Genomic DNA, 95,850 nt, shown 5'->3' on the forward strand with positions numbered 1-95,850 from the left:
TATGTCTGATTCTATGGTCAAACTTTCTCTCTTTTATGATTTTTTTAGTTACTAAACTATTGTGTAGTTTTTCTCCTATTTCACTTAATAATCCATAAGGACAAACCCAAGAACAATAAGTTCTTCCCCCTATAAAAAGATAAAATAATATAACAGTTACAGTTCCTATAATTATATTTATAGGTAAATGATAAGTTGCTAAAAACATCTGAATAGTCGTAAATGGGTCAATTAAATGAAAACCTAAAAATCTTGAACCATTAAGTGTTCCTTCAAGCGTTTGAATATCTATATGAAATGATAGAAAAAATAATAAATGAATTGAAATTATTATTATCCATCTTTTCATTCTATAAGAAAACTTATTTTTGCCATCTTTTGTCTTATCAAAAAAAGTTGATATAAAACTTGTATTTTTTATAGTTGCTCTACTATTCCATTTATCCATTTTATTTTCCTTTTTTGACTACTTAGTTAAAGCTTCTTTTTTATCTTTGAATCCTGCTATTTCTTTTGCAAAGTTTTTTAAATCTTCATCTTCAAGATTTATTAATAAACCTTTCATTATAAGGTTCTCTTTTCGTCCTGCTTTGAAATCAACTAAGTTTTTATATAAAATAGCTTCTTCTTGACCAAATAATTGAGGACCCATTAATTTTTTTCCATTTTGCATTCCAGAGCCATCAGCTCCATGACAAGAAGCGCATTTACCTTTATATTCATTTGAAACTTCGAATGTTGAAGCGTTACCTGCTTTATCTTTTAGAGTATTTAATTTCTCTTCATCTTCATTTTTTTGTTCTTGTTTCTCATTTGTAATTTTATGAGTAGAAGTATCTTTTATATACTTCATATCTTCAATAATATTTCCAGCTTCTCCACCTTGAAATGCTCTACCAACTAATAGTGTATATGCCATAAGACCTATAATAATTACTGTAAAAATAATAGCTAATGTATTTTTCATCTCATTCCTTTAATTTGTTTATTAAATTCAGAAATCTCATCTGCTAATTTTTTTATATTTTCATCTGACATTTGTTTTACTAAATCAGACATTAATACATTTGCATTCTTATCATTTTTGAATTTCATAATTTTATTAGTTATATAAGTAGAATCTTTATTTAATAAAGATGGTCCAATAATTCCATTTGCATAGTCATTATGACAAGCAGAACATTTAACGATAAACTCTTTACTCAAACTTTTAACCAATAATGAAATTTGTACTTTTTCATAAGGACTTCTTACATTTAAATTTGCATCAATAACAGTTCTTGATTTTTCTCTTATACTTGCATCTTCATTTGCAGGTTTTGAGTTAGGGTCATATTCACTTTTTACATTATATTCATAATAATAAGATTCTGCTTTAGTGTCTGTTTTTTCTTTTTCTGCAACTTTTATCTCTTTTGAATTTGCATTTTCTTCCGTCTCAATTTTTAAAGGAGCTTGTGTATTTTCAATTTTTGTTGAATTATTTTTTTCTTCTTGCTTTTTATTGTCACAGCCACTTATTAGTATAATTAATGCTGTACTTAATATAATCTCTTTTATCATGATTTTATTCCTTTAATATAGTAATCTTCGTAAGTTAATCTAGGTTTTACAACAATTGCAGCTTCAAAAGCTGGACATAATTCTTCACAAGCTCCACATCCAACACATTTATCATAAATTTCAGGTTTCATTCCATTTCCAAATGAAACCATAGAAATAGCACTACTTGCATTTGGAATAGGACACATATCTGCACAAATAGTACAAGGTTTACCCTCAAATTTATCTAATTTGTCTAAAATATCCTGTTCTAATTGTCTACTATTTGGATGAGAATGAATTCTTGTTATTTGCTCTTTAGTTACTAATTCATTTGTTATTGCTATACATTTATTTGGAAATTCTAATACTGCAATTCCCATTTTAATATCTTCTGGTTTTTCACAGGCATGATTAAGTGCTCCACTTGGACAGGCAAGTACGCAAGGAACGGCACTACAAGCATAACATCCTCTTTCTCTTGCATCAATATAAGGAGTTCCAATACCATGTCCTTTTGCCATATCTGATAGTTTGATAGAATGATAAGGGCAAACTTGTAAACATTGACCACACTTAATACATAAAGCTAAAAATTCTTTTTCACTAACAGCTCCAGGAGGTCTTAATTTCATTTGGGCTTGTAATGCATGAGGCGAAATTACAATTCCTGCTCCAAGTGTTAATCCTAATATTCCTAATGTTGAAAATTTTATGAAATCTCTTCTATCTTTTTGTAATTCTTTCATTCTAAATCCTTAGATTTTTAACTTAGGTTCTTTATCACTCATTAGAAAAACAGGCTGTGAAAAAGGTGCTAGTTTTGCTAAAAAATTCAAAAGAGAAATCACAGGTGAACCATAAAAAAACTTTATATTCGAATTATATGCCCACATTTGATCTGCATATTGATAGACTTTGTGAGGAGTATCACCTATATTATCTTTATTAATGTCAAAACCATTGTAGTTATCCCAATAATTGCCAACAATCTCATTTTGCTCTGTTTTTGCACCTCTACTATCATTTATAATATCTTCAATATTTCCTTGAAAGATATTATTTTTAACGACATTATTTTCACTTATTGAGTGAAAATGCAAAGCTTCTGAATTGTATAAAATCTTATTGTTTTCAACCCAATTATTTGTATCAGGTTCAAAAGGAGATCTATCTAAATATATTCCTTGTGCGCAATAAATAATGGTATTATCTTTTAGTGTCATATTTGATACATCTTTTAATCCAATACCCATTCCTGTTGCCCCAAGAGAACTTTGAATCACATTTCCAATTGCCGTTGTATCTTTACTATACATAAAAAATATTCCTACTGAATTTAATTTATAAGTGTTATTTTTTACAAGATTTTTACCAGCATGCATAAAATGTAACGAGTATCTATTTTGTTCACCATAATTATCTTCAATAGTATTTCCATGAGAATACCAAACAACCATATCTCTTGATTTAATTAATGTATTTTTTGAAACGATATTATCATTTGAATACCAAAGTCTAAGACCATCACCTCTTACACCTAATTCCAAATCTTTTGAAGTAATATAATTATTCGAAAAAATAGAATTATTTGTCATTGTAATATCTAATCCAAACAGTGAATCAGTTATCGTACAATCTGACACTTCAGATTGTTTTGAGTTGTTGATTTTTATTGCTGCATCTATTTGGTCGTGTCTATTTCCACTTCCTGTTATTGTCAAGTTTTTTAATGTAACATAAGGGCTAGTTACTAAAATTACAGTACCTTTTTGTTCCCCATCTATAATTACACCATCTTCTTTCCCAATAATTGAGATAGGTTTATTAATTATTATTGAACCTTTATAAACTCCTTTTGGAAGTTTTAAAATTGAACCTTCTTTCGCATTATCAATTGCTTCTTGCAAAATATTTGCATTTAATAAGTTATAAAAAATAAAGAAAAAAAGAATAATAATTTTTGACATTTTGTAACCTTATTTACTTGATTCTTTCATAGCTTTATTTCTTGCAAGTATTGCAAGAAGACTAAAAATTCCTATTAATAAAAGCATATAAAATCCAATTGTTGGATATGAATGGGTTGTAAACTGTGCAATTTTCCCATCACCAAAAACTGTTGGCATAAATGGTTTTATTTTAAATGCTCCCCAATCGTGAAGATTATGTCCAAACCAATATAACCAATATGAATAATCAGCTATAAATAATAATGGCAAAGATGCTGGAATAATCATGATATAAGTTAATATTTTTTTATTAAATAAAATAAAATAAATTATAAATAATGATAATCCTAAAAGAGCATAAATACCAATTTCTCGCTCGATTTGTCCACCTCTCCACATAGGATCCATTCCAACATAGTGGTTTATTGTATTCATTTCGTGAACTTCACCTGAAAATCCATCAAAATGAAAAAATACAGGAATTCCCTCAGGAAAAGCCACTTTAGGATAGTTTGGAGCTTCTAATGAACAAGACCAAATAGGAAGAGAAGCTACTCCAATTTCAGATGATGTTTTAATCATCTCTTTTAGATTATTTTGTGCTTCAGCAGGAGTAGTTGTACTTTTATATCTTCCTTGATTATAAAAATTCCAAACTTTTATAGCTAAAGTAGATATTTCTTCTTTTTTATCATCATGAATTTTATTTAATGTTCCATGAAAAGCTATCATTGGAAAAGTAAAAGATAAAGTCATAATTAATAGTGCAAGAGAAGCAAATATTTTTGATTTTAAAAAACTAGGATGCATTAGAAATTCCTTTCTTTGGAGTTTTAAAGTATAACTTAAACTTATAATTTATACTTTAGGACTTCTTATAATAGTAGAATAACATAATTAAATTTTTTTTATATTGATGCTTATCAATATAAAAAAGGAAGAATTTTATTCTTCCTTTTTATTATCAAACTAAATAAATCTTAGAAAAGATTTGCATTTTCCTCAACCCATTTTAGATATTCAATTATATCTTTAGTCTCTTTTTCACTCATATGTTGATTAGGCATTTTTAGATTAAAGAAATCAATCATACCTTTTACATAAGGATCAGTGTACATTTTTTCAGGGTCTAAAATGAAGTTAGTAACCCATTTTTCACCATTTTCATGTCTTTGTAAAACTCCAGTTAAATCAGGTCCTGAAGAAACTTTTCCAATAACATGGCAACCATTACATCCACCTTCTGCGAATGTTTTTTCACCTCGTGCTGCTTCAGCTGATTGTTTAGTAGCAATTAATTTTACTAATGTATCTTTTGCTCTAATACCAACATCTGCTGTTTTAACCATAAGTTGCCAAATCATATTTTCATATAAAATCGCTTTTTCCATATCTCCAGCTTTTACAGCTTCATCAGATAATTTTTTCTGTGCAGGAATTTTTCCATATTGATCAAGTGCATCTGTAACTAAATCAGCTACAGCTTTATGGTCACCAAATTTATTATCTTTTAAGAACTTAACAACACTTTGAATAACTGCGTCAGTTGCTGTATTAACAGATACTGTTTTGTCATATTCAGCTTTTAGTTGCTCAGGACTCATTGTTTGCATTTTTAGTTTTTGAGCACTTTCATATTTTTTATTAGGATCTTTAACCATTAAATAACCCATCATTTCTAAGTGAAGTGCAGAACAAAACTCTGTACAATAATAAGGGAAAACACCTTCTAAATCAGCTGTAAATTCAAAAGTTGAAGTTTCACCTGGTTCTAAAGATGTATGTAAATTATAATCATTTATAGTAAATCCATGTGTTTCATCTTGAGCTCTTTCAAGATTAGTCATATATAAAGTAACTTTGTCACCTTTATTAACTGTAATTCTTTCAGGATTAATATGAGATCTTACTAATGTTGAATAAATAGTAACATGATTTCCATTTCTTTCTATTCTTTCTTGACCAGCTAAAGTTTTACCAATATGTTGTTCACCTGTTTTAGTATTTGTACCCATGTCGTATCTAACTTTTGGGTGTAATTTACTAGCTCTTATTGAAACAGCTTGGTGAGGTTCACCTAAAGGTAAAGGCATATCAACAAGTAAATCCATTGATTTCCCAGAAATATCAATTAATTGATGATTTTGTGGATGTAAAGGTCCTACATTTTGAAATCTATCAATTGATAATTTATTTAATGCAATGATATATTTCCCTTGTGGATCAGCAGATTTTCCTTCCATTCCAGCCAAGTGACCAATGTTATAGTGAACATTTACTTTATCAAGAACTTTTAAGTTTTTATAATTCCATTTAACAACTTGTGAATCTACATATAATGATGTATAAACTTCACCATCAACAGGAGAAAATTGAGTATGAAGAGGTCCCAGTCCAAGTTCAGCTTGTCCATGTAGAGATTTTTTCATATCTAAAATTGGAATACCATAAGGGTCTTTTCCAATATACTCTTTTTTATCAATTTGTTCTTTTATTTTTTTGAAGTCATAAACAGAAGCATGAGTATCAAGTTTTCCACAAACAATTAAATATTTTCCATCAGGAGATACATCAACTCCGTGTGGAGATTTTGGTTCAGGAATTAAGAATAATGCTTCATTTTTAACAGCAATATCCATTGGAATAATTTTATGGTCATTTATGATTTTTACATTTTTAGGATCTTTTGCAACTTCTGCAAGTTTTTGCCAGTTATATACATGTAAAAAGTCAGTGTCATTTCTACTCATACCAGCTTCATTTGGTGGCATACCAACTTCAATTCCACCTGTGTACATTTCTGTATTAAATGAGTTTGTAAATCCCCATCCGTAACTTTCACCTTTTCCAGCATCACTTAAATCTTGGTTATAAGGAGGCATTTCAATTGTGAATGAGTCTTTTGGCATAATTCGACCGATTTTATCGTCGAATTTCCACATAGTAACTCCACCTCGGTAAGTCTCTTTATAGTCTTCAATTGGATGATAGTTATTGTCATAAGGTGCACCATATTGTGATGCTTCAATTATATATTCTGAGTTTGGAGTAAAAAAAGCTCCTCCGTGATTAGATTTAAATACAGGGTTAGGTACGATTTGTTTTGTTTCAAAATCTTCTAAGTCAATAATTGCAATTCTTGGATTTGCTTTATCATTAATAGCTAACCATTTTCCATCATATTTTCCATCTTTTTCAGATAGTGCAGGGTGATGAGTATCTCCCCAGTTTATCTCTTTTCCTCTAATATTTCCTTGTCTTAATACTTCTAATGAATCTTTATCATAACCGTATCCTTGCCAAGGTTCAGGTGTAAATACACCAATATATTTTAAAATTCTCATAGATGGAACACCATAAACAATTACTTGTCCACTTTGTCCACCTGAACTAAATACAACAAATTCATCTTTAACCCCTGATGGATTATAAGTTTTTGCCGCACGGATTACATCAATTTCAGATAAACCTCTATCTTTCATTACTTTAGATAATTCCACATCAGCAGCTAACAGTGCAGTAGTTGCGATGGTTGTACCTAATAGTAATGAAGATATTTTACTAATTACAGGTTTCATGTTGTTTTCCTTTCCTTGTGTATTAGATTTTTTAATACCTAGTCTATTAAATATCATACACATTCTAACACTTAGAAAAACACATAAAAATGACCTATATCAAGAAATTGTTAATTATTTGTTAATTCTATTATAATAATTAAAGTTATTAGATTCTTCCATTTAATAATCTAATTAATGAATTTTTTACTTCTAAAAAGCTAAAAACCCTTTTTCCATCATTGGTTTTGGCATATTCTTCAGCAGTTTTTTTAGATTCAAAAACGACTAAATCATCACCAGCTGGAGATGTTTTGTTTGAACCATATACAAAAAATGCTTTTTGTGCATCAATAATTTTTAATGTTTTATAATCAGTAACTAAAATATTTTGGAAATCTGATAAACTTTTGATTCCAAAAGCACTCCACTTGTCTTCTGTATAATAAAACTCAAACATTGATTTTGGTGAGCAAAAGAATATGCTTCGTCCATCTTTTAAATCAATTTTACTTGCCCAAGAAGGGTTTTCATATAACTTTATCTTTCTTATTTCGCATGAAGTTTCTTTTGTAAAATTTAGTTCATATTTGATTTCATTTGCAAAACTTGAAATGATAAATAGACCAAAAACTATAAATAAACTTAAAATACTTTTTTTCATAATTAACCTTTTATTTGAATTTTATACTAAATCTTTTTTTGAAAATATTCTATAACCTAAAATCGCAAATAAGATGCCTAAAATTGTAGGATATAAAATAGAAAACATAACAAATGTAGATTGTTTAAATGTATCTAAAATGTAAAATGCAACAGGTCCCATAACTGTTAATTCAGGATCAAATAATGAAATTGCTGCAACTCTAAATATTTCCATTGGATTTGCAAGTGCAAGTGCAATAATAAATGATTCTTCAAATCTATTTTGTAACATTAAAGATATTAATGCAATATCAATAAATGCTAATAAAAAAATCCATATAAAAAATGAAATTCCAAGAGCAACTTCACTTGATTTTACAAAAGAAGATATAAAAAATGCTGTTCCTAAAAAAGCAGATGAAAGAGCAAATAATAATCCAGAATAAAGAAAAAATATTCCCCAAGGAACAGAAGCACCAATAATTGCACCATAAATTACAGCAAATATCATTGCAAAAAATACAGGTAAGAACACAGTAATGAATCTACCTAATATTTTTCCCCAATAATATTGTTTTAATGAAATAGGAAAAGATAACATATATTCCAAAATATGATTATCTCTATCTCCTGAGATTGATCTAACCGTTGTTATTAAAATGAAAATCGGTAAAATAACAATAGTTACTTGAATATACATAAGTAATAATCTACTTAATCCACTAAATCCCATTACTTGAGATTGAGTAACTCCAGCTATAAAAAATAGAGCTATCATTCCGCCAAAAACGAGTGAATAAACAACAAACCATTTTGCTCTGATTGATTCTTTTAAGTCTAAATATGCAATTAGTATTAAGTTTTTCATAATTACCTACCTTATTATTCGGGTATCTTAACATATAATTATCATAGGAATGATTGACATATATCAACGAATAATTTTATTATGAAAGCTATCCCTAACAAATAGTTTTATATAATCACGGCTAATGAAAAAAACAAAATTGCTTTAAAGTGATTAAATACATTATCAAAGGGTATGCATAAATGAGAGCATTAATTAGTGTTAGTGACAAAAGTGGTGTTGAAAATTTTGCCAAAGAGCTTATAACATTAGGTTATGAAATCATTTCAACAGGTGGAACATATAATAAGTTAAAAGATGCAGGAATTGCTGTAATTGAAGCAAATGAAGTTACAAAATTTCCTGAGTGTTTTGAAGGAAGAGTTAAAACTTTAAATCCTTATATTCATGGTGGAATTTTACATAGACGAGATAAACAATCTCATCTTGACCAAGCTCGTGAGTTAGGTGTTGAGGGAATTGATTTAGTTTGTGTAAATCTTTATCCATTTAAAGCAACTATTGAAAAAACTGATGACTTTGAAGAGATTATAGAAAACATTGATATTGGTGGACCAGCGATGGTGCGAAGTGCTGCGAAAAACTTCGATTCTGTTATTATTGTTACTGATGTAATTGATTATGATTTAGTTTTACAAAATCTTAAAAATGATACAAACACTGTTGAATTTAGAAGAGATATGATGATAAAAGCTTATGAACATACAGCTGCTTATGATTCAATGATTGCAAATTATATGAACAAAAGATTTAATGGTGGATTTGGAGCAAAACAATTTATCGTAGGTTCTAAAGTATTTGATACAAGATATGGAGAAAATCCTCATCAAAAAGGTGCTTTATACGAATTTGATACACAGTTTTCAAATAAATTTAAAACTATAAAAGGTGAAGCATCATTTAATAATATGGGTGATATTTCAGGAGCTGCAAAAATTGCTGCTGCTTTTGGAAAAGATAAAGCTGTTTGTATTGTAAAACATGGAAATCCTTGTGGATTTGCTATTAAAGATACACTTTTAGACTCTTATGTTGAAGCACTTAAATGTGATCCTGTTTCTGCATTTGGTGGAGTTGTTGCAGTTAATGGATGTGTTGATAAAGAACTTGCAGAAAAAATGAATGAAATTTTCTTAGAAGTTATATTTGCAGCTAGTTTTACTCCCGAAGCTGTTGCTGTATTTGATTCTAAAAAAAGAATTAAACTTTTTGAGCAAGGAACAACATATTTAGAACTTGCAAATGATATTATTGACTTCAAAAGAGTTGATGGTGGATTTGTATTCCAAGATGCTGATAAAGTAAAAGAAGATGAAGTTAGAAGTTCTGAATTAAAATCAAAAAGAATCGCAACGGAACAAGAAGTAAAAGATATGGAAATCGCATATAAAATTGCTAGTTTAACAAAATCAAACTGCGTAGTTTATGTAAAAGATTCTGCAATGGTAGCCGTTGGTATGGGAATGACTTCAAGAGTTGATGCTTCTAAAGCTGCTTTAAGAAAAGCAGAAGATATGGGAATAGATGTTACAGGTGCTGTTTTAGCTTCTGAAGCATTTTTTCCATTTAGAGATAGCATTGATGCAGCAGCAGAGGCTGGTGTTAAATGTGTAATTGAACCAGGTGGAAGTATCAGAGATGATGAAATTATTGAAGCTGCAAATGAGTTTGGTATTGCTTTATATTTCTCAGGGATTAGACACTTTTTACACTAACAGTTAATAAAATAACATCATAAATTTAGGTAAATTTATGATGTTATTTGAATAATTTTTTGCTATACTCTAACAATTTCATTTAGAGGTAAAGCTTGAATTATTCAAATAAAACTAAAATTCTACTACTACTTATAATTTTACTTTCTCAAACATTATTTGCAAAAGAGCTAAAAAAAGTTACTCTTCAATTATCTTGGTTAGACCAATTCCAATTTGCTGGATATTATATGGCAAAACAAAAAGGTTTTTATGAAGAATTAGGGCTTGATGTTGAAATAAAACCTTTTGAATTTGGTATTGATATTCCAAAAGAAGTAAATGATGGAAAAATAGATTTTGCAGTAGGGCGTGAAACTTTAATTTTAGAGCGAATAAAAAATCCAAATATAGTTGCTTTGTATGCTTTATTTCAATCTACACCTTTAATATTAATAAGTACAAAAGAATCAGGAATTAATAGTATAAATGATTTTTCCAATAAAAGAATAATGACAACTATTGATGATGCAAGTGAAGTTTCATTAAAAGCGATGATTGCCTCAAATAAAATAAAACTTGAAAATCTTACTTTTTTAAAACATACTCATAATATTGATGATTTAATAAATAAAAACACTGATGTTATTTCTGCATATATTTCAAAATCTCCATATATTTTGCAAGAAAAAGGCGTTGAATATAACATTTTTGACCCTAAAAAGTATAATTTTGATATGTATAGTGATATGTTATACACAAATCAAAATATTATAAATTATGATTTAAATACGGTTTTATTATTTAAAAAAGCTTCATTAAAAGGTTGGGAATATGCTTATTCAAATCTTGAAGAAAGTGTAGATGTAATATATGATAAATACAATACTCAAAATTTACAAAAAAATGAATTACTATATGAAGGAAAAGAGTTAAAAAAATTATCTTATTTTAAAACTTCAAATTTAGGTGAAATTAGAAAAGATAAAATTCAAAGAATTTATGATTTATATAATGTTATGGGATTAGTTCCAAAAGCTATAAATTTAGACAATTTTATTTTTGATATTAATAGTTTGAATGATTTTACTTTTTCGCAAGAAGAGAATAAATATATTGAGCAAAAAGATAATATAAAGATGTGTGTAATTCCAAATTCTATGCCATATAGTGATATAAAAGATGGTAAAGCTATAGGATTTGTTGCTGATTATATAAGTTTAATTGAAAAAAAGATAAAAAAACCAATAGTCTTGATTCCCACAAAAAGCTGGGCAGAATCTTTTGAGTTTGCAAAAGAGAGAAAATGTGATATTTTATCTTCTGCAATGTGGACAAAAGAGCGTGAAAATCAATTTACTTTTACAAAATCTTATATAGATATACCTTTTTTGCTTTTAACTAAAAATGGTAATTCTTTTATAAATAATTTATCAAGTATAAAAAATAAAAAAATTTCGATTGTTGAAGATTATGCAATTGTAGAAATATTGAAAAACAAATATAAAGACATAGAATTTGTAACTGTTAAGAATATAGATGAGGGATTAGAAAAAGTTTTAAGAAATGAAACTTTTGGTCATATAGATGCAATCTCAACAGCTTGGTATAAGTTGCAAACAAAATATTTAACACAACTTTCTATTTCTGCAAAATTAGATGAAGTTTCAAAATTTTCAATTGCTGTAAGAAGTGATGATAGTATTTTATACGAAATCTTGCAAAAAGCAGTTTTAAGTATTGATGATTTTGTAAAAGAGGAATTACTTAATAAATGGGTATCAGTTGAGTATAAAAAGGAGTTTGATTACTCTATTTTATGGAAAATTTTATTTGTTCTTCTTGTAATTATCATAGCTGTGGTTTATAAACAAATACTTTTAAGAAATGTAAATAACTCTTTAAAAGAAAAAGTAGAAGAAAAAACAAAAGAGTTAAGACAAATAAATAGTGAACTAGAAATTAGAATCAAAGAAGAAGTAGAAGAAAATTTGAAAAAAGACAGACTTTTATCTCAACAACAAAAAATGGTTTCAATGGGACAAATGATTGAAAATATAGCTCATCAATGGAGACAACCACTATCTTTGATTACAACGGGAGTAAGTGGAATTAAATTGAAAAAGCAGTTAAATGATTTGGATGATGATTTCTTTTATGATACTTTAGATTCAATTTTAAATACTTCGAAATATTTATCAAATACAATTGATGATTTTAGATATTTTTTTAAACCACAAAAAGAAAAAGAGATTTTTTATTTAGAAGAATGTTGTAGAAAAACTATAGACTTGATGAATCCAAATTTTTTGAATAAAAATATTCAAATAAATTATAAAATGGAAAATATTCAAATTTCAGGATATGAAACTGAATTAATTCAAGTTTTAATTAATATTTTAAATAATTCAAAAGATGCATTAGAACTTTTAAATGATGAGAAACTTATATTTATTGATATTTTTATGGAAAATGAAAAAGCTATTATTGAAATAAAAGATAATGCTGGTGGAATAAATGAAGAAATTATGGATAAAATTTTTGAACCTTATTTCACAACAAAACATCAATCTCAAGGAACAGGAATAGGTTTATTTATGTGTAAAGAGATAATAAATAAGCATATGAATGGACAAATGAATGTTTCAAATAAAAGTTTTGAATATAAAAATGAGATTTATAAAGGTACTTTAACTAGAATTACTTTAGAAAATATAGTAATAAAGGTTCAATAAACTTTATTTAGTATGTAATAATCTTTAGATATAATTGCCAATAAAATACAATTAGGAAAGCTATTGACTTGGTTAGAACTTGATAAAGAATATGTTTGGCATCCTTATAACTCACTTCCGTCTAAAACAAAAATATTACCCGTAATTTCTACAAATAAAACTTCAATTTTTTTAGAAACAGGAGAAGTTTTAATTGATGCCATGAGTTCGTGGTGGAGCGCAATTCATGGATATAATCACCCAAAATTAAATGATGCTTTAAAAAAACAAGTTGAAATTATGCCTCATATTATGTTTGGAGGACTAGCCCATGAACAAGCTAGTTTACTTTCTAAAAAACTAGTAGATTTAACAGGACTTCATAGTATTTTTTTATGTGATAGTGGCTCTGTTTCAGTTGAAGTTGCACTAAAAACTGCAATTCTTTATCAAAAAGCAAAAGGTTTAAAAAAATATAAATTTTTAGCTCTTGAACACTCTTATCATGGTGATACTTTAGGTGCTATGAGTGTTTGTGATCCACAAAATTCTATGCATAGTATTTATGGTTCATATATGAGTGAGCATATTTTCACAAAAGCTCCTAAATTAGGATTTTTTAGTAATTGTGAAGAAGAAATAAAAGTTTTAGAAGATAACTTTGAAAAATATCATAAAGAAATAGCAGGTTTTATTGTTGAACCAATTGTTCAAGGTGCTGGTGGAATGAGAATATACAACCCTCAATATCTAAAAAAAGCACGAGAATTATGTACAAAGTATGATGTGTTATTAATTGCAGATGAAATAGCAACAGGTTTTGGACATACAGGACTTATGTTTGCCTATGAACACGCAGATATTAAACCTGATATTCTAACCATTGGAAAAGGCTTAACAGGCGGTTATATGACAATGGCTGCTATGATTACTACAAGAAATGTAAGTGAAATTATATCAAACAGTGAAATTGGAGTGCTTATGCATGGACCAACTTTTATGGCAAACCCATTAGCTTGTAGTGTTGCAAATGCTAGTATTGATTTATTATTAGAATCAAACTGGCAGGAAAATGTAAAAAATATAGAATCTATATTTTCAGCTGAGTTAAAAGCTGCAAAAGAGTTAAAGTTAGTAAAAGATGTAAGAAATATTGGAGCTATTGGAATTATTGAATTAAAAGATGATAGTTATGCACAAGAAGTACAAGATTATTGTGTAAAAAATGGTGTTTGGATAAGACCATTTGGAAAACTGATTTATTCAATAGTTGCTTACACAATAAAAGAAGAAGATTTAAGAATAATAGTAAAAACAATGATAAATGCAATTAAAAATATAAAAGAAAAAAAATGAAAAAAGAAAATTTAAAAAAGTTAATATCAAACTTACCAAAACATCCAAATATTCTAGGAAGAGAAAGATTTTTCAATAGTGCGGTTTTAATTCCTCTTATAAAAATAAAAGGTGAATATCATTTATTATTTCAAAAAAGAGCAGCAAATATTAGACAAGGTGGAGATATTTGTTTTCCAGGTGGTGGCTTTGAAATAGGTGTTGATAAAAGTTTTAAAGATACAGCTTTAAGAGAAACTTTTGAAGAGCTAGGAATTAAGAAAAAAGATATAAAAGTTTTAGGACAACTGGATACTTATGTAGCTCCAATTGGTGCAATTATTGAATCTTTTGTTGCAAAGGTAAAGAAAAAAGCTTATAAAAATATGAATGTAGATTTTAATGAAGTTGAAAAAACTCTTCTTATTCCTCTTTCATTTTTTAAAGAACATGATGCACAAGAATATACTTTAGCTCAAGAAATTCAACCTTATAAAATTAATGAAAATGGTGAAAAAGAGATTTTCTTTCCAGTTGAAGAATTAGGACTTCCTGATGCTTATAAAAAACCATGGGGAAATAAAAGACATAAAGTTTGGGTTTATAAATATGAAGGTGATGTTATTTGGGGAATTACTTCTGTGATTATAAAAGATTTATTGGAAAAATATTAAAATGAATAAAATCTTATTTGAAAATAAAGAGATATTTCCATCAAAAGTTGTATGTATTGGACGAAACTATATTGAACATATAAAAGAGTTGAAAAATGAAGTTCCAGAAGATATGGTCTTTTTTATAAAACCAAATTCGGCAATTTCAAATAGATTAGTTTTTCCAAAAGAGCAAAAATCTTGTCATTATGAAGCTGAAATTTCATTTTTAATTGAAGACAATAAGATTATAGCTATTGGATTTGGACTTGATTTAACACTTAGAGAAATTCAAAGTAAATTGAAACAAAAAGGTCTTCCATGGGAGAGAGCAAAAGCTTTTGATGGTTCAGCTGTATTTTCTAAATTTATAAGTTTTAAAGAAGATATATCGAAATTAGGAATCGAACTTTATAAAAATGGTGAATTAAAACAAAAAGGCGATATTTCTATGATGATAAATAAACCTTTTTCAATTATAAAAGAAGCGAATACTTTTTTGAGTCTTGAAGATGGAGATATTTTGATGAGTGGAACACCAGCTGGTGTTGGCGAATTTAAAATAGGTGATATTTTTCTTGGGAAATTATTATTTGATAATAAAAATATTCTAGAAATGGAGTTTATTGTTAGTTAAAAAAAGAGTATTTTTTTATGTTATAATAATTAATATTAACTTTAAGTTAGGCTTAAGATGAAATATTTAATTATTCTAATTTTTTTTGTTTCTACACTTTTCTCAAATATACAAAATAATCAATCACTTTTTACTCAAGAAGAACTAGAATGGATAAAAAATAATCCAACTGTAAAAGTTGGAATTGATGCAAACTGGCCACCTTTTGAGTATATGAATGATAAAGGAGAATATCAAGGAATAGCTTCTGATTATTTAAATATACTTAGTAATTATACTGGCTTAAAATTTGAACTAAATGCAAGTGATTGGTATAGCGTAATCTCACAAATCAAAGATAAAAAATTAGATATGTTATCTTGTGTTGCAAAAACACAAGATAGAGAAGAATATTTAAATTATACAACTGCATTTTTAAATATTGATGTTGTTGTTATTGCAAAAAAAGAATTAAAAATCACAAACTTTGATGAAATAAAAAATTATACAGTTGCTGTTCAAAAAGGTAATTTTGTTTATGAAAAAGTAATAAAAAAATATCCCAATATAAAATTTGTTTTTGCCTCATCAAATAAAGAAGCATTTGATATGGTGTCTTATGGCAAAGCTGATATTTTTATTGGAAATATGCCTGTGTTTTCGTACTTTGTAGAAAAAGAAATGTATACAAATATTGAAGTTAAATTCAAAGCAGAATTTGACAAAATTGATTTATCAATGGCTGTTTTAAAAGAAAATAAAACTTTATTTAATATTATTCAAAAAGTTATGCCTTTAATTATTGAAGAAGAAAAAGAGAAAATAAATAAAAAATGGATATTTGAAACAGAAAAAGAAAAACAAGCAATTAATTTTACAAAAGAAGAAATAAAATGGATAAAAGAAAACCCAAAGATTAAAATTTCAGGAGATGCCTTTTGGCCTCCTTACTCTTTTTATGATGAAAATGCAAAGTATATAGGAATAATTCCTGATATTGTTGATGAAGTATTTAAGCATACTAGTTTTGATTTAGAATATATAAAAACTAATTCTTGGTCTGATACGATTAATTTAATAAAAGATAAAAAGATTGATTTAATTGATGCAATATCTTATTCTCCATCAAGAGGAGAATATTTGAATTTTTCTAATAAATATATCGGTGCTGAAATAGTAATAATTGCAAATAATAAAGAAAACAATTATATTAACTCTTTTAATAACATTATTGATAAAAATATAGCAAGTGTAAAAGGTTATTCAATAATAGAAGAGATAAAACGAGATTTTCCTCAAATTAAAAATATCAAAGAGTATGATAATTCATTGGAAGGTTTAAAAGAATTGTCAAATTCTCAGATTGATTATTTTATTTTAGATATTCCATCTTTTGAATTTTATAGTAAAAAATATGGTTTGAGTAATTTAAAAATCGTAGGACCAACAGGTTATAACTATAATTATGGCTTTGGTATAAATAAAGATAATCAGCAATTAGTTTCTATTTTAAATAAATTATTGAATAATATTTCAGTAGAAAAGAAAGATGAAATTTATAGAAAATGGATAAAAATAGATTATAAACAAAAGATTGATTATGACTTAATTTGGAAAATATTAAGTATTTCATTAATTATTTTATCTGTTATATTTTATTGGAATAGAAAACTAAAACAAGAGATTAGTGAAAAAGAAAAAATCCAAGAAAAGCTAGAATTAGAACAAAATAATATAAAAGCTTTAAATGAAGAGTTAAAAAAAGCAAAAGACATAGCAGAAAATATATCAAAACAAAAAAGTGAATTTTTAGCAAATATGAGTCATGAAATAAGAACGCCAATGAATTCAGTAATAGGTTTTACAGAAATTTTGGATAAAGAAATAACAAATCCTCTACATAAAGAGTATTTAGAGTCAATAAAAAAAGGTGGGAATGCGCTTTTACGAATTATAAATGATATTTTAGATTTATCAAAAATTGAAGCTGGAAAACTTGAAATAAGAAATGAATCACTAAATCCAACAAATATTTTTTTAGAAATTGAATCAATATTTCATGCAAAAATAATAAGTAAAAATATCATATTTATAGTTGATATTGATAAAACAATTCCTAAATATATAATAATTGATGGAGTTAGAATCCGACAAATTTTATTTAATCTAATTGGAAATGCAATTAAATTTACTCAAAATGGTTATATAAAACTAAAAGTTGAAAATGTTTATAAAGATAATATTAAAAGTAAAATCGACTTAATTTTTAGTGTTGAAGATACAGGAGTTGGAATAGATGAAAAGAACTTAGAAAGTATTTTTAATGCTTTTGAACAACAAGAAAATCAAGATGTTGCTAAATATGGGGGAACAGGATTAGGTTTGGCCATTTGTACAAAACTAGTTAAAATGATGAATGGAGAAATAAAAGTAGAAAGTAAAAGAAATAAAGGTTCAACTTTTACTGTAATTTTTAGAGATATTCCAGTCAGTGCCATCGAAGTTGAGGTAGTTTCTTCAAAACTAAAAGCTTCAAATATTGTATTTGAAAAAGCTGTTATACTTGTAGTTGATGATATTTTAGAAAATAGAAAGTTGGTACAAGCTAGTTTAAAAGATTTTGATATTGATTTAATAATGGCACAAAACGGTCAAGAAGCAATTGATTTATTAAAAAATGTAAATGTAAATTTGATATTAATGGATTTAAGAATGCCTGTTATGGATGGATATGAAGCAGCTACAATTATTAAAAGTGATGAGAGATTAAAAAATATTCCTTTGATTGCATTAACAGCTTCTGTTATGGGAAAAGATTTGGAAAAAGTATCAGAATTTGGTTTTGATGGATATTTAAGAAAACCAGTAATTATAGATGATTTGATTGAAGAATTAGCCAAATATTTAAAATATCATACTATTTATGAAGAGATAAAAGAAGAAAATAATTCAAGAATTATAGATTTAGAAAAATTAAAAATAGTAATTAATGAGTTAGAAAATGCTTTAAAACAAGAGTGGTTAGATATAAAAGATAAAGGAGATTTTTCTTTAATAGAAGAGTTTGCTTCAAAATTATGTGAATTAGCATTAAAAGAAGATATTTATTTATTAAAAGATTATTCTACTGAAATAATGAAAAATATAGAATCTTTTGATATAGAAAAAGTTGATTATTTAATGAATACATATTTAGAATTAATAGATAATTTAAAGGCTAAACTTGGAAACTGAAAGCAAAATTTTAATAGTAGATGATATATCAAAAAATATCCAAATGGCAATGAATATTTTAAAAAATGAAGGTTATAAGATGTTCTATGCTAAAAGTGGTGAAATGGCACTAAAGTTAGTAGATGAACATAATTTTGATTTGATATTATTGGATATAATGATGCCTGATATGAATGGTTTTGAGGTTTGTAGTAAATTAAAAAATGAAGCTAGAACTAAAAAAATCCCAGTAATATTTTTATCAGGAAAAGATTCTTCACAAGACATAGAACAAGCTTATGAATGTGGTGGAATTGATTATGTGGTAAAACCTTTTATTACAATAGAATTGATTACTAAAGTGAACTCTTATGTTAGATTAAAACAATTAGAAGATAAATTTGAGATTTGTAAAGGCTAAAATATGAATAAAAAATATGAAAATAAAATTTTATTAGTTGATGATGATCCTAAAAACTTACAAGTTGCAATGAATATTTTAAAAGATTATAATGTAATTTATGCACAAAGTGGAGAAAAAGCTTTAGAGTTATTGGATAAAAATAAATTTGATTTAATCTTACTCGATGTTGTAATGCCAATAATGGATGGATATTATGTTTGTTCAAAAATAAAAGATAATGAAAAAACAAAAAAAATTCCAATAATTTTTCTAACAGTAAAAGATGATGAAAAAGATATTGTAAAAGGGTTTGAATTAGGTGCTGTTGATTATATTGTAAAACCATTTTATAGTGAAGTTTTACTAAAAAGAGTTGAACTTCATCTAAAATTAGCAAGTGCTATGAATAAAATTGAACAAATGAATGTGAATTTAAATGAAATTGTAAATGAACAAGTAATGCAACTAAGACAAAAAGACGAGATAATTGTACAACAATCAAAAATAGGTGCAATGGCATCAATAATTGATGTTATATCTTTGCAATGGAAACAGCCTCTTGATAAAATAAAACTTTATTTACAATCGTTAGATTTAAGATTAGTAAATATAGATGAGTTTAAATCTGATGATATTTTCAGAAAAACTTTAGATGAAATAAATAAATTAGATGAAATTATGGATGATTTTCATAAATTTTTTAATAATCAGAAAAATAAAGAAGATGTAAATCTAAAAGTATCTTTAGATAATGCTATTTTTTCATTAAAAGATGAATTAAATGATTTTAATATAAATTTGAATATAAAAGGTGATAATTTATTATTATTAAATATTGTATTTGATGAAATAAAACATATTTTTCATAAATTAATATCTAAATCTATAGAAAATTTTAAAATAAGTACATCTTTAGAAAATAAACAAATAGATGTTGATTTTGAAGAAAAAAATGGAATAATTTATATTATTTATAGTGATAATGCAAATAATTATGATAAAAATCAGATGGAAAGATATTTTTCAACTTCAAGTTCTTTTAAATATAGTAATTTTGATTTTGGTTTTTATTTGGTAAAAGTATTTGTTGAGAAAAATTTTGGATTATTAAGTGTTGAAAAAACAGAAGATGGAATAAAATATATAATAAGATTTGATAAATAAAGGAAAATATATAATGAAATATAATGAATTAAATGATGAAGAAAAATATGTAATAGAAAATAAAGGAACAGAATATCCATTTTCAGGGAAATATGATGATTTTAATGAAAAAGGAATTTTTACTTGCAAAAAATGCGATGCACCACTTTATAAATCAGAAGATAAATTCAAATCAGGTTGTGGATGGCCAAGTTTTGATGATGAAATAAAAGGTGCTGTAAAAAGAGTTCCAGATAAAGATGGAAGAAGAGTAGAAATAGTTTGCTCAACTTGTGGAGCTCATTTAGGTCATGTTTTTGAGGGTGAAAGATTAACTTCAAAAGATACAAGACATTGTGTGAATTCTATTTCTTTAAACTTTGAGGCAAAAGCATGATTATCCCACAAATAAACATCGCAATGCTTATAGATTGTGATAATGTAAGTGCTAAATATATTGATAGTATCATAAATGATTTATCAAAATATGGAACTATAAATATCAGAAATGCTTACGGAAATTGGAAAGATAAAAGACTTCAAGGTTGGGAAGATATTTTACATAAATATAATATAAAACCAATCCAACAATTTGCCTACACAAAAGGTAAAAATGCAAGTGATATTGCAATGGTTATTGATATTATGGATTTATTATACACAAGAAACTTAGGAGCTTTAGCTCTTGTAACAAGTGATAGTGATTTTACTCCTGTGGTTTCGCGAATCTTATCAAATGGAATTACAGTTTATGGATATGGAGAAGAAAAAACTCCTGAATCATTTGTAAATGCTTGTTCTCAGTTTATTTATGTGGAAAAACTTTTTGATTATACAAAAGAAGATGTGGCAAGTCCAAGTTCAAATAATAGTAAACTAACAAAAGTACAATTAAGAAAAGATACAAAACTTGTAGCACTTTTAAGAAAAGCAGCGGAGCAAACCTCAGATGATAGTGGTTGGTCAAATATCGCAGCTGTTGGTTTATACATAAATCAAAACTCATCATTTTCTCCTATTAATTATGGATATAAAAAACTGGGTGAATTAATAAAAGCAACTGAATTATTTGATGTAAGAATATTAGGTGAAAATAAAACAGTTATGTTAATAAGAGATAATAGGAATTAAAATGCAAAATCAAAATATTAAAAAGGCATATTTTGCAGCTGGGTGTTTTTGGGGAGTTGAATATCATTTTGAAAAATTAAAAGGTGTAATTTCTGCAATTTCTGGTTATATGGGTGGACATATAGAAAATCCAAGTTATCAAATGGTATGTACTGGTTTCTCTGGTCATTTAGAAGTTGTTGAGGTTTCCTATGATGAAAATATTGTTTCTTTTGAAACATTAAGTAAATTATTTTTTGAAATTCATAACTTTACTCAAACAAACGGTCAAGGTCCTGATATTGGAAGTCAATATTTAAGTGCAATTTTTTATGTAAATGAAGAACAAAAAAACATAAGTGAAAAATTAATTTTAGAATTAGAAAATAAAGGTTTTAAAGTAGCTACCTCTTTATATGAATTGGTGCCATTTTATGAAGCGGAAGATTATCATCAAGATTACTATGAAAGACACCAAAAGGTGCCTTATTGTCATAGTTATAGAAAAATATTTTAAAGAGTTCCTAAAATATAATAGATATGTTTATTGTCTAATCTTTCAAGTTTTACATTGTATTTATCTGCCCAATGTAAAACTTCTTGATGAAATTCTTCTAAAATTTCAGTAGAATCATTCTCATCACATTTGATTTTTAAATGATTAGTTTTGTTAGATAGTCCTACATAAGCATTCATTTTTTTTAGGTGATCATTTAGTGTAAAAATATGTTTTGCAAATTTGTCAAAATTTGTTATTGACTCCATCATTTTTTCAGCTTGTTTTAGTGATGCTTCACTTTTTGAATATCCTAATTGAGATAATATAACTTCAGCAGATACTTCTAATTGCATTTTAATCCTTTTGTTTAATTATAATATATGTTATCAAAATTAGTTTGAATTATAAGTAAAAAAGCAATTAAAATAAACCTTTTTGAGTTCCAGTATTTTCTTCACCTAAAGCTTTTAATCTAAAAGTATATCTATGTTCACTACTTCTTCCAAATTGTTTTATGGCTTCAACATGAACCTTTGTTCCATAACCTTTATGCTTATGAAAATCATAATTTGGAAAATCTTTTGAGATATTTAACATATATCTATCTCGACTTACTTTTGCCAAAATTGAAGCAGCACTAACTTGTGGAACTGTTGCATCTGCTTTTATTTTACAAGCCAAATCCACTATTCCAAAGGTCGTATTCCCATCCATTAAAAAAGTATTACAATCATTTTTAAGATTTTCCATAATTTCCATAATAGAACTTTTAAGACAAAAACTTAAGCCTTTTTCATCAATTGTTTTTGCATTTGTAAAAATTATATGATATTTTGATTCTTTTATTATCTCTTCAAAAAGTTTTTCTCTTTTTTTTTCACTTAAAACTTTTGAATCATTTAATCCAACTATCTCTTTTTTTAATACTACACCTGCCACAACCAAAGGTCCAGCAAGTGGTCCTCTTCCTGCTTCATCAATACCACATAACATTCAAAATCCTCTAAAAATAATTATTAATTAAATTATAACATTTATATAAAAAGATTATATAATAAGATACAAAACTATTAAATTGGAATTTTTATGAAAAAACTTTATATCTTTCTTGTGATAGTTATATTAGGGTTAGTTTATTTTTTATATATTTTGAAAACATCGAAAGAAGTCATAAAAATAGGTTTTGTTGGAGCTTTGAGCGCAAAATATTCAGATTTGGGAAATCCTATGATGAATGGAATAATTTTAGCTTTTGAAGAAGAAAAGTATGAGATCAATGGAAAAAAAATCGAACTTATATTTAAAGATGATAAAAAAGATGAAGAAGTAAATAGACAAATTGTAAATGATTTTATAAGTCAAGGAATAAAAATTGTTATGGGGAATGTGACAAGTAGTATGTCAAAAATTTCCATGTCTATAATAAATAAACATAAAGATATGTTTATGATTTCAGCGGCATCTGCTAGTAACGAATTTTCAGGAATTGATGATCAGTTTTTCAGGGTTCATGTGGCAAATAATGAACAAAGATTTTCAACATTTACCAAATATATAAAAGATAATAATTTTAAAAAAATATATGGAATTTATGACCCTGGAAATATAACTTATACAAAGGATTATTTAGAGAATTTTGAAAAAAGCTTTATATCTAATGGTGGCGAGAATTTTATTAAATATGCAAAAACAGATGAAAATTTGGATGATTTAGTTTTTGATATAAATAATTCAAATCCAGATTTGATATTACTTTGTGCAAATTCAGTTGATGCTGCTAGAGTTGTTCAATATTTAAGAATGAAAGGTGTTCAAACTCAAATTGCTTCTTCAGAGTGGGGAATGACACCTGCTTTTATTGAAAATACTGGAAAATACAGCGAGGGTATTATTTTTAATATTGATTATGATGAAGATTCAAAAAGTGAAGATTTTATTAATTTCTCAAAAAAGTTTAGATTAAAATATCAGATGGAACCATCGTTATTTGCATCAAAAGGGTACGAGTTAGCAAGGATTGTTATTGAGCTTTTAAAAATGGGAGAACAAACTGAACTTAAAAGGAATTTATTAATTAAAAAAGAGTTTAAAGGTTTACAAGGGGATATTATTTTTGATAAATATGGCGATGTAATTAGAAAATTTAATACATTTAAAGTAATAAATGGAAAGTTTGAAAAAGTAGAATGAGAAAAGAAAAAAGTTTAAAAAAACAGATTTTAGTAATTTTAATATCATTTTCAATTTTTATTGCAATTAGTGTTGGTCTTATTGCTATGGGAAGTTTTTACTTTTCAAAATTAAATATTATTGAGCATAATCAAAAACAAGTTTTATTTCAAATTGAATCTGAAATGGATAAATTTTTATTAAAAATTTATAAAATATCTTCTTATATTAAAGATAATTATCCACAAGATAATAATTTATTAAAAAATATTGTTGATACAAATACAAATATTTCTAGTATTTTAGTCTTAAATAAAGATGGAATTATCGAAGATTTTTATGCATCAACAAATTTGAGAATTTATAGAGGCTTTGACTATTCAAATCAAGAATATTTTAAAAATATTAAGAATAATGATGATTATTGGTCAAATGTTTTTTTATCAACTATTGATGAAGAAGCAGCCATTTCTTATAGTTTTAAATTAGAAGATAAAGTAGTTGTTTTATTGGTACAATTAAAAGAAATTTCAGATTTTATCTCAAGATTTAAAAACCAAGATAATACTTATATGGTAAAAATCTTTGATAGTGGAGGAACTGTGATTATAAATCCAAGTAATCCAGATTTAGTTTTACAAAGATTTAATGAAAAGAGTCAAAAAGTATTTACAGAACTTATTGATGTTTTAAAACCTTATGAATTCAAAATATTTTATTCTGACTCTTTTTCAGAAGAACAGTATGGAACTTATACTTCTATTGAAAAAACAGGTTGGAAAATCGTTATAAGAGAGAGTTATGAATTAATATTACAATCTTTAAATAATATTATTTTTGGAATGATTTTTAGTATGGTTCTTTTTCTTAGTGTTTCAATATTTTTATCTTTAAAAATATCAAAAAGAATTTTTAAATCTTTTGATGATTTACAACAAACTACTGCAAGTATTGCAAATGGAAATTATAATATTAATATTAAAAAATCATATTACAATGAGTTTAATATTTTATTAAATAGTTTTAACAAAATGAAAATTGAAATAGATAAAAGAGAAGATTCGCTAGAAGCATCTTTGAGTAGTTTTAAATCTTTATTTAACTCAACAATGGAAGTTATTGTAATACATGATAGAGGAATATGTTTAGATGCGAACAATGTTGCTGTAAGATTTTTAGAATTAAATAGTAAAAGTGACTTAATTGGAAAAAACTTATTAGAATTTATTGACGATAAATATAAAGAATTATTAGTAAAAAATTACAAAAAAAATACTTTACCTTATGAATTTGATATTGTTGTAAGAGGAGAAAAACATACTTGTTTAGGACAAGGAAAGTTTATTATATTAAATAAAAAAATAGTAAAACTTTCAACAATTATTGATATAACAGAATTAAAAGCAAAAGACAGATTACTTTTTCAACAATCAAAAATGGCATCAATGGGAGAAATGATAGGGAATATCGCCCATCAATGGAGACAGCCTTTAAGTATGATTAGTACATGTGCTAGTGGTATAAAACTTGAAAAAGAGATTAATGAAATTAGTGATGAAAGATTATATGAATCATTAGATTTAATAGTTGAAAATACTCAATATTTATCAAAAACTATTGATGATTTTAGGAATTTTTTTAAAGCTGATAAAGTTATTGAAAATTTTTGTGTAAACGATAGTATTTTAAAAGTATTAAAACTTTTAAAATCAAGTTTACAAAATCATAATATTCAAGTTGAAACACACTTAAAAGGTGATTTAATAATAAATGGTTATCCAAATGAATTTTTACAAGTGTTAGTAAATATAATAAATAATGCAAAAGATGCTTTAATAATGCAAGATATAAATATAAGATTTATAAATATTAAAACTTGTATCAAAAATAAAGAGTGTATTATCGAAATAAATGATAATGGTGGAGGAGTTGATGAAACAATTATTTCAAAGATATTTGACCCATATTTTACAACAAAACACAAATCACAAGGAACAGGAATAGGACTTTATATGTCCCATCAAATAGTAGCTGAACACATGAAAGGGAGTATTTATGCTAAAAATATTGAATTTAAAAAAGATAAAGAAAATTATAATGGCTGCTCTTTAATAATTATTTTACCAATCGTTGAAAGTTAAAAATTAGAGGATTATATTATATAGCTTGACAAGCATTGACTCAAGTGCTATAATTTTATTAGCAATTAAAACCAAGGAGTGCTAATTATGGATAAAATTTTTGAAAAACTTACAAACCAATTAACTGAAACTATTGATTCAGGTGTAGCTTTGTCTTTACATAACAAAAACCAAGAGGTTGAAGTTATACATTTAATTTGGGCATTATTATCAAATACAAATTCTGTTTTAAATCAATTATTAAATAAAATGAATGTAAATAAAATAGCTGTTGAACTTGAAGCAAAATCTTATGCAGCAAAACTTCCAAGTGTTTCAAGTGTAACAAAAGAGAGTATAAAACTTTCAAGAAATCTTCTTTCTTCATTACAAAATGCAGAAGGTCTGATGACTAGTTTTGGTGATAAATTTATTGCTGTTGATACTTGGCTTATATCTAATTTTGACTCTTCCGTAATAAAAGAGGTATTAGGAAAATACATAGATTTAAGAGAAGCAAAAAAAGAGCTAGAATCTATGCGTGCAGGGAAAACTATTGATAGTAATAGTGGTGATGAAAATTTAGAAGCTTTAAATAAATATGGAATAGATTTAAATAAAAAAGCAATTGATGGACTTCTTGACCCTGTTATTGGAAGAGACGAACAAATTAGTAGAATGATGCAAATACTAATAAGAAAAACAAAAAATAATCCTATTTTAATAGGAGAACCAGGAACTGGAAAAACAGCAATTGCAGAGGGTCTTGCTCAAAAAATAGTAAATAAAGATGTTCCAACATCATTATTAAATAAAAGAGTTGTAACTTTAGATATGAGTTCAATGATTGCAGGTGCAAAATATAGAGGTGAATTTGAAGATAGATTAAAATCAGTTATTGATGAAGTTAAAAAAGCTGGAAATATCATTTTATTCATAGATGAAATTCATACAATCATAGGAGCAGGTGCAAGTGAGGGTTCAATGGATGCTGCAAATATCCTAAAACCAAGTCTTGCAAGGGGAGAATTACATACAATTGGAGCAACAACTCTTAAAGAGTATAGAAAGTATTTTGAAAAAGATACAGCAATGCAAAGAAGATTTCAACCAATAAATGTAAATGAACCAAGCGTTAATGAAGCTTTGCAAATTCTAAGAGGAATAAAAGAAAAACTAGAAACGCACCACAATGTAACTATAAATGATAGTGCATTGGTTGCAGCTGCCAAATTATCTTCTAGATATATTACAGATAGATTTTTACCAGATAAAGCAATAGATTTAATAGATGAAGCAGCAGCTGAACTTAAAATGCAAATTGAATCAGAACCAAATGCACTTTCCTTAATTAAAAGAGAGATTCAGACTTTAAATGTGGAAAAAGAAGCTCTTAAAATGGAAGAGGGTAAAAAGAATGATGAGAGAATTATTCAAATTGAAAAAGAACTTGCAGATAAAAATGAAGAAAAACAAAATTTAGAAGCAAGATTTGCAAATGAAAAAGAGACTTTTAATACAACAAGTGAATTAAAAATAAAAATTGATGAATTAAAAAATAGAGCAAATATTGCAAAAAGAGAATCAAACTTTGAAAAAGCTGCACAAATTGAGTATGGAGAAATTCCAACTTTAGAAGCAAAAATAAAAGATAATGAAGAAAAATGGAAAAGAATGCAAAAAGAGGGAACTCTTTTACGAAATTCTGTAGATGAAGAAGCAATTGCAAGTATCGTTTCAAGATGGACTGGAATTCCAGTTAATAAAATGATGGACTCAGAAAAACAAAAAATCTTAATGGTTGAAGAAGTTCTAAAAAAAGATGTAATAGGACAAGATGAAGCATTAAAAGCAATAAGTCGTGCAATTAAAAGAAATAAAGCAGGACTTAGTGAGGCAAATAGACCAATTGGAAGTTTCTTGTTTTTAGGACCAACCGGAGTTGGAAAAACTGAAAGTGCAAAAACTTTAGCAAAATTCTTATTTGATGATCCAAAATCACTTATTAGATTTGATATGAGTGAATACATGGAAAAACACGCAGTTTCAAGACTTGTGGGAGCAGCTCCTGGTTATGTGGGATATGAAGAGGGTGGACAATTAACAGAAGCTGTAAGAAGAAAACCTTATAGTGTTATTTTATTTGATGAGGTTGAAAAAGCTCATCCTGATGTATTTAATATTTTATTACAAGTTTTAGATGATGGAAGATTAACTGATAATAAAGGTGTTACGGTCGATTTTAAAAATACAATTATTATATTAACTTCAAACATTGGAAGCGCAAGAATAATTGAAATAAGTGATAAAGAAGAAAGAAGAAAAGCGGTTTTAGATGAATTAAAATCTCATTTTAGACCAGAATTTTTAAATAGACTTGATGATATTGTAATTTTTGAACAATTAAATTTGGCTGCAATTACAAATATTGTAGATATTTTATTTAATAATATTAAGAAAAAAGTTGAAGAAAAAGATATAAATATTTCTTTAACTTTAAATGCAAAAGAGTATATTGCAAAAATTGGATTTGATCCAGTTTATGGTGCAAGACCTCTAAAAAGAGCCATTTATGAGATAGTTGAAGATAAATTAGCTGATTTAATTTTAGAAGATAAAATAGGTGAGGGAAGTAATATTGAGTTTGATGTTGTGAATAATGAAGTAATAGTAAAAATTAACTAAAGAATATTTAAGTAAAATTTAACTATAATCCTCAACTTATTTAGTGAATATAGAGGAAATCTAAGATGAAAAGAACGTATCAACCGCACAATACTCCAAGAAAAAGAACTCATGGGTTCAGAGTAAGAATGGCTACAAAAAATGGTAGAAGAGTTATTAACAGAAGAAGAGCTAAAGGTAGACATAAATTAGCTGTTTAAATAAAGAACATCGACTTAACAGTTCGAGAGACTTTAACAAACTATATAAAAGCGGCAAAAGATGGCACACCACCAGCTTTGTCGCTTTTTTTAGTTCTAGCCCTACATTAAAAGCTGCTTTTGTTACTTCAAAAAAGGTAGGAAATGCTGTAAATAGAAATAAAGCAAGAAGAAGAATGCGTGCTTTATTTGCTTCATATGAACAACAATTATTAATTGGTAATTATATATTTGTTGCTAAAATAACCTTACATGATAAAACTTTTTTAGAATTAAAAAAAGATTTTGACTTCGCTTTGAAAAGATTAGAAGTTTTAAAATGAAAACGATTCTTAAATATTTGATAAGATTTTATCAGCGATATTTAACGATTTTAGCTTTTGGATCATGTAGATATTATCCCACTTGTTCTCAATATGCATTGTGGCAATTGGACAACAATACTTTTTTTAAGGCGATTTATTTTACAATAACGCGAATATTAAAATGTAATCAGCTTTTTGCAGGTGGATTTGATTATCCAACCATTAAGTTAAACACAAATCAAAATATCAATTTTGAAAAAATAAAAATAAAATATTGGTATATTCCATTAAAAAATGGTAAGTATTTAGTAGTAAAGAATCGGGAGTGGAAAAAAAAGAATGAACAACATGAATCAAAATAACGGTATGCAAAAACGAATGTTAATTATGACATTGGTAGTTTTTGTATTTTTCATAGCTTACGAGTATTTGGTTTTAAAACCACAACAAGAAGCTAAAGCAGCTCTTGTTAAGCAAGAACAAGAACAAAAGCAAAATAATGTTGCACCTGATGTAAAAACTGTAGTAACAGATGCTAATGGTAATGCAGCTAATGCATTTAACTCTGCTGATACTTTATCATCAAAGTCAATAGGAAATGTACAGACTGTTTCTACAATTAAAACAGCTAAAAGCATTATAGAAATTGATACTTTAGGTAGAATTGCACAAGTTACATTAGTTGAAGAGAAATATAAAGACGAAAATGGTAATCAAATTAAATTATTTGAAGCAAACCAATTAAGACCACTTGAAGTTAGATTTGCAGATGTAAATATTAATGAAGAAGCATTTAAAGTTTCTTTAGTTGTGAATTCTTCAAATATTGATGCAACAACATCTGCACAAGAATTAGTTTTAACTCAAACTTTAAATGGAACAGTTTTAACTAAAAAATTAACTTTTTATCCTGATGGACATTATGATTTAAAAGTTAGTACTACAAATGAGAAAGAGTTTTTTATTACAAATGGATTTAGACCAAATGTTTTAGCTGACATGTATGCTGTTCATGGATTTATTTCAAAATTAAATGATAATACATTAAAAACAATTGAAGATGGAAAATTAGATAAAAATCATGATATTGTTGGAGCAAAATTTATCTCTAGTTTTGATAGATATTATACAACTGTAATTTACAATTTTGAAAAATCATTAAGTGTTTCTGTTATGCCAGATCCAAATGGAAAAGAAAATCCTCAAGCATTTATTCATGGTGGAAATAATATTACTTTTTCAGGTTTTATTGGACCAAAAAATCATAAAGATTTATCAGCTTTAAATCCTGAATTAATTGATGTTATTGATTATGGTTGGTTTACATTTATTGCAAAACCAATGTTTTTATTATTACAATTTATTCAAGGTTATGTTGGAAACTGGGGTTGGACAATTGTTATTTTAACAGTTTTAATTAAATTAGTTCTTTTTCCTTTATCATTCAAAGGAATGGTATCGATGCAAAAACTAAAAGATTTAGCTCCTAAAATGAAAGAAATTCAAGCTAAATATAAAGATGATAAACAAAAACAATCAATGCATATGATGGAACTTTATAAAAAACATGGTGCAAACCCAATGGGTGGATGTTTACCATTGATTTTACAAATCCCAGTATTCTTTGCTATATATAGAGTTTTATTAAATGCTATTGAATTAAAAGGTGCACCTTGGATGTTTTGGGTACACGATTTAGCTGAAATGGACCCATACTTTGTATTACCTATTTTAATGGGTGCAACAATGTTTTTACAACAAAAAATTACACCAAATACAATGCAAGATGAAATGCAAAAGAAAATATTTCAATTTTTACCAGTTATTTTCACATTCTTCTTCTTATGGTTCCCAGCTGGGCTTACATTGTATTGGTTTATAAATAATCTATTTACAATCGGTCAACAATACTACATTAATAGTGTATTTGAAAGAAAAAGAGCTGAGAAAAATTAGGAACTTAATATGAAAAAGTTTGAATCGGATTGTCTAGAAAAGGTTTATGAATTAGCCACTGCGGAGTTTAATTGCTCTATTACTGAATTAGAAATAGAAGTTATCCAACAACCAAGTAAAGGATTTCTTGGTTTTGGCAAAAAAAATGCAATTATAGAAGTATGTTTTAAAGATAATTGTAAAAAATATGTTCAAGAAACTAAATCATTTAGAAATAAAGATGTAAGAATTCAAGAAATTTCAGAAAGAATTGAATACTCAAATCAAAAAGAAGAAAGAAACTTTTCTCAAAATCAGCATGAAGATGAGACGGAATCTTCATGTTGTGTTCCAAAAGCTGGGATAAAAGATAAAATTTTTGATAAATTTTATCATGAAGAATCACAAGGTGAGATTTCAAAAATAATTATTAAAAAAGATAAAGAAAAGATTTTAAAAGAAGTACAAGAAGGTATTCATTTATTATTTGATAATACTTGTTATTCGCTAGAGAAAATTAATGTAGAATTTTATGATGAAGAAACTTTGTATATAGAGTTTTTAGGTGAAGATTCAGCTTTATTAATTGGAAAAGAAGGTTATAGATATAAAGCATTGTCTTATATCTTATTTAATTGGATAAATGAAAAATATGGTTTAATGTTAAGACTAGAAGTTGCACAATTTTTGAAAAATCAAGAAGAAGCAATTTATACATATCTTGAACCTATTATTGAAATTATTAAAGAAAAAGGTACTTTTAAAACAAAACCTTTAGATGGTATCTTAGTTCATATTGCATTAAAAAAATTAAGAGATGAATTTCCTGATAAATATGTTGCAGTAAAAACAAATATCAGAGGCGATAAATATGTACTTGTAAATGAGTATAGAGCAAGAGAAATTTAATCTTGTTTGATGATGCTACAATAGTTGCAATTGCAACGGCCAATGGAATTGGTTCTATTTCAATAGTTAGAATTTCTGGAGCAAATGCTCTTGAAATTGCTACTAAAATTTCAAAAAAAACAACTTTTTTACCAAGACTCGCAACACTTTCATCTTTATATGATATTAATAATGAAGTAATAGATGAAGCTTTGGTTATATATTTCAAAGCACCTTTTTCTTTTACAGGTGAAGATGTAATTGAATTTCAATGTCATGGTGGAGTTGCTATTGCTAATATGCTTGTAAATGAAGCATTAAAAAGAGGCGCTAGAATTGCAAATCCAGGTGAGTTTTCAAAACGAGCTTTTTTTAATAATAAAATAGATTTAACAAAAGCTGAAGCAATCTCTAAAATAATTGAAGCAAGAAGTGAAGATGCTGTTAAATTATTAGCAAGACAATTAAAAGGTGAATTAACTAATTTTGTAAATGAAATAAGAGAAGATTTACTTTTTATGTTAGCTTATACAGAAGTTTCTATTGATTATGCAGAGGATGATTTACCAAGTGATATTTTTGCACAAATAAAAAGTAAAATGGAAAAAATAATTGTAAAACTTACAAATACTTTAGATGCAAGTCGTAGACGAGAGGGAATGATTGAGGGTTTTAAAGTGGCAATCATTGGAAAACCAAATGTTGGGAAATCTTCACTATTAAATAAACTTCTTAACTACGATAGAGCAATTATTTCAGATATTGCAGGAACTACAAGAGATACGATTGAAGAGTCTGTTAAAATTGGAACGCATATTATAAAAATAGTTGATACAGCTGGAATTAGAGATGCAAGTGATATTATAGAAAAAATTGGAATTGAAAAATCTATTCAAGCTATAAATGAAGCTGATATTGTGATTGCATTATTTGATAATGGTAAAGTTTGTGATGATGAAGATAAAAAAATAATCGAATTAATAGAAGAAAATTTACATAAAGAGATTATAAAAGTTTTAAATAAATCTGATTTACAAAATAAATTTGACAAAACAAAAATAGAAAATTTTATTAAATTATCAACAAAAGATGATATAAATCCATTAGTAAAAAAAATCGAGTTGATTTTAGATTCCAATACACATAGTGATGAGATGACTTTGATTTCAAAAAGACAAATACTATCTGTTGAAAATACGCTTTATAGTATAAATTTATCAAAAAATCCACTAGAAACTGGGGAATTGGAATTTTTTGCACATTATATTACTGAAGCATTGGAGCAAATTTCATCAATTACAAGACCTTATGAAAATGATCAAATGTTAGATGTAATGTTTGGTGAGTTTTGTTTAGGTAAATAATTTATAAGGAATGACAATGAAAAAATATTTTGTATTAATTTTAATATTTATAAGTTTTGGTATTACAAATTTATTAGCAGATCAATGGGATGGCTTTTTTAAAGCAACAGGATTTCCTCGAAAAGTAGTTGATAATGGTTCGATTGTAAGTGGAAAAATTTATGATGCAGCTGTTACATATCAAATTTTTAATAATGATGGAATTAAAGGAAATTTTGAAAATAGTGATAGTGCAAAAGTTACAATTACTAATAAAAAAGGGAAAGTAATTTCTACAAAGAAATTTATGACAGTAATTGAATTGAGAACTTGGGCAAGAGAAAATTTTACAGATATTTTTAGTTCAATAATTGGAGATAATCCTCAAATAACATCAGAAAATATAAAAGAATTAACTCAACTAGCTTCAGTTATACTTTTAAATAAAAATTTAGATTAAATAATAAAGTTTAAAAACTTTATTATTTATTTGGATAATCATAGCAAACTAATTTTGCATTCTCTTTGCAAATATCAATCCACGAATTACAATCAAACTCGATTTCCATAATTGCACCCATTTGAAATTTTTCCTTAAATCCAACAAGTGTAATTGCAAGTGCTGTTAATGATGGATTATGTCCTACTAAAAGTACTGAATCAACAGTATCAAAAGTATAACTTATGGTTTCTAATAACTCATTAACAAAAGCCATATATAAAACTTCATTTAACATTATAGTTTTATTATATTTTAACGCTTCTGCAAATATATCAGCAGTTTTTTTTGTTCTTGCTGCTGGACTTGCAACTATTAAATCAATTGGTAGATTTTTTAATGCAAAATTCTTTGCCATATTTTGTGCTTCTTGGATTCCCTCAGGACTTAATTCCCTATCATAATCATCTTGTTCTAATAGTTCATTCTCTTTTTGTGCATGTCTAACAATATAAAGTTTTTTCATTTTTCCTCTAAATTTATAAATAATAAGTTATTTTAAGTTATTTTTACTTTTCTTTATATAAAATCTATATAAATTTAGTTATTTTGTGAATATAAAGGTAAAAAATTTTGGGATACGATTTAAATAAAAAACTAGTAATTGCAATTTCTTCAAGAGCATTATTTAATCTTGAAGATGAAAATAAAATTTTTGAAGAAAAAGGTATTGATGAATATTATAAATATCAAATAGAAAATGAAGATTTATTACCCAAAAAGGGAACAGGTTTTAGACTTGTAAAAAATCTTTTAAGAATAAATGATGATTTTCCTAATGATAAACAAGTTGAAGTAATAATTATGTCAAGGAATAATTCAGCCACGAGTCTGCGAATTACAAAATCAATAGAAAAATATAAACTTGATATTCAAAGATCTGCTTGGAGTGGAGGAAGTGATATTTCTAAATATTTAATACCTTTTAAAGTTGATTTATTTTTATCGGCAAATGAACAAGATGTTCAAGATGCAATAAATGAGGGAATCGCTGCTGCTAGAATTTTACCTTATGATGAATTAGATGATGAAAATTCAAATCAAGTTAAAATTGCTTTTGATGGGGATGCTGTATTATTCTCAGAAGAATCTGAAATTATTTATAAAACTCAAGGCTTAGAAGCATTTTTAAAATATGAAAAACAAAATGCATTAAATGCCATGAAAAATGGACCTTTTGCACAACTTCTGAAACTTATTTCAAATATTCAAGAAAAATATCCACAAGAACAAACTCCAATTAGGACAGCTTTAATAACTGCTAGAAATTCACCTGCTCATGAAAGAGTAATTAGGACTTTATCACAATGGAATGTACGGCTTGATGAAGCTTTTTTCTTAGGTGGAGTTGATAAATACGAAGTAGTAAGAGCTTTTGGCGCTGATATATTTTTTGATGATCAAGATGTACATTTGGAAAGTACATCAAAAGTTACTCCAAGTGCTAAAGTTCCATATAAAAAAGAATCTATTTTGAACAATATTTAGTTTAATTTTTATTAACTAATGTTTGTTAAAATACAAAAAAATTTAGGAGGATTAAATGGAACAAATTAAAACAGTTTTTTTACTTACATTCCTTACGGTTTTATTTGTATTTATAGGTTACTCTTTTGGTGGAACAACAGGAATGTTAATTGCCTTTTTAGCAGCTGGTGGAATGAATTTTTATGCCTATTATTATTCAGACCAACAAGTTTTAAAACATTATGATGCAACACTTCTTGAAGATTCAAGACATCCAGTTTATAAAATTACTCAAAAGTTAACTTTAAAAGCAGGGCTTCCTATGCCAAAAATTTATTTGATTCCTGATCATACTCCAAATGCTTTTGCAACAGGAAGAAACTATGAACACGCTGCAGTTGCAGTTACTATGGGTTTATATGAGATGTTAAATGAAAAAGAACTTGAAGGAGTAATTGCCCATGAATTATCTCACATAAAACATTATGATATTTTAATTGGAACTATTGCTGCAGTGTTTGCAGGAGCAATTGCAATGATTGCAAATATGATGCAATTTGGAGCTATGTTTGGTGGAAATAATAATAAACAAGGAACAAACCCGATTATGATGATTGTTATGGCTATATTATTGCCACTTGCAGCTTCAATTATTCAAATGACAGTTAGTAGAAGTAGAGAATATATGGCTGATGAGGGTTCTGCTAGAATGACTGGAAATCCAGCTGGTTTACAATCAGCACTAACAAAGTTGGAAAATTATGCAAGAAGTGGACATCAAATTCATAATGCAACGGAACAAACAGCACATATGTTTATTATTAATCCATTTTCAGGTTTTAAGTCTACACTTGGGAATTTATTTAGAACACATCCTACCACAGAAGATAGGATTTCAAGGCTTGAAGAGTTAAAAAAAGAGATTTGAAGATGTAGGAATAATGTATTATTTGATATAATATATGAAATTAAACGCGATACAAAATATAAAGGAAATTAGATATGATAAAAATTATTTCATCAGTAGTAGCAGTAGGATTTTTAATTGCTGGATGTGCTTCAAAACAAGTGGATACAGGACCAAAATATAGTATTGATATAATCAAAAAAAATAGTGAATATATTATAAAACCTTTACAATATACATCTGCAAAATTAATTTCAGGTATCAAAAGTTTAAATAATGATTCAACACCTATTATTTTAGGAACAGATAATTGTAGAATTTTAGGAGAAGCAAAATCAGTAGATAAATATGTTGCAAATACAAAAATTTTAAAAGTTAATTGTACTATTGATGGTGAAGAGTATGAATCAAGAGATATAAAAGCTTGGTTAATGAAAGATAATTATGTAGGAATTGATTTATCTAAAAAAGAAGTTGATAAAAGAGATGATCAAAAAATAAATGAAACTGATAATAAACAAAGTTTATATGGTTTAAATCCAGGTCAAGAAGTAAAGATTTTTATTGAAGAAGGTTCTTTAACAAAAATTTAATATTAGTTTTAGTTATTGTAAAATTGTAACAGTAAGTTATAAGATATTTTTTAGCATTTTTTTATCAAATGTAATTTCCAAATTAGGTTGTATTATGAGATTTTTTTTAGCAGTTTTATGTTTTATGTTTATTCCAACTTTGGTATTTTCAGATAGTTCAGAAGTTTTTCATAAAATTGAAAAAGATTTAGATTCTATAATTATTAAGGATTTAAATAAAAAAAGATTGATATTTACAAAAGGTGAAAATCAAAGATTGAGTCCAGCTAGTTTAACTAAAATTATGACTGCAATACTTGCAATTGAAAGTGGAAATATGAACAGTGTTGTTACAATTACACCTGAAATGAAAAAAGTTGAACCTACTATTGCAAATTTTCAAGTTGGTGAAAAATTTTATTTAAAAGATTTAGTACATGCTGCTTTGATTAGATCTGCTAATGATGCAGCAAATTCTATTGCAATTTATTTAGGAAAAGGAAATAAACAATTATTTGTAAATATGATGAATATTAAAGCAAAACAATTAGGTATGACAAATACTAATTTTACAAATCCTTGTGGTTTTGATGCTGGAAATCATAGATCTACAGCTAGAGATTTATTAGTTCTTACAGAATATGCAATAAAAAATCCAACTTTTAATTCTATTGTAAAACTAGATAAATATTCTTTTTCTGCATTAAATACAAATAAAAAATATTTTTTCACAACAAGTAATAAACTTTTAAAAGATGAGCCATATATTATTGGTGTTAAAACAGGATATACAAATAAAGCAGGAGCTTGTTTAATTGCTAGAGCTAAAAAAGGTAATCAAGATATTTTGATGGTTATGTTAAATGCTCACAATAGATGGCCAAATGCTAAAAAAGCTTTAGATTCAATTATGAATTAAAAGAAATAAAAAAAAGCAACCCTTGACCAAAGAGTTGCTTTTAAGTTGAAAGTATATATAAAAAACTTTAAATGAATCTTTATTTTGAGTAAACTTTCTTTACATTTTCCATTTTAGAAGACATATTTAGTAAAACCATATCTGCAAGTACTAAAGCCATCATAGATTCAGCAACAACACTTCCTCTTACAGCCACACAAGGGTCATGTCGTCCTTTTAATTGACAATTTACTTCATCATTGTGAATATCTACTGTTTCTTGTTCTATGAAGATAGAAGGTGTAGCTTTGAAATAAACTTTTACATTTATATCATCCCCATTTGAAATTCCACCTAATATTCCTCCACTATGATTTGTCTTAAATCCATCTTTTCTTATTTGGTCATTATTATTATAACCTTTTACTTTTGATGCTAAAATACCATCACCAATTTCTACAGCTTTTACAGCATTTATGCTCATCATAGCATTTGCTATTTGAGAATCTAGTTTAAAATATAATGGTTCACCAAGTCCAATTGGAGCATTCTGAACATTTATTAAAGCAACTCCACCTACACTATTGTGAGAGTTTTTTGCTTCTAAAATTGCATCTTTTTGAGCTTGTTCACTTTCAAAATCTAATGAGAAAATTTCAGATTCGCTAACTTTTGAAAAATCATAATTATTAGCTTTTATTCCATTTATTTCACAGATACCACTTTGAACTTTTATTCCGAGTTCATTAAGCATTAGTTTTGCGATTGCACCAGCTGCTACTCTTGCTGCTGTTTCTCTTGCACTACTTCTTCCTCCACCTCTATAATCTCTAATTCCATATTTATTAAAATAAGTAAAATCAGCATGACCTGGTCTAAATAAATCTTTTACATTTGAATAATCACTACTTTTTTGATTTTCATTAAAAATAATCATTGAAATTGAAGTTCCAGTTGTAAATCCCTCAAAAACTCCTGAAAGAATTTCTACTACATCACCTTCTTTTCTAGCTGTTGCATATTTGTTTTGTCCAGGTTTTCTTCTATTCATTTCATTTTGAATAAACTCTTCATCTATTTTTATACCAGCTGGAACTCCATCAACAATACAACCAAGTGCTTTTCCATGTGATTCACCAAAAGTTGTAAATCTAAATCTATGTCCAAATGTATTCATATAATTACTCTGCTTTTAATTTTTCTATCGCTATTTTTGCAACGGCTTGTTGTGCTAATTTTTTACTTTTTCCATTTGCACTACCATAATTAACACCATCAATCCAGATTGATACTTCAAACTCTTTTTTATGATCAGGACCATAAGAACCTTCAATTTTATATTCAGGAATTGAAGCAAATTGTGCTTGAGTTATCTCTTGTAGTGCTGTTTTGTAATCGCTAAATAAAACATCAAGATTTATTTTGTCATAAGATTTTTCAAGTAAATCTAAAATAATAGGTTTTAAAATTTCTAAACCAGATTCTAAATAAATAGCACCCATAATTGCTTCAAATGCATCTGATAATATTGAAGCTTTTGTTCTTCCTTTATTTCTTTCTTCTGCAGTTGAAATATAGATATAATCACCTAGTTTAATATCATTTGCAAGTCTTGTAAATCCTGTTTCATTTACAAGTGATGCTCTTATTTTTGATAGTTCACCTTCATTTGATTTTGGAAATTTTGAAAATAGAAATTCGCCAACAATTAAGTTTAAAACAGCATCTCCTAAAAATTCTAATCTTTCGTTGTTGTAAGGTTTCTTATAACTTTTATGTGTAAGTGCTTCGATTATCAGGTCTTTGTCTTTAAACTGATAATCCAAACACTTTTCTAATTTTGAATAATCACTCATATATTTCCTTTTTTATTTTTTAAAGTCTTGCAAGTATATCACATCTTTTATTATGAAAGTGTTGTTGAACTATTGTAAAGATTGATTAGAGGTATAAAATGATTTAGTTAGTCTATGTTTTACATCTAGAGTTAAAATATTATGACAATGAGGACATCTTGTATCAAAAATAGGATAAGAATGTTTACACACAGTACAAACAAATTCAAAATCTAAAGAAGCTTTTATTTTATGTTCATGGGTATTTATTAAAATTAAAATATCAAAATCAAAATCACTACTATGTTTTAAAGTATTTAAATATCCTTTGGCATTATATAGCTCAACTAAAAATTCATTTTGTGAAACTTTATCAAAATCAATATCGTCAAAATTTAAATACCACATTAAATCAATATATTTTGCACAATTAAATTCTTTTATATGTTCCCAAAAAAATGTTTTATTAAATTGAATTAAAAATGAAGCAAAAATTCTTTCGATTATTTTGTTCTCTTTGAAAATTTCATATAAAAGTTCAGTTCTTTTTTCATAAGAAAGAATAGAATCATTTAAAATTATCAATGAATCTAAATATATTGTATCAATACTTACATCCTTGTCTAGTTCTTCTAAACAAGCTGTTATCTCTTTTGCTTTTTGGAAATCTTTTAATTTCTCATAAACTAATAAAAGATGATTTAAAGCATTTTTATTTCTTGATGAGAATTTTAAAATTCTTAAAAATATCTCTTTAGATCTTTGTAAAAAACCACCTTTAAAATAAGTAGTTCCCAAAAGTTCAAGCAATTCTTCTTTTTTTACTCTATCATTTACATGTTCAAGAAGTGTTAAATAAACCGAAATTGCTTTATTATAATCACCTTTATGTAAAAATGATGAAGCTAAAAGTAAAATTGAATCAAATGGCAAATTGTAAGTTTTGTATAAATGAACATAATCTTCTTCTTTTAATTTTCCAAGTTCAAATCGCAAAGATAGTTTCCTATAATCTTCCCTTGCTAATCTTTCTTTATAAATACTAAATGAATAAGTAACAAAAGATATTAAAAAAATTAGTGCAACAAGTAAGATGATTCCAAACAATGGATCTCTATATTCTAAAATTATATTATCCAAATAAAAACCTCAATTATTTATATCGTAAGAGTTGAATACTAACATAAAAGTTCATATAAAATAATAAAAAGATATAATCGATTTATGATAAAAAAAGAATCAATAGAAAATCTAAAAAATCATCTTGATGTTGTAGATGTCGTATCTCAATTTTTAGAATTAAAAAAATCTGGCGCAAATTTTAAAGCTTGTTGTCCTTTTCATGGAGAAACAACACCTTCTTTTGTTGTAAGTCCTGCAAAACAAATATATCATTGTTTTGGATGTGGAGCAGGTGGTGATTCTATAAAATTTGTTATGGAGTATGAAAAATTATCATATCCTGAAACAATAGAAAAATTAGCTTCAATGTATAATTTTAACTTAGATTATGAAAATACAGATGAAAAACAACAAGATACAAAAATATTAGAAGAAGTAAATAAATATTATCAAAAACTTTTTGTATATAATGAAAATGTAAAAGAATATATACATAAAAGAGGAATATCAGAATTTTCAATTGAAAAATTTGAAATAGGTTATGCTCCTGTTTCAATTGATACAATTAATTTTTTAAAATCAAATCATTATAATTTAAATGATGCCATTGAATTAGGTGTAATTGATAATGGAACAAATGGATTATATTCAAGATTTATTGAAAGAATTACATTTCCAATTTATTCAATAACAGGAAAACTTGTAGGTTTTGGTGGAAGAACAATAACAGGACATAATGCAAAATATGTAAACTCTCCACAAACAAAACTATTTAATAAATCAAGACTTTTATATGGTTATCATTTAGCAAAAGAACAAATATATAAAAAAAATCAAATCATAGTTTGTGAAGGTTATTTAGATGTAATAATGCTTCATCAAGCAGGATTTAACACAGCAGTTGCAACTTTAGGAACGGCACTTACAGCTGAGCATCTACCACTTCTTAGACGAGGTGAACCTAAAGTGATTTTAGCTTATGATGGAGATAAAGCAGGATTAGCAGCGGCATTTAAAGCATCTGTAATGTTAAGTCAAAGTGAATTTGAAGGTGGTGTTATTATTTTTGAAAACGGTATGGATCCAGCTGATATGGTACACAATGGGAAAATAAATGAATTAAATGAGATTTTTTCAAGTCCAATCTCTTATATTCCTTATGCAATTAATTATATAGTTTCAAAATATGATATAAATGATCCAAATCAAAAACAAAAAGCATTAAATGAAGCAAATGAGTATTTAAAAACATTAAGTTTATTAAATCAAGATGAATATAAAAGATATTTAGCTCAAAAACTGAATATTAGAGAAAATTTGGTAAAAATTAGTTCAAATAAACAAAGAATGTATGAACCAAATCTTACAAAAATAGATATTGCTGAACTTTGTATAATAAAATCAATTTTAGAAAAACCAAAAAGATTAGATTCCGTTTTAGATATAGTTGATTCTTCTATGTTTGAAACCCATAAAAATGAGTTTGAACTACTTTTAACAGATATTGAAAATATTTCTTTAAATTCTATAGTTTTAAATGAAAAACTTGAAAATTATGATGATGAAAGACTAAATCAAGAGTTATTAACATTGGTTTATAAGTTTTATACAAATAAATTAACAGCAATTTCATACGATAATACTTTAGATTTTAAACAAAAAGCAAATTTAATTAGAAAAATTAAAGATAATATTTATCAGTTAAAGTTGGGGAAATTAGTAAGTTATAATTTATAATTAATTTTTTAAATTTATTTAATTAGCAGTTTGTTTTTTGTAAAATTCAATAAATTATAAAAGATAAGGATAATGAATGAAATTTATTGCAAGTGATAATTTACCTTTGGCAATAGGTCCATATTCGCCTGCTGTAAAAGTGAATGGAATTATTTATACATCGGGGCAAGTACCTATTTCATTAGATGGCACGATATTAGAAAGAGATATAAAAGTTCAAACTAGACAAGTACTCTCTAATTTGAGAACATTATTAGAAGATGCTAATAGTAGTATGGAAAAAGTTGTAAAAGTATCTATATATTTAGAAAATATTGAAGATTTTGGGGTTGTTAATGTATTATTTGCTGAAGCTTTTGGAGAACATAAACCAGCAAGAAGTACAATTTCAGTAAAAGCATTACCCATAAATTCGATGATAATGATAGATGCCATAGCAATAGCTAATGATTATCATTAAAAAGCTAAGGCTTAAAGAAAGTTTAAACTAAAATAAGATACTATTCCGGTTCGAAAAATAGAGTTATATGTGAATATATCAACTTGGCATATTGAATTGAATTAGAGGAAGAAAAATGTACGCAATTATCAAGTGTGGTGGAAAACAGTATAAAGTTTCTGAGGGTGATATCTTAGATGTTGATTATACTGGTAAAACTGCAAAAGAAACTTTAGAAATCACTGATGTTTTAGCAATAAACGACGGTGAATTAAAAATTGGTGATGCAGTTGCAAATGCAAAAGTAGAAGCAGTTGTAGTATTAGATGGTACAGGTGTAAATAGAGCTAAAAAAGTGATTATTTACAAAAAAAGAAGAAGAAAAGATTCTAAATTAAAAAGAGGTTTTAGAAAAAGCTTCACTAAAATTAGAATTATTAAAATCGCTGCATAAGCATAACAAAAGTTAAGGAGAAAAACTATGGCTCACAAAAAAGGTCAGGGAAGTACGCAGAATAATAGAGATTCAGCTGGTAGAAGACTTGGTGTTAAAAAATATGGTGGTGAAGTTGTAAGAGCTGGAAACATCATTATTAGACAAAGAGGAACAAAAGTTCATTTAGGTCAAAATGTTGGTATTGGTAAAGATCATACAATTTATTCTTTAATTGACGGTGTTGTTAAATTTGAGATTAAAGATAAAAAAAGAAAAAAAGTTTCAGTTTACGCTTCGTAATTCTGGATAAAATTGATTTTTTTAAAGGGTGTATGGCTTTTGCCTACACCCTTTTTTTATTTAAAAATTAACATAACTAATTAAAAGTTAACAGTAGAAGTTGAAAAATTTTGCTTTTAGTTTTTAATTAATTATTAAAAGGAAAGTTATATGTTTATAGATAGCGCTAGATTTTCAGTTACATCTGGAAAAGGTGGACAGGGATGTGCAGCATTTAGACGAGAAAAGTTTGTTGTAAAAGGTGGACCTGATGGTGGAGATGGTGGAAAAGGTGGGGATGTTTATTTTTTAGTAGATAATAATACTGATACATTATCAAACTACAAGGGTAGAAAATTTTTTAAAGCTGATAATGGAGCTCAAGGTTTGGGTGGAAGAATGACTGGAAAATCAGGTGAAGCACTTGTTTTGATTGTACCTCCTGGAACTCAAGTTATTGATGATGAAACAAATGAAGTTCTTTTTGATTTATTAGAACTTGGAGAAAAAGTTCTATTTTTAGAAGGTGGAAAAGGTGGATTAGGTAATACTCACTTTAAAAATTCAAGAAATCAAAGACCAACTTATTTTCAACCAGGACTTCCAGGACAAATAAAAAGTATTAGATTAGAATTAAAACTTATTGCTGATGTTGGACTTGTTGGATATCCAAATGTTGGAAAATCAACTTTGATTTCGGTAACATCAAATGCAACTCCTGAGATTGCAAATTACGAATTTACAACTTTAACACCAAAACTTGGAGTTGTGGAAGTTGGAAATTATAACTCTTTTGTAATGGCTGATATTCCAGGAATCATCGATGGTGCAAGTGAAGGAAGAGGATTAGGATTAGAATTCTTAAAACATATTGAAAGAACAAAAACTCTTTTATTTGTAATTGATGTTGCAAATCATAGAACTATGATTGATCAATATAGAGTGTTAAAAGAAGAAGTTGCAAAGTTTTCAAGTGAATTATCAACAAGAAATTATGCAATAGTTATAAGTAAAATGGATGGTTATTTTGGTGAAACTTTAGAAGAAGATATTGAAGCATTCATTAAAAATATTGGATTAGATATTACAAAATCAAATGAATTTAAATTTGAGGGAGATTATCCATATTTTGTTCAAGATTTAATTTATTCAAGATTTGATAATACAAAACCATATTTTGTTTTACCAATTTCATCTTTAACAAAATTAAACCTTAAACCACTTGGATTTGCCTTATATAATTTATTGGAACAAGGTAGATGAAGAGATTAGTTATAAAAGTAGGAACTGCTGTATTAACTCAAGATGGGCAATTAGCCCTTGAGAGAATGGATAATTTAGTAAGTTTAATTGCTAAATTAAAAAACGAAAAAAATCTTGAAGTGATATTAGTCTCTTCAGGAGCAGTTGGTGCTGGATATACTTCTTTAAAACTTGATAAAAAAATAGTTGCAAATAAACAAGCACTAGCAGCCATTGGGCAACCTTTATTACTTAAAAATTACAAAAAAAGATTTAAAGAACATAATATTACTTGTGCTCAAATGTTATTTATTGCAGATGATTTTGATTCAAGAAAAAGAACTAAAAATGCTCAAAATGTAATGGAAATACTTTTGGAAAATAAAATTCTTCCAATTATAAATGAAAATGATGTAATTGCAACAGATGAGTTGGTTTTTGGTGATAATGATCAATTAGCAGCACATGTAGCTTATTATTTTAATGCAGATATGTTAGTGATTTTATCTGATATTGATGGTTATTATAATAAAAATCCAAGAGAGTTTTCCGATGCAGTTTTACAAAAAAATGTTTTAGAAATAAGTGATGATGAACTTGAAATGAAACATTCTGCAAATTCAGAATTCGCAACAGGCGGAATAGTTACAAAATTAAAAGCAGCAGATTTTTTAATGAAAAGAGATATTCCTATGTATTTATCTTCTGGATTTGATTTAACAAATGCTTATGATTTTTTAGTTGATGGAAATCATAAAAGTGGAACAATTTTTCAAGCAAAAAAATAAGGAATAATTATGAGTAAAAGAATTTTATTTATGGGAACTCCTGATTATGCTACTGTAATATTTAAAAAGATATTAAATAGTAAGTATGAAATCATAGGATTATTTACGCAACCTGATAAACCAGTTGGTAGAAAACAACTATTAACTCCTCCTCATATTAAACAATATTGTTTAGATGAAAACTTAAATATTCCAATATTTCAACCTTTAAAATTAAGAAATAATGAAGAAGCAACAAAACAAATAGAAGAGTTAAAACCAGATTTTATAATTGTTGCAGCTTATGGGCAAATTTTACCTAAAGAGATTTTGAATATTGCTCCATGTATAAATCTTCATGCTTCACTGCTTCCAAAATATAGAGGTGCAAGTCCAATTCAAGAATCACTTTTAAATGATGATAAATTTACAGGCGTAACTTCAATGTTAATGGAAGAGGGACTTGATAGTGGAGATATTTTAGGTTTACAATATTTAAAAATAACTCCAACAATCGAAGTTACTGAAGCTTTTGATAAGTTATCACAGCTTGCCGCTAAACTTACAATTACTACTTTAGATAATTATGAGAATATTCAACCACAAAAACAAAATGAAGCAGAAGTGAGTTTTTGTAGGAAAATAAAAAAAGAAGATGGTTTAGTTGATTTTTCTAATGCAAAAAAGCTATATCAAAAATATAAAGCTTATTCTTTTTGGCCAGGTGTTTTTTTAGAATCTGAATTAAAATTAAAAGATATTGAATTAAATGAAGAAATATCTATTAATAATCAAGGGCAAATTTTAGAAATTAATAATGATTCTGTAATTATAGGATGTGAAAAAGGTAGTTTAAAAATCAAAACTTTACAAGCTCCTTCAAAAAAAGCAATGAATGCAATTGATTATATCAGAGGGCAAAGATTAGAAATAAATTCGATACTTATTTAGCATAAAAATTATGCTAAATAAGATGTATATAAAGTTATTGTTGCAAGACTTAATAAAACCCCTAAAACTAAAGAGTTAATTGCCACTTTTTCATCTAAGCCACCTTTTATTGCTAAAACTGTAGCCATTGTCATTGGAGGCATCGCAACTTCAATTATCGTAACTTTCACCCAAGTTTGATTTAATCCATAAAAATAATGAAATCCTATTAATACAATTACTGGAACAACAATCATTTTAAGAATCATAGCAGCTGAAACAATATGGAATTTTGCAAAAATATGTTTAAGTTCTAATTTCATTCCAATTGCAATCATTGCAATTGGAACAAGTGTTGAACCAATTGTTTGAGAAGTTAGTATTAGAAAATTAGGAACTTCAAAATGTTTTACAAGAATAGTTATAAAAAACATAAGTGAAGGTGGAAATAAAAATATACTTTTAAAGATATGAGTAATATTGTTTTTTTTACCTGCTCCCCAAGTTATAATAAACATTCCAATTGAGACTAAAAGTAAAAATGAACCAAATAAATCATAAATCAATCCATAAACTATATAATCTTCACCATAAAATGCCTCTATATAAGAAAAACCAATAAATGAAGTATTTCCAAAAGTAGCCATAATCATAAAAGTTGCTAACAAAACACGATTTAATTTCATCATTTTACCTACGAAATAAGCAAGAAGAAGATTAAAAAGAATAAAAGAGATAAACATTAAAATTAAATTTAATATTTTTATATCAAGAACCAAAGGGTAGATTTTAGAAAAAACAATACCCGGAAGTGAAAAATAAATAATAAATTCAATTAATTGTTTTGAATTATCTTGATAAATTATTTTAAAGATATAACCTAAAATTAAATACATAGCAATTGGTAAAACGGGTTCTAACATAATGACCTTTTTTCCTTTGATTATATTTAATTAACTCTTCTATTTTTATTATGTATAATAAAATATGAAAATAATAAAATTAAAAGAAGTTGATTCAACTCATATATATATAAAAGATTATATTTTGAAAAATGGTTATTATGAACCTTTATGTGTTTTATGTGATTTTCAAACACAAGGAATTGGAAGTAGAGGAAATTCTTGGATAGGGAAAAAGGGCAATATTTTTTTTTCTTTTGTTATTGATAAAGAATTTTTACCAAATGATTTACCACTACAAAGTAGTTCTATCTATTTTTCTTATCTTTTAAAAGAAGTATTAAAGCAGATGGGCTCTTTAGTTTGGTTAAAATGGCCAAATGATTTTTATGTAGATGATAAAAAAATCGGAGGAACAATAACTACTGTTTCAAAAAATTTAATTTATTGTGGAATAGGAATAAATTTAAAAAATGTGAGTGAAGATTTTGGAAAACTTGATATTAATATCGATACAAATAGTATGTTAGAAAGTTATTTTTTAAAATTAGAAAAAAAGATTTTTTGGAAGCAAATATTTAGTGATTTTAAGATAGAATTCCAACATAGCAAAAAGTTCCAAACAACAATAGACAATCAAAAAATTTCTCTTCAAAATGTGATGTTAAATGAAGATGGTTCTATTCAAGTAAACAATAAAAAGGTATTTAGTTTAAGATGACAGAAATTATTTCGATAGCTAACCAAAAAGGTGGTGTAGGTAAAACTACAACCGCTGTAAATTTAAGTGCTGCACTTGCACTAGAGGGTAAAAGAGTATTATTAATTGATGCAGATCCACAAGCAAATGCAACAACTTCATTAGGTTTTCATAGGGATACTTATGAATATAATATTTACCATGTTATGTTGGGAACAAAAGAATTAAGTGAGATTATTTTAGATTCAGAAATTGAAAATTTAAAAGTTGCTCCATCAAATATTGGACTTGTAGGAATTGAAAAAGAGTTTTATAAAAATACTAAAGAAAGAGAATTAGTTTTAAAAAGAAAAATCGATCCAATTAAAAAAGATTTTGATTATATTATTATTGATTCACCTCCTGCATTAGGTCCAATTACTATAAATACATTAAGTGCATCAACATCTGTTTTAATTCCAATTCAATGTGAATTTTTTGCATTAGAGGGATTAGCACAATTGTTAAATACTATAAAACTTGTAAAACAGACAATAAATCAATCATTACAAATTAGAGGATTTTTACCAACAATGTATAGTGCTCAAAATAATTTGTCAAAACAAGTTTTTGCAGATTTAGCACAACATTTTGAAAATAAATTATTTAAAATAGATGACAATTCTTATGTTGTAATTCCACGGAATGTAAAATTAGCAGAAAGTCCTAGTTTTGGAAAACCAATTATGTTATATGACACAAATTCAAGTGGCACAAAAGCATACACTCATTTAGCAAGAGCAATCGCAGGTTAGTTAATTTTTTTAGTAGGAAATATTATGGCATTAGGTAGAGGATTAGGAGAATTATTAGGAGAAGTTGAATCAGCTTATGAAAATTCAACAAGAAGTAACAAATCTGGCGTTTTTAAAATAGATGTAACAGCTATAAAAGCCAATCCAAACCAACCAAGAAAAATATTTGATGAAGAAAAATTAAATGACTTAAGCGAATCTATTAAAGAGCATGGCTTATTACAACCTATAATTGTAACAGAGAATGAAGATAGTACTTACACATTAGTTGCAGGTGAGAGAAGATTAAGAGCTCATAAACTTGCAAATATAGAAAAAATCAAAGCTATTATTATTGATACTGACGAATTTAAATTAAGAGAATTAGCATTAATTGAAAATATTCAAAGAGATGATTTAAATGTAATTGAACTTGCATATTGTTACGCACAGTTACTAAATGAACATAGTATTACTCATGAAGAATTATCAAGAAAAGTATTTAAAAGTAGAACTTCTATTACAAATACTTTGAGATTGTTACAATTAAACTCATATGTACAACAATTTTTAGCTAGTGACAAAATTAGTGCAGGTCATGCAAAAGTTATGTTAGGACTTACCAATGATGAACAAAAAATGGTTTGTGATTCAATAGTTGGTCAAAAACTTTCAGTTAGAGAAACTGAAAAATTAGTTAAAGAGTTAAAAGAAAAAGACATAGAAAAACCTAAAAAAGATAAGCCAAAAGATGCTTATAATTTTACACCACTCAATAATATTGTGGAAAAATTAAAAGAAAATAGTTTAAAAGTAAAAGTAGAAAAAAATTATTTCAAGATAGAATTTAATTCACAAGAAGATGTTGATAAAATAATTAGTTACTTTAATATCCAATCGTAACAAAATCCAAAAAAAATCTAAGCTAATATTTTTTTTTAATATAATTTTATAGTTAGTTTTGTTAAAATAATAGAGTTTTAGTTAAACTAAACTGTAAAAAATATGGAGGAATGAATGTTAGACATAAGTCCTGTATTATTGCTTAGCTCTGGTATCATCTTTCTTTTAGTTGTTGCTAGACTAAACAGTTGTCTTTTCAAACCATTACTAAAGCACATGGATGATAGAACAGCTTCTATAAAAAAAGATTTAGAAGATGCGAAATCAAACGGTGCAGATGTTGATGGTTTGTTAGCCGAAGCAAATGATATTATTGCTAAAGCAAAAAAAGAGGCAGCTGCAATTAGAGAACAAGCTTATAAGGAAGCAAAGGATAGTGCTGATGCAAAACTTGCAAGTGCTAAATCTAATTTAGAAGTAAAATCTGCGGAATTTACTAAAAACTTACAAGACGAGGCTAAAGCTCTAAGAGATTCTTTAGTATCTTCTATGCCTCAATTTAATGAGAGCCTAAAAGCTAAGCTTAGCTCAATTTAATAAAGGGATTGAAATATGAAAAGAATATTATTACTTGGGTTGGCTTTAGTTCCAGTTGCATTACTTGCAAACGAAGGCGCGGTAGAAACTGATTTAGTTCAAAGAACCGTTAACTTTATAATATTTGCTGGAATTTTATGGTATTTACTTGCTGATAAAATAAAAGCATTTTTTGCTGAGAGATCTTTATCTATTCAAGGAGAACTTGACAAAGTACAAGATACTTTAAAAGCTTCTCAAGATAAAGTTAAAGATGCACAGAAAAAATTAGAGGAAGCAAAAAAAATTGCTACTGAGATTATTGATAGTGCAAAAGCTGATATAGATTCAGTTAAACAAAAAGTTGCAACTGCTGTTGATTCAGACATTGTAAATCTAAATAAAAGTTTAGAAGAAATGATGAAAGTTGAAACGTCAAAAGCTAAAAAAGAAGTTGTTACTAAAGTTCTTGAAGAGCTATTAAGTTCTGAAAATATTAAATTAACTCAACAAGAGTTAGCAAATATTGTTCTTAAAAAGGTAGCATAGATGAATGATTTAGTAGCAAAAAGATATGTTAAAGCATTGATTGATGGTAGAGATAATCAAGTTATTAACAACATTAGTGGTAATTTAAATACTATTTCATCAGCATTTTTTGATGAAAAATTTATTTCAATTATAACTTCTCCGGAAGTTGCTGATTATGCAAAAGTAGATTTAATTATCTCTTTGGTTGATTCAGCTAATGAAACTTTAATTAATTTCATAAAACTGCTAGGTGAAAAAAGAAGGTTGTCATTATTACCAATTATTGCAAAAGAATTAAACACTCAAATTGCAAAAATGAATAATAATTATATTGGTGTTGTTTATACTAATCAAGAATTATCAAATGATTATGTCTCTTCAATTGAAGAACAATTTAGTAAAAAATTTAATGTTAAATTATCATTAACACAAAATGTTTGTGATTATGATGGCATTAAAGTGGATATTGATGGACTGGGAGTTGAAATTTCTTTTTCTAAAGAGAGATTAAAATCACAGTTAATAGATCATATTTTAAAAGCAGTTTAGAACTTACAAAGGAGAAATTGAATGGGTGCAAAAATTCAAGCTGATGAAATCAGTTCTATTATAAAAGAAAGAATTGATAACTTTGAATTAAATGTAGATGTAAATGAAACAGGTAAAATTATCTCTTATGCAGATGGTATTGCTCAAGTTTACGGTCTAAAAAATGTTATGGCTGGGGAAATTGTTGAGTTTGAAAATGGTGAGAGAGGTCTTGCTTCTAACTTAGAAGAATCTTCAGTTGGTGTTGTTGTTCTTGGAAAAGGTGAGGGTCTAAGAGAAGGTACTTCTTGTAAAAGACTTGGTAAACTTTTATCTACTCCTGTTGGTGATGCAATGGTTGGAAGAGTAGTTAATGCTCTTGGTGAACCAATTGATGGTAAAGGTGCTATTGCTTCAAGTGAATCAAGACTTGTAGAAGAAAAAGCTCCTGGAATTATGGCTAGAAAATCAGTTCATGAACCATTACAAACAGGTATTAAAGCAATTGATGCGCTTGTTCCAATTGGAAGAGGTCAAAGAGAGCTTATTATTGGTGATAGACAAACTGGTAAAACAACTGTTGCTATTGATACTATCCTTAACCAAAAAGGTGAAGGTGTTGTTTGTATTTATGTTGCTATTGGTCAAAAATCATCTTCTGTTGCTTCTATTGTTAGAACATTAGAAGAAGCTGGTGCAATGGAATATACAATTATTGTTAATGCATCTGCTGCTGATTCTGCTGCATTACAATTTTTAGCACCATATACAGGTGTTACTATTGGTGAATTCTTTAGAGATAATGGAAAACATGCATTAATTATTTATGATGATTTATCAAAACATGCTGTTGCATATAGAGAAATGTCATTAATTTTACGAAGACCTCCAGGTCGAGAAGCATATCCAGGAGATGTATTTTATCTACACTCAAGATTATTAGAAAGAGCTGCTAAAATGAGTGATGAAAGAGGTGCTGGTTCAATGACTGCATTACCAATCATCGAAACTCAAGCTGGGGATGTTGCTGCATATATTCCAACAAATGTTATTTCTATTACTGATGGACAAATTTTCTTAGAAACTAACCTATTTAACTCAGGAATTAGACCTGCAATTAATGTTGGTTTATCAGTATCTAGAGTTGGTGGAGCTGCACAAATTAAAGCTACTAAACAAGTTGCTGGTACTTTAAAATTATCTCTTGCTCAATATAGAGAACTTGAGGCATTTGCACAATTTGCATCAGACTTAGACGAAGCTACTAGAAGAGAATTAGAGCTTGGTCAAAGAATGGTTGAAGTATTAAAACAAGGTGTAAATAAACCACTAGTTATTGAAAAACAAGTTGTTATTATTTATGCAGGTACTAAAGGGTACTTAAATGATATTGCTGTTGGTGATGTTGTAAGATTTGAAGCTGAATTACATGCATTTTTTGAACAAAAATATTCAAATATTTTAAATGCAATCAAATCTTCTCAAAAAATTGATGATAATACAGAAGCAGAATTAAAAGCTGCATTAGAAGAGTTTAAAACTGTATTTAGTGCAAACTAAGGATTAGTCAATGGCTAACTTAAAAGAGATAAAAGTAAAAATAGGTAGTGTTAAAAATACTCAGAAAACTACAAAAGCTATGAAGCTTGTATCTTCTGCAAAACTAACTCGTACTAGACAATTGTCTGAACAAGCTAGAAGTTATGCAAAAAAGATAAATGAAGTTCTTTCTGATATTGCTGCTAGAGTTAGCAAAGTTCAAGACGAAGGAAATATTAGTAGAGCATTCATTCAAAATGATGCACCAAAAACAATTGATATTGTTTTTGTAACTGCTGATAAAGGACTTTGCGGTGGTTTTAATATGGCGACAATTAAAACAGTTAGTAAGTTGATTTCTGAATATGAAGCAAAAGGTATAAAAGTTAGATTAAGAGCTGCTGGAAGAAAAGGTGTTGATTTCTTTTCATTCCAAGGAATTGCTTTAGAGCAAAGAGTTTCTGATTTATCTTCTGCACCAGAGTATGATAGAGCTGCAGAGTTTATTCATGCTGTTGTTGAAGATTTTAGAAATAAAGTTACTGATAAAGTTGTTATTGTTTACAATGGTTTTTTAAATATGTTAACTCAAGAAATTAGAGTAAGAGATTTATTGCCAATAAGCTTAGATCTTGCAGAAGTAAAAGATACTGGGTCTATGTTAGATATTGAACCAGATGATGATGAAGAAGTATTAAATGAATTAACTGATAAATATATTGATTTCAATATGTATTATGCTTTAATTGACTCTTTAGCTGCTGAACATAGTGCTAGAATGCAAGCAATGGAAGCTGCAACTAAAAATGCAAAAGAAAAAGTAGATAGTTTAACAGTAGAATATAACAAAGCTAGACAAGCTGCAATTACAACAGAGCTGATAGAGATTATCAGTGGTGTTGAAGCATTAAAATAATATAAAGGAGCTGCCCGCATGAAAGGTAAAATTCTTCAGGTAATGGGTCCGGTTGTTGACGTTGAGTTCGACGGATACCTACCAGAAATTAATGAAGCTATTAATGTAGTATTAGCTGATGCTAATGCTGATAGATTAGTATTAGAAGTTGCTGCACATATTGGTGATAGTAGAGTTAGAACTATTGCTATGGATATGACAGAAGGTTTAACTAGAGGTCAAGAGTGTATTGCTACAGGTGGACCTATTACAGTTCCAGTTGGAGATGCAGTTCTTGGAAGAATCTTCAATGTTATTGGTGAGCCAGTTGATGAAGGTGAACCAATTCCTGCTGATACAGAAAGATGGTCTATTCATAGATCTGCTCCTTCATTTGAAGAGCAATCAACTAAAACAGAAATGTTTGAAACAGGTATCAAAGTTGTTGACCTTTTAGCACCATATTCAAAAGGTGGAAAAGTTGGACTATTTGGTGGAGCTGGTGTTGGTAAAACAGTTATTATCATGGAATTAATCCATAATGTTGCGTTCAAACATTCAGGATACTCTGTATTCGCAGGTGTTGGTGAAAGAACAAGAGAAGGTAATGACCTTTATCACGAAATGAAAGACTCAAATGTACTTGATAAAGTTGCTTTATGCTATGGTCAAATGAGTGAGCCTCCAGGTGCTAGAAATAGAATTGCATTAACTGGTCTTACAATGGCTGAATACTTTAGAGATGAAAAAGGTCTTGATGTATTAATGTTTGTTGATAATATCTTTAGATTTGCACAATCAGGTTCTGAAATGTCAGCACTTTTAGGAAGAATTCCATCAGCTGTTGGATACCAACCTACACTTGCATCAGAAATGGGAAAATTACAAGAGAGAATTACTTCTACTTCTAAAGGTTCTATTACTTCTGTTCAAGCGGTTTATGTACCAGCGGATGACTTAACAGATCCAGCTCCTGCTTCTGTTTTTGCTCACTTAGATGCAACTACAGTTTTAAATAGAAAAATTGCTGAAAAAGGTATTTACCCAGCAGTTGATCCACTTGATTCAAGTTCAAGAATTTTAAATGCAGATATTATTGGTCAAGAACATTATGATACAGCTAGAGGTGTTCAATCTGTATTACAAAAATATAAAGATTTACAAGATATTATTGCTATTCTTGGTATGGATGAGTTATCAGAGTCTGATAAACTTGTTGTTTCAAGAGCAAGAAAAATTGAAAGATTTTTATCTCAACCATTCTTCGTTGCTGAAGTATTTACAGGAAGCCCAGGAAAATATGTTGAGTTAAAAGATACTATTATTGGATTCCAAGGAATTTTAAATGGTAAATACGATAGCATCCCTGAAATGGCATTCTATATGGTTGGTGGAATCGATGAGGTTCTAGCAAAAGCTGAGAAATTAAAATAACAAAACCATATTAAGGCATAACATGGATACAATTAGATTATCAATAGTTACACCTAATGGCGAAATTTTTAATGATGATGTTAAAACAGTAACTCTCCCTGGAAAAGAGGGAGAGTTTGGTGTTTTACCAGGACATTCATCATTAATTTCTTCATTAACAGTTGGTGTAATTGTTATTGAAAAAGCAAATTCTACGGAAGCTGTTGCCATTAACTGGGGACATGTAAAAGTAGATGAAAGATCAGTTGATGTATTGGCTGATGGAGCTATTGCATTAACATCAGGAAAAGATTCTGAAATAGCTAAAAATATTGAAGCTGCAAAAGAATTAGTAAATTCTGTAAAAGATTCGAATATCTCTGTTGCTTTTGTTGAAGCAAAAATTAATTCATTCGCATAAAATGATTACTACAATACTAAATTATTTGGCAAATAGTGGTGCTATAACTTATATAGTTTTAGCACTATTGTCAATTTACCTAATCGTTACAATCTGGATTTTCTTTTATAGATATTTTGCGGTTACCGCTCTCATTAAAAATGAAGTTAAATCGTTAGAATCATTAACATCTAGAGAAGCTAGATTTTCGTCATTGTCTGCACTAAATAAGTGTACAACTAATACTAGTTCTAAAGAACTATTATATGCTTGTGAAATTAATATAATTAAAGATGCAAGTTCAGGAATTTCATGGTTAGCAATAATTTCTTCAACATCTCCATTTATTGGTCTTTTTGGAACAGTTATTGGAATATTAGAATCTTTTGCAAAATTCGCAAATCAATCAAAAGTTGCTTTTGCTATTATTGCACCTGCAATTAGTGAAGCATTAGTTGCAACAGCAGCTGGTATTTTTGTTGCTATATTTGCTTATACTTTTCACCAAATACTTTCAAGAAAGATATATGAGTTAAATATTTATCTTAAGGCACAAGCCCAAATTTTAATTGCTAAGGGTTAATATAGTGTACGATTTTAATGATAAACCAGAATTAAATATTACACCCTTAGTTGATATTATGCTAGTTTTACTAGCAATATTAATGGTTACAGCTCCTGTAATAGAGTTTGAAGAACAAATAAATCTTCCAACTGGAAGCAAATCACAACAAACCCAAGATGTTCAAAAAATTGATATTATTATTACTAAAGATAGAATAGTTACACTTAATAAAAATAAAGTTGATATAGCAAATTTTCCAGATAGTTTTCTTCTTTTTTCAAATGGAAAAGATCAAAATACTCCTATCCACATAAGAGCTGATAAAGAATTAAAATATGATGATATTATGTTTGTTTTAAAATCAGTTAAAGAGGCTGGTTTTTTTAAAGTTGCATTAGTAACAGACGGATAATAAATGCAAAAGAATTTTTCATTTATACTTTCAGGTATAATAGCAGTTTCATTTTATATTTTTATTTGTTTTTTATTATTTGCATATCTTGCTAGTCCAATTCCTAAAACTTATGATATCAAATCTGCATCAGAAGTAATTGAGCTTGATATGATAACTGAAAAAGCTGAAAAGAAAATGGTTGAAAAAAAGACGGAAAAAAAGATAGAACAAGAAGAAGTTAAAGAAGAAAAAGTAGCATCTGCTTCAAACGAAAAAAAACCAGATTTAAAATCTTTATTTGCTAATGTAAAAGAAACAGCAAAAGCTGTTACAAAAGAAGAAGTTAATAATATTGAAAAATCTATAGATCCAAAAAGATTTAAGTCAAAGTTTGAAAAAGAAAAAAAATCTAATAATATTAAAATTGATAAATTGCTTGAAGATGAAAAAACAGCAACAAATGTTAAGAGTACAAACTCTACAAAAGGTCAAGAAACAGATGAATATTTTTCAAAAGTTCATGAATTATTATCTGTTTGGAATCCAATTGGTACAGGGCTTAAAGCAGTAGTATTAATTATGATTAATTTAGATGGAAGATTTGATTATCGTGTAGTTACTAATTCAGGTGATGAAGGTTTTGATTCATCTTTAAAAGCTTTCTTAGAAGAACAAAAAAATGTAGCTTATCCAAAGCCTACAAAAGATAAAGATATAAGAATTAATGTTGATTTTAAATCAGAAGGATAGAATATATGTATAAAATATTATTATTGTTGTCATTGGTAGTTTGCTCTGTTTTTGCGCAAGTTGATGCAAATTTAGAAGTTGTAAAAAAAATTAATGCTTTACCAAAAATTTTAGTTTCAGTTGCAACTGACACATTAGAAATTGAAACTTTAAATAAAATTAAAAAAAGTTTAGCAGATGATTTATCTGTAAGTGGTCACTTTGAAGTTGTATCAGTTAATAGTGTAACTTCATATGAAAATATGCCTGATATTATTGGCTTGTCTAATCAAGGAATTAATTTATATTTAAATTTATCTGCTAAAAAAGAAGCAGGTTCTTATACTTTGATGACAAAATTATATGATATAAATTCTAGAACACTGATATTAGAAAAGAATTTTGCTACAACACAAGAAGATAGATATGTTTTTTTAGCTCATAAAGCTGCAATTTCAACAAATGCATTTTTTAAAGCACCAAGTATTGATTGGATGGAAAAATTCGTGGTATTTTCAACATATACAGCATCAGGTGCTGCTGATATTATGATTGGGGATTATACTTTAACTTATAAAAAAACAGTTGTATCAGGTGGACTAAATATTTTCCCAAAATGGGCAGATAGTGAGCAAAAAACAATTTATTATACAACTTATAATTATAAAAAACCGACATTAGTTAAATTAAATATTTATAATAGAAGTAAAGAAATTATTATGGATTCCGATGGTATGTTAGCTTGTTCTGATGTAAATGCAGATGGAACTAAATTGTTAATTACAGCATCACCAGCTGGTCAACCAGATATTTTCTTATATGATATAAGAAGTAAAAATAAAACACAAATAACAAAATATGGTGGAATTGATGTTGGAGGACACTTTATTGAAAATGATACAAGAATAGTGTTTGTTTCTGATAGATTAGGGAACCCCAATATTTTTGCACAAGGTATTAATTCAAGTTCTGTTGAAAGATTAGTTTATCACAGTAATAATAACTCTTCTGCAACAGCATTTGGAAATAATATCGCATATAGTAGTAAAGATTCTTCTAATGAATTAGGAGAAAAAAGTTTTAATTTATATTTGATTTCTACAAAAACTGATAGTATGAAAAGATTGACTTCAAGTGGTATAAATCAGTTTCCAAAGTTTTCTACTGATGGTGAAACATTATTATTTATAAAAACTTCTGGAGGATCTAGTTCAATCGGAATAATTAGATTGGCATATAGTAAATCATTTTTATTCCCTCTTAAAGGAAAAAGAATCCAATCTATTGATTGGTAATTCTTATAGTTCTGTAAAGCTTTTTAAAGCTTTACAGTTACGATAATACATAATTTAATTAATCTTCTCTTAAACTATCTTCCAATATTTTCATAATATATATCTGTTTTGCATTAAAATAAATTTTTAACTGTAACATATTGTTACACAAGAGATATTCATGTCTTTGTATAATAAAGTACTTTCTGCTTAATTATAAAAAATTATCTAGTAATTAATGGATAAAGTATCTATTTGACAAAATAATAATGTTATTATTTTGTCATTTTTTTAACTTTTATATATATATGATAATTAGAATAAAATAATTAATTTATCTTTAATAATATCAATAAAAAAGAGGTTTGTAAAATTAAAATAATTATTAAAAAGAATTTTCTTAATAAAAAAAAGAAATCATTAAGTCAATAAAATGAACTTAATGATTATAGTTTTTATAGATTTTTATTTTATAAACAATAATTAAGGTTCACTCTTGTATTATTTCAGCAAATTTTATTTCAAGGACAAAATTATGAAAAAATTAGGTGTTTATTCTTTATTAGTTGCAGCAATGTTATTCTCTACAGGTTGTAGTGAAAAAAATGCTGATATGAATGTTGATAATGGAGCTCAAGAATCTGTTAATACAAATACTGATTCTAGCAATCTTTCTGATGCAGGTTTTTCTGCTTTAGAAAAAGCAGCAAATGGTAATTATTATATGATCAATGGTCAAAAAGTTTTAATTGAGCATGTATATTTCGGATTTGACAAATATAACTTAACTTCAGAAAACAAAGAAAAAGCAACTTCAAATGCTTCTAAATTATCTGCATTAACTGCTGATACAACTGTAACAGTTTCTGGTAATACAGATGAGTGGGGATCAGATGAGTATAACTACGCATTAGGTTTAAAAAGAGCTAACTCTGTTAAAGATGTTTTAGTTGCAAATGGTGTAACTGCAAATGTTGCATTAGTTTCTTTAGGTGAAAGTTCTCCAGTTTGTACTGAGAAAACTAAAGATTGTTGGGCAAAAAACAGAAGAGTTGAACACGAATTAAGTAAATAATTTCAATGACTAAGTATCTTCTATCTTTTTTAATAGTAAGTTCATTAACCGTAGCCGAAGAGGTTTCGGTTTATGGATCAAATGATTCAGGAAATGGTTCTTATGGACTAAATTCATCAGAAAAACATATTTTGAAAAATCAAAATAGTATTAATGCATTAACATCAAAAGTTGGTGATATTAATTCTTTACTGGATTCTATTAAAAATAGATTAGAAGGCTTAGAATCTACATATGAAGGTGATTCTGCCAAATTAAATTCAACATCGAGAAAAGTTGATGAATTAGCGCAAAGAGTTGGTGCGTCTTCAGATTTAGGTTCTAATAGTAATGTTCCAATATCATCACAAGGTGGTGATGCACAATTAGTTGAAACAGTTAATGGTTTAAAAGCTGCGTTAACAAAGTTAACAACAGCTGTTAATAAAATTAATTCAGAATATGTTTCTTCTAAAGAATTAGAAAAAAATATGCAACAATTTATAACAAGAGAAGAATTTGAAGCTTTAAAAAAAGCCGCTGGAATTAAAACTTCTCAAGTTTCACCTACAACAAAATTAGATGCAAATACTGCAAATATAGATACATCTTCATCTAGCGAAGTAGCTACAAAAAAATTAAATACACCTGAAGATAAATTAAATTTAATGAAAGAAGCAAAACAAGATTTTGATTCTAAAAATTATAATGCTTCAACTCCAAAATATGAAAAACTTCTTGAAGCAAATTATAAACCTGCTGAAGTTAATTTTTATTTAGCACAAAATTGGTATATGAGAAAAAAGTATGATGTTGCAATAAGTCATTATAAAAAATCTGCTATATTGAATGACAAAGCAGCTTATATGCCAACATTATTATTGCATAGTGCTATTTCATTTGAAAAAATAAAAGATAAAGATAATGCAAAAAGCTTTTACAGTACTTTAGTTGATCTTTATCCTAGTTCGAATGAAGCTAAAGTAGCAAAACAAAATTTAACTAAATTATAAATTATTAAAGGAAAAATATGTCAAGTAAAGTTATAGGTATAGAATATACATTAAAAGATGCAAAAACTGGTGAACAATTAGATTCAAATGTTGGTCAAGCTCCTTTAGAATTTATTTCAGGAAAAGGTCAAATAATTCCAGGTTTAGAGTCTAAACTTATAGAAATGTCAGCTAATGAAGAAGCTGATGTTTTAGTTCAACCAGTTGATGCTTATGGTGAATATAATGATGAAGCTGTTCAAGTTTTACCAAAAGAACAATTTGCTGGTATTGAATTAACTGAAGGTATGTCTTTATATGGAACAGGTGAGCATGGTGAAACTGTTCAAGTTGTAGTTAAATCATTTAGTGATTCTGATGTAACAATTGATTATAATCATCCAATGGCTGGAAAAACTTTAATGTTTTCAGTAGCAATTTTATCTTTAAGAGATGCAACTGAAGAAGAAGTTCAAACAGGTGTTGTTGGTGGAATGGCTGCTATGGGTGGTGGATGTTGTGGTGGTGGCGGTCATGATCACGATCATGGACATGACCATGGAGCAGGTTCTTGTGGAACTCAAGAACCTAAACAATCTCACGGTGGTTGTGGTTGTCACTAGATCGCAGGTTGCGACATATACTAAATTAAATCAAAGATTTAATAAGACAATAGTTAATATTATAAAAAGCTCAAGAGTTTTACTCTTGAGCTTTTTTATTTTGGAAAGTAAAAAAATAGTATAATAATTACTAAAAAATATAATAAGGTGAAAAATATGAAAAAAATAGCTTTTATATTTCCTGGTCAAGGAAGTCAAACTATTGGAATGGGAAAAGATTTCTTTGAAAATAGCGATATTGCTAAAGATATGATTTCAAAGGCTAGTACTAGATTAGGTATTGATTTTGAGAAATTATTATTTGAAGAAAATGAAAATATAGGAAAAACACAATTTACTCAACCTGCGATTTTACTTGTAAGTTCTATTGCAAATGCAATTTTTAAAGAAAAATGTAATGTTGCACCTGTATTTGTTTTAGGTCATTCATTGGGAGAATTTTCTGCATTAGTTGCTGCTGGTGCAATTGATTATTTAGATGCAATTGAATTAGTTCATAAAAGAGGTTTATTTATGACTGAAGCTTGTTCTGATGGTGGAGCGGGAATGATGGCTTTAGTTGGAATTGATGATGCTTCAGTTGAAAGAGTATGTACTGAGCAAAGAGAACTTGGGAAAAAAGTATGGCCAGCAAATTATAATATGGATGGACAACTTGTACTAGCAGGTATTAAAGCTGATTTAGAGGCACTTGTTGAAACATTTAAAACAGCTGGTGCAAAAAGAGCTATTGTTTTAGATATGTCAGTTGCATCACATTGTGAGTTATTAAAAAGTGCAGTGGAGAGTTTAAATCCATATTTAGAAAGATTTTTAAAAGATGAATTTTTGCCTGTTATTTCAAATGTAACTACACAAGCTTATGGAACAAAAAATGAAGCTATAAAATTATTATCAGCTCAACTTACAAGTCCTGTAAAATATAAACAATCTATAAAAGCTTGTGAAGATAAAGTTGATTTATTTATTGAATTTGGAAATGGTATCGTTTTAAAAGGTTTAAATAAAAAAATTACTGATAAACCAACATTAAATGTTTCTGATATGAAAACATTAGAAAGTGTAATAGGAGAATTAAATGACTAAATTGGCAATTATGGGAGCAATGGAAGAGGAAATAGAACCTCTTTTATCTTACTTTGATAAAGTAAATATTGTTGAATTTGCAAATAATAAATATTATGAAGTTTCATATAATGGTTTGGATATTGTAATTGCTTATTCTAAAATTGGAAAAGTATTTGCAAGTTTAACAGCTGCTACAATGATTGAAAAATTTGGATGTGATACATTACTATTTTCAGGAGTTGCTGGTGGAATTAATCCTAAACTTCAAATTGGAGATTTAATTATTGCTGATAAATTATGTCAACATGATTTAGATATTACTGCATTTGGTCATCCAAATGGATTTGTGCCAGGTGGAAAAGTATTTGTAGAAACTACTAAAGAATTAAGAAATGTAGCAATTAAAGTTGCAAATGAAAATAATTTAAAAGTAATTGAGGGAACTATTGCAACAGGTGATCAATTTGTTCACTCAAGTGAGCGAAAACAATTCATAGAAAATACATTTAAAGCTGATGCTCTAGAGATGGAAGGTGCAAGTGTTGCTGTTGTTTGTGATGCTTTAAATGTTCCATTTTTTATATTAAGAGCTATTTCTGATACTGCTGATATGGATGCTGGATTTGATTTTGATGAATTTCTAAAATCAAGTGCTAAAAACTCTGCTGATTACTTATTCAAAATTTTAAAAGAGTTAAAAAAATAAACTTCTAGCACTTTCAAAAGACACCTTTTACACTCCTTTTATATGTTAAAGTTTTTTATATATAAAAGGAGACACAATGTTCGCAGAAATCAATACTTTTTTAAATGACTTAATTTGGGGAAATATATTAATATATTTACTTCCTCTTTTAGGTTTATTTTTCACTATTAGTTCTAGATTTGTACAATTTAGATATTTCTTTAAAATGTTTAATATTTTAAAAGATACAGCTCATGATAAAGATGGTCATATTAGTTCTTTTCAGGCTTTGATGTTAAGTGTCGCTGGTCGTGTTGGTGGTGGTAATATTGCAGGTGTTGCCGTTGCTATTACACTTGGAGGTGCTGGAGCTGTTTTTTGGATGTGGGTTATTGCACTTGTTGGAATGGCTACGAGTTTTTTTGAGTGTTCTTTAGCTCAATTATATAAAGAAAAAGATGGTTTAGATTCATGCGTTTATAGAGGTGGACCTGCTTATTATGCAACAAAAGGTTTAAAACAAAAATGGCTTGGAGTTGTTATTTCTGTATTGCTTATTATTACTTTTGGTTTTGCTTTTAATGCAACACAATCTTTCATTATTTCTACTTCATTTGAAGCTTCGTTTAATCTACCAACTTGGGTTAGTGGTTTGATTGTTACAGCTGTTTTTGGTGTTACAATTTTTGGTGGTGTAAAAAGAATCGCTAGAATGTCTGAAGTTATAGTTCCAATTATGGCTCTTGGATATTTATTGATTGCACTTGTTGTAATTGTTTTAAACATAACGCAAATTCCTAGTTTGATTGTAATGATTGTTACAGAAGCATTTAATCCAAGTTCTGCAATTGGTGGAGGAATGGGTGCTGTTATTATTCAAGGTGCAAAAAGAGGAATGTTTTCAAATGAAGCTGGACTTGGAAGCGCTCCAAATGTAGCAGCTGTTGCATATGTTGCACATCCTGTTCAACAAGGAATAGTTCAATCTTTTTCAGTATTTATTGATACTATAATTTTATGTTCTTGTACAGCATTTATTATTCTTTTATCAGGTGTTTATACTCCAGGTGTTGATGGTGTTCAAGGTGTTTTATTAACTCAAAACGCATTGATTGAGCATATTGGTCCTTTAGGTGGATATTTTGTAACTATTGCTTTATTTTTATTTGGTTTTTCTTCTATGATTTATAACTATTATTTAGCGGAAAATAGTTTAAATTTCTTTAGTAAAGGAAATGTTGCTGTATTTAATATTTTTAGAGTAATTTGTATTTTACTTGTTATTTGGGGATCATTCCAAGATTTAGCTTCAATTTTTGCTTTTGCTGATTTAAGTATGGGAATCTTAGCTATTCTTAATATGATTGTTATTACACTATTATACAAACCAGTTTTACAATTAATCAAAGGTTATGAAAGACAACTTAAAGAGGGAATTGAACCTGTGTTAAGATACAATGACTATGTAGAATATAATTTTGAAAAAGATACATGGAAAGAAATTGTTGATAATATCAATGATAAAAAATTAAAAGAGTAGAGGTTTTATATTTATGTTTAATAAAGAAGGAATACCATTTTTTATAATTGTTATTCCATTCTTAAGCGTTATACTCGTTTCATTTCTTTGTATTTCTTTTTATTTAAAACTTTCAACAAACGAACTTAATTTAAATATTAAAGAGTACAAAGAACTATATTTAGAAAATCATGAAAATGATTCTAATCTAGAACAAATAATCAAAAATAAAACCGAACAATCAGAAAAATTAAGCAAAAGATTTAGCAAGTTTGCTTTAACGCTTACTTTTGTAGTTGTCATTTTTATGATTTTATTTTCATATATTATGATTTTAATTGTAAATGATGTTATTAAGAAATATAAATTAGAAGTTCAAAGTACAGAAAATAAATTAAAAATATTAAATGATGGTTTACAAAAAAAAGTGCAATATGCAATTGAAGAAGCAAAACAAAAAGATAGAAAAATTCTAGAGCAAGGAAAACTAGCAAGAATTGGTTCTATGATTTCTATGATTGCACATCAATGGAGACAACCTTTAACTGAATTATCAGGTATTTTAATGGAGCTTGAAACGGCAACAAGATTCAAAAAAGTTGATGAAAATCATATTTTAACAGCAATTGAAAAAAGTGACAATATGATTCAATTTATGTCAAATACAATTGATGATTTTAGGAATTTTTATAAACCAGATAAAATGAAAGAAGATTTTTTAGTTTCAGATTCTTGTAAAAGTGCTATAAATATTATAAATGCAAGTCTCAAAAACTTTGATATAAAACTAAATATAAATATACAAAATGATAAAAAAATATATGCTTATCCCACTGAATTTGCTCAAGTTATTTTAAATATTTTAAGTAATGCAAAAGATGTATTAGTAGAAAAGAATATCAAAAATCCAAAAATAGATTTAAATATTGATTCAAAAGGAGTTTTATCGATTATTACAATAAAAGATAATGCAGGTGGAATTGATAAAAAAAATCAAGAATTGATTTTTGATCCATATTTTAGTACTAAAGATTCATCAAAAGGAACAGGTCTTGGACTTTATATTTCAAAACTTATAATTGAGCGAAATATGGGTGGAGAACTTAGTGTTTACAATGATGACGAAGGTGCTATTTTTAGAATAGTAATTGCAGGATAATAATAAATGATGAATGAAGAGTTATTAAAAGAATTAAAAAATATATCTATATTATGTGTAGAAGATGAAGATGAAATAAGACAAACCATAGTAAGTACTTTAAAATACTATTTTAAAGAAGTTTACGAAGCAAGTGATGGAAATGAAGGCTTTGAATTATATGAATATTATAAACCAAAAATAGTTTTAACAGATATTCAAATGAAAAATTGTAATGGTTTGGAATTTGTAAAAAAAATTAGAAAAATAGATAATGAAACTATGGTTATTATGCTGACTGCATATTCAAATGAAGAGTATTTAATGGAGTTGATAAATCTAAATATTAATCATTTTATTTTAAAACCATTAAATTCAAAAAAATTAAATGATGCTTTAGAAAAGTATTTACAAAAAGCTATTAAACCAATTTTATTATGTGAAGATTTAATTTTAGACTTACAAAAAAGAGAATTAATTTATCAAAATGAGCAAATAATACATTTAAGAAAAAGAGAAAAAGATTTTTTACAGCTTTTATATTATAAAAATGGAGCAATTCTAAAATACGAAGAAATAGAATTTGAACTTTGGAATGATAAAGAGATGACAAGTCATGCGTTAAAATCATTTATTAAAGAATTAAGACACAAAATACCGGTGAATGTAATCAAAAATATACCACAAGAAGGCTATACTTTACAACATTAAAACTACTTTTTATACACTTTAGTTGTATATTATTTTAAAAATATGAATAATAAGGATTATCATGAACAAGTTACATAGAATAGAAAAAGATTTTTTAGGTGAAAAAGAGATTGAATTAAATAAATATTATGGAATTCAAACTTTAAGAGCAAAAGAGAATTTTAATATCACAAAAACAGATATTTCATTGTTTCCAAATTTTATTAAATCTCTTGCAAAAGTAAAAAAGGCTTGTGCTTTAACAAACTATGAATTAGGTGATTTAACTGATATTCAAAAAGATGCGATTGTTCAAGCTTGTAATGAAATAATTGATGGGAAATTTCATGATCAGTTTATTGTTGACCCAATTCAAGGTGGAGCCGGAACTTCTACAAATATGAATGCAAATGAAGTTATAGCAAATAGGGCATTAGAGATTTTAGGTCATGCAAAAAGCTCTTATAATATTATTCATCCAAATAATCATATAAATATGAGTCAATCAACAAATGATGTTTATCCAACGGCTATTAAATTAACTTTACATGAATTAATCTATAAATTAAAAGAGTCTTTAAGATTTTTAAGAGATTGTTTTGAAGAAAAATCTGTTGAGTTTAAAGATGTTTTAAAAATGGGAAGAACACAACTTCAAGATGCTGTTCCTATGACTTTAGGACAAGAGTTTAAGACATTTGCAGTTATGATTGATGATGATATTTTTAGATTAAGAAATGCTCAATCTCATTTAAGAGAAGTAAATTTAGGAGCAACTGCAATTGGAACTGGAATTAATTCAAAAGCTGCATACCAAAGAAAAGTTATCTCAAATTTGAGAGAAGTTACAGGTGTAGATTATGTGGCTGCTGGAGATTTAATTGAAGCTACTCAAGATACAGGTTCATTTGTGCATATTTCTGGAATGTTAAAAAGTATTGCTATAAAAATATCTAAAATTTGTAATGATTTAAGACTTCTAAGTTCAGGACCAAGGGCTGGATTTAATGAAATAAATCTTCCACCACTTCAACCTGGAAGTTCAATTATGCCTGGGAAAGTAAATCCTGTAATGCCAGAAGTTGTAAATCAAGTTGCTTTTGAAGTAATTGGTGCTGATATGACTATTGCAATGGCAAGTGAACATGGACAATTACAATTAAATGTATTTGAGCCATTGATTGCTTTTAAACTATTTAATTCAATAAATATGATGAGAAGAGCATTTTATTCTTTAGGAGAAAAATGCGTTAAAGGAATTACTGCAAACGAAGAAGTTTGTATGAATAATATTTTAAATTCAGTAACTTTAGTAACTTGTTTAAATCCGATTATTGGATATGAAAAAAGTTCTGCAATTGCCAAAGAAGCTCTTAAAACAAATAAAAGAGTTTATGACATTATTTTAGAGCAAAAACTATTTACAAAAGAAGAACTTGATGAATTATTAAGACCTGAAAATATGGTAACTAACCTTTCTAAGGATGCAAAATGAAAATAACTGTATTAAATACAGGTGGAACATTTAACAAAAGATATAACCCAATCCTTGGAAAACTTGAAGTTCCAAGTGATAATATCGCATTAGACAAGATTGTAAAATCTTGTGTTAATGTGGATTTTGAAATTAAAAACATAGTTTCAAAAGATAGTTTAGATTTTACAGATGCTGATAGAGAAATGATTTTAGAAAATATATTAAATAGTAAAAGCGATAAAATTATCATTATTCATGGAACTGATACAGTTGATTTAACTTCAAAATTTATTGAAGATAAAGTAGGAAATAAAAAAATAGTTTTCACAGGTGCAATGGTTCCTATGAGTATTGATGAGGTTGAAGCAACTATGAATTTTTCTCAAGCAATTGGATTCTTAAATGCACCAATAAAAGATGGGATTTATTTATCTATGCATGGAGTTGTAGTTGAACATTCGAAATTAAAAAAAGATAGAAGTGTAGGGCAGTTTTTACTAAAGGATTAAGCATATTAATTGAATAATATGCCAATTTAAAAATAGGAATTTGCTATGAATGAATTAATAAAAACTTTAAAATCATGCGGTTATGATGCTCATTTTGTAAAAACAAAAAAAGAAGCTCTTGAATTATCACAAACATACATAAAATCAGGTTTGAGTGTTGGTCTTGGTGGCAGTGAAAGCGTAAAAGAGATTGGATTATTGGACTATTTATTAAATAAAAAAGATATTACTTTGTTTAATCAATATGAAGATGGTATTTCTATGGATGAAAATATCAAAAGAAGAAAACAAGGTTTAGTTTCTGATATTTTTGTTACAAGTACAAATGCTTTAACAAAAGATGGAAAACTTGTAAATGCAGATGGAAGTGGAAATAGGGTTGCCGCTTTTTCTTATGGACCTACAAATGTTTTAGTAATAGCGGGTGTTAATAAAATCGTTGAAAATCTAGAACTTGGATTTAAAAGAGTTATGGAAGTTGCAGCCATAAAAAATATAAATAGAATCAATAATAAAGCAATAGAAATGGGAAAAGAACCTAGATACAATCTTGAAAATATCGCAAATAAATTCTCATGGGTAAAAGCTGATGATAAAGATAGAATTATCATCATTTTAGTTGATGAAGAATTAGGGTATTAAGATTTTCCCAATTAAATCAAGGATAGCTTTACTTTATATTATGTCAATTTCCATGGTGTTCTCATTCTCAGCATGGATGAGTTTACTAAATAATTATGTAATAGAAGTAGCTTCTTTTGATGGTAGCCAAATAGGTATTTTACAAAGTTTAAGAGAAATTCCAGGCTTTTTAGCTTTTACAGTTGTGTTGGTAATTATATTTATTGCACAACAAAGATTGGCTTACCTTTCTATGATAACTTTGGGTTTAGGAGTGTTTCTAACTGGATTTTATCCAAGTGCTACTGGACTTTATATTACAACTATAATTATGTCAACAGGGTTTCATTACTTAGAAACACTAAACCAATCTTTGTCTCTTCAATGGCTTGATAAACAAAAAGCTCCTATTATTTTGGGAAAATTAAGTGCTGTAAAATCTTTTGCTTCTATTATTGCTTTTATTATTATTTTTGTGATGATGAAATTTTATAGTGTGGAATACAAATATATTTATGCTTTTTTTGGTCTTAGCACTTCTTTTGTTGGAATATTAGCTTGGATAGGATTTGAACATTTTAAAGATGATGTTGTTCAAGAAAAAAAATTAGTACTAAAAAAAGAGTATTGGCTTTTTTATCTTTTGACCTTTTTTGCAGGAGCAAGACGACAAATATTTGTTGTTTTTGCAGGATTTTTACTTGTAGAAAAGTTTGGAGTAGATATTCATAATATGATAATTTTACTTTTTGTTAATGCTATTTTAAATATGTATTTTGCTCCAAAGATTGGTAGATTTATTTCAAGAATGGGTGAGTCAATTACTTTGCGAATAGAGTATATTGGGCTTGTTTTAGTATTTATTTCTTATGCTTTTGTTGAAAATATCTATTTTGCTTTTTTCTTATATATCATTGATCATCTTTTATTTTCAATGGCAATTGCTTTAAATACATATTTCCAAAAAATTGCAGATCCAAAAGATATTTCAACAGCAAATTCTGTTAGTTTTACTATAAATCACATTGCTGCTGTATTTTTGCCATTTTTATTAGGAATGGTTTGGTTATATTCAAGTTCATTGGTTTTTATGATTGGTGCGGGAATTGGTTTTTTATCATTTCTTTGTTCTTTTTTAATTCCTCATGAGCCTAAAAAAGGTTCAGAAACAACATTAAATTTATTTTTTAAAAGTAAAATAACATAACTTTCGATAAAATGCCCAAAATTCAAAATATAGGACTTAATAAAATGGCTTTATATACATGTGGACATAATATTCCAGATTCTGACTCAATTTGTTCAGCAATCTCTTTATCTTACCTTTTAAATAAAATAGGAAGACCAGCAACTCCTGCAAGACAAGGTGAACCAAATCCTGAGACTAAATATATCTTAGAAAAATTTGGATTTGAAGCACCAGTTTTAAAAACTTCTTTTGCTGGTGATGAATTATTCATTACTGATTATTCAGATATTGCTCAAGCTCCGCTAGAACTTGATAAAACTACAATAGTTGGAATCGTTGATCATCATAAACTTGGCGACATAACAACTTCTGCACCACTTGAATGTTGGATTAGACCAGTTGGTTGTACAAATACTATCGTAAAAGAAATGTATGATTTTCACAAAGTTGAAATTCCAAAAAACATAGCTGGAATTATGATGTGTGCGATTTTATCAGATACAGTTATTTTCAAATCACCAACTTGTACAGATACAGATATTAAAGCAGTTAGAGAATTAGCAAAAATCTGTGAAATCGAAGATTTTGGTGCTGTTGGTATGGAAATGTTCAAAGTTAAATCACAAGTTATTGGAACTCCAATAAGAGAGCTTGTAATGAGAGATTACAAAAACTTCGATATGCATGGAACAAAAGTAGGTGTTGGACAACTTGAGGTTGTTGATGGGAGCGTTTTTGATGATATTAAAGATGAATTAATGGCTGATATTAAAAAAGTAAAAGAAGAAAATAATCTTCATACAGTTGCACTTTTATTAACTGATATTATCAAAGAGGGTTCAGAAGTTCTTGTTGCATCTGATGATAATTCAATTTTTGAAAAAGCATTTAACTGTAAACTTGAAGATAACAAAGTTTGGTTAGACGGTTGTTTATCAAGAAAAAAACAAATTATTCCTTTTTTAGAACCTGCATTCGCGTAAAACTTCAAAATAAAAAGGTAGTGTAAAAACTATCTTTTTTCTTCATAAATAGAACTTTAATAAAATTAGTTATAATAAAAGTAATTTTTATAAAGGATGTTTAAAATGACAGCTTTAAAACAAGAACAATTATTTGATGAAATCGATGTTTTACCTATTGATTTAAAAACAAAAATTGTAGATAAAATCCTAAATAGTATTAATCCTATTGATAAATCAATAGATGATTCATGGATAAAAGAAGTAAATAAAAGAAAAGATGAAATTGAATCTTCAAAAGTAACTTTAGTTTCCGGTGATGAGGTTTTTAGAAAAATTGCTAATAGATTAAAATAAATGACTTATTTTTTTCATCCAGAAGCCCAAATAGAGTTAAATGCTTCTATTGATTACTACGAAGAGTGTAAAACTAACCTTGGACTTGAATTTGCAAGTGAAGTTTACCAAACTATCCAACGAATTTTAACTTTCCCAAAAGCATGGCAAATCCTAGATTCTGATATAAGACGATACTTAATAAAAAAATTTCCTTTTGGAATAATTTATTATCAAAGAAATAATGAAATTATCATACTTTCTGTTATACAATTAAATAGAAAACTAAATTATTTGAAGAATAGAAAATAAGGAATATGAATGTCTATATTGGATGAAAATAATTTTGATAAATTTGTTACAGAAAATACTTTTACAATAAATGATGAAAAATATAAAGATGAACATAGTATAAAAATTAGAAGAGATAAAGAATTAAATATTATATTAAATCAAGAAGCTGTGACACAATATAAACGTTCTAAAATGAATCCTAATATTATTGATACAATACCTATTATTGATAAATCAAAAACAAACTATATTTTAAAAAATATTTATTTTTATTCAATAAATCAATTATTGAATTCAAAATTTTGTACTAGTAAAATTAATACAGAAGCCTTTATAGAATCTATAGAATTGCATAGCCAAACTTATAAAAATAGTGAATATATAGTTGAATTTATAGATAATATTCCAACTAATCATCTTTGGTCTGATATTGTTGATATTGAAATAAAAAAGCAAACTAATATAGAAATAGGAAATATTAAAATTGAACAAATTCCTGAAAATAGTTCTTCTATGATTAGATATTTGAATTTAAAAATAGATAATCTAGAAGTATATTTATCACGAAATAAAGAAAAAAATGGAAAAGAGTATGCAAATGGAACAATCTTGTATAAAGGTAATCCTTCAAAAGAATTAAGAGATAAAATAAGAAATATTTTGTCTTTTTTTATTGGTAGAATATTAATCCTTTTGGAAGAAACCTTTTATGATAATAATTGGAATATTGTTTCATTTAAAGCTTTTAGTCCCCATAATACTATGAGTAATCGTGCTTTTAAAATTAATACAATACTTCCTTTACCTTTAAATAATAAGTTGAATAATAAAGAAATTGATTCAAAAGTATTATCCAATTACATTAATTTATTTTTAAATAATTATGATTTATGTGATTTTAATCATATCTCTTGGTTATATTGGCATGCTCAATGTTCGGCTCTTCATACAAAGTGTGGAGAATTAGGTGCAACAATAGAGGCTTTGCAGAAAGCATATATTGATAAAGGTTGGAGTAATGCTATTCTTGATAAAAGTGATTTTAAAAAATTTAAAAAGGATTCAATATCAATAATTGATAAACTAAGCATTTCTGAAGAAAATAAAGAAATATTAAAAGATAAATTTCATAATTTTAATCAATTACCTCAAAAAATAACTTTAAGAAAACTATTTGAAGATTTAGATATTTCTTTAGTTGATTTAGAGTTAAAAGCTTGGCAAGGAAGAAATGATTCTGCTCATGGTGGAAAAATGAAAGATTATTCGATAGAAAAATTACAAAAACAAACTAACTTAATACAAGGAATTTTCCACAAATTAATATTAACAATATCTATTAATGCTTATGAATATTATGATTATTATAGTGATGTTAGAGGAAAGAGAAATCATAGAAAACTTGAAGTAAAAGAAATAACTGAATTAAACTTATCATCAAACCCAAGAGAAAACTGGGAAGAAAATATAAAAGAAGTCTTAGAAAAAAACAAAGATAAAAAAGATGAAGGTGTTATTTCTGAATTATTAGATGATAGTGATTTAGAAGATTCCGATTTGGACACAAGTTCTTTTCCCCTAAGTCAAACAAAATAAAAAAAGTAGTATCCTAAAATTGATGAAAAAAATTAATAAAGGATATAAAATGAAACACGAATTAATGACTTTACCTTACGCTTTAGATGCCTTAGCACCGCTTATGTCAAAAGAAACTTTGGAGTTTCACTATGGAAAACATCACCAAACTTATGTAAATAACTTAAACAATTTAATTGCTGGTACAAAATTTGAGAATTCAACTTTATTTGATATTATTTTAGAATCAGATGGTGGAATTTTTAATAATGCTGCTCAAGTTTATAACCATGATTTCTTTTGGAATGGTTTAACTCCAACTCAAAGTGCAATTCCTGCAAAAGTTGAAGCTGCTTTAGTTAAAGCTTTTGGTTCAGTTGAAGAGTTTAAAAAAGCATTTGTAGCTAAAGCTGTTGGGCATTTTGGTTCTGGTTGGGCTTGGTTGGTTGAAGATGAAAATCAAAACTTAAAAATTGTATCAACTTCTAATGCTCAAAATCCATTAACAGATAATCTAAAACCTATTTTAGTCTGTGATGTGTGGGAACATGCATATTACATTGATGTAAGAAATGCAAGACCTGCTTATTTAGAAAACTTTTTCAAACTTATTAACTGGAATTTTGTAGAAGAAAATCTAGCGTAAGAAGATAAAAAGTATGGAACTTTCCATACTTTTTTATATATGAAATCAGATATTTTCAGAAACTCAAAACTTAACTTCATAGAATTGCGATATGTTCAGAATATTCCTGATTGTACAAAAATGCATTTGCATGAAGAACTCACAATTACAGCTATTAAAAAAGGTTCATTAAATTTGATTTTTAATGATATTTCTCTTGAACTTTTGCCAAATGAAATTGGTATTATAAATAACGATATTCCACATTGTGCAACCATAAATAAAGAGTCAAAAGATGGATATGTTTTGTATTTATATAAAGAATATTTGAAAAATTTAAATATAAATTTTACTTCTTCTTATGAAATAATCAAACAAAAACATATTTACAAAAATTTTATAAATTTGTGTGATTGTTTATTGGATAAAAAAGTTAGTTTGATTGAAAAAGAAGAGATGTTTTTGTCTTTTTGTTTAATCTTTTTTTCTTTTGAATTAAATGAGCCAAAAGAGAACAATGAACAACTTGAATCTAAACTTGCTTTAAATATCAAAAAATATTTAGATGAGAATTATCTTGAAGAGATAATTTTAGATGATTTGGCTTTGAAGTTTGATTTGAGCGTAGTTCATTTAATACGAGTTTTTAAAAAAGAGTTTGGACTTCCTATTCATTCATATATTTTAAATAAAAAAGTGCATAAAGCAAAAGAGCTTTTATCTTCAAATATGCCCATTTCTCAAATAGCCCAAAATAGTGGTTTTTTTGACCAAAGCCATCTAAATAGAAGTTTTAAAAGAATTTTCCAAATAACTCCAAAAGAGTATCAAAAACATATTTATTCTAAATGTTAATTTTGTACAAGATTTAAATTTTAAAAAAATATACAATTCCTCAAAAAAATAAATAATCGGAATATAAAATATGAGTTTTAAAAAATATCAACAATATCCAAGTGTCAAAAATTTTAAAAGAGAATGGGCAGATAAACAAATCACACAAGCACCAATTTATTGTAGTGTGGATTTAAGAGATGGAAATCAAGCTTTAGTAAATCCTTTGACAATAGAGCAAAAAATAGAATACTTTAATACATTAGTAAAAATGGGATTTAAACAAATAGAAGTTAGTTATCCAAGTGCTAGTGAAACGGATTTTCAACTTACTAGAAAATTAATTGAGGAAAATTTAGTACCAGATGATGTGTTTATTCAAGTATTAATTCCTGCAAAAAAACAGTGGATTAAAAAAAGTGTTGAAGCTATGAGTGGAGTTAAAAAAGGAATTTTTCATTTATATAATCCTACAAATGAATTTCAAAAAAGAGTAGTTTTTCAAAAAACTGATGAAGAAATTATTGAGATGGCAGTTGAGGGAATGAAGTATTTAAAAGAATTAACAAAAGATTTTGAAGGTGAGATTTTATATGAATACACGCCTGAGAGTTTTTCTCAAACAGATTTGGATTTTGCAGTAAAAATTTGTAATGAAGTGATAAATGTAGTAAAACCAACTGAAAAAAATAAAATGATAATAAATTTGCCAAATACACTAGAAGCTTGTATGCCAAATATTTATGCCGATAGAATAGAATGGATGTGCAAAAATTTAAAAAATAGAGAAAGTTTGATAGTTAGTGTTCATCCACACAATGACCGAGGAACAGCTGTGGCAAGTGCAGAAATGGCTGTACTTGCAGGTGCAAATAGAGTTGAGGGAACATTGTTTGGAAATGGTGAGAGAGCTGGAAATTTGGACTTGATAACTTTTGCTTTTAATATTTATTCTCAAGGAATAGACCCAAAATTGAATTTGAATTTTATAGATGAGGTAAAAGAATTTTTTGAAAAAACTACGCAAATAAAAACTCATATTAGACATCCTTATGTGGGAGATATGATATTTACAGCTTTTAGTGGTGGACATCAAGATGCTATAAAAAAAGGAATGGATTTTTATAGAGCTCAAAATTGTAAAGAGTGGAATGTTCCATATTTGCCAATTGACCCAAAAGATATAAAAAGAGGATATGAAAATATCATAAGAGTAAATTCTCAATCAGGAAAAGGTGGAGCTAGTTTTATAATAAGTGAGTTTTTTAAAGTTACTATGAGTAAAAATGAAGAAATAGAATTTGGAAAAGTTGTAAAAATGGCTTCTGATAAGAAAAAACAAGAATTAAGTAAAGATGAAATAATCGAACTTTATAAAGTATATATCAAAAATAACTAAATCAAAAAGTACAAGCAACAAAAATGTTGTTCGTACTTTTTAAAACTACCTAAACTAAATTTTCATTATACTTTTCAACTTCCCTAACAGCTTCTACAGCAGCAGGAAGTAATGCTTCACTTAATGCTGGATGAATATAAAGCATTTCTTTTAAGTGCCTTACATCATTGTTTATATGCATTACAGCTAATACTTGGTGCATCATAGTTGAACTCTCAGGTCCTATCATATGACATCCTAATATCTCATAATTTTTTGGATTTATTATAAACTTTGTAACTGGATAATCAAGTCTTAAAGACATTGCTTTTGCACTTGCTATCCAATTTGTGGTAGTTGTTACATACAGTATATTTTGCTCTTTTGCTTTTTGTTCTGTGATTCCAACACTTGCGATTTCAGGTTCTGTAAAAACTGCATGGGGCATATATTTAAAATGTAAAGGTTCCGTACATTCTTCTAATAAGATTTTTCCTAGATGATTTACTTCGTATGCAGCTGCGTGTTGAAGCATATATTTTCCAGAGGCATCGCCTACTACATAAACTCCTTTTGCATTTGTTTCAAATAAGGCATCTCTTTTTATAAAACCTCTTTCATCTATTTGAATAGAAGTGTTTTCAAGGTTTAAACTATCTGTGTTTGATTCTCTACCTGTTGCATAAAGTAGGGCTTCACTTTGGTGTTTTATTGTTGTTCCATCTTTATTTTCAAGAATAAGATTAAATTGATTATTTTCATAGTTTGTAGTTTGAATAGTTGTATCAAATTTTATATCAACTTTTTTACTAAATTCTTTTTTAAAAATGGCAGAAATATCTTCATCTTCATTATTTAAAATTCTTTGACTTCTAACTAATAAAGTAGTTTTTATTCCTATTGCAGAAAAAAAACTCGAAAGTTCACACGCGATAAAACCAGCCCCAACAATCGTAATAGATTTTGGAATATCGCCAATTAATGGAAATATATCATCACTAGTCCAAGCTTTTTCATGGGCTGCTTTTATTGGTTTTGTTCCTGTTGCGATTACTATTTTTGGTGCGCTTAATTCTTCATCATTTACTTTTATCACATTATTAGAAACAAAAGAACCTACACCTTTGAAAATCTGCACATTTTCATTAAATTTACGCTCATAATGTGAATCTATTTTTGAAATATAATTATTTGTTTGTTCAAATATCTTTTTCACATCAATGTTATTTATAGAAGAATCAATAAAATGCCGATTTGATTCTTTTATCGCATTTGCCACATGTGCATAACCTAATAAGAGTTTTGAAGGAACACAACCTCTATTTGGACATGTTCCACCTAAAGAAGATTTTTCAATAATAGCAACTTTTTTACCAGCTTTTCCAGCTCTAGCTGCAAGACTGCTTGCTCTTCCTGCTCCAATAATTATTAAATCAAATTTTTTCATTATGTAGCCTTTTTTCTTAATTTTGTTTGTATTTAAGTATATAGTAAAAGTATTTTATTTAAAATCTATCTTACCTTGACTTGCCAATAATGCCCCACAAAGTTGGTATAAAACCCTAGCTCCAACATTTGCATCCCAACCATCAACGCTGTCACCAACTTCACATAAATCAAAACCTATGATATTTCTTCCACTTTTTACTACCATAAAAATAAGATGTTCTAATTCACCATATCTTAAACCACTTGGAACTGGAGTTCCTGTATTTGAGCAGTTTAGAGGTTCTAATCCATCAATATCGATTGATAAATAAACATTTTTTGGAAGTTGGTTGATATATGGTGCAAAAACATCTTCTAAAGATTTTCCACTTGAGAGTTGTGCTTGCATATCTGTATCGTATAAACATGCACCTTTTACTCCATATTCTTTCATTCTATTAGCTTCTTCACTACTATAATCTCTAATTCCAAATTGAACTAAGTTTGAGATTTTGTCACATTCATTCATGGCATTATAAAAAATTGAAGCATGAGAATAAGTAAAACCTTCATAAGCTTTTCTTAGGTCGTGGTGAGCATCTACATGTAAAATCCCAAAAGCTTCAGTTTGTGTGTCGCTTAAAGCTTTAATAAGTCCAAGTGGAGATGAATGGTCACCACCAACAATAGCTACAAACTTACCTTTATTTATTTGTTCTATTGATTTTTCATAAACAGATTTATTTAAAGTATTTGAAGCTTCGTTTACAAATTTTAGAGCTTTTTTATTTGTTTTTTCTTTTTCAAGTGCAACAATGACTTTTAAAGCTTTTTTTCTAGCTTTGTGGCTTAACTTTAACAAACTTTTATCAGTTTCAAGCATAGCAATACCTGCTATATAAGGTTTGATATAATGAAAAGTTTCAACATCAAGTTGGTGGCTTGAAAGTCTCATAGCATCAGGTGCAAGTGCAGTTCCCTCACCATAAGAAACAGTAGCTTCCCATGGAACTGGAATTAAAACCAAACTAGCTTCGCTTGGGTCAAGTCTTCCACCAATAAATCCATCACCTTCAACTGGTGGTAATCCTAATTCTAATACTTTTATCTCTTCTTTTAAAGTTCTATAAGACATCTGTTTTCCTAATATTGTTCTGATTATTTTGATTTTCAATTATAGGATAAATAAGGAAATAGTAAAGTTAATTTTAGGGTTTTTTTGATAGCAATCAATATTCTTTAAAATTAACTAAGTTATAATAAATCTAAATTATTATTATAAGGCTGATTTATGAGAATATTAAAAATCTTTTTTTTTATAGGTTTAATTAGTTATTTGAATGCAGAAATAACAAAACAAACGGAGTCTATTTTAAAAGATACAACAACAAATTTGCTTTGGCAAGATACAAAAGATAGTAATAATGAAAAGAAAAATTTTGCAGATGCTCAAAAATATTGTGAAAATTTAGAACTTGATGGATATAAAAACTGGAAATTACCCGATTTTTTAGAACTTTTTTCTATTGTTGATACAAAGTTATATAATCCAACTCTTTCAAAAGAGTTTAAATTTTTCGTGTCTGATAATTATTGGACAAGTAAAACATTTGGGCATGGAGTAAGTGGCGAGGCTTTTGTTGTGAATTTTTTATCGGGAGCTTTTAATAGAGAGTTGATGGAAGATAAATTTTATATAAGATGTGTTAAATCTTTAAAAAACTAGGTTTATTATGGCTGAACAATTAAAATTTTTATATTCAAAAAGCTATATTGAAAAACTGGCTTTTGATATAAAAAAAAACTATGACAACTTTGACCCGAAGGCTTTTGTAAATTCAATTTTTGATACTTCATGGCGAAATTTAGAACTAAAGCAAAGAATGCGACATATTGCAATAACTTTAAATAAATATTTGCCTCTTTCATACAAAAAACAACTTGAAATATTAAAAGAAGTGAAAAAAGATTTTACTGGTCTTGAAGCTATGATTTTTCAAGATTTTGTGGAAGTTTTTGGTCTTGATGATTTTGATGAATCTATGAAAGCTTTGGAAGTTTTTACACAAGATGCAAGTAGTGAGTTTGCTATTCGGCAGTTTATTTTAAAGTATGAAGAACAAACTATGAATCAAATGAAAATTTGGGCTAAGTCTAAAAATGAACATTTACGCAGACTTTCAAGTGAAGGTTGCAGACCTCGACTTCCTTGGGCTATTTCTCTTCCTTTGTTTAAACAAAATCCAACAAAAGCACTTGAAATAATTGAGCTTTTGAAAAATGATAAAAGTTTGTATGTAAGAAAATCTGTGGCAAATAATCTAAATGATATTTCAAAAGATAATCCACAATTAGTTATTAAGTTTGTAAAAGAAAATCTTGGAAGCACAAAAGAGTTGGACTGGATTTGTAAACACGCATCTCGAACACTTCTTAAAAAAGGTGATAAACAGATTTTAGAATTATTTAATTTTGATAAATCACATCATATAAATCTCATAGATTTTTGTTATGATAAAAGTGTAAAAATAGATGAGAATTTGTCTTTTTCATTTGAGATAAATTCAGATGAGAATATTGGAAATATTAGAGTTGAATATGTGATTTATTATCTAAAATCAAATAATATTCATAATAAAAAAGTTTTTATGATAAGTCAAAATGAGATAAAATCATCTTCGAAAAAGTTTACAAAAAAACAAAGTTTTAAAAATATGACAACAAGAAAACACTATTTAGGAAAGCATTTTATTGCTATTTTGATAAATGGTGAAGAGATTTTAAAAGAGGAATTTTACTTAAATGACACCAGCAATTGAAATGCTAAAAAAAAACAAATGTGATTTTAAAATACACAAATATGACCACGACCCAGCTTGTACAAATTTTGGTGATGAAGCTGTGGTTAAACTAGGACTTGATTCTTCGCAAGTTTATAAAACACTTCTTGTGGAACTGACTCCAAAACAGTTAGTTGTATGTGTACTTCCAGTGGAAAATCAGTTAAGTTTAAAAGATGTGGCATCTGCTTTTGATGTTAAAAAAGCAGTAATGGCAAATAAAGATGAAGCACAAAAAGTTACTGGATATTTACTTGGTGGGATTTCACCTTTGGGGCAAAAAAAACTTTTAAAAACAGTTTTAGATGAAAGTGTAAATAAATTTGAAACGATTTTTATAAGTGGTGGAAAAAGAGGGCTTGATATTGAAGTTAAGCCAAAAGATTTAGAAAAATTATTAAAAGCAAAAATTCATAAAATCATAGGTTAACAAAGGCACAATATTTTTTTTGATATAATCATTAATAAAAAAAAGGAGTTATTATGAGTAAATTAAATAACGGTGAACCTAGTTTAAATAAAATTGATGATTATAATGGAAATGAATCAAAACAAAAAAGAAATATTGTAAGACTTGTTGTGATTTTATGTTTAGTTGTTGGTGGAATTTTCGCTTATTTAAAAACTACTTCTGCTCCAAGTGATTATGTTGGAACAAAAGAACAATCGGGAATAAATACAACTAAAAATTAAATTTAAAAAGGAAAAATATAATGAAAAAAAGACTTTTGGCAATTACGCTAATTGCTAGTTTAACATCACTATTAAATGCAGAAGGATTTGATACAAAAGTATCAGTTGGTGCAAGTTCTGCAAAAATCAAAAATGATAGATATACACAATATGGAATTGGATATACATCAAATACAAGATTGGATAATGGTATTATTTTAGGTTTTGGAAATAGTTTATCTTATGGAAATGTTAGAAATGGCGTAGAGGCTATTAGTGTTGATATGGATTTAAGAGCTGGTTATGAAATAATACAAAACTTAACAGGTTTTGCAATAGGAACAGGTGTTGCTCAAACTGTTGATAATAGTACTGCAACAGGTCTTGGTTATGGTGGTTCATTAGAATACAAACTTACTCGTAATGTTGCTGTTGAGGGAAGTTATAGAACGATTACAATGAATGACTCGCCAAAAGATTATGATTACGATGTATCAAACATTGCTGTAAAATTCAACTTTTAAAAGTTGAATTTTACTTATGTTAATCCCTCTAAATAGTTACCATCAAAATACAAAACATTCTTACAATTCAATACGAACAAATCCAAATAGAGTAAATTGGAATAATCCACCAAATAAGTTTAAATTTTATTCAAAAGATTATAAAAGAGTTTCTTTAAACTCACAAAATGAAAACTATAATTTTTTGTATTTAATTAGTGGAATTAGTGCGAAAAAAACTTATCCAGATACAGAATATTATCTAAGAATAAATCCAAGTGCTGGAGCTTTATATCCAAATGAAGTTTATTTCCAAGTACGAAATGTTAATGGTTTTGAAGATGGAATTTATCATTTAGAAGTTGCTTCTTCAAGTGCTGTATTATTGAAAAAATTAGAAAAAAATCAAGGAATTGAAGAAATATTAGGACTAACTTATAGTGTAGATGGTTTTATGTTTTTTATTTCATCTTTATATTTTCGTTCATCTTGGAAATATAAAAACCGAGCGTTTAGGTATTGTTTATTGGATGCTGGGCATTTGATGGGTTGTATTGAAGCTAGTTCTTATTTATTTGATAAAAAATTTGAGATTTTATATGATTTTCCTAAAGAAAAATTAAATGATTTTTTTCATTTTGATGAGAAAGAGTTTTTTACTTCTATTGTGATTATTGGTGATAAAAAAGAGTCTAAAAAAAAGAGTTTTCTTTTATATATTCCAAGCCTTGATGGTGCAAGTTATATTGAAGAAAATATAAGTTTTTTTGAAAAAAATGAAATGGTTGAAATTGCTTATAAAGATAGTTTAAAAATAATAGATAAAAAATATCAAATAAATGAAGCATTGTTTAATTTCCAAAAAGAGAAATTTCAAGATACTATTTTTAAAAGAAGATCAATTAGAGAGTTTACAAAACAAAGTATCTCAAAAATCAAATTTGAATCAATAATGAATGTTGTAAATCAAGCTATTAAAAGTGATTGTGATGAGTCAGTTGATATTTTTTATACGATAAATAGAGTTGAGGGATTAACTTTAGGACTTTACAAAAATGGAGAACTTTTAAGAGTTGGAGATTTTTCTTCAACTGCTGGATATTTATGTTTAGAGCAGGATTTAGGGAAATCTAGCGCAGTTACATTTTTTCTAACTACAAAAAGTAAAAACTATCAAGAAGCTTATCAAAAAGCAGGAATTATAGGACATAGATTATATTTGGCTTCAAACTATTTAGATATTGGATGTAGTGGAATAGGGGCTTATTATGATGATGAGGTTTGTGAGTTTATTGAAGAGTCAACTATGGTTTTATATGCTTTAGCAATAGGAAATTAAGGTTTATCTCTTATTTAAAAGAGATAAACTTTTCACTTGGTTTTCCTATATGAAAACCTTGATAATAGTCGATTTCAAGTTCATTTAGAACATCAACTATCTCTTCATTTTCTACAAATTCTGCAATTGTTTGAATTTTTAACTCTTTTGCTAAAGTCACAATACTATTTACAAAAGCTTTATCTTTTATATCTTTATTTATATTTATAATAAAATCACCATCAATTTTTACATAATCAATAGGAAATTTTTTAATATAATGAAATGATGAAAAGCCTGAACCAAAATCATCTATAGCAAATTTATAACCATCTGATTTTAGATTATGAACGAATTTTTCTAATAAAGAGAAGTTTTTTACTGTTTCTCTTTCTGTAATTTCAAATACTATTTTTTCTTTATTTATCTCATATTTTAAAACGAAATTATTTATTTTATTTATAAAATCGCCCACAATTAAAGATTTTGGAGATAAGTTGATAAATAAAATCCCATCATATTGTGTTCTTTGAATCTCTTTAAAGGCTTTTTCAATAACCATTAAATCCATACTATTTATAAGCCCTCTAGCTTCTGCAATTTCGATAAATTCATAAGCTGAAACTATTTTTCCATCTTGGTGAATTCTCATTAGAAGCTCATGGATTACTAAATTATTAGATGATGATGCTGGTTTTATTGGTTGAAAATATGGATAAATTTCATCATTTTCTATTGCTCTAATTAAAAGAGAAGATTTCTCTTGATTAGTTTTCAAAATATTAGAAATATCTCTTTCATTTGGAATTTTGATAGAGTTTTTACCTTCTTCTTTTGCCTGATACATCATATGATCAGCAATTACAAACATATCTTTTTGAGATAAAGTATGAATTGGATAAACGCAAATTCCAATAGAGATAGTTATTCCAACTCTTGATCCATCAGGTGCGATTAATTTTTCATTTTCTATTTTTTTTGAAATTCTGTTTGCAACTGTTAACGCTCCATTTTCATCACATTCAGGAAGAATAATAGTAAATTCATCTCCACCATATCTTGCAACTATGTCTTCATCTCGTTTTTCTTCTTCAAGAATATTTGCAACAGTTTGTAAAAATTTATCTCCAAAAGCATGACCAAAATTATCATTTATTGGTTTAAAATTATCGCAATCTATAACCATTAAAGCAAAAGGATATTCATGTCTTGCAGCTCTTTTTATTTCATAACTCATCATGTCATTAAAAACTCTTTGATTAAATAAATCAGTCAATGGATCTCTAGCTGCATAATATTCTAAATCTTGAGTATATTTATGAATGGCTTTTACAGAACCAACAAGATTTGCCATAGTTGTTAAAATTGAATCAATTACAATATATCTAACTGGATCATTTGAGAATATTGATTGCAAACCAATTCCAACTATTCCTCCAATTTTAGGACTATCTAAAAACAGAGATTTTGAACGATATTCTACTTCTTCTTCAACTAATTCATTTAAACATCTATTTCTATCTGCAATCACATGTTTTATAGTAAAATCAGTCATTGCTTTGAAATAATCAGAATCTTTTATAGTTTTATTTATATATTTTTCAAAAACCATTTTTTGATGTTCTTGAGGCATTCCTAACCAAAAAATATCAACTTCAAATTGGTCTTCGCCAACTCTAAAAATAGTCATTAAAGTGTATGTTTCCATGATTTTATTTATTTCTATTAATAAATCACAAATATATTCTCTCCAATCTTTTACAACATCAGAAGTGATAATAAACTTATCTAAAAGTCTTATTTCAAACTCTAATAACTCTTTATCAACGGCAACACCTTTTAGCTTGTCAGCCATTAAATCGACATTATGCACAATTTGATTAAATTCTTCAAAATATAAATCAATATTTTTTGAATCAAAAGCTTTGAAATCTTGAACTGAATTTATATTTTGAACTTTGTCATTAAACAAAGTTAAATTTTCTATAATAGGTTTTGTTGTGTATCTTGATGAAAAAAATGCAAGAAGATAAAATATTGGAATAATAATTAGGAAAAAAACAATATATTGATATTTAGATTCCAAAAATATAGAATTAAGATTTTGTTTTACTTCAACTGCTCCTAAAACATCTCCAACTTCAGCATTTAAATGACAAGATTTACAGTCAGCGGTTGCTTTTAATGGTAATATATTTCTTACAATATTATCTTCAAAACCATTGAGTTTTTCTACTTTTCCATTTAAAATATCAACTAATGTTGTATCTTTTTCTTTTTCTTGAATTTCTCCAAAAAGCTGTTTTACTTTGTCTGATCTATAAATATTGATTTGATAGTTACTTCCTTTAAAATTATCTTCCAAAGATTTGGCAAAAATAATAACATCTTCTCTACTCCATCCTTTTCTCATAACTTGATACATTGAAGAAAATACTTGCTTTGATATTCCGTCAGAGTGTTTTAAAGCTTCTTTTTTTGTAAAAGTTGTATGTAAATATGTAGTAAAAATAAAACATATTAAGAAAATTAGGGAAACTAAGATTATTTGTCTAGAAAAGATATAGTTTTTGAAAGTTTTATTCATAAAAAATCCTATTAAAGTGAGTCCTAAAATAGTAGCAAAAAAAAGTTAAATTAATATTATTTTTTTGGAAAGAGTTGATAGATAAAGAAGAAATATAATTATTAATAAAAAATGGGAATTTCCCATTTTTATTAATTCTCTTGAGTATTGATCATCCAAATTGAAAAAATATCTAAATAGTTCCAAAAAGATTGTTTTAAATCATCTGGCATATCAAGTTTTTCTAAAACTATAATATAAGATTCAAGCCAAATTTTTCTAGCTTCAGGAGTGATTTTAAAATCTGCATGTCGTCCTACCATCATAGGTGCACCTCTATTTTTATTAAAATAATCAGGTCCTCCACAAATTTGAATAAAAAAATCAGCAGAGTGTTGTTTTGCCATTTCAAATCCTTCTTGTGATGGAGGAAATAATCCTTTGATGTTACTAACTCTTAGTAAATCATAATGGTCTGAAATTAGTTTTCTCATACCCTCTTCACCTAAAAATTGTAAAACTTTTGGATCTGGCTTTACAACAGGTGGTCTTGTTCCTACTAATCCTTGAGATATATTAAATTGCATTTTATTAAACCTTTAAAAGAAATATTATTTATTTGCATAATTGCAATGACATAATACAATATAATTAATTTTAAAGAGTTTTTAGAATTAAAAAAAGTTTACTATGTTAAAATGCCAAAAGAAAAAAAGTTAGGATTTTATGGACAAAAATATTGATGAAATTATTGAGTGTTATAACTGTGGATTATTTATAAAAAGACACAATGATACAAATACTAAAACTCAAAAATGTCCTAGATGTAATAGCAAAATAAAAGCTCAAAATAGACACTCTTTTGACTCTTTATATTATGCTATTTCTGCACTTTTATTATTTGGAATTTTAAATGTTTATCCAATTATTACTTTAAATATAAATGAAACTGAACTAAAAGCTACTTTGATTGGAACTGTATCAATTTTACTAGAACAAAATTTCTTTTTTGTGGCATTTGTGGTTTTTTTTACGATTATTTTAGCTCCTATATTAAACTCTTTGGTGATTATTTTTGCTTTTATTCAAGAAAAAACAAAAATAAGGCTTTTTACTGATACTTTACTTCATGATAGTTTTCATTTTTTTAAACATTGGGGATTTATAGAGGTTTTTATTATAAGTATTATTGTTACATATATAAAATTAATAGGAATGGTGAGTTCCACAAAATTTGATATTGGTTTTTATATTATGTTGGCTTATATTTTTTGTTTTTATATGTCAAACAGAAAATTTGTAGGTGAAAGTGTATTTGGTGAATAAATGGTTTTAATATCTTGTAAAAACTGCCACAAAATGTATGAAAAAGAAAATTTTGAAGATTTTGTTTGTACAAGATGTAATCATAAGGTACAAAAAAGAATAAAAAACTCTTTACAAGTATCTTTTGCACTTACTATTTGTGCGATATTACTTTATATTCCAGCAATGATTTATCCAATAATGGAAGTAACAACACTTGGAGTAAAAATCCAAAGCACCATTTTAGAAGGTGTAATTAGTTTTTTAAATATGAATAGTTATTTTATAGCTATTGTAGTTTTTACAGCAAGTGTTGTGATTCCAATGATAAAATTACTTGGATTACTTTTTATTTTTATTTCTTTAAAAGTAAATGTAAAAATGTCCAATAATAGAAAAATATTAATATTTAAATTTATAGAAGCCATTGGAAAATGGTCAATGATAGATATTTATGTAGTTGCATTATTAGCATCAATTGTGCAACTTGATGAGATTTTTAATATAAAAGGAGGAATCGCTGCGACCTCTTTTGCTTTAATGGTAATAGTAACAATGATAGCAGCAAATAGATTTGATACAAGGATTATTTGGGATGAGTAAAGAAATAATAGAACAACAAATATACGAGCCAAAAATAGAAGATAAAAAATCAGTTTCATTTATTTGGATTTTGCCACTAATTATTTTGGCGATTTTAGGTTGGATTGCTTATGAATCTTATATGAAAAAAGGTACAAATATAAGTGTTATATTTAAAAGTGCAGAGGGATTAAAAGAGAATGTTACACCTTTGGAATACAAAGGTTTGCAACTTGGAAAAGTCACAAAAATTTCTATGCATGAAGATTTAAAAAGTGTAAAGGTAAATATTTTAGTTGATAATGAAGTTGCAAAATATGTAGCAGGTGAGGGTTCTTCTTTTTGGATAAAGAAACCTACTGTTTCTCTTACAAAAATTTCAGGATTAAATACTTTAATTAGTGGTTATAAAATTGAGCTAGCACCAATATTTAAAACACAAGAAGAGTATGAAAAATCAAATCCAAAATATCTTTTTAATGCTTTAGATACTCAACCTAATGATGAATTTGATGATGAGGGCTATTATATTTCATTAATTGCAAATGATAAAGATAATGTTGAAGTTGGGACTCCTATTTTTTATAATAAATTTCAAATAGGTGAAATTATTGCAAAAGAGTTTATTTTTGAAAAGGTTTATTTTACAGCTTATATTTATGATAAATTTAATTATTTAGTAAATAGAAGTTCACAGTTTGTAATAAATGAAGCATTAAAAGTAAGTTATGGTGCAAGTGGATTAAATATAGAAATAGGGTCTTTGTATTCAGCTTTGGTTGGTGGAGTTACTGTTGTTACACCAAATAAAGAGGAACAAAAGATTTCAAAAGATGAAGCTTATGTTTTATATGGAAAAAAAGATGATTTGAAAAGTAAAGAATTTTTTTATATAAATTTTGTAGAGATGAATGGAATTGAAGAAAATACTCCAATTATTTTTAAGGGCATAGAAATTGGAAAAATTACAGAAGTGAACTTGAATAAAGATATTTTAAATGCCAAAGCATTTATTTATCAAGAATATAAATATTTATTAACAGATAAAACAAAGTTTTTTGTGGAAGAACCTACTATTTCTTTAGATGGAGTTAAAAATTTAGGAAATATAGTAAAAGGAAATTTTGTATCTTTAGAGTATAAAAAAGGAAATTTTAAAGACAATTTTACAGCAATAAATAAAAAAGATATAAATAATAGTAATAACACTATAAAAGTAGAACTTTTAAGTGAGAATCTAAATTCTATTAGTACTAAATCAAAGATTTATTATAAGAATATTGAAATTGGAAAAGTTGAAAACTATGCTTTAACTCCTGATTTGAAAAATGTAAAAGTTTCTATTGCCATAGATGAAAAGTACAAAGATTTGGTAAATGATAATAGTCTTTTTTACGATATGAGTTCAAAATTAGTAGAAATGAAAAGCTTAAATTTAAATATAAATTACAGTGGAATTGAACCATTATTAAATGGTGCTATTGGACTTGTATCTGAAAAAATTGATAATAATAAACTTACAAAAAAAGAGTTTAAACTTTATAAATCTTTTAAAGATGTGGAAAAATTAAATAGATTTAGTAATAGTGGAATTATAATAAATGCAGATTTTAATAATGATTTTGAAATAAAGCCAGATATGGCAATTATGTATAAAAACCAAGAAATCGGTTTTGTAAAAGATATAAAATTTGATGATAAAAAATCAAAAGTGAGTTTATTTATTTATTCTCCTTTTAAAAAATATATTACAAATAAAAGTAGATTTTATAAAAAAGGTGTAATAAATTTAAATGCTAGTTTAAGTGGAGTTTTATTTGAAGTTGACAATTTTTCTTCATTACTTGATGGTTCAATTCATCTTGATAATGATTCAAATACAACTTTTGAAAAAACACAGATTTTTGCTTCTGAAGAACAAATGAAAAATTCAACAAATAGTATAACGATTGTTTTTGATGATGTTGAGGGATTACAAGTAAACTTTTCACAACTAACTTACAAAGGTGTAAATGTTGGAAAAGTAACAAATGTTAGCTTAAATGAAAAACAACAAGTTGAAGTGAAAGCTTTGATTTATAGTGATTTTGCTTCAATTGCCAAAGAGGGAACAACTTTTTATCTAAAAAAACCTAGAATTTCACTTCAAGAAGTTGCAAATGCAGGTTCAACTGTAATGGCTGTAAATATTGGAGTTATTAAAAGTGAGAATCAAAATGTTCAAACAAAATTTGAAGGATTAGTAAATCAGCCATCCCTTGAAAAATCATATTTAGGAACAGTGTTTAAAGTTGATGATATTACAGCTTCGAGTGTAAATATCGATGCTCCTGTTTATTATAAAAATGTACAAATTGGAAAAGTAAGTAAAATAGATTTAAGTAATGATGGTTCAAAAGTTATTGTTGATTGTTTGATTTATGATAAATATACAAAATTCATAAGAAAAAATTCGCAGTTTTATGACATAAGTGGATTCGAAATGAAATTCTCTATTTTCTCTGGTTCAAAAATAGAATCAAATACATTTACAAGTTTATTAAAAGGTGGTTTAGTAGTTGTTACACCTTATGAATATGGAGAACTAGCAACACCAAAAGATAAATTTACATTGGTAAAAAGTTTAAGGGAAGATTGGAAAAGTATAAGTCCAAGTATTAAATAATAATATTCTTGTGTTGAATAATACTCTTGGTAAAAAGCAGGTATTTACTGAAATATTTGCTATCATTAGAAGAGTATTTAAAAAATTATTAATAAACAAATAAATTTGATAGTTTTAGGAAAAAAAGGTTTTTATGCAAGAAAATGAAATTCACAAACAAACAATTTTAGTTATTGATGATACACCTGATAATCTTTTTTTGGTTTCAAATTTATTAAAAGATTTATATACCGTAAAAGTTGCAAATAGTGGTGTAAAAGCTTTGAAATATCTTTTATCAGGAACTATTCTTCCTGATTTAATTCTTCTTGATATTATGATGCCTATTTTAAGTGGTTATGATGTTATTAAACAAATAAAAGAAAATCCTATATTAAAAGATATTCCAATTATTTTTCTAACTGCAAAAAGTAGTATTGAAGATGAAAAAATTGGTTTTGAGTTGGGAGTTGTTGATTATATAATAAAACCTATTTCTCCTCCTATTCTTCTTGCTCGTGTTAAAACACAACTTGAAAATAAAAGAGCTGCTGATTTTTTAAAAGATAAAAATCAGTTTTTAGAAAATGAAATAGAAAAAAGAACAAATGAACTTATAACAATTCAAAATGTTACAATTTTTGCAATGGCATCATTAGCAGAAACCAGAGATAATGAAACAGGGAATCATATACGAAGAACCCGAACTTATGTGAGGGCTTTAGCTTTAAAATTACAAAATCATCCACGATTTAAAGATTTTCTAACAGATGAAATGATAAACACACTTTATAAATCAGCACCTTTACATGATATAGGAAAAATTGGAATTCCTGATTATATACTTCTAAAAAAAGGAGTATTAACAGCTGATGAGTTTGAAATTATGAAAACCCATACAACTTTAGGAAAACAAGCAATTGAACATGCAGAAGAACAATTAGGATACGAAGTTAGTTTTTTAAAAATTGCAAAAGAAATCGCATATTTACACCATGAAAAATATGATGGAACAGGTTATCCTTTGGGTTTAAAAGGTGATGAAATACCAATTAGTGCGAGGCTTATGAGTGTTGCTGATGTTTATGATGCACTAATAAGTAAAAGAGTATATAAAGAAAAAATTGAACACAAAATTGCAGTAGAAATTATGAAAGAGGGTTGTGGAACACACTTTGATACAGATATTCTTAATGCTTTTTTAGATTTAGAAAGTGAATTTGAACAAATAGCAAAAAGTTTTATAGATAATTCTACTAAAGCTGAAATATGAAAAATATACTTTTTATCTTACTTTTTACACCTTTTTTTTTATTTGCAAATTTTCAAGATAAATTAACAAAAGAAGAAAAAAACTGGTTAGATAATCAAAAAATAATAACAATTGGAGCTATGAATAATTGGGCGCCTATTAATTTTGTGAATTATAATAATGAAGCTAGTGGAATAGGTGCTTCAATAGTTGAAATCCTAAATCAAAAATTAGATAATAAACTTCAAATTAACTCAGGAAATTGGAACACAATTTATGAAAAAACAAAAAATGGTGAAATAAATGCCATTTTAGATATTACTCCTAAAGAAGAAAGAGAAGAGTTTTTCTACTTTTCAAAGCCATACTTACAAATTCCCCATGTAATTGTTTCAAAAAAAGAGCAAAAATCTTTTTTAAATTTAGATGATTTAAATGCTAAAACAGTTGCATTAGAAGAAAATATTGGAACAATTATTGATTTACAAAAAAACTATCCAAATATAAATATTAAAACATTTAAAGATACAACATTGGCTTTAGATGCAGTTTCACGAGGATTTGCTGATGCTTATATTGGAAATAGGGCAGTTGTAAATTATAAAATAAAAGAAGAACTTTTAGAAAATCTAAAAATTGATTCTGTAGATATAAGTAGAAAATCTTCAACTTTAACTCTTGGTGTTTCAAAAAGATATCCTTTTTTATTTTCTATTTTAGAAAAAGCAATGGCTGAAATTACTCCTTTACAGTGGAATGATATAAAAACGAAATGGGAAAATAATGATGATTTAATAGAAAATAAAACAATAAATCCAAAAATTAATCTAACTTTTGAAGAAAAAGAGTGGTTAAAGAAAAATCCTATTATTAAATATGCTGGAAATCCAGATTATAGACCATTTGAGTATATTGATGAAAATGGAAATTATGCAGGAATTATTCATAAACATTTGGATTTAGTTGAACAAACATTAGGAATAAAATTTGAAAAAGTAAAAACAAATACATTTCGAGAATCATTAGATAAAGTAAAAGAAAATAAAGTAGATATGTTTTCAAACTATTGGAATATAAAAGAGTTCCAAGATACGCATATAGCTGTTCCTTTAGATGTAAAAACACCAATTGTTATATCTGGTAGAAAAAATAAAGATAAGGAATTTATTCTTTCTCTTTCTCAATTAAAAGATGAAAAAATTGCAGTAATAAAAGGTTACTTTTATTTAAATGAAATTTATAAACAATATCCAAATTTGAATTTTATTGAAGTTGAAAGCCCAAGTGTAGCATTACAAGGAGTTTCAAATGGAACTTATGATGTTGCCCTTGGTTCTTTACCTCTTACTACATATACAATATCAGCTTTGGGACTTACAAATACTGAAATTATTGGGAAAACTGATACTTATATGCAATTGAGTTTTTTTATTAAAAAAGATGAAGTTATATTTAAAAGTATTTTAGAAAAAGCCTTAGCAACTCATTCTACAGAAGAACTTTATAATATTATGAAAGATTGGGAAAGTGTAACTAAAAAATCAAAATGGGATTTAACCAGTATTCTTGAGATTTCTATTTTAGTTATTTTGGTGATTTTACTTTTATTATTTTGGAATTATCAGCTTAAACGACAAGTTGAGAAAAAAACTTTAGAATTATCAAAACTACTTAGATTTTTTGATGAAAATGTAATAGCTTCAAGAACAGATTTAAGAGGAAATATAACTTATGTTAGTGATGCTTTTTGTCATATAAGCGGAAATAGTAGAGATTTTATGATGGGAAAAAATCACAGAATTGGAAGACATCCAGACAATGACCCTGAAATTTTCAAACAAATGTGGGAAACAATAACTAATGGAAAAGTTTGGAAAGGAAGAATCAAAAATAAAACAAAAGATGGAAGTTATTATTGGGTTGATAGTGTAATAGAACAAGAGTTTGATTTTGATGGAAATGTTATTGGATATATTTCTTTAAGACATGATGTAACAGCACAAGTTGAACTTGAAAAATTAAGTGCAAATCTTGAAGATATAATAAAAGAAAGAACAGCTGAACTTTATTATATGAACAAACAACAAAAAGCCATTTTTGATGCTGCAAGTATTGGAATAGTTTTAGTAAAAGATAGAATAATATTGGACTTAAATAATAAAGCTTCTTCCCTTTTTGATTATGAAAATAATGAACTTTTAAATAAATCAACAAGAGTTTTTTATAAAACTGGAACTGATTTTGATGAAATAGAAGAAAAATATTTCCTTTTGCTAGAGGGAAAAACAGTAAGTTGGGAACAACTTTTTGTAAAAAAAGACGGGAGTGAATTTTTCGGAAGAATTGCTATACAAGCTATTGATTCTACAGATTTATTAAAAGGTGTAGTTGTTACAATTTATGATATTACTCCTGAAAAACAAGCTTTAGAAGATATAAAACAAGCAAAAATATTAGCTGAGGAATCAACAAAATTAAAAAGTGAATTTTTAGCAAATATGAGCCATGAAATACGAACTCCAATGAATGCAATAATTGGAATGTCATATCTTGCTCTTCAAACTTCTTTAGATGAACAACAAAAAAACTATATTAAAAAAATAGATATAGCTTCAAAAAATTTATTGGGAATAATAAATGATATTTTAGATTTCTCAAAAATTGAAGCTGGAAAAATGACAATTGAAAAAATTGATTTTTCTTTAGATGATGTTTTGGCAAATTTATCTAATCTTTTTATGTTTCAAATAGAAGAAAAAGGTTTAGAACTACTTTTTGATGTGGATATGGATGTTCCTATGGCTTTAAAAGGTGATATGTTAAGAATAAATCAAATATTAACTAATCTTTTGAGTAATGCCATTAAATTCACATCAAAAGGTGAAATTATAATTTCTATTAAGGTGCTTTCTCAAGATGAAAAAAATGCACAATTAAGGTTTGGAGTAAAAGATACTGGAATCGGTATTTCAGCGCAAAATAAAGAAAAATTATTCACATCATTTTCTCAAGCAGATAGTTCAACCACAAGAAAATATGGAGGTTCAGGATTAGGACTTGCAATTTCTAAACAAATCATTGAATTAATGGGTGGTAGTGTTGGGCTTGAAAGTATCCCTGATTTTGGAAGCGATTTTTATTTTACACTTAGTTTTGAGTTACAAAAAATACAAAAGAATTTATTAGAAGAGAATAATGAATTTGCTAGTTTAAAAGTATTAATAGTTGATGATAATGCATCTTCAAGAGAGATTTTAGAAAATATTATTAAAGCTTTTAGGTTTGAAGTAAAAGCATTGTGTTGTGGTGAAGAAGCTATTTTAGAATTAAAAAAAGCAAATGAAGAAAACAATCCTTATACTTTAGTTTTAATGGATTGGATGATGCCAGAAATGGATGGTATTAAAACTATCATAAAAATAAACGAAGATTTAAAAATAGAAAAAACGCCAATTTTTATTATGGTTACAGCATATAATAAAGATGAGTTAAGTCAAAAAGCAAAAGGTGCAGATGTTTTTGGTTTTCTTGAAAAACCTGTAAGTCCATCAACTTTATACGATACGATTTTAAAAGCTTTTGGTAAACAAATTGTTATAAATCCTATTGAAAGTATAAAAAGTAATAATTTTTCTAATATAAAAAAATTAGTGCAAGGAGCAAAAATTCTTTTGGTTGAAGATAATATTCAAAATCAAGAAATAGCAACAGAGTTTTTACAAAAAGCAAATATAAGTGTAAAAATAGCTAATAATGGAAAAGAAGCCATAGAAATATTAGAAAACAATGAATTTGATGGTGTTTTAATGGATTGTCAAATGCCTATTTTAGATGGATATGAAGCAACTAAAGAAATCAGAAAAATTGAAAAATTTAAAGATTTACCAATTATTGCAATGACAGCAAATGTAATGCAAGGTGATAAAGATAAATGCATAAGTTTTGGAATGAATGATTATATTGCAAAACCTTTGGATTTTAATAAGTTTTATGAAACTTTGATTAAATGGATAAAACCAAAAAATAGTGTTATTTTTGAAGAACAAAAAGAAGAGATTAAAAAGATACTTGAAATTGATATAAAAACATTAAAAATTGAGGGAATTAATATTTCAGAAGCTCTAAATAGAATGGCTGGAAATCAGACTTTATTTTTAAATCAATTAAAAAGATTTGTTAAATCACAAAATAATTTTGAAGAAAAGATATTAGTTCTTATAAAAAATAATGATTTAAACTGGAGAGGTAACTAAAAAACATACACTTTTTTGCTAATCCCTAAGCCACCATTTCAGATTGTAACACTTTTTCTTTTTCTTGTTTTTCTTCAAATTTAACAGGTGATAAATTTCCTAAATAACTATGACTTCTAACTCTATTATAATAAAAT

At 27.0% G+C, this 95,850-nt stretch carries 96 protein-coding genes (1 of these 96 running past the window's edge); 76 read left to right on the plus strand and 20 right to left on the minus strand.

The features are described from left to right. The 9 genes from B0174_RS04085 to B0174_RS04125 all read right to left on the minus strand — a co-directional run. Positions 1-448, minus strand: the beginning of a protein-coding gene (locus B0174_RS04085; RefSeq protein WP_108558381.1) for a NapH/MauN family ferredoxin-type protein. Its footprint begins 458 nt before the window's first position; 448 of the gene's 906 nt are visible here — the first part of the coding sequence; it begins with the start codon at positions 446-448; its stop codon lies off the left edge, out of view. An 18-nt stretch (positions 449-466) separates the two neighbouring features. Beyond that, positions 467-967 (minus strand): c-type cytochrome, encoded by a 501-nt coding sequence (locus B0174_RS04090; protein ID WP_108558382.1) that lies wholly within the window; start codon positions 965-967, stop codon positions 467-469. Then, positions 964-1,563 carry a c-type cytochrome gene (locus tag B0174_RS04095; RefSeq protein ID WP_108558383.1) on the minus strand — a complete coding sequence of 200 codons (600 nt, stop codon included), beginning with the start codon at positions 1,561-1,563 and terminating at the stop codon, positions 964-966. Before B0174_RS04095 ends, B0174_RS04090 begins: the two co-directional genes overlap by 4 nt. Then, the gene (locus B0174_RS04100; RefSeq protein ID WP_108558384.1) at positions 1,560-2,291 is read right to left on the minus strand and encodes a 4Fe-4S dicluster domain-containing protein; all 732 of its coding nucleotides are present in this window, start codon (positions 2,289-2,291) and stop codon (positions 1,560-1,562) included. The genes B0174_RS04095 and B0174_RS04100 overlap by 4 nt, the downstream gene beginning before the upstream one ends. Positions 2,292-2,300: 9 nt before the next feature. Then, positions 2,301-3,512 carry a nitrous oxide reductase family maturation protein NosD gene (nosD, locus tag B0174_RS04105; RefSeq protein WP_108558385.1) on the minus strand — a complete coding sequence of 404 codons (1,212 nt, stop codon included), beginning with the start codon at positions 3,510-3,512 and terminating at the stop codon, positions 2,301-2,303. Between the two features lie 9 nt (positions 3,513-3,521). Beyond that, positions 3,522-4,304: a cytochrome C gene (locus B0174_RS04110; RefSeq protein WP_108558386.1), complete on the minus strand. Its 783-nt coding sequence runs from the start codon at positions 4,302-4,304 to the stop codon at positions 3,522-3,524. A gap of 170 nt (positions 4,305-4,474) precedes the next feature. Continuing rightward, on the minus strand, positions 4,475-7,072 hold the full coding sequence (nosZ, locus tag B0174_RS04115) for a Sec-dependent nitrous-oxide reductase (protein WP_108558387.1): 2,598 nt from the start codon (positions 7,070-7,072) through the stop codon (positions 4,475-4,477). Positions 7,073-7,220: 148 nt separating this feature from the next. Then, positions 7,221-7,715, minus strand: coding sequence for a nitrous oxide reductase accessory protein NosL (locus B0174_RS04120; protein WP_108558388.1), 495 nt, complete (start codon positions 7,713-7,715; stop codon positions 7,221-7,223). A 21-nt stretch (positions 7,716-7,736) separates the two neighbouring features. After that, the gene (locus tag B0174_RS04125; RefSeq protein ID WP_108558389.1) at positions 7,737-8,564 is read right to left on the minus strand and encodes an ABC transporter permease; all 828 of its coding nucleotides are present in this window, start codon (positions 8,562-8,564) and stop codon (positions 7,737-7,739) included. Positions 8,565-8,746: 182 nt separating this feature from the next. Between B0174_RS04125 and purH the strand changes: the two genes are divergently transcribed. The 11 genes from purH (at position 8,747) to msrA (ending at position 21,962) form a co-directional block, all read left to right on the plus strand. Beyond that, positions 8,747-10,279, plus strand: coding sequence for a bifunctional phosphoribosylaminoimidazolecarboxamide formyltransferase/IMP cyclohydrolase (gene purH, locus B0174_RS04130; protein ID WP_108558390.1), 1,533 nt, complete (start codon positions 8,747-8,749; stop codon positions 10,277-10,279). Between the two features lie 95 nt (positions 10,280-10,374). Next, entirely contained in the window at positions 10,375-12,993 is a 2,619-nt protein-coding gene (locus B0174_RS04135; protein WP_228156409.1) for an ABC transporter substrate-binding protein, read from the plus strand. A gap of 63 nt (positions 12,994-13,056) precedes the next feature. After that, positions 13,057-14,328 (plus strand): adenosylmethionine--8-amino-7-oxononanoate transaminase, encoded by a 1,272-nt coding sequence (bioA, locus tag B0174_RS04140; protein WP_108558391.1) that lies wholly within the window; start codon positions 13,057-13,059, stop codon positions 14,326-14,328. Further along, a complete protein-coding gene (locus B0174_RS04145; protein WP_108558392.1) occupies positions 14,325-14,981 on the plus strand; it encodes an NUDIX hydrolase in 657 nt (218 codons plus the stop codon). The genes bioA and B0174_RS04145 overlap by 4 nt, the downstream gene beginning before the upstream one ends. Position 14,982: 1 nt before the next feature. After that, positions 14,983-15,597: a fumarylacetoacetate hydrolase family protein gene (locus tag B0174_RS04150; protein WP_108558393.1), complete on the plus strand. Its 615-nt coding sequence runs from the start codon at positions 14,983-14,985 to the stop codon at positions 15,595-15,597. Positions 15,598-15,654: 57 nt separating this feature from the next. Further along, positions 15,655-18,810 (plus strand): transporter substrate-binding domain-containing protein, encoded by a 3,156-nt coding sequence (locus B0174_RS04155; protein WP_108558394.1) that lies wholly within the window; start codon positions 15,655-15,657, stop codon positions 18,808-18,810. Further along, positions 18,800-19,210: a response regulator gene (locus B0174_RS04160; protein WP_108558395.1), complete on the plus strand. Its 411-nt coding sequence runs from the start codon at positions 18,800-18,802 to the stop codon at positions 19,208-19,210. Before B0174_RS04155 ends, B0174_RS04160 begins: the two co-directional genes overlap by 11 nt. Positions 19,211-19,213: 3 nt before the next feature. Further along, on the plus strand, positions 19,214-20,356 hold the full coding sequence (locus tag B0174_RS04165; protein WP_108558396.1) for a response regulator: 1,143 nt from the start codon (positions 19,214-19,216) through the stop codon (positions 20,354-20,356). A gap of 13 nt (positions 20,357-20,369) precedes the next feature. Beyond that, the gene (locus B0174_RS04170; protein WP_108558397.1) at positions 20,370-20,732 is read left to right on the plus strand and encodes a methionine-R-sulfoxide reductase; all 363 of its coding nucleotides are present in this window, start codon (positions 20,370-20,372) and stop codon (positions 20,730-20,732) included. Beyond that, complete coding sequence (locus tag B0174_RS04175) at positions 20,729-21,466, plus strand: NYN domain-containing protein (protein WP_108558398.1); 738 nt, start codon at positions 20,729-20,731, stop codon at positions 21,464-21,466. The genes B0174_RS04170 and B0174_RS04175 overlap by 4 nt, the downstream gene beginning before the upstream one ends. 1 nt (position 21,467) lies before the next feature. Beyond that, positions 21,468-21,962 carry a peptide-methionine (S)-S-oxide reductase MsrA gene (gene msrA / locus B0174_RS04180; RefSeq protein WP_108558399.1) on the plus strand — a complete coding sequence of 165 codons (495 nt, stop codon included), beginning with the start codon at positions 21,468-21,470 and terminating at the stop codon, positions 21,960-21,962. On the opposite strand, the gene B0174_RS04185 is transcribed toward msrA, so the two are convergent. Next, complete coding sequence (locus B0174_RS04185) at positions 21,959-22,297, minus strand: hypothetical protein (RefSeq protein WP_108558400.1); 339 nt, start codon at positions 22,295-22,297, stop codon at positions 21,959-21,961. The two genes, msrA and B0174_RS04185, sit on opposite strands and share 4 nt — an antisense overlap. Before the next feature lie 67 nt (positions 22,298-22,364). Further along, positions 22,365-22,937: a ribonuclease HII gene (locus tag B0174_RS04190; RefSeq protein WP_108558401.1), complete on the minus strand. Its 573-nt coding sequence runs from the start codon at positions 22,935-22,937 to the stop codon at positions 22,365-22,367. Between the two features lie 93 nt (positions 22,938-23,030). Here B0174_RS04190 and B0174_RS04195 point away from each other — a divergent pair, with 93 nt between their 5' ends. The 10 genes from B0174_RS04195 (at position 23,031) to B0174_RS04240 (ending at position 34,049) form a co-directional block, all read left to right on the plus strand. Continuing rightward, positions 23,031-24,134 (plus strand): ABC transporter substrate-binding protein, encoded by a 1,104-nt coding sequence (locus B0174_RS04195; protein ID WP_108558402.1) that lies wholly within the window; start codon positions 23,031-23,033, stop codon positions 24,132-24,134. Continuing rightward, positions 24,131-26,254 (plus strand): ATP-binding protein, encoded by a 2,124-nt coding sequence (locus tag B0174_RS04200; RefSeq protein WP_108558403.1) that lies wholly within the window; start codon positions 24,131-24,133, stop codon positions 26,252-26,254. Before B0174_RS04195 ends, B0174_RS04200 begins: the two co-directional genes overlap by 4 nt. Before the next feature lie 87 nt (positions 26,255-26,341). Then, on the plus strand, positions 26,342-28,918 hold the full coding sequence (locus tag B0174_RS04205) for an ATP-dependent Clp protease ATP-binding subunit (RefSeq protein WP_108558404.1): 2,577 nt from the start codon (positions 26,342-26,344) through the stop codon (positions 28,916-28,918). A gap of 65 nt (positions 28,919-28,983) precedes the next feature. Continuing rightward, entirely contained in the window at positions 28,984-29,118 is a 135-nt protein-coding gene (gene rpmH, locus B0174_RS04210) for a 50S ribosomal protein L34 (RefSeq protein ID WP_108558405.1), read from the plus strand. Continuing rightward, complete coding sequence (gene rnpA, locus B0174_RS12290) at positions 29,106-29,441, plus strand: ribonuclease P protein component (RefSeq protein ID WP_108558406.1); 336 nt, start codon at positions 29,106-29,108, stop codon at positions 29,439-29,441. The genes rpmH and rnpA overlap by 13 nt, the downstream gene beginning before the upstream one ends. Next, positions 29,438-29,785 carry a membrane protein insertion efficiency factor YidD gene (gene yidD / locus B0174_RS04220; protein WP_108558407.1) on the plus strand — a complete coding sequence of 116 codons (348 nt, stop codon included), beginning with the start codon at positions 29,438-29,440 and terminating at the stop codon, positions 29,783-29,785. Before rnpA ends, yidD begins: the two co-directional genes overlap by 4 nt. Further along, positions 29,763-31,379 (plus strand): membrane protein insertase YidC, encoded by a 1,617-nt coding sequence (yidC, locus tag B0174_RS04225; RefSeq protein WP_108558408.1) that lies wholly within the window; start codon positions 29,763-29,765, stop codon positions 31,377-31,379. The genes yidD and yidC overlap by 23 nt, the downstream gene beginning before the upstream one ends. A 9-nt stretch (positions 31,380-31,388) precedes the next feature. Then, positions 31,389-32,267 carry a Jag N-terminal domain-containing protein gene (locus B0174_RS04230; protein ID WP_108558409.1) on the plus strand — a complete coding sequence of 293 codons (879 nt, stop codon included), beginning with the start codon at positions 31,389-31,391 and terminating at the stop codon, positions 32,265-32,267. A 2-nt stretch (positions 32,268-32,269) separates the two neighbouring features. Beyond that, positions 32,270-33,610, plus strand: coding sequence for a tRNA uridine-5-carboxymethylaminomethyl(34) synthesis GTPase MnmE (gene mnmE / locus B0174_RS04235; protein WP_108558410.1), 1,341 nt, complete (start codon positions 32,270-32,272; stop codon positions 33,608-33,610). 16 nt (positions 33,611-33,626) lie between these two features. Further along, on the plus strand, positions 33,627-34,049 hold the full coding sequence (locus B0174_RS04240) for a hypothetical protein (protein WP_108558411.1): 423 nt from the start codon (positions 33,627-33,629) through the stop codon (positions 34,047-34,049). A 22-nt stretch (positions 34,050-34,071) separates the two neighbouring features. Here the strand turns inward: B0174_RS04240 and B0174_RS04245 are convergent, their stop codons facing one another. Continuing rightward, positions 34,072-34,554 carry a SixA phosphatase family protein gene (locus tag B0174_RS04245; protein WP_108558412.1) on the minus strand — a complete coding sequence of 161 codons (483 nt, stop codon included), beginning with the start codon at positions 34,552-34,554 and terminating at the stop codon, positions 34,072-34,074. A 107-nt stretch (positions 34,555-34,661) separates the two neighbouring features. On the opposite strand from B0174_RS04245, the gene B0174_RS04250 reads away from it, so the two are divergent. From B0174_RS04250 to B0174_RS04265, 4 genes are all read left to right on the plus strand, one after another. Continuing rightward, positions 34,662-35,576: a 5'-nucleotidase gene (locus tag B0174_RS04250; RefSeq protein WP_108558413.1), complete on the plus strand. Its 915-nt coding sequence runs from the start codon at positions 34,662-34,664 to the stop codon at positions 35,574-35,576. A 55-nt stretch (positions 35,577-35,631) separates the two neighbouring features. Continuing rightward, positions 35,632-36,483, plus strand: a complete 852-nt coding sequence (htpX, locus tag B0174_RS04255) for a zinc metalloprotease HtpX (protein WP_108558414.1) — start codon at positions 35,632-35,634, stop codon at positions 36,481-36,483. Between the two features lie 74 nt (positions 36,484-36,557). After that, the gene (locus B0174_RS04260) at positions 36,558-37,055 is read left to right on the plus strand and encodes a hypothetical protein (protein ID WP_108558415.1); all 498 of its coding nucleotides are present in this window, start codon (positions 36,558-36,560) and stop codon (positions 37,053-37,055) included. Between the two features lie 94 nt (positions 37,056-37,149). After that, positions 37,150-37,953 (plus strand): D-alanyl-D-alanine carboxypeptidase family protein, encoded by an 804-nt coding sequence (locus B0174_RS04265; protein ID WP_108558416.1) that lies wholly within the window; start codon positions 37,150-37,152, stop codon positions 37,951-37,953. A 79-nt stretch (positions 37,954-38,032) separates the two neighbouring features. Here the strand turns inward: B0174_RS04265 and aroC are convergent, their stop codons facing one another. From aroC to B0174_RS04280, 3 genes are all read right to left on the minus strand, one after another. Continuing rightward, on the minus strand, positions 38,033-39,109 hold the full coding sequence (gene aroC / locus B0174_RS04270; protein WP_108558417.1) for a chorismate synthase: 1,077 nt from the start codon (positions 39,107-39,109) through the stop codon (positions 38,033-38,035). A 4-nt stretch (positions 39,110-39,113) separates the two neighbouring features. Beyond that, complete coding sequence (gene rnc / locus B0174_RS04275; RefSeq protein WP_108558418.1) at positions 39,114-39,788, minus strand: ribonuclease III; 675 nt, start codon at positions 39,786-39,788, stop codon at positions 39,114-39,116. 69 nt (positions 39,789-39,857) lie between these two features. Continuing rightward, a complete protein-coding gene (locus tag B0174_RS04280) occupies positions 39,858-40,907 on the minus strand; it encodes a tetratricopeptide repeat protein (protein ID WP_108558419.1) in 1,050 nt (349 codons plus the stop codon). 84 nt (positions 40,908-40,991) lie between these two features. Between B0174_RS04280 and dnaG the strand changes: the two genes are divergently transcribed. The 7 genes from dnaG (at position 40,992) to fmt (ending at position 46,740) form a co-directional block, all read left to right on the plus strand. Next, the gene (gene dnaG / locus B0174_RS04285) at positions 40,992-42,626 is read left to right on the plus strand and encodes a DNA primase (protein WP_108558420.1); all 1,635 of its coding nucleotides are present in this window, start codon (positions 40,992-40,994) and stop codon (positions 42,624-42,626) included. A 76-nt stretch (positions 42,627-42,702) separates the two neighbouring features. Further along, complete coding sequence (locus tag B0174_RS04290) at positions 42,703-43,086, plus strand: Rid family detoxifying hydrolase (RefSeq protein ID WP_108558421.1); 384 nt, start codon at positions 42,703-42,705, stop codon at positions 43,084-43,086. A gap of 115 nt (positions 43,087-43,201) precedes the next feature. Then, positions 43,202-43,519 carry a 50S ribosomal protein L21 gene (rplU, locus tag B0174_RS04295; RefSeq protein ID WP_108558422.1) on the plus strand — a complete coding sequence of 106 codons (318 nt, stop codon included), beginning with the start codon at positions 43,202-43,204 and terminating at the stop codon, positions 43,517-43,519. A 27-nt stretch (positions 43,520-43,546) separates the two neighbouring features. Further along, the gene (rpmA, locus tag B0174_RS04300; RefSeq protein ID WP_108558423.1) at positions 43,547-43,801 is read left to right on the plus strand and encodes a 50S ribosomal protein L27; all 255 of its coding nucleotides are present in this window, start codon (positions 43,547-43,549) and stop codon (positions 43,799-43,801) included. 150 nt (positions 43,802-43,951) lie between these two features. Continuing rightward, positions 43,952-45,043 carry a GTPase ObgE gene (gene obgE, locus B0174_RS04305; RefSeq protein ID WP_108558424.1) on the plus strand — a complete coding sequence of 364 codons (1,092 nt, stop codon included), beginning with the start codon at positions 43,952-43,954 and terminating at the stop codon, positions 45,041-45,043. Beyond that, complete coding sequence (gene proB, locus B0174_RS04310; protein ID WP_108558425.1) at positions 45,040-45,810, plus strand: glutamate 5-kinase; 771 nt, start codon at positions 45,040-45,042, stop codon at positions 45,808-45,810. Before obgE ends, proB begins: the two co-directional genes overlap by 4 nt. Positions 45,811-45,819: 9 nt before the next feature. Further along, positions 45,820-46,740 carry a methionyl-tRNA formyltransferase gene (fmt, locus tag B0174_RS04315; protein WP_108558426.1) on the plus strand — a complete coding sequence of 307 codons (921 nt, stop codon included), beginning with the start codon at positions 45,820-45,822 and terminating at the stop codon, positions 46,738-46,740. Between the two features lie 8 nt (positions 46,741-46,748). Here the strand turns inward: fmt and B0174_RS04320 are convergent, their stop codons facing one another. Then, the gene (locus tag B0174_RS04320; protein ID WP_108558427.1) at positions 46,749-47,642 is read right to left on the minus strand and encodes an AEC family transporter; all 894 of its coding nucleotides are present in this window, start codon (positions 47,640-47,642) and stop codon (positions 46,749-46,751) included. Between the two features lie 64 nt (positions 47,643-47,706). On the opposite strand from B0174_RS04320, the gene B0174_RS04325 reads away from it, so the two are divergent. The 33 genes from B0174_RS04325 to B0174_RS04485 all read left to right on the plus strand — a co-directional run bounded on the left by B0174_RS04325 (position 47,707) and on the right by B0174_RS04485 (position 76,371). After that, complete coding sequence (locus tag B0174_RS04325) at positions 47,707-48,342, plus strand: biotin--[acetyl-CoA-carboxylase] ligase (protein WP_108558428.1); 636 nt, start codon at positions 47,707-47,709, stop codon at positions 48,340-48,342. Beyond that, on the plus strand, positions 48,339-49,115 hold the full coding sequence (locus B0174_RS04330; RefSeq protein ID WP_108558429.1) for a ParA family protein: 777 nt from the start codon (positions 48,339-48,341) through the stop codon (positions 49,113-49,115). The genes B0174_RS04325 and B0174_RS04330 overlap by 4 nt, the downstream gene beginning before the upstream one ends. Before the next feature lie 24 nt (positions 49,116-49,139). Further along, complete coding sequence (locus tag B0174_RS04335; protein ID WP_108558430.1) at positions 49,140-49,997, plus strand: ParB/RepB/Spo0J family partition protein; 858 nt, start codon at positions 49,140-49,142, stop codon at positions 49,995-49,997. A gap of 114 nt (positions 49,998-50,111) precedes the next feature. Next, positions 50,112-50,534 carry a F0F1 ATP synthase subunit B family protein gene (locus B0174_RS04340; RefSeq protein ID WP_108558431.1) on the plus strand — a complete coding sequence of 141 codons (423 nt, stop codon included), beginning with the start codon at positions 50,112-50,114 and terminating at the stop codon, positions 50,532-50,534. 15 nt (positions 50,535-50,549) lie between these two features. Further along, positions 50,550-51,062 carry a F0F1 ATP synthase subunit B gene (locus tag B0174_RS04345; RefSeq protein ID WP_108558432.1) on the plus strand — a complete coding sequence of 171 codons (513 nt, stop codon included), beginning with the start codon at positions 50,550-50,552 and terminating at the stop codon, positions 51,060-51,062. Next, entirely contained in the window at positions 51,063-51,593 is a 531-nt protein-coding gene (locus tag B0174_RS04350; protein WP_108558433.1) for a F0F1 ATP synthase subunit delta, read from the plus strand. It begins immediately after the preceding gene. 21 nt (positions 51,594-51,614) lie between these two features. Next, positions 51,615-53,132, plus strand: coding sequence for a F0F1 ATP synthase subunit alpha (gene atpA, locus B0174_RS04355; protein ID WP_108558434.1), 1,518 nt, complete (start codon positions 51,615-51,617; stop codon positions 53,130-53,132). Between the two features lie 10 nt (positions 53,133-53,142). Then, positions 53,143-54,027, plus strand: a complete 885-nt coding sequence (gene atpG / locus B0174_RS04360) for an ATP synthase F1 subunit gamma (RefSeq protein ID WP_108558435.1) — start codon at positions 53,143-53,145, stop codon at positions 54,025-54,027. Positions 54,028-54,045: 18 nt separating this feature from the next. Next, entirely contained in the window at positions 54,046-55,440 is a 1,395-nt protein-coding gene (gene atpD, locus B0174_RS04365) for a F0F1 ATP synthase subunit beta (protein WP_108558436.1), read from the plus strand. 22 nt (positions 55,441-55,462) lie between these two features. Continuing rightward, positions 55,463-55,840 (plus strand): ATP synthase F1 subunit epsilon, encoded by a 378-nt coding sequence (gene atpC, locus B0174_RS04370; RefSeq protein ID WP_108558437.1) that lies wholly within the window; start codon positions 55,463-55,465, stop codon positions 55,838-55,840. A 1-nt stretch (position 55,841) separates the two neighbouring features. Then, positions 55,842-56,402, plus strand: coding sequence for a MotA/TolQ/ExbB proton channel family protein (locus B0174_RS04375; protein ID WP_108558477.1), 561 nt, complete (start codon positions 55,842-55,844; stop codon positions 56,400-56,402). Positions 56,403-56,406: 4 nt separating this feature from the next. Beyond that, on the plus strand, positions 56,407-56,796 hold the full coding sequence (locus B0174_RS04380; protein WP_108558438.1) for a biopolymer transporter ExbD: 390 nt from the start codon (positions 56,407-56,409) through the stop codon (positions 56,794-56,796). 3 nt (positions 56,797-56,799) lie between these two features. Then, positions 56,800-57,528 (plus strand): TonB C-terminal domain-containing protein, encoded by a 729-nt coding sequence (locus tag B0174_RS04385; RefSeq protein WP_108558439.1) that lies wholly within the window; start codon positions 56,800-56,802, stop codon positions 57,526-57,528. A gap of 5 nt (positions 57,529-57,533) precedes the next feature. Continuing rightward, on the plus strand, positions 57,534-58,802 hold the full coding sequence (gene tolB / locus B0174_RS04390) for a Tol-Pal system protein TolB (protein WP_108558440.1): 1,269 nt from the start codon (positions 57,534-57,536) through the stop codon (positions 58,800-58,802). A gap of 514 nt (positions 58,803-59,316) precedes the next feature. Beyond that, a complete protein-coding gene (locus B0174_RS04395; RefSeq protein ID WP_108558441.1) occupies positions 59,317-59,856 on the plus strand; it encodes an OmpA family protein in 540 nt (179 codons plus the stop codon). A 5-nt stretch (positions 59,857-59,861) separates the two neighbouring features. Beyond that, a complete protein-coding gene (locus tag B0174_RS04400; protein WP_108558442.1) occupies positions 59,862-60,848 on the plus strand; it encodes a tetratricopeptide repeat protein in 987 nt (328 codons plus the stop codon). Positions 60,849-60,865: 17 nt separating this feature from the next. Next, positions 60,866-61,450: an FKBP-type peptidyl-prolyl cis-trans isomerase gene (locus B0174_RS04405; protein ID WP_108558443.1), complete on the plus strand. Its 585-nt coding sequence runs from the start codon at positions 60,866-60,868 to the stop codon at positions 61,448-61,450. Positions 61,451-61,606: 156 nt separating this feature from the next. Then, entirely contained in the window at positions 61,607-62,536 is a 930-nt protein-coding gene (gene fabD / locus B0174_RS04410; RefSeq protein WP_108558444.1) for an ACP S-malonyltransferase, read from the plus strand. After that, positions 62,529-63,224 carry a 5'-methylthioadenosine/adenosylhomocysteine nucleosidase gene (locus B0174_RS04415; protein ID WP_108558445.1) on the plus strand — a complete coding sequence of 232 codons (696 nt, stop codon included), beginning with the start codon at positions 62,529-62,531 and terminating at the stop codon, positions 63,222-63,224. The genes fabD and B0174_RS04415 overlap by 8 nt, the downstream gene beginning before the upstream one ends. 76 nt (positions 63,225-63,300) lie before the next feature. Continuing rightward, a complete protein-coding gene (locus tag B0174_RS04420) occupies positions 63,301-64,743 on the plus strand; it encodes an alanine/glycine:cation symporter family protein (RefSeq protein ID WP_108558446.1) in 1,443 nt (480 codons plus the stop codon). A gap of 13 nt (positions 64,744-64,756) precedes the next feature. After that, on the plus strand, positions 64,757-65,881 hold the full coding sequence (locus tag B0174_RS04425) for a sensor histidine kinase (protein ID WP_108558447.1): 1,125 nt from the start codon (positions 64,757-64,759) through the stop codon (positions 65,879-65,881). A 6-nt stretch (positions 65,882-65,887) separates the two neighbouring features. Beyond that, a complete protein-coding gene (locus B0174_RS04430) occupies positions 65,888-66,571 on the plus strand; it encodes a response regulator transcription factor (protein ID WP_228156410.1) in 684 nt (227 codons plus the stop codon). Between the two features lie 61 nt (positions 66,572-66,632). Continuing rightward, a complete protein-coding gene (aspA, locus tag B0174_RS04435; RefSeq protein ID WP_108558448.1) occupies positions 66,633-68,045 on the plus strand; it encodes an aspartate ammonia-lyase in 1,413 nt (470 codons plus the stop codon). After that, positions 68,042-68,536 (plus strand): asparaginase domain-containing protein, encoded by a 495-nt coding sequence (locus B0174_RS04440; RefSeq protein WP_108558449.1) that lies wholly within the window; start codon positions 68,042-68,044, stop codon positions 68,534-68,536. The genes aspA and B0174_RS04440 overlap by 4 nt, the downstream gene beginning before the upstream one ends. Before the next feature lie 45 nt (positions 68,537-68,581). Next, positions 68,582-69,178, plus strand: coding sequence for a lactate utilization protein (locus tag B0174_RS04445; protein WP_108558450.1), 597 nt, complete (start codon positions 68,582-68,584; stop codon positions 69,176-69,178). 40 nt (positions 69,179-69,218) lie between these two features. Next, on the plus strand, positions 69,219-70,364 hold the full coding sequence (locus B0174_RS04450; RefSeq protein WP_108558451.1) for an MFS transporter: 1,146 nt from the start codon (positions 69,219-69,221) through the stop codon (positions 70,362-70,364). A 44-nt stretch (positions 70,365-70,408) separates the two neighbouring features. Next, entirely contained in the window at positions 70,409-71,329 is a 921-nt protein-coding gene (locus tag B0174_RS04455) for a manganese-dependent inorganic pyrophosphatase (RefSeq protein WP_108558452.1), read from the plus strand. A gap of 105 nt (positions 71,330-71,434) precedes the next feature. Continuing rightward, complete coding sequence (locus B0174_RS04460; RefSeq protein WP_165790391.1) at positions 71,435-71,665, plus strand: addiction module protein; 231 nt, start codon at positions 71,435-71,437, stop codon at positions 71,663-71,665. Continuing rightward, positions 71,666-71,956 (plus strand): type II toxin-antitoxin system RelE/ParE family toxin, encoded by a 291-nt coding sequence (locus B0174_RS04465; protein ID WP_108558454.1) that lies wholly within the window; start codon positions 71,666-71,668, stop codon positions 71,954-71,956. A 9-nt stretch (positions 71,957-71,965) separates the two neighbouring features. After that, a complete protein-coding gene (locus tag B0174_RS04470) occupies positions 71,966-73,534 on the plus strand; it encodes a hypothetical protein (RefSeq protein ID WP_108558455.1) in 1,569 nt (522 codons plus the stop codon). A gap of 49 nt (positions 73,535-73,583) precedes the next feature. Beyond that, positions 73,584-74,159, plus strand: a complete 576-nt coding sequence (locus B0174_RS04475) for a superoxide dismutase (RefSeq protein ID WP_108558456.1) — start codon at positions 73,584-73,586, stop codon at positions 74,157-74,159. Positions 74,160-74,198: 39 nt separating this feature from the next. Then, the gene (locus tag B0174_RS04480) at positions 74,199-74,993 is read left to right on the plus strand and encodes a helix-turn-helix domain-containing protein (protein ID WP_108558457.1); all 795 of its coding nucleotides are present in this window, start codon (positions 74,199-74,201) and stop codon (positions 74,991-74,993) included. Between the two features lie 70 nt (positions 74,994-75,063). Continuing rightward, positions 75,064-76,371: a 2-isopropylmalate synthase gene (locus tag B0174_RS04485; protein ID WP_108558458.1), complete on the plus strand. Its 1,308-nt coding sequence runs from the start codon at positions 75,064-75,066 to the stop codon at positions 76,369-76,371. A gap of 49 nt (positions 76,372-76,420) precedes the next feature. On the opposite strand, the gene B0174_RS04490 is transcribed toward B0174_RS04485, so the two are convergent. Further along, positions 76,421-77,797, minus strand: a complete 1,377-nt coding sequence (locus B0174_RS04490; RefSeq protein ID WP_108558459.1) for a dihydrolipoyl dehydrogenase family protein — start codon at positions 77,795-77,797, stop codon at positions 76,421-76,423. Between the two features lie 54 nt (positions 77,798-77,851). Further along, the gene (locus B0174_RS04495) at positions 77,852-78,913 is read right to left on the minus strand and encodes an agmatinase family protein (protein ID WP_108558460.1); all 1,062 of its coding nucleotides are present in this window, start codon (positions 78,911-78,913) and stop codon (positions 77,852-77,854) included. Positions 78,914-79,069: 156 nt separating this feature from the next. Here B0174_RS04495 and B0174_RS04500 point away from each other — a divergent pair, with 156 nt between their 5' ends. The 6 genes from B0174_RS04500 to B0174_RS04525 are packed head-to-tail and all read left to right on the plus strand — an operon-like array spanning position 79,070 to position 83,132. Further along, positions 79,070-79,504, plus strand: a complete 435-nt coding sequence (locus B0174_RS04500) for an Lcl C-terminal domain-containing protein (protein ID WP_108558461.1) — start codon at positions 79,070-79,072, stop codon at positions 79,502-79,504. Between the two features lie 7 nt (positions 79,505-79,511). Continuing rightward, positions 79,512-80,597 carry a DNA alkylation repair protein gene (locus tag B0174_RS04505; RefSeq protein ID WP_108558462.1) on the plus strand — a complete coding sequence of 362 codons (1,086 nt, stop codon included), beginning with the start codon at positions 79,512-79,514 and terminating at the stop codon, positions 80,595-80,597. After that, positions 80,581-81,048, plus strand: coding sequence for a Cys-tRNA(Pro) deacylase (gene ybaK, locus B0174_RS04510; protein WP_108558463.1), 468 nt, complete (start codon positions 80,581-80,583; stop codon positions 81,046-81,048). Before B0174_RS04505 ends, ybaK begins: the two co-directional genes overlap by 17 nt. A gap of 53 nt (positions 81,049-81,101) precedes the next feature. After that, the gene (locus B0174_RS04515) at positions 81,102-81,311 is read left to right on the plus strand and encodes a hypothetical protein (protein WP_108558464.1); all 210 of its coding nucleotides are present in this window, start codon (positions 81,102-81,104) and stop codon (positions 81,309-81,311) included. Positions 81,312-81,331: 20 nt separating this feature from the next. Then, the gene (locus B0174_RS04520; protein WP_205663490.1) at positions 81,332-81,814 is read left to right on the plus strand and encodes an outer membrane beta-barrel protein; all 483 of its coding nucleotides are present in this window, start codon (positions 81,332-81,334) and stop codon (positions 81,812-81,814) included. A 16-nt stretch (positions 81,815-81,830) separates the two neighbouring features. Continuing rightward, the gene (locus B0174_RS04525; protein WP_108558466.1) at positions 81,831-83,132 is read left to right on the plus strand and encodes a SagB family peptide dehydrogenase; all 1,302 of its coding nucleotides are present in this window, start codon (positions 81,831-81,833) and stop codon (positions 83,130-83,132) included. A gap of 10 nt (positions 83,133-83,142) precedes the next feature. Here B0174_RS04525 and B0174_RS04530 read toward each other — a convergent pair whose 3' ends face one another. Further along, positions 83,143-85,698 carry a putative bifunctional diguanylate cyclase/phosphodiesterase gene (locus B0174_RS04530; protein WP_108558467.1) on the minus strand — a complete coding sequence of 852 codons (2,556 nt, stop codon included), beginning with the start codon at positions 85,696-85,698 and terminating at the stop codon, positions 83,143-83,145. Positions 85,699-85,829: 131 nt separating this feature from the next. Further along, positions 85,830-86,264, minus strand: a complete 435-nt coding sequence (locus B0174_RS04535) for a globin domain-containing protein (RefSeq protein ID WP_108558468.1) — start codon at positions 86,262-86,264, stop codon at positions 85,830-85,832. 139 nt (positions 86,265-86,403) lie between these two features. Between B0174_RS04535 and B0174_RS04540 the strand changes: the two genes are divergently transcribed. From B0174_RS04540 to B0174_RS04560, 5 genes are all read left to right on the plus strand, one after another. Then, a complete protein-coding gene (locus B0174_RS04540) occupies positions 86,404-87,003 on the plus strand; it encodes a paraquat-inducible protein A (protein WP_108558469.1) in 600 nt (199 codons plus the stop codon). Further along, a complete protein-coding gene (locus B0174_RS04545) occupies positions 87,004-87,585 on the plus strand; it encodes a paraquat-inducible protein A (protein ID WP_108558470.1) in 582 nt (193 codons plus the stop codon). Beyond that, positions 87,578-90,229, plus strand: coding sequence for an MlaD family protein (locus B0174_RS04550; protein WP_108558471.1), 2,652 nt, complete (start codon positions 87,578-87,580; stop codon positions 90,227-90,229). The genes B0174_RS04545 and B0174_RS04550 overlap by 8 nt, the downstream gene beginning before the upstream one ends. 133 nt (positions 90,230-90,362) lie before the next feature. Beyond that, positions 90,363-91,481: an HD-GYP domain-containing protein gene (locus B0174_RS04555; RefSeq protein WP_108558472.1), complete on the plus strand. Its 1,119-nt coding sequence runs from the start codon at positions 90,363-90,365 to the stop codon at positions 91,479-91,481. Further along, entirely contained in the window at positions 91,478-95,713 is a 4,236-nt protein-coding gene (locus B0174_RS04560) for a response regulator (protein ID WP_108558473.1), read from the plus strand. Before B0174_RS04555 ends, B0174_RS04560 begins: the two co-directional genes overlap by 4 nt. Positions 95,714-95,850 lie beyond the last annotated feature (137 nt).

This window comes from Arcobacter caeni (genome assembly GCF_003063245.1).
Classification (GTDB): domain Bacteria; phylum Campylobacterota; class Campylobacteria; order Campylobacterales; family Arcobacteraceae; genus Aliarcobacter; species Aliarcobacter caeni.

Excerpts from the sequence above, each read along its gene's own strand:
- B0174_RS04350 (WP_108558433.1), top strand. The coding sequence starts at position 51,063 with ATGAATGATTTAGTAGCAAAAAGATATGTTAAAGCATTGATTGATGGT.
- B0174_RS04430 (WP_228156410.1), top strand. The coding sequence starts at position 65,888 with ATGATGAATGAAGAGTTATTAAAAGAATTAAAAAATATATCTATATTA.
- B0174_RS04195 (WP_108558402.1), top strand. The coding sequence starts at position 23,031 with ATGAAAAAACTTTATATCTTTCTTGTGATAGTTATATTAGGGTTAGTT.
- B0174_RS04450 (WP_108558451.1), top strand. The coding sequence starts at position 69,219 with ATGTCAATTTCCATGGTGTTCTCATTCTCAGCATGGATGAGTTTACTA.
- B0174_RS04100 (WP_108558384.1), bottom strand. The coding sequence starts at position 2,291 with ATGAAAGAATTACAAAAAGATAGAAGAGATTTCATAAAATTTTCAACA.
- B0174_RS04520 (WP_205663490.1), top strand. The coding sequence starts at position 81,332 with ATGAAAAAAAGACTTTTGGCAATTACGCTAATTGCTAGTTTAACATCA.
- rnc (WP_108558418.1), bottom strand. The coding sequence starts at position 39,788 with ATGAGTGATTATTCAAAATTAGAAAAGTGTTTGGATTATCAGTTTAAA.
- htpX (WP_108558414.1), top strand. The coding sequence starts at position 35,632 with ATGGAACAAATTAAAACAGTTTTTTTACTTACATTCCTTACGGTTTTA.
- B0174_RS04455 (WP_108558452.1), top strand. The coding sequence starts at position 70,409 with ATGGCTTTATATACATGTGGACATAATATTCCAGATTCTGACTCAATT.
- obgE (WP_108558424.1), top strand. The coding sequence starts at position 43,952 with ATGTTTATAGATAGCGCTAGATTTTCAGTTACATCTGGAAAAGGTGGA.
- yidC (WP_108558408.1), top strand. The coding sequence starts at position 29,763 with ATGAACAACATGAATCAAAATAACGGTATGCAAAAACGAATGTTAATT.
- B0174_RS04515 (WP_108558464.1), top strand. The coding sequence starts at position 81,102 with ATGAGTAAATTAAATAACGGTGAACCTAGTTTAAATAAAATTGATGAT.
- proB (WP_108558425.1), top strand. The coding sequence starts at position 45,040 with ATGAAGAGATTAGTTATAAAAGTAGGAACTGCTGTATTAACTCAAGAT.
- B0174_RS04150 (WP_108558393.1), top strand. The coding sequence starts at position 14,983 with ATGAATAAAATCTTATTTGAAAATAAAGAGATATTTCCATCAAAAGTT.
- B0174_RS04530 (WP_108558467.1), bottom strand. The coding sequence starts at position 85,698 with ATGAATAAAACTTTCAAAAACTATATCTTTTCTAGACAAATAATCTTA.
- B0174_RS04240 (WP_108558411.1), top strand. The coding sequence starts at position 33,627 with ATGAAAAAATATTTTGTATTAATTTTAATATTTATAAGTTTTGGTATT.
- B0174_RS04260 (WP_108558415.1), top strand. The coding sequence starts at position 36,558 with ATGATAAAAATTATTTCATCAGTAGTAGCAGTAGGATTTTTAATTGCT.
- atpD (WP_108558436.1), top strand. The coding sequence starts at position 54,046 with ATGAAAGGTAAAATTCTTCAGGTAATGGGTCCGGTTGTTGACGTTGAG.
- B0174_RS04555 (WP_108558472.1), top strand. The coding sequence starts at position 90,363 with ATGCAAGAAAATGAAATTCACAAACAAACAATTTTAGTTATTGATGAT.
- B0174_RS04170 (WP_108558397.1), top strand. The coding sequence starts at position 20,370 with ATGAAATATAATGAATTAAATGATGAAGAAAAATATGTAATAGAAAAT.
- nosZ (WP_108558387.1), bottom strand. The coding sequence starts at position 7,072 with ATGAAACCTGTAATTAGTAAAATATCTTCATTACTATTAGGTACAACC.
- rpmA (WP_108558423.1), top strand. The coding sequence starts at position 43,547 with ATGGCTCACAAAAAAGGTCAGGGAAGTACGCAGAATAATAGAGATTCA.
- B0174_RS04120 (WP_108558388.1), bottom strand. The coding sequence starts at position 7,715 with ATGAAAAAAAGTATTTTAAGTTTATTTATAGTTTTTGGTCTATTTATC.
- B0174_RS04490 (WP_108558459.1), bottom strand. The coding sequence starts at position 77,797 with ATGAAAAAATTTGATTTAATAATTATTGGAGCAGGAAGAGCAAGCAGT.
- B0174_RS04475 (WP_108558456.1), top strand. The coding sequence starts at position 73,584 with ATGAAACACGAATTAATGACTTTACCTTACGCTTTAGATGCCTTAGCA.
- B0174_RS04440 (WP_108558449.1), top strand. The coding sequence starts at position 68,042 with ATGAAAATAACTGTATTAAATACAGGTGGAACATTTAACAAAAGATAT.
- B0174_RS04480 (WP_108558457.1), top strand. The coding sequence starts at position 74,199 with ATGAAATCAGATATTTTCAGAAACTCAAAACTTAACTTCATAGAATTG.
- B0174_RS04420 (WP_108558446.1), top strand. The coding sequence starts at position 63,301 with ATGTTCGCAGAAATCAATACTTTTTTAAATGACTTAATTTGGGGAAAT.
- B0174_RS04335 (WP_108558430.1), top strand. The coding sequence starts at position 49,140 with ATGGCATTAGGTAGAGGATTAGGAGAATTATTAGGAGAAGTTGAATCA.
- atpA (WP_108558434.1), top strand. The coding sequence starts at position 51,615 with ATGGGTGCAAAAATTCAAGCTGATGAAATCAGTTCTATTATAAAAGAA.
- dnaG (WP_108558420.1), top strand. The coding sequence starts at position 40,992 with ATGATAAAAAAAGAATCAATAGAAAATCTAAAAAATCATCTTGATGTT.
- ybaK (WP_108558463.1), top strand. The coding sequence starts at position 80,581 with ATGACACCAGCAATTGAAATGCTAAAAAAAAACAAATGTGATTTTAAA.
- nosD (WP_108558385.1), bottom strand. The coding sequence starts at position 3,512 with ATGTCAAAAATTATTATTCTTTTTTTCTTTATTTTTTATAACTTATTA.
- aspA (WP_108558448.1), top strand. The coding sequence starts at position 66,633 with ATGAACAAGTTACATAGAATAGAAAAAGATTTTTTAGGTGAAAAAGAG.
- B0174_RS04165 (WP_108558396.1), top strand. The coding sequence starts at position 19,214 with ATGAATAAAAAATATGAAAATAAAATTTTATTAGTTGATGATGATCCT.
- B0174_RS04125 (WP_108558389.1), bottom strand. The coding sequence starts at position 8,564 with ATGAAAAACTTAATACTAATTGCATATTTAGACTTAAAAGAATCAATC.
- B0174_RS04535 (WP_108558468.1), bottom strand. The coding sequence starts at position 86,264 with ATGCAATTTAATATATCTCAAGGATTAGTAGGAACAAGACCACCTGTT.
- B0174_RS04290 (WP_108558421.1), top strand. The coding sequence starts at position 42,703 with ATGAAATTTATTGCAAGTGATAATTTACCTTTGGCAATAGGTCCATAT.
- B0174_RS04400 (WP_108558442.1), top strand. The coding sequence starts at position 59,862 with ATGACTAAGTATCTTCTATCTTTTTTAATAGTAAGTTCATTAACCGTA.
- B0174_RS04465 (WP_108558454.1), top strand. The coding sequence starts at position 71,666 with ATGACTTATTTTTTTCATCCAGAAGCCCAAATAGAGTTAAATGCTTCT.
- B0174_RS04545 (WP_108558470.1), top strand. The coding sequence starts at position 87,004 with ATGGTTTTAATATCTTGTAAAAACTGCCACAAAATGTATGAAAAAGAA.
- B0174_RS04375 (WP_108558477.1), top strand. The coding sequence starts at position 55,842 with ATGATTACTACAATACTAAATTATTTGGCAAATAGTGGTGCTATAACT.
- B0174_RS04325 (WP_108558428.1), top strand. The coding sequence starts at position 47,707 with ATGAAAATAATAAAATTAAAAGAAGTTGATTCAACTCATATATATATA.
- B0174_RS04550 (WP_108558471.1), top strand. The coding sequence starts at position 87,578 with ATGAGTAAAGAAATAATAGAACAACAAATATACGAGCCAAAAATAGAA.
- B0174_RS04345 (WP_108558432.1), top strand. The coding sequence starts at position 50,550 with ATGAAAAGAATATTATTACTTGGGTTGGCTTTAGTTCCAGTTGCATTA.
- B0174_RS04560 (WP_108558473.1), top strand. The coding sequence starts at position 91,478 with ATGAAAAATATACTTTTTATCTTACTTTTTACACCTTTTTTTTTATTT.
- B0174_RS04460 (WP_165790391.1), top strand. The coding sequence starts at position 71,435 with ATGACAGCTTTAAAACAAGAACAATTATTTGATGAAATCGATGTTTTA.
- B0174_RS04445 (WP_108558450.1), top strand. The coding sequence starts at position 68,582 with ATGAATGAATTAATAAAAACTTTAAAATCATGCGGTTATGATGCTCAT.
- fabD (WP_108558444.1), top strand. The coding sequence starts at position 61,607 with ATGAAAAAAATAGCTTTTATATTTCCTGGTCAAGGAAGTCAAACTATT.
- B0174_RS04395 (WP_108558441.1), top strand. The coding sequence starts at position 59,317 with ATGAAAAAATTAGGTGTTTATTCTTTATTAGTTGCAGCAATGTTATTC.
- B0174_RS04095 (WP_108558383.1), bottom strand. The coding sequence starts at position 1,563 with ATGATAAAAGAGATTATATTAAGTACAGCATTAATTATACTAATAAGT.
- fmt (WP_108558426.1), top strand. The coding sequence starts at position 45,820 with ATGAGTAAAAGAATTTTATTTATGGGAACTCCTGATTATGCTACTGTA.
- B0174_RS04110 (WP_108558386.1), bottom strand. The coding sequence starts at position 4,304 with ATGCATCCTAGTTTTTTAAAATCAAAAATATTTGCTTCTCTTGCACTA.
- B0174_RS04340 (WP_108558431.1), top strand. The coding sequence starts at position 50,112 with ATGTTAGACATAAGTCCTGTATTATTGCTTAGCTCTGGTATCATCTTT.
- B0174_RS04230 (WP_108558409.1), top strand. The coding sequence starts at position 31,389 with ATGAAAAAGTTTGAATCGGATTGTCTAGAAAAGGTTTATGAATTAGCC.
- atpG (WP_108558435.1), top strand. The coding sequence starts at position 53,143 with ATGGCTAACTTAAAAGAGATAAAAGTAAAAATAGGTAGTGTTAAAAAT.
- B0174_RS04425 (WP_108558447.1), top strand. The coding sequence starts at position 64,757 with ATGTTTAATAAAGAAGGAATACCATTTTTTATAATTGTTATTCCATTC.
- B0174_RS04145 (WP_108558392.1), top strand. The coding sequence starts at position 14,325 with ATGAAAAAAGAAAATTTAAAAAAGTTAATATCAAACTTACCAAAACAT.
- B0174_RS04540 (WP_108558469.1), top strand. The coding sequence starts at position 86,404 with ATGGACAAAAATATTGATGAAATTATTGAGTGTTATAACTGTGGATTA.
- yidD (WP_108558407.1), top strand. The coding sequence starts at position 29,438 with ATGAAAACGATTCTTAAATATTTGATAAGATTTTATCAGCGATATTTA.
- B0174_RS04330 (WP_108558429.1), top strand. The coding sequence starts at position 48,339 with ATGACAGAAATTATTTCGATAGCTAACCAAAAAGGTGGTGTAGGTAAA.
- B0174_RS04155 (WP_108558394.1), top strand. The coding sequence starts at position 15,655 with ATGAAATATTTAATTATTCTAATTTTTTTTGTTTCTACACTTTTCTCA.
- B0174_RS04415 (WP_108558445.1), top strand. The coding sequence starts at position 62,529 with ATGACTAAATTGGCAATTATGGGAGCAATGGAAGAGGAAATAGAACCT.
- B0174_RS04525 (WP_108558466.1), top strand. The coding sequence starts at position 81,831 with ATGTTAATCCCTCTAAATAGTTACCATCAAAATACAAAACATTCTTAC.
- B0174_RS04405 (WP_108558443.1), top strand. The coding sequence starts at position 60,866 with ATGTCAAGTAAAGTTATAGGTATAGAATATACATTAAAAGATGCAAAA.
- B0174_RS04385 (WP_108558439.1), top strand. The coding sequence starts at position 56,800 with ATGCAAAAGAATTTTTCATTTATACTTTCAGGTATAATAGCAGTTTCA.
- B0174_RS04175 (WP_108558398.1), top strand. The coding sequence starts at position 20,729 with ATGATTATCCCACAAATAAACATCGCAATGCTTATAGATTGTGATAAT.
- B0174_RS04090 (WP_108558382.1), bottom strand. The coding sequence starts at position 967 with ATGAAAAATACATTAGCTATTATTTTTACAGTAATTATTATAGGTCTT.
- B0174_RS04245 (WP_108558412.1), bottom strand. The coding sequence starts at position 34,554 with ATGAAAAAACTTTATATTGTTAGACATGCACAAAAAGAGAATGAACTA.
- purH (WP_108558390.1), top strand. The coding sequence starts at position 8,747 with ATGAGAGCATTAATTAGTGTTAGTGACAAAAGTGGTGTTGAAAATTTT.
- B0174_RS04470 (WP_108558455.1), top strand. The coding sequence starts at position 71,966 with ATGTCTATATTGGATGAAAATAATTTTGATAAATTTGTTACAGAAAAT.
- B0174_RS04495 (WP_108558460.1), bottom strand. The coding sequence starts at position 78,913 with ATGTCTTATAGAACTTTAAAAGAAGAGATAAAAGTATTAGAATTAGGA.
- rpmH (WP_108558405.1), top strand. The coding sequence starts at position 28,984 with ATGAAAAGAACGTATCAACCGCACAATACTCCAAGAAAAAGAACTCAT.
- rplU (WP_108558422.1), top strand. The coding sequence starts at position 43,202 with ATGTACGCAATTATCAAGTGTGGTGGAAAACAGTATAAAGTTTCTGAG.
- msrA (WP_108558399.1), top strand. The coding sequence starts at position 21,468 with ATGCAAAATCAAAATATTAAAAAGGCATATTTTGCAGCTGGGTGTTTT.
- B0174_RS04485 (WP_108558458.1), top strand. The coding sequence starts at position 75,064 with ATGAGTTTTAAAAAATATCAACAATATCCAAGTGTCAAAAATTTTAAA.
- aroC (WP_108558417.1), bottom strand. The coding sequence starts at position 39,109 with ATGAATACATTTGGACATAGATTTAGATTTACAACTTTTGGTGAATCA.
- B0174_RS04205 (WP_108558404.1), top strand. The coding sequence starts at position 26,342 with ATGGATAAAATTTTTGAAAAACTTACAAACCAATTAACTGAAACTATT.
- B0174_RS04185 (WP_108558400.1), bottom strand. The coding sequence starts at position 22,297 with ATGCAATTAGAAGTATCTGCTGAAGTTATATTATCTCAATTAGGATAT.
- tolB (WP_108558440.1), top strand. The coding sequence starts at position 57,534 with ATGTATAAAATATTATTATTGTTGTCATTGGTAGTTTGCTCTGTTTTT.
- B0174_RS04200 (WP_108558403.1), top strand. The coding sequence starts at position 24,131 with ATGAGAAAAGAAAAAAGTTTAAAAAAACAGATTTTAGTAATTTTAATA.
- B0174_RS04190 (WP_108558401.1), bottom strand. The coding sequence starts at position 22,937 with ATGTTATGTGGTATTGATGAAGCAGGAAGAGGACCACTTGCTGGACCT.
- B0174_RS04265 (WP_108558416.1), top strand. The coding sequence starts at position 37,150 with ATGAGATTTTTTTTAGCAGTTTTATGTTTTATGTTTATTCCAACTTTG.
- B0174_RS04320 (WP_108558427.1), bottom strand. The coding sequence starts at position 47,642 with ATGTTAGAACCCGTTTTACCAATTGCTATGTATTTAATTTTAGGTTAT.
- B0174_RS04505 (WP_108558462.1), top strand. The coding sequence starts at position 79,512 with ATGGCTGAACAATTAAAATTTTTATATTCAAAAAGCTATATTGAAAAA.
- B0174_RS04500 (WP_108558461.1), top strand. The coding sequence starts at position 79,070 with ATGAGAATATTAAAAATCTTTTTTTTTATAGGTTTAATTAGTTATTTG.
- atpC (WP_108558437.1), top strand. The coding sequence starts at position 55,463 with ATGGATACAATTAGATTATCAATAGTTACACCTAATGGCGAAATTTTT.